Raw genomic sequence first — 115,343 nt, 5'->3', positions numbered from 1 at the left:
TGATGGAACGGTTGTACTTGGGGAAGAAGAGGAAACTGTTTCAGAATCTTTCCTTTTAGAAGAAATTACCTACCAAGCCTTGACTCCTATGGAAGTGGGTGAATCCAAAGAAATGAAAGTCCAAATCCGTTACAGAAGTGCACCTGTACATTGTAAGGTGACTTCTCTTGGAAACACCTGGAAAGTTGAATTTTTGGAAGATGTAAAAAGTGTAACTCCGGGACAGTCAGCGACCTTTTATCCAACAAATGGTGATTACCTACTTGCTGGAGGGATCATTCAAAAAGGTTCCATTACAAGAAAGGTAAAAACGAATTTTGTTTTAGAGGCAGAGAGCGTTACCATTTGAAATCGGTAGAAGGCAAAACCATTCTCATTATCGGTGGGGGATTGTTACAAGTTCCCATCATTCAAACAGCAAAAACTATGCGACTCCATACGGTCGTTGCCGATATGAATCCATCTTCTATCGGTTTTCAAATTGCAGATGAAGCCATTGTTATGTCCACAAAGGACGTAGAAGGAATGGTTCGAGAATCCAAAAAATTTGTCCAAAACACACAGATACATGGAGTGATCACTGCTGGAACCGATGCGAGTATGACGGTTGCTGCTGTGGCTTCCGCCTTACAACTTCCAGGAATCCGATTTGTAGATGCAGAAGCAGCATCTAATAAAGTGAAGATGCGACAAAGACTAAAAGAGTTCGGAATGCCAATTCCTCGTTTTGCAGCTGTATGGTCTTTGCAAGATGCTAAAGATGCTCTGGACTCGTTGACCTTTCCGCTTGTCATGAAACCGGCAGATAATATGGGAGCTCGTGGGGTCATCAAGGTCAATCATAAGGATGACCTTACCAATGCCTTCCGTCATGCCAAAAAGTTTTGTCCTACTGGAGAATTGATTTTAGAAGAGTATATGGAAGGGCCTGAACTTTCCGTAGATGCTTTGGCATTTCAAGGCCAAATTCGAATGACTGGGATTGCGGACAGGATCATCGAACGGGAACCGTATTTTATTGAAGTAGGGCATAACATGCCTTCGGCGATGCCCAAGGAAGTTTTGGATGAAGTGGAACGAGTGATGGCTGGAGGGATGCGGGCTCTCGGAATTCATCTTGGGGCAGGTAAAGGAGACATTAAGGTTACAAAAGAGGGAGTCAAAATTGGGGAAATCGCAGCAAGACTTTCTGGTGGTTTTATGTCTGCGTTTACTTACCCTTTATCCACAGGTGTGAACTTAAACCGAGCAGCTTTATTGATTTCTCTGGGTGAAACTCCAGATAATTTGGATCCAGTGATTAGTCGCGTTTCCATCGAACGTTCGTTACTTTCTAAACCTGGAAAACTTGTTTCGATTGGAGGGGTGGAGGAAACTAAAAAAATCGATGGAGTGTCAGAGGTTTTTATCCAATCAAAACCAGGTGATATTATTAAAGAACCTACAAATAACATTGATAAGTCTGGGCATGTTATCATCGTTGCTGACAATTTGAAAGAAGCAAATCTTGTTTTTGAAAAAGTAAAAGAAACTATCAGATTCGAAGTGGATGAACAATTTTCGATTACCGAAAAAGAAATAGGAGACCAAGCACGAATTCGGTTTGGAAAAGATATTTGTTGGGTTTGCAAACAGTGTGACGGAAGCAATTGTGCCTCGGGAATTCCTGGAATGGGTGGGGTGGGTCGTATGGATACCTTCCATGACAATAGCGTTGCTCTTTCCGAATATTCGATTGTGCCGGGATACATCCGAAACCATGTATTTCCTGAAATCCAAACTCAGTTTTTGGGTTATGATTTAAAAACACCAATTATGGCCGCTCCTATGACAGGAGTCGGAACCAACATGAACTTTGTGATGACAGATGCCGATTATGCCAATCTCGTCGTTCGGTCCTTTGTTCAAAATGGAAGTCTTGCTTGGCTTGGTGATGGTGCTTCCCCAGAAAAATATAAAATTATGTTAGAAGCCCTAAAAAAGGCATCTGGAAAAGGAATATTCATCTGTAAACCAAGGGAAGATGAATCCATGTTAGTGGATCGATTCAAACAAGCAGAAGCGGACGGAGTGTTCGCTCTGGGAATGGACATTGATGCGGTAAATTTTAAAACAATGGTGCAAAAGAATTTATCAAGCATTACCAGGCCTTTGGAACGTTTGATCAAACTTAAAGAAAAAACAAAGTTACCGTTTATCCTCAAAGGTGTTATGAACCCGGAAGATGCGAAATTAGCTTTAGAAGGTGGGTTTTCTGCCATCGTGGTATCGAATCATGGAGGAAGGGTTTTGGATGGAATGCCTGGAACAGCACGAGTTTTACCGAAAATTGCCGAAGCGGTTAAGGGTAAAATTCCACTGCTTGTGGATGGAGGCATTCGTTCCGGGATGGATGTTTTTAAAATGTTGGCTTTAGGGGCTGATGCAGTTCTTCTTGGAAGGCCTGTTGCCATTTCGCTTGTTGGTGGTGAAGAAGCAGGGATTCGTTTTCTATTACAAAAATATTCTGAAGAACTAAAACAATCAATGAGTGTTACTGGAGCTAAAACTTTGGTGGACATTAAGCGAACGATGTTGCTTCATAAACTTCACGGTTGATTATGGATAAGGAAATCAAAGATCCGGAAGGTATTTTAAAGGTTATTACCGCATTATTCGGTAAACTCCCTGCATACATTATTAATTCGGAAAAAGAACTTCCGGTCAAGATCATTGCCTTAAAAAATAAAGCTCTCATCATCAATACAAATTTAAAATTCCCTAATAGGGATCGTGTTCTTACCGTTGTTCACAATGGCAGTAAGTTTTTGGCTCATTTTTTAGTTGCTGGTGGTGACGGAAACGGAATTGAAATTTTAACACCTGTTAAAATACAAATAACCCCAGCTTCAAGACAAGGATCGCGGGTTGATACAAGCCAAATCCAATCGGGGATGGTGGTTTCCAATATTATCAACGTTAACGACGTTTCAAAAGCAATTGGATTTGATGATAAAAAAGTAGATGCAATCCTTCTTGCATATCGAACCAAACTCACAAAAGCATTCCCATTATCCTCAATCTTTTTTGCTGGTCGTATGGACAATCGACTTCGGCTCATGCACCACTACGACAAAGATATTTTTATAATCGACCGTAAGGAGAAGTCTACTGCATCAGCAGACTTTTTTCCTTTTGATGAATACTTAAGAATTTTCGATAGTTCTAAAATTCCAGATACTTATACTTCTGAAATTTGTGTCCCGATCAAATACAAAGGTTATGTTCATCTCGGATATGTTCAGGTTTTATCAGAAAAACCACTCGACTTAGAAATTTATAAACAAATTCAAACATTTGCGAATGCTGTGAGCCGCGATATTATCAGTACGGGAGTTTTCCAGGAATCACGTGATGTTTGTCAGGTAATGGATTTAAGTATGGGTGGTATTAGTTTCATCCATGCACCTTCCAGATCATTTTCAAGATCGGTTACTTTAAACGGAACCATACTTTTTGATTTAAATTTGGAAAGTGGTAAAAGAGTTACAATCCGCGGGATCATCAAAAACATCCGTAACCAAGAAACTAATTTTCGAGTTGGTTGTCAATTCTACAACCTAACAGAAAAAGACGTAGAAGTTTTGGAAGTTTTCCTAAATGTCGGAAAGGAAGAAACTTCAGCAGATGAGACTCTGCTTGAATCGCAAGAGTCCAATGCTTTTCAAGAAGAAGAAACCAAAGAAGAAACAACTTCTGTGATAGGTGCTGTGGATGAACCGGATGATCCTTTTGGTGGTGCCATGGATTCTGATCTCAGTTCTGAAGAACCAAGCGCTGAATCCTAAAGGATGTCTTCTTACCAAACATTGATTCGTTATCCATTTTCTGGAAACACGATCCTTGTCTTTCTTACCACCAAGTTCCCTTATCATAGTAAGGATGAGTGGCAATATCTTTTGGATATGGGTCGCATCCATGTCCAAGGGAAAGTGGCAAGTGCAGAACTTGTGCTCCAGGAAGGGGATAGCGTCGTGTATGAACCCATCCCAGGCAGAATCCAAGAACCAGAAGTCGATACCGATTATGTGGTTTTAAAAGAAACAGAAGAATTCCTTTTTATTGATAAACCGGGAAACTTACCTATGCATCCAGCAGGTAGGTACCGTACAAGAACTCTATTGAATCTTTTGGAAGAAAAGTATCCCTTGGTAATCCCTGTCCATCGGTTGGATCGCGAAACCTCTGGGATTGTGATCTTTGCCAAATCCGAAGAGAGTCGCACTTGGCTTCAAAAGAAATTCGAAAAGAGAGAAGTGAAAAAAGAATACCTTGCAGTGGTTCGGGGGAAATTTCTGAACTCAATTTTTCTGGATGGTTATATTGGGAAAAATTTAGATTCTGCCATCCGAAAAAAAATGAAGTTTTCTCTAGAAGAATTTTCTGATTCAAAATTTGTTTCAACTGAATTCATTCCTTTGGATTTTATTGAATCACAAAACTTAAGTTTGGTACTTGTTCGCCCCTTAACAGGTAGAATTCATCAAATCAGAGTTAGTCTGCTGTATCTAGGTTATCCTATTCTTGGAGATAAATTATATGGTCCACGAGAAACTATGTTTTTGGATTTTGTCCAATCAGGGCTTTCTCCTTCCTTATTAGAAGAACTTGGGGCAGAAAGACAAATTTTACATGCACATAGCATTAGTTATACTGATGATCGAACTGGTGAAAAGATAAAAGTAAGATCAAATCCTTTAAAAGAACTTCTATCCTTCTTCCCAAATTATGAAGACTATGTCCCATAACTTTCAATAAAAAATCCAATTTAAGATTCGCCTTTCCTCCGATCTTTCTATAAAGAGAGAGGAGGCTTTTGCAAAGGATGGCAGGAGCAGGCAGACTATTAAAGGATTCCGATAAGATTGTATTTGGTGAGTTTTGGACAGCAAAACAACGCCAAGGACATCCAATTCATCATACCGTAAGTTATAGAGCATCATTTAAGCCGGAACTTCCTTCTTTTTTTATGAAGGAATTCTTAAAAAAGAAAAATAGAGTCGTTTATGATCCGTTTGGTGGTAGAGGAACTACGGCCATCCAGGCCAATATTGAAGGTCATGTTGCAGTACATAACGATATCCATCCGTTGTCTATTTTTCTTGCGAGTGCGAGACAATATGTTCCTAAACTAGAAGACTTGGAAAAAAAGTTAAATTCTTTGGATTTGGATAGGGAAGTAGAAGATGATCCTTTTGATGTAAACTTACTTCCTTTTTTTCATCCAAGAACATTAAAAGAAATCAAGAATCTTAAAATGTATATGGCGGAAGATTTGTCTATAGAGATGAAGTTCATTTCTCTGATTGCTCTTTCACGTTTACATGGACATAGCACTGGATTTTTTTCTGTTTATACTTTTCCACAAGTTTCGATTCCACCGGAAGCGCAGGCAAAAAACAATGCCAAACGTGGGCAAACCCCGGAATACCGGCCAATCAAACCAAGAATTTTACAAAAAATGAAACGGGATCTGGCTCTCCCCATCCCGCCATTTTATCATGAATTTTCAAAAAATAATTTGTATTCACTCAATTCAGCGAACTCTGTTCCCAATTTAGAATCAGAATCAGTCGATTTGATTGTAACTTCCCCACCTTTTCTTGATAAGGTGGACTATGAAGGTGACAACTGGTTACGCCACTGGTTTCTCGACATCCAAAAATCTAAGGATAGAAAACTAAGTATTTTCAGTAATCTCAGTGATTGGAATGCATTTATTCGTTCGACCTTAAAGGAATCAGCAAGAGTTCTTAAAAAAGGTTCCTATATGGTGATGGAAGTTGGCGAAGTCAAAAAAGGAAACTCTATTCTTTATTTGGATGAAGATGTGGTTCGGATGGCGGAAGGGACAGGCCTTGTCTGGAACAAGACTTACGTCCATACCCAAAGTTTCACAAAACTTTCAAATTGTTGGCAGGTTTCTAACAACGAAAAAGGTACAAATTCCAATCGTTGTGTGGTCTTACGAAAGGTTTTATAAGTCTAATCTTTGTATGAAACAAATTCGACTTTTGGTTCTCGTTTCTTTTTTGGTAACTTTGTTCGTTGCTTCTGGTAATCATTCAGGATTTGGACTCAGTGCAGATCCTTTAGACTCTCATCCAATAGAAATTTCGATCAAACAGAAATCCGTAGGGAAGTATGAGTTAGAATTGTTTTTACCAAAGGACTTTGGGTTCCAGATGGAAGCACCCCATCGTATTTTTTTGTCAGGTGCAGATGGACTAAAGGTTTTGAACGCAGACCTAAAACTAAAAGGACCAGTTCATCCCAAAAAACCGGAATACTTTGAATATCTTAAACCCTTAACCTTCCAAGTGGAAGGAAAAGGGAAGTTGCAGTTGGATGCGAAATTGTTTTATTGTAACTTTCTAAAAAACATTTGTATCCCCGCTAAGGTGAACAAATCATTTTCCATTTAGCAAATGTTAGGAAATTATTCCAGGTCTTTGGTTACAAGACGTTTCAAGTTGGACTTTTGAATTTGGTATAAGAAAAAATACCTTCCTCCAACGGAGACGTTTTTATCCACAATCTTTCCTTCTTTGGAAATATCTCGGAGTTCTTTTCTTCCCTTATCAGAGAGATTTGGGATTGTATATGTTTTTAATAAGTTCAGAGACTTTTGTTCGGCAATTGTTTTTGCTTCTTCGATTCGTTCTGATTCACTGGGAAGAACGCTAGACACAGCAACCTGAAATAGGGATTCAGAAAGAAATCCTTCTTTTGCTTTCGTAAATTCTAAAATTACTTCGTTTTCAGTATCTTTGGTTGGTGGGACTTCTTTTGTTTCTTTGGATTTACAATTCCAAACAAAAGCGAGAATCGTGAAAGACAGGATCATCCTTGATAAAGTTTTGTTCATTTACAGTTTCCTAGGTTCTAAAAGCGGAGTTTTCTCCACACGTTCCATTAATTTAGGTTGGATATTTCGGAATAGGAAAGCACATTTTGTGCGATCCGAATAATCTTCTTTATAGAGAACAAGGCCATCAAAGAACCAAGAAAAACTGTGAGTATTTTCGATTGTGTTCTCTTTTTGCGTTTGGGTGGTATTTGTAGCGGTTTGCCCTTGTTGGGCGGATGGTTGCGGGCTTGTTGTTGTGGTAGTGGGACTGACTGCCCCAATCGCAGTCGTTGTTTGAGGGGCATTCGCGATGAGACGTGCTTGCCTATCCTTTCCTTCCAAAGATTTTGAGTATTCGTCAATGCTTTCACCGAATTGGTGTTTTTGTCTTTGGATTTGTATGAGGTAGGGCAGAGCCAATCGTTCTCTTTCAACAAAAGCTCTTTGTTTGCAATCATTCCGTCTGGCGACCCCTGATACCTCTTTGTAGGTAACCGGAATTTCCACTTTGATTTGAAAAAATTCCCGAGAGATAAAACCTTCGTCACTTTCATTTTGGAGTGCTCGTTCCACATAACTGGGATCGGCGATGGTAAAGAGGCGACATGAACAAAAGAGACTTAAAATTAGAAGTTTACGAACCATTTCCAACTTCAAGACTAGTAGATGATGTCGAAATTACGAATCTTTTTCCTTTGTTTTTTCCTACAATTTTTGCCTCTTTTTTCCCAGGACCAATTCTTTGGAACCTCAGAATCACAGTTTCGTGAAAAGATAAAAACCGTTCGTTTGGACAACGGACTGACGGTTGTGATGATGAAGCGGGGAACTTCTCCAACAGTTGCTTTGTACATCAAATTTCTTGTGGGTGCTGTGGATGAAACACCAGAGGAAGCAGGAACTGCCCACCTTCTGGAGCATATGCTTTTCAAGGGAACAAAAACAGTCGGTACCACAAACTACGAAAAAGAAGAAAAATACCAAAAACAAATCGAAGTTTGGGGAACGGAGCTCGATAATCTCAAACTAAAAATTCGTGATTTGACAACTCGTGGCGAAGCCATTCCTAGATCATTGGAAGAGGAAAAAGAAACCTTAGAGCGTCGATTAAAAAACCTCATCCAATTACAAGATGAGTTTATTGTAAAAAACGAAGATTCTTATATTTATGAACAGAACGGTGAAGTAGGATTCAACGCTTACACTTCGCAAGATGTCACCAATTACCAAATCCAACTTCCCAACAACCGAATTGAAGTTTGGGCAAAAATAGAATCCGATCGCTTAAAAAACCCTATTTTACGTGAATACTATACGGAAAGAGATGTTGTGATTGAAGAGCGTAGAATGCGAACCGACGATAACGGTGGTGCTGTTTTGCGAGAGAAGTTTTTTTCTTTGGCATTTGAAAGTCACCCATACCGTAAACCAGTCATTGGTTATTCAGCAGGTCTTCCCTTCTTAAAAATTGACGATACAAAAGCCTTCTTTCAAAAACATTACACTCCAGACCGAATGGTGATTTCTGTTGTTGGCCAATTTGATTTTGAAGAAACGGAGTCCATTATCCGTAAGTATTTTTCTGAATTAAAACCAGGGAAACCAAGACCGACTTACAAGGTGGAAGAAAAATCATTTCCTGGTGAAAAACGATTCAAAGTTTATCATCCATCTGGAAGCCAAATGATGATGGGGTTTCTTAAACCTCCATATCCTCATAAAGACAATTCCTCTTTTGATGTATTATCAACAGTCCTCACTTCAGGAACTGGTTCTAGGTTATACAAACGACTTGTATTGGAAGAAAAATTAGCTCTGAGTGTCGGGGCAGCTAATGGTTATCCAGGAGAACGATATCAAAATTATTTTGTGTTTTTTATAAAACCGAATGAAGGAGCAAAACCAGAGGTTATCGAAAGGATCATATGGGAAGAACTTTCGAAAATCCAAGAATCCGGTGTTCCGAAAGAAGAATTAGATAAAGTTAAAAATCAGATGGTTTCTGATTTTATCAAAACCTTAGATGAAAATGCAAGCATTGCTGATTTGCTGAGCTATTATCAGCTGTTATATGGTGATTGGTCGGGTTTATTTCGTCAATATTCTACCATTATGATAACATCATCAAAGGATATCCAAACCCTTATCCCGACATATTTAACTAAAGATAAAGTTGTGATTGGTATATTGGAAGATGTAAGGAAAAAATCAGAATGAAACGTATTTATATATTTTTAATCGGAATTAGTTTTTTTAATCTCTCTGCTCGTGAGATGGGGGAGTTTGTCCGCGATTTACAATTTAAACCCTTGGAATTTGAAGTTCCTGAAATTAAGTCCATTAAACAACCATCTGGCGTTGAGGTTTTTTCTTTAAAAAATGCTGAGTTCCCCATCGTGTATGCGGATATCTATGTTTACCATGGTAGGAAAAATTTAGGCAAAAGATCTGTGGAGATCACAAAACTTCTAGAAGATAGTTGGGAATTATCAGGATCTAAAACATTCCCCAAAGAAAAGTTTTTAGAAACTTTGGAGTTTTATGGGGCATCATTTTCTGTTTCCATCGATTATGAAAAAACAATATTTAGTTTTGCTTATTTGAAAGCGACAGAAAAGGAAGTGATCCCAATCATCCAATCTTTTTTCGATTCACCTAACTTGGATGATACCTTAGTTGCGACAACAAAAGGTAAGCTCACAGAAGAACTCAAAAGAAGAAATGACAATCCTACTGCCCTTGGCACAAGGAAGGCAAAAGAGTCTTTGTTTCGTGGAACCATTGCCGGAACTTCAATGCAAATATCTTCCTTGGAAACAGTAAGATTAGTTGATCTTATAGAATTCCAAACCGAAATTTTAAAAGAACCCAAACGAAGATTTCTTGTGACTGGGGATTATGATCTCAAGTCGTTCGACAGTTTTTTTCCTAATTTAAGCCCTAGTGTTGAAAATAAAAACGTAGAAGTCATTACACCAGTCGCTCTTTCTGAAAATGTAAAAAAAGAAGGAAAAAATATACGACTCATCGAAAAAGATGTGAGTCAAACCTTTATCTCAATGATGGGAGTACTTCCCGAACACAACCATCCAGATTTTTATGCCATTCAAGTTTTGAATTATATCATTGGTGCAGGTGGATTTAACTCTTATTATATGAGAGAAATTCGAAATAATCGGGGGCTTGCCTATTCTGCCGGAAGTAATACAGATTTCCAGGAATCCTACGGAACCATTCAGTTCTTCGCAATGACCAAAAAGGAATCAGCAAAAGAAGTTTTATCTCTTATGCGAGAACTCATACAACCAAAACTAATTGATTCACTGACAGAAGAGGAACTCGTTCGTGCAAAGAACGCCATCATCAATCAGTTTGTATTCCAGTTTGAAGATGATAAAAGGACTCTGGCAAGTGAAGTCCGAAGACGCGATCATAAAATGCCAGAGGGATACTTACAAAATTTTAGGAAAGAAATTGACCGATTAACTCTTGCTGATTTAAAACGAGTTGGCAAACTATATTTTCGATCCGACAAATTGATTGTTACCATTGTTGGTCCGAAGGTTCTTGAGTCATCTTTCCAAGAAGCAGTCAAGGTAATAAATCCGGAAGATTGATGTTAACTGCAAGTTTTGAATACAAAGGAATTAAATTTGAAGGTTTGTCCGAAGGAGGAATTCGAACTTCCATCATTTGTCCTTCTCTCGACTTTATGTTTGATTTTGGATTTATCAATCCAGATAAAATTCACATTGGAAAGATCTTATTATCTCATGCCCATTTAGACCATTCTTGTGGTATACCTTACTATGTTTCTCAAAGGAGCCTTCGTAAACTTCCTATTCCCAAAATTTATCTTCCAAAATCTTTGGAACCAAAAATGTCTCAAATTTTAAAATTATATTCTGAAATTGAAGATTTTGATTATGAGTGTGAACTGATCGGTTTAGACTTTGGAGATAGGGTTGAATTGAAACCTGGATATTTTTTTAAACCTTGGCAAAGTTTTCACCGGGTTCCATCGCAAGGTTATACAGTATATGAAACGAAACGAAAATTAAAGAAAGAATGGACGAGCCTCAGTTCCGAAGAAATTCGCAATAAAAAAGATTTAGGCGAAGATCCCACAGAAGAAATTTCCATCCCTTTGGTTTCTTTTTCTGGCGATACAAAAATAGAATACGTATTAGAAAATGAAGATGTTCGTAAAAGTAAAATTCTCTTTATGGAATGCACTTACTACTGCGAAAAAAGAGATGTAAATCGTGCTAGGGAATGGGGTCATACTCATTTCGATGAAATTGTAGCAAATGCCTCTTCTTTTGAAAATGAAGCCATTGTTCTCATTCATCCTTCCAAACGGTATAGTTATCGTGAGTTAAACGAACTTGTTCGAAAAAAAATACCACCTATTTTAAAAGATAGAGTTTCTCTTTTTTTACCTCCTAAATCATGAAACCAAGACCCAGCATTTACATTCCCGAACTTGAATCTTATATTGATACGAGTTTGGTGTACAAACCAAATCCTGTTTTTGCAGAAATGGAATTTTATGCCAAAGAAAAAAATATCCCCATAGTCACGGCAGCCACTGGGGCTGTTTTATCCCATTTGGTTTCTCTCATTAACCCCAGACAAGTATTGGAGCTGGGAACCGGGCTTGGTTACTCTACTCTTTGGATGGCAGTGGGTTCTCCCAATTCAAAATTCATTACCGTGGATCGACACAAAGAACAAGCTGATTTGATGGATGGGTATGCCCAAAAAATGGAAATTTTAGATCAAATTCATGTTAAACGAGTGACTGATTCTGTGATGGATTATTTGGAAAGGGAATATGCAGAGTGGGTAGGATCAGATCTTTTTTTTGTGGATTGTGATAAAATTACCTACCTGGATATCTTTCGAATCCTATGGAAAGAAGCAAAACCAGGGTCTTATTTTTTATTCGATAATATGTTATGGCATGGAAGAGTCCTTTCTCCCGATCCAAAGAAACCTTCTGATTTAGCCGTGATGGCTCTTTGGAATGAGGTGAAATCCCAAGTTTTAGGTTATACTTTGTATCCCGTTGGTGATGGATTACTCTTTTTTCAAAAGGATAAAAAATAGTAGTCAAACCTCCTCTTTTCTGTGTATTCTGCTCCTTGGTTTAAGGAGAGCAAGTTTCGTGTTAAAAAATAGTTTCATCTTCCTTTTGTTTTGTATCTTTAGTTTGTCAGTTTTTGCCCAAGAATCAGGGGCGCCGGAAAAAGGAAAAGAGTCCTTCGAGGAACTCGATAAACTGGACCAAGGAAATAATTTAGAACGTAAACAATACAAAAATATTTCTGAAAATAATAAAGATAGAGCCATTAATGCAATCAAACTTCTAACGATTGTTACAGCTAACTTCGGAGATGAAGTTCCTGATTCTAAAACCGCTTTAGAAAAAATCAAAAAAGACTACCAAGTGGTTTTACGTTATTATTATCGTCGAGCTTACATTGCTTCTGGAAAAGCGATGGTCGCTTTGGAAAAAGATATATCCACTCTTCTTGGAAAATTTTCAAAAAATTACGATACTAAAACACAAAACCTTCTTGCTGAATGTGCTGACTTGATCACAAACCAAGAACAATCCCAACTTGTTGAGACTTCTGGGGAAGGGTCTAAAGCCATCATCCCTTACCGCGAGATTGCAGAAGCACAACAGAAACTTAGGATTGCGTATGGACAAATGGGCCTTGCCACTGACATGTCCCGGGAAGACAGGTTTTACGATGCCATCGTACATTACCGAATTGCAAAAGATTATGGAATTAAAATCCTTTCGGACTTCAAAGAAGCAGAAGTGGATAAAAAAGCCATTTCTGATAAGTACGGAAAAGACTTAAGCGATAATAGAAACCAAATCTTTAACCAATCGCAAAACGCAAAATAGATTATAAACTTTTTCTTTTCTCCGTTCCCTGGTGAGCGGAGAATGACCATCGTGGTCTCTTTGTCTTTTCGTAACTTACAAAAATATTTATCTATTCTCTATTTTGTATTTATTTCCTTTTCCTTGGAAGCTGTTCCTGTCTTTCGGATTGTGGTAGACCCTGGCCATGGAGGGATTGCCAAAGACCCCAAGGCACAACATGGAGATAAATACGATAGTGTCACCCAAACTTATTTAGAAACATACAAACAAGGAACCGAACACGGGAGTGTAACGGAAAGAAAGGTGGTTCTTGACTTGGCCAAAGAAGTCCACCGAGTTTTAAAATTGACAGAGACCGAAGCAGGTTGGAAGGAATTTGAAGGTTATCTCAAATTATTCTCTAAAAAATCAGATTTTCAACGAGTGATCTTGGAAAGTAAACTCACGCGTGAGTCTTCCTTTGATGATGACCCAAACTCTGATGATCCCAATGCTCTGTATCGATTGTATGATTTTCCGGATCAGAAAACAGGTGTCAGGCGAAAGGGTAGGCTTTCCAAAATCAATGAACTAAAACCCCAACTTGTTTTGTCCTTACATTTGAATCCTGCCAGTAAAGGACAAACGGGTGGAATGGGAGCTGTCCTCACTCCTGGCTACAAAACCTTCTCAAAGTTAAAAAACATTTCAGCGAAAAAGAACTCACCGAACGGATTTACAAATGGTCCTTGGTCGGAATGGTTAATATTTCAATCCGGTTGGTCAAAACTAGAAAATGCCATTGCTGACACTTGGATTTATTTTCATGGGTATTGGCCTAAAAAAAATGGCAAAGATACAGATCTGACAAAATTTGAAGGCTACCGCCAAAATATGGTTAGTTGGCGTTACGCAGATGATCCCAATTGGGAAAAACAAATCGGAAAACCGGGACCGTATGCCACAGATCATGAAACTTTTTCTGAAACGGGAAAGTTTTGGGAAAGGGAAAAAGGGAAAAAAGAAGAGTGGAGAAGGGAAGGTGGAAGAGAAGGGTTTGGTGGTGACAACCATTTTGTAACCAAAGAGCTCATGCGTTTTGTCCAGTATGGACTCCCTGTTTTATTGAAAGAAAAGGACTCTCCTTATCCAGAACTTGGTCCCATTCAAAAGCCGTACATTTCTACATATAGTCTTCCGACATACACCAATGCCCTTTGTGCCTTCATCGAAATTGGATATGTGAACCGAAGCCGTGATGTCAAATACCTAACCCAAAACAAAAAAGAGACTGCCATTTCTTTGGCTGTGGGCATATATTCTCTGTTTGTTGGTTTGGAAGTCAAAAAAATCCCTTCGCTTCCATACAATCCTAAAGGTAAAAAAGTAAACTGGGAACGATATGAGACCTATTTTGATGAAGTTTTATAAGTAACAGTTTTTTCCATGAAACCCAAAAAAGAATCTTCTAAAGTTCTCCAACATCCTCTTTTCCAAGAGCTGATTCTAATGTACCAATCTTCTTTAGTGAAAAGATACTCTTCTGAAAATTTGAAACTTTATCCAGAATTTAGCTCCATTTCACGCTCAAAAATTGACCAATTATTACATTTTTTTTTAGAGTATCTTTATCCAGAGTATTCTAAACGAAAGGAATTAGACGCCGCCTTTGATGCGTTATCTGGCTTTGTCAACCATCCCACAAAAATTTGGGGGATTCTTGGGAACTTGGCAATGTCTATCTTCCGATTTGGAAAACATTTTCCTATGGCACTGAAAGCGGGACTTGCTGCTTTACATTCCTATGTAACAGCCCATCAGTTTGAAGAAGAACTTGTATTGGAGCTTGACCGTCATGAAAATCAAGTTGGTTTACTCAATTCCGAGTTTGCGATGGAATTTCTAATCTCAAAGGTTGAAAAAGAAAAAGCAGATGCTTTCCGAAAGGACATTAGTGGACTTTTCAAAGTGTTTTCGAATGCAGAACTCATTCGAAAGATCATTCTCATTATGGAAGATATTCTTGTAAGGATGGAATCGAAAGGAGGTCTTTACACGGAAGAAGATCGAAAGGGGATTTCTCTCGGAGTTTCAATTTTAAAAGAAGGGCGAGAGATCTTTGATGATATGAAAGAAGAGGAGATTTCCCTTGTCTTACAAGCCATAGACAGAATCGAAGAAGATTTTTATCTAAAGGCTTGCGAGAAGAATTCGAACTAAATTACTGTTGGTACCGATGGCCGGAATCGAACCGGCATGATGTTACCATCGGTGGATTTTGAATCCACTGCGTCTACCAATTCCACCACATCGGCATAATCAGTCTTCAGCTTCGATATATTTACCTTTTCCGCGGGCCACTATTTTGCCGATCTCATTTTCTATTTCAGCACGGTTTTCTATGATTTTTTTATTCTTTTTCACAAACCAACCACGTAAGTGCAGTGGTTCGTTTACCTTTGCAGGTTGTAAGAATCGAATCGTCAATTCACCTGTAGTGGTTTCGAAATTCATCGCTTCGTTGATCTTGACCATGATTTCGTCTAAGATAGTAGAAATAATACCTGGATGGATTTGGTCCGGTAAACCCTGGTATTTTTCGGGGCAGGTGTAATCACCGAAGGCAGTTTTTGTGTCTTCGTCGAATGTGATCTTTAACTGCAACCCGTCTGCATTGTCCGGTGAGGAGGCAAAGCTGAGATTTTTTTTCGCAACGGATTTCATGCCACCATGGAACGCAAGAATTTCTCTTGTGTCAAGCAGAAAAAGAACTTGCGGTCATTTTGGCCTAAAGACTTGCGTAAATTGCTGAGAAATTGAATATTCTTCGAGTCTACCTTAAGTTACAGCATAGCAAACCTCGAAAATATAGAGTAGAACCCTTTTATGTTAACCACCCTCATGATGTTACTCGGTCTCTCTGGCACTGGTGCCGACCTCAATGATATCGCTGGTAGCGAGGGGGGAGCTAGGCCATCAGGAGATATGAGTCCCCGCCAAAAAAGGCGGAAACAACAGAGAGAATCTTCGCAAGAGGAAGAACCAAAAAAAGAATCTAGGGCAAAGTCCACAAAACAAGAAAGGCCTTCTCGTGGCGGTCGCGGAGAAGAATTAAATTTCCAAACAGATCCGGGAGAACCTAAGTCCAAACCCAAACCACTTTCAGAAAGGTTGTCAGATTTAGAATCAGAAGACGAAGAAAATTTGGGAGCATCTGGTGGTGCCAGTGGTGGGAAAGATTCAAAACCAGGAAGGAAACGCCGAGAGAAACCGAAAACTCCCAAAGACATCAGCGATCTCCCGTTAGGTGATTTTGGTGAAGATGGGGGTGATGTTTCTTCCTCTTCATCTGGCGAAAGGCCTAGACGAGATACTCCAGATATCAGTTTCTCTGCAGATGATATCATTTCAAAAAACTCTAAGTATAGTTTTCACCGAAGACCGCTTCTCAACGCAGAAGCACTTGTGGAAGCGGAACAGGTGGAAGAGGCAATTGAGATCTTTGAGCGGACGGGGAATCGAATCCCTGACCAAGAGATCAAAGAAAAAATCAAAAAAAACATCCAGGATCTAGAAGAGTTTTTAGAAGACAATCCTCCACCGGGAAAGGGGACAGAGCCAGGTAAGGGTGAAGCAAAATCGGATCCTTCTGGAAAAGAGAACCAAAAGAAAAAAGATGCTAAACCGAAAGCCGACAAAGACTTAGGGGATCTTGTCAGTGCATTAAAAGAAGTTTCTGAACTATTTGCCGAATCCATTGCTCGTGCCATTCAGTTTGCGCAGAGCAGTCCACCACCGAATTTTCCGCAACCAACCAACCAACCCTCTTCCCAACCACCTTCGCAATTGCCTCCACCTCCGCTTCCGCCGAGTTCCACAGAAAAACCCGCCTTGGGAGATAAACGTGGACAAGAGAATTCGATTTCGACACCGCAACTGAACCAAACTGTTGCCGGGGGAAACCAACTGGTTCATCCCATTGTGTACCAGTTTTTACAATCAACGCCGGGAGGTCCCGGAGTTGATCCCAAGGTCATCCAAAACCAAGATCAACTTTTACAATCGTTAAACCAAGGTTTGACGAGCGGTGGTCTTGCGGGAGCTCTGCCTGGGTTTCCGATGGCACCCCCCGGTTCAGGAATCGTTGGTCCATTTTATGTTCCACCGGATCTTCAAGGCCAACCGGGTTCGCCTGGTGTATCAGGAAGTCCTGGATCCGCTGCTGGTCCGAGACAACCTCTCGACTTACAAGCGCTCGCTGATCAAATATCTAAAAAAGATGTATCTGAACTTGATCTTCCGGAAGATACTTTTTTCTCGAACGACTGGAAACAGTTTAAGGATCTTCCTCTTGTTGATCGAAGGTCAGGGGAAGAAAGAAGAAAAAATCCAGATAGACGAACAAATATTGCAGGAAGAAAAGATAGACGATCTGGAGAAGACAGACGGAAAAAAGATCGTTTCCAAGAAAGGGAAGATTTTTTAAAAGGCCAAGCCTTAAAGAAAATTGAAAAAAAGGCAAAGGATCTCGAAGCAAAGGGAGAAGAAGCCTCTCTTAATGATTTACTAAAACCTTATTTTCCTGACCAACCAGGTTTAAAACTTCCAGATTTTTCTGATTTAGAACTGATTGGCCTTCCTGATCCCAACGATTTACGTAGAGATGAAAAAGAACCACCACTTCATCCCCAAGAACGTTCGTTAGATGAAGAACCCAATTGGTTGGAGGCAACAACTGATTCTCTCCGTAAGGAATTAGAACTCCCGGATCCTGTTGATCCGCAAACTGATAAATTAATAAAACCAAAAGCTGAGCCTAAAGAACAAGCGGATTCCAATAAATCTGAAACCATTATTGAAACAGATGTACCTATTCAGGTGGAACTCACAAACCGTCCGCTTACAAGTGAAGATTTAAGGATTGGTCTTCCCGATGCTGATGAAGTCTTTCGAGATCGTAAACTAAAAGAGGAAGCTGGTTTCCCTGGAGAAGGCCCTTCGATCGAAGATGCAGAAGCTCCCGAAATAGAAATTGTTGATGGGAATTTGGGTGAGATTGCAGAGGAAGAATCTCCTATCCCTCTGGATGAGATGGCGGAAAAAGCCACAGAAGAGGAACCTGAAAAAATCATTCATGGGGTTTTGGAACTAAAACCTCCAGAAGCAGACGATGCTCCCTTTTTAACGCTGACCTATGACTTTGGAAAGATACCGCATGCATTCCGTTTGTCAAAGAATTATTCTATTATGGAGTACTCTTATTATAAATACAAACCGATGTTAATGAAGGCTCAAGAGTTTGCGCGTCGGAAGATGTTAAAAAATGCTTTGAACTATTACCGCGTCATCAAATCGCAAAATATCCCACCAGAGTTAAGGAAAATGATCAATCGAAACATCAGAGATATTACAGAGTTTATGGAAAAATTCTTAATGGCGAAAGGCAACTAACTCTTGACAACTTTTGATCATTCATTCAGTCTAATGAGCATAGTAGAGGTACACTCCGATGAGACTGCGGCTTAAATCAAATAGGTAAGCAAAAAATAAATCACTAAATCCCCTCTTTTCCTAATCTCTTAGGACTAGACTTGTTTGCCTATTTCCCCCTTGGAAAATACAGGAGCTTGTCGCATGTCCGATCATATTACCATTCAAAATTTAACATTTCAGTTCGAATCTCAGTCGGAACCTCTGTTCCAAAACTTAAACCTACACTTCAGAAAAGGTTGGACTGGTATCGTTGGAAAAAACGGAAGTGGGAAATCCACTCTAGCCAAAATTTTGGCCGGAGAGATTCTTCCCGACCAAGGCATTGTTTTGGGAAATCAGTTTGTTTGTTCTATCTCTCAAGGAACCGATCTTTCGGAGGAAGACTTGGGCGATTTTCTTTATGATGATACCAAAGAATCTGGGTTTTGGAAGAGCCTTCTTGCAATTACCATCCAATCGGTAGAAGATTATGAGTATCTTAGTTTTGGTGAAAAACGAAGGATTCTTTTGGCAATGGCTTTGTCAAAAAATTCGGATGTATTGATTTTAGATGAACCCACAAATCATCTCGATTCCCAAAGTAACCAAATCATTCGAAATGCCATTTTGTTTTACCAGGGAATTGGAATCCTCATTAGTCACGATAGGTTATTATTAGATGAAGTAACTACCTCTTGTGTATTTTTGGAAAAAAACTTCTTCTCCCATAGACCAGGAAATTACTCCGAAGGCAAAAAAGAAATGGAAAGAGAAGCAGAAGAACGGATTCACAATTGGGAAATTGCAAAAACGGAACGTAAAAAACTGGATGCCGAACTGAAAAGAAGAAGGGAAGAAGCAAGCCTCTCTCATAAGCGCAGATCAAAAAAAGGTTTAGATCTGAATGACCATGACGCAAGGCATAAAAAGAATCTCGCAAGGGTGACTGGTAAAGATGGCCAAGCAGGGCGATTGAAAAATCAAATCGAAAGAAGAACTGAACATTCATTTGAAAAAGAAAAAGAAATCTGGGAAAAACTTCCAAAAAAAGAAAATTTAGGGATCGTTTGGAAGGTCTCTCGTTCGAAGAGAAACACCTTATACTCGTTTGATGGCAAGAAACTTAATTTGGATTATTTGTCATTTTCTTTGTCGAATCATTTGAAAATTCTTCCGGATTCAAAGATTGCCATCACAGGGACAAATGGATCGGGTAAGTCCACACTCCTTCGGCATTTGGTCCAATCCATCCGAGAGAAAGGGATTTCTTATTTGTATCTTCCTCAAGAATTTTCAAAAAAAGAATTATCAATATTCCATTTGGAATTTCAAAATTTATCTGATGAGAAAAAGGCCAAAGTGCTTTCAGGCATACATAGGCTAGGAAGCGACCCCAAACGATTTTCTGAATCAGAATCGATCAGTCCAGGTGAAGGGAAAAAACTTTACCTCGCACTTCATTTGGAAGAAAGTCCGGAGGTACTTTTATTAGACGAACCAACCAACCATTTGGATCTCAAATCTTTGGAAGCATTAGAATCTTCTTTGGCCACACTTGGTTCTGCACTCGTTGTGGTAAGTCATGACCGTAGGTTTGTGGAAACATTGGCAAAGGAAGAATGGCGTTTGGAAAACCTGTCGCTCGTTCAAAAACATCTAGACAGAATCTAAGGATTGTACTTAGAATAATTCTAAGGAGTGACTTTATGCCACAAGTGACATCACATGCCCCAGATTTTAAAGCAACTGCAGTGATCGGGGACAGTTTTAAAGAAATCAAATTGTCAGATTACAAAGGAAAATGGGTGGTTCTGTTTTTCTATCCGCTCGATTTTACATTTGTTTGTCCGACAGAAATTATTGAATACGATGCAAAACTCGAAGATTTTAAAAAGATCGGAGCTGAGGTTTTGGGAGTTTCTGTTGATAGCGAATTTTCACACTTAGCTTGGAAAAAAACTGCCAGAAAAGAAGGTGGTATTGGAGAGATCAAATACCCACTCATCGCTGACAAAACAAAAGAAATTGCAAAGTCTTTTGGAGTTCTCATCGAGTCTGGACCTGATGCAGGAGTTGCGTTACGCGGAACTTTTATCATCGATCCAACGGGAGTTATCCGCCAAGCAACTGTTAACGACCTACCAGTAGGACGTAACATTGAAGAAGCACTTCGTCTTATCAAAGCTTTCCAATTTGTGGAAAAACATGGTGAAGTTTGCCCTGCGAATTGGGACGAAGGAAAGAAAACGATGAAAGCTGATCCTACTGGATCCAAAGCTTACTTCGCTTCTGTGAATTAATAAAAAATTCTCTAGAGTAGAGAAGGGAGAAACAATGGAATCAACTGCCGATCTAGACAAGGCACCTTTCGAATTTTATAAACCTGATAATTTTCCAAAGGGACTCACTCGTAAGGTTGTTGAATCGATTTCTCACATTAAAAATGAACCAAGTTGGCTCGCAGAATTTCGTTTGAAGGCTTTTGAAGTCTATGAACAGAAACCCATGCCAACTTGGGGATTCATTCCGCAATTTCATATCGATATTGATGACTATGTGCATTACGTAGGTTCCAACCAAAAAAAGAAAAAATCTTGGGACGAAGTAGATCCAGAAATCCTACGTAGTTTTGAAAAATTAGGAATTCCTGAACACGAAAGGAAATACCTTGCCGGAATCGAAACCATGAATGATTCCGAAACGATTTATGCGAATGTCAAAAAAGAACTCACTGATTTAGGAATTATTTTTTGTGACATTGACACTGCCATCCGTGAATACCCCGAACTTGTACGGGAATATTTAGGAACTGTAGTAACGATTGGTGATAATAAATTTTCTGCGCTGAACTCTGCTGTATTTAGCGGAGGATCATTTGCCTATATTCCGAAGGGAGTAAAAACTCCGATGCCTCTTCAGGCATATTTTAAAGTTACCGCAGCAAGTTCTGGACAATATGAACGCACACTTCTGATTGCAGATGAAGGTGCTCATTTGGAATACAGCGAAGGTTGTACTTCTGTCCAAGACAAAGGAACTAACTTTCATACTGCAGTGGTAGAGCTTGTTGCCAAAAAAGATTCTAAAATTTTTTATACCACCATCCAAAACTGGAAAAAGAATATGTACAATTGGACCGTGAAACGGGGGATCTGCGAAGAAGCAGCTCACATCACTTGGACAGATTGTAACATCGGTGCCAATACCATCAAATACCCAGGGATCATTTTACAAGGGGATCATTCGACAGGGGATGTTTTGTCTTTGGCCTTTGCTGGAAGTGGGCAAGTGCAAGATACGGGAGCTCGGATCATCCATGTCGGAAAAAACACTCGTTCTAATATCCTAGCCAAAGGTGTTGCCTTAGATGGAGGAATCAATTCCTACCGCGGTCTTGTGAAGTTTGAACCATCTAGCAAGGGTTCGTATAGCCATATCAAATGTGATGGACTGATGATGGACAACCGTTCTCAGTCACATGCATATCCTTACAATGATGTATCAGGAGAAGAGGGCACATTGAATTATGAAGCCACTGTCTCCAAAATTGATGACGACCAATTATTTTACCTCCAATCCCGAGGGATGTCTGAAGATGATGCGAAGTTACTCATCATCAATGGATTTTGTGAAGGGGTCACCAAACATTTAGATGTGGAGTATTCTGTTGAGATGACAAAACTTATCAAAATGATTTTAGAAGATGGAAAGGTGATTGCCGAAAAATAAATTTCGGCAATCCATTTTCTCTTAGTTCCCTTTTTGTATTTCTTCCCGTTCCTGCCACAATGGAAAAAGAACTACCGGTAAAGTTTGAAACCGAATGGTCTTTATTTCTTAAAAACGAGAAGTGCTACCGCTGCACAAGCAATCAGTAATCCTAAAAATTCTCTCACTTCTTCCACTTCCATCCCAAAATACGGGCTGTGAGCAAAATAATATCCGGCTAAAACAAGATAAATGGGTATTAGAATCCATCCCACAAACTTGGGAACGGGGTAAAACAAACTGGCAAAGGCGATGAGCGCCACAAACGCATAAATGGGAAACCAAAGGTAAGGATCAGGATCGTTCAATTGCAAATAAGCAAAGTAGAGAAAAACGGGAATACAAAGGATTCGAAAGAGTTTCATAGTTGCGGTTAATTTTTTTGATTGCGGAGAGAAATCCAAGCCAATTATCTTAATGAGGGAACCTTTAGTAGTATGAAAATCCATATCTTTGTTTTGTTTTCCTTTCTTTCCATGACTTTTTCTTGCGACGATTTGATTCGCGGTGTAATGAAAAATTACAATAAAAAGTATGAAACCGATGGCCAGGTGCTCGGATCCAAACCTCTTTTTATTGGTGTCGATTCCGGTCGCAAACAAGTTGCTATTTCCTTACAAGAAGTAGTGAAGGTAAAAGAGCCAACAGACATCCAGTTCCCACCGGGTGACAGTCCCTTTTTATTTGCTCTTGAAAAGGCAGGAAATATGATTCTTTTTCATAGGGAGAAAAAAACAAGCCGGGTGCTTGCGAAATTTCCTGTGATCACAGACAGCGAAGAGGGTTTACTTGGCCTCACCTTTCATCCTAAATTTCCCAAACAACCAAAGTTATACACAAACTATGTAAAGTCGATTGGCAGTAAAGATGTCACCATCGTTTCCGAATGGGTAGTAGAAAATCCAACTGATTTCGATAGCATGAAGCTTACAAACGAACGGGTGTTATTGCAAGTGGAGCAACCTTATCCTAACCACAATGGGGGGCAGTTGGCATTTGGCCCAGATGGACATTTGTACATTGGGTTTGGGGATGGAGGTTGGAGAGCTGACCCGAAAAACAACGGACAAAATCCCAATACTCTTCTTGGTTCTATTTTAAGAATTAGTCCCATACCAGATCCAAACTTAAAAAAAACGTATTCCGTCCCTTCCGATAATCCTTTTGTTGGAAAAGCGGGATTTGCTCCGGAAACGTTTGCTTATGGGATTCGAAATCCTTGGCGGATGAGTTTTTCGCCTGACGGACGTTTGCTTGTTGCTGATGTGGGACAAGATGCTTACGAAGAAGTGGATGTCATTTTATCCGGTAAAAACTATGGTTGGAACCAAACCGAAGGTTTTCATTGTTTTACTGACGGTTGTAATACGGCACTATACGAACCTCCTTTTTATGAATATGGCAGAGAAGAAGGTCAATCCATCACAGGTGGATATGTTTACATGGGATCTGCCATTCCTGAATTAAAAGGAATGTACGTATTTGGAGATTTTATCCAAGGTAAAATTTGGGCGATCCCAGTTCCAAAACCAGGAGAAAATACCAAGGTCACTGAAACGATCGCTCTTGGAAAATGGAACATACTCATTCCCACATTTGGACGGGACAATGATGGGGAAATTTTTGTGGCAGATTACCAATCAGGAACCATTTATAAAATGGTAAAACCATAACTGTACAGTGATCAAAGACCTGCGGATTCATCTATTTTAGTTTTATGGAAGTTACTATAAGTTTTATTTATGAAAAAACTATTTTCTAAATTGCCGTTTTACATTCGGTTTCATTTACTCCTTGCGAGTCTTGGGATTGTATTTCTTACCATTTATCGTGTCGCTTTTTTTACCATGTATTCCTACAGGATTCATGATAAATCAACTTGGATTCTATTAAAGGCTTTCGTAAAAGGGGCTCGGTTTGATATTTCCGTCTTATGTGTGTTACTTGGTGTCAGTTTACTGTATTCAAGTTTGCATTTTTTTAATCGCAATAAAATATATAGGGCAGTTTGGCGAACCTTACCGGTAATTTTTATTATTCTGCTGCTATTTCTTCTCATTGCAGATCTGATTTATTATGAAAACGGAAACAAACATTTGGGATACGAGGCCTTTGCTTATCTTGGGTTTGAGATGTTGCCACTTGTTGGATCTGCTTTTTCCCAAAATCCTTTCCTATTTTTACTAGGAATTCTTGTGATTTCCGGCATTGGGTTCGGAATTTACAAAATCCAATCCAAGTTTCCCTATTCTCATGTAAACCTACATTACAAATGGGCAGGGCTTCAGTTTCTTGTGGTGCTTGCACTTCTTGTCCTTGGAATTCGTGGGGGAGTCCAAACGAGTCCCCTTCGCACAAGTGATGCCATCATTACCAAAGAAACCATCATCAACGATTTGGTTCTAAATCCTGGATTTACCGTCATCACGGACCTTAAGATGACCAAAGTCGATGACCGCCACTATATGAAGTTGGCAGAGGCAAGTGCCATTGTCCAAAAGGAAGTGAATTATCCTGGTGCTAGTTTCGTGAGCGAAGAATACCCTCTTCTCCGTAAAACAACCATTAATACGACAAAACCTTTGCCACATATTGTGGTGGTGGTTCTCGAAGGTTGGACTGGGAAGTTTATTGATATCATTGGAACGGGGAAAGTGGATGGAAAGGTTGTCACACCTTACTTCAACCAACTCATTCGCCAAGGAATGTTCTTTAAAAACTTTTTTGCAAGTGGGGGAAGGACCACAAACGGTCTTATGGCACTGATGGGCGGAATTCCAGACAGACCAGGCCTCACTGCCGTTCGCACTCCGCAAATCCTCAATCGTTTTTCAGGCCTTGGGAATATCGCAAAAACCATAGGGTATGAAACTTTATTTGTAACGGGAACCGATCTTAGTTTTAATAACAAAGGTAGTATCATGTACCATTGGGGGTTTGATACTCTGGTTGGTAAAACGGAGTTAGAAAAAAATCCAGAATACAAAACAGGGCCATGGAGTTATTTGGATGAAGCATCACTCGATGCCATGCACAAACGCCTTCTGAATGTAAAACCAGAAAAACCGATTGTCTCTGTAATCCATACAGGAACCACACATTATCCTTATAAGGTGCCGGAAGAAAAGTTTCGTTTGTTTGATTCCACTACACAAGACAGTGAATACTTAAATGTTTTGCATTATGCGGATTTTGCTTTGAACGAATATATGGAAAAAGCAAAAAAAGCTCCTTACTTTAAAGATACGATTTTCTTTTTTGTTTCTGATCATAGCCACCATCGGTTTCTAAACTACTACGAAGACAGAAATGTCCCCCTTCTAATTTATGCGCCGGGAAAAATCAAACCAGAACTTAGGGAAGATATCACTTCTCAACTTGATTTGATTCCTACAATCCTTGGGTTTATGGAAAGGGAAGTTTACTTTAGCGTGATGGGTCGTGATTTAAGAAAAGTAAAAGGTTCTTCTGCTTATTTTGCTTATGGGAATATCTTTGGATGGATTGAAGATGATTTTTTGTATTACCAATCAGTTTCTGGTGGGCAAGGAGAAACAAAAACCATCAAACAACCGTTTGTGGATTTGGGGCTTTGTTACAAGGATATCAATTTATGCAAAAAACATGGGGATAAAACAAAAGCATTTTTGAACTTAGGAGACGAACTCCTGAAGTCGAACAAATTGTTCCCTTCGGAGTCCGTTTTAAAAGAGATAAAAACTAATACCAAGTATTAGAAATATTACTGAGATCAAAGAAGGTCTTTCGTTTGATGACAATCCAAACAAGGGATACAAACGAAAGGCCTATGAGTGGGATGGCAAAAATTTCAATATTAGGAATATTGGAGTAAACTAAAGCCGCAACAAAAGCGAGTATAAATAATACGTTTCGTACCACTTCCGTTCTTCTTGACCATCGTTTCATTTCCATAGTTCGATCAATCGAAAACAAACTAAAGATGATGACAACGGATAAAATTCCAAGTGTTACCATATCTTTCTCCAAATTGATTTTGGCAACTTTCCAAATCACAAGACCCACAGCCATAAGAACGGCAGCTTGGAGTGCTACATAGATCATCACGCCCATTGGAGGTTTGGGATCATATTTTAGAATTTTTGTGGGTTCTTGGGCTTCGTCTGCACTCGTGATTAGATAACTTGGTTTCCAACCAGGGGGTCCAAAGATTGTTTTAAAAACATCACCAAAAGATTTGCATTCCAGAATTTGAAAAAACATATCCTTGAACACGTGTAAGTTGACTGTGATGGGGTTGAAGGAGTTAACTGGTTTTGTCAATCCGTAGATTGGTTCTTCCGTTTCCCATTCAAACGATCCAAACATCCGATCCCAAATGATAAAGATTCCGCCGTGGTTTCGGTCGATGTATTTTTTTTGTACCCCGTGGTGGACCCTATGGTTGGATGGTGTCACCATAAACTCTTCTAAAAATCCCAGTTTGCCCACAAAACGAGTGTGAACTACAAACTGATACACTTTTAGAATTCTATGGCTGAGTAAAAACATCTCCCAAGGAATTCCAAGAAGGGCCATTGATAGAAAATAAATATATTCGAATATTCTTTGTAGTCCATTTCCACGAAACGCAACGGACAAATTCATTTCTTGTGTGGAGTGGTGGGTAACATGAGTGGCCCAAAACAAATTGATTTCGTGGCAATGTCTATGAAACCAGTAATAAACAAAATCTGCAAAAACAACGGCAAAAGTCCAAGCTCCCAGTGCTTGCCAGTTCACAGAAAAACTAGGGGAGAATTGAAATGGACTTTCCAAAGGAAAAAAATGATAACCTAAGGCGGAGAGCGAAAAATTTGTCTCTATTTTGTCGTAAACATAGAGAGCACCGAGGAGGATGACCACTCCAATCAATGCGAAGATCACACCTGTGCTGACATCAGCAATGAGAACGTTTAACCGGTAGTATTGTTTGCCTTTGATGTAGGAAACAAAGATTTCGATCCCTATCAGTGCGACCATGACGATAAAGGCATATTCCATAAAGGCGTCGCTATTCATTCGTAAATTTCCCTCACTAGATACTAGGCTTTTGAATCAGTGTGTGTAAGTCAATGTCCATTTGGAGAACCATTTTTCGAACAGGTTTCTTTTGGATTTCAAATTCGACTTGTATCAGGAAAGAATCTAAGGTAAGTCTAAAAGAATTGCCGGAAATCCTTGTCCCGACGGGGGGCAACGAAAAGATTGGCTAAAGGTGGATGTTCCAAACAAATGAAAGAGGAAATACCGGTTCTCAAAGGGAAAACCAAAAAAGAACTAGAAGAGATCTGTGTTTCTTTGGGTTTGGAAAAATACCGAGCCGCACAAATTTATACAGGCATTTATAAGAATCGTTACACGAATTTGGATCAGTTTACCACCTTATCCAAAGAGGTCCGTGAAAAATTAAAAGAACATACCCACTATCCAGAAATTGAACTGGGTCGGGACCTCGCATCCAAAGAAGATGGGACTCGGAAGTTCACTTTTTATGTGGGTGAAAACAAAGAAATTGAAGCTGTCTGGATTCCTTCTGGTGATGGGGGAAGAAAGACCATCTGTATTTCTTCTCAAATTGGTTGTACTCTCAATTGTAAATTCTGTGCGACCGGACTTTTGGAATACAAGGGCAACCTTCATACTTGGCAAATCCTCGATCAAGTTTTGCAAGTAGAACGTCTGGTCGGCGATCGTGCCACCAATATCGTGTTTATGGGAATGGGTGAACCCATGCACAATTATTTTTCTGTGATGAAGGCAGCCCACATTCTCAGAGACCAAGACGGATTTGGCCTCGGAGCTCTCCGTATTACCATTTCCACAGCGGGTGTCACCACGGGGATCAACCGGTTTATCGAAAATAAAGAACCATTTAATTTTGCGATTTCTTTAAACCATCCAAACCCTAACTCACGTTCATCCGTGATGGATGTAAACGACAAACATCCGTTAGAGAAATTGATCGAATCAGCCAAACGTTTTACCAAGGAACTTGACCGAGCCATTACCTTTGAATACGTAATGATTCCGGACGTCAATATGGGTCGTGACAATGCCGAACGGCTCGCAAAAATTTCTCGTTCCGTAAATAAATGCAAAATAAATGTGATCCCTCTCAATACAGATTTTACCGGATGGCGAAGGCCAACCGATGACGAAGTAAAAGACTTTGTTATGCATCTCAAGGCTAAAACAACGGCTCCCATCCTCAACCGCAGAAGTCCTGGTCGTGACATCAATGGCGCTTGTGGAATGTTAGCACTAAAAGGAATACGAAGTGAAACACGGTAATTGGATTTTAACTCTAACGTTAGTCCTATTGGTAACAAACTGCCAAGATATAGTCGAAAAAAAATGCCAAGCGGCTTGTGAAGTTTTTATCTCTTGCACAGAAGAAGAACTAAAACTCACTTTAGCACCTGATGTCAAACGCACAGGTAGGATTCAATGTATGGATGGATGCACCACTCATAATAGCGATATTTTACAATGTTATGACCAAGAACCAAATTCCTGCAAAGGATTTGGACAATGTCTCATCCAAATTGGTACATTAGAATGAAAGAAACACTGACTCCTTCTGAAAGAATTTTTTATCGAATTCTTTTACTCCTCGCAACCCTTCCTATTTTATTTACACTTCCTTTGGACGTGATCGATATTGATAGTTCACAGTATGCTAGTATTAGCCGCGAACTCGTGTTATCTGGTGATTTTTTTACTTTATTTGATAATGGTAGAAGATACTTAGATAAACCCATATTAACGTTTTGGACCATTGCTACTTCTTTTTCTCTTTTCGGAATCAGTAATATTGCCTTCCGAATTCCGGCCATTTTTTTAAGTCTTCTTTCTGTTTTTTCTATCTATCGAATTACCATTCTGACGGGCGGAAAAGAAAGACAAGGATACTTAGCTTCTTTTGCTTATCTTTTGGCACCGGGATTTTATGCAATGATCGTGGATCCCAAAATCGATGTGTATCTTACTGCCTACTTGGTGTTTACTTATCATTTTTATTATTTGGGAAGAAAAAAAAATCCCAACTATTTCTACTTAATGTATCTCATGATGTCTATGGGTTTTATTACCAAAGGTCCAATTTCTGTAGTCATTCCTGCTCTATCCATTGGTGGAGATATTCTATTTCGAAGGGATTGGAAGTTACTTCTTTCGATGCGAGTACCAACGGGGATTCTGGTTCTTGCATCCCTTCCAGCTTTTTGGTGTGTTCTTTTATACAAAAGTTTTAATTCCTATGGGCCTTCCTTCTTTTTGTGGATCCAATCCTTTGGACGGTTCTACAAAGAAATGTATGATGTGAAGTTCGATCCATTTTACTTTTATAAATCTTTTTCATGGGCATTCTTTAGTGGAGTGGTACCTATGATCATCTACATTGCATTTCGAACTTATAATTATATCAAATCTCTTGGTTGGAAAGAAATCCTTCGAAAAATCCGTTCCAATGAATACAAAGACATCGACTTTGTGGTTCCGTTTTGGGTATTTTTATTTTTATTTTTAATTTCTTTTTCCAGGTTTCCTCTCCCGCAGTATACTTACTGGGTGCTTCCTGGGGCTGCGCTCTATTTTGGAAAGATTGCGGAAGAAAGTTTATTTCGTTCAAGTGTAGAAAGGCTTCGTCCTTCTTTTCTCATCGCAGGGCTTGTGTATTTAGTGGGATACTTTCTCATTCCGGTTTTTGTTGCAGAAGTGGGAATCGTGTATTACGTATTCGGGGCTATTGGGATTTTACTGATTTTGTTACTCGCACAGCTCATTCCTTTGGAAGTACTTGTGACACTTGTTGGTGCTACTTTGTTTTTTAGTTCCATTAGTTTACAATTTTATCCTCTTCTCACGAGTTACCAACCGGCAAAAGAGTTTGGTGCTAAAATCAAAGAACTGGAACCAAACGAACCAGTTGTTTATACCTTTTGGTTGTCCAATTCCAAAAGGTCCTATGGATTTTATGCAGAGCGAAATTTTCGCAATGTCTATGATAAGGATAAATTAGACAAACTTTGGTCGGAAAAACCAGAAAGGCTTCTTATCCTTCCATCGGAAAAACTAAGCCAATTAAAAGAATTTGCTGGTGCCGAATATTCGATTGAGCCAGTTCTTGAGCGGGAATCCTTTAAAGTAGCCACTCCAAACGTTGCTTTTTTGAAAAAAGAGACAAGAAACCTCGTCACAAAGAAAATTTCTTTGGTTTGGCTAAAAAAAATTCAGGGGAAATCTTCTAAAAATTCGAAAGTATAACTAGGCTAAATTGTGTAAGTCTGGTTTTTAGGGCCCTTCGATGTCAGAATCAGGGCCTTTTTTTTTTGCCCTTTGGCGACTGTAAAAAATATCGATTGAGGATTCCTCCTAAGAGAACATTGTTTTCAATCAAAACAAAAAGAAGCTTGCCAGTTTGGAAATTAATTTCAATAAATCCTTCGTTTCCCCCTTAAAAATTTCATCATAACACGTCACATACAGAGTATATGAAAAGTTTAAAATACATCCTTGGTCTCTATACATTCCTTTCCATTTTAGTTTTATCCACAGTTGTATCGGCTCTCATTTTGTATTTGAATTGGGGACTTCTTCTTAAAGTTTACCGAGGAGAAATGGAAAACGCGGGCAAAAGTGCTGGAGCAGAACTTTCCAATTATTATAAATCGCAACTTCGTATCGCTGGCCTTATTTCCAAACAGAGAGAAATCAAAGATTCCTTTCAAACGGGAAAATCTAAATTTGCTACTGACCTTCTTATTGGAATCATGCAAGAGGCAAATGGAGAATACGAAAATATCTTTCTATCGGAGCCCATCCAAAACGCTAAAATTTTTGCAGCAGGGATTCCTAGATCCATTGGATACCAATTGGAAGAATCCAAAACAGGAGACCATGTGGTGGTTGCTCTTAAAAAACAGTATTTGATCGGTTCTGTTCAGGAATCACCTATCACTGGTTTGCCGGTCAGTCTTATTTCGTTTCCCATCGAAGACAATGGGAAACTGATTGGGATTCTTTGGATTGCATTGAACTTGGAACAAGTTTCGAAACGAATGGGAGAAGGAATTCATGTAGGTGCTAGTGGATACATCACAGCCATTACTACCAAAGGAGTTGTCTTTGCTGGTCCCGATAAATCTAAAATTTTAAAATTGGACCTAAGTAAAATCCCAGAAGGCCGACCCATCTTGGAAGCCAAAGACGGAGCTTATTTCGAATATACAGAAAATGGAAAGGACTTTGCCTTTCTTATCAAACGATTGGAAGAATGGAATACCATCATTGGAGTGGTCCTTCCTAAATCTGATATGAATTCAGGATTTATACAAGTTGCAATTTTTGCAGTAGTCGTTGTGTTTCTGATTACGGCTCTTGTGGTTTTTGGAGTGTTTCGATTTCTTAAAAAACGCCTTTTGCCTTTAGAAAACTCTGTTGTCATTTTGGACCAAATGGCAAAAGGAGATTTAACTGAATCATTTACGCTTACCAACCACGATGAGATTGGCCGAATGAATTTGGCTTTAGATGGTTTTGTCAAAAGCATTCGAAATTCCTTGGGAGAAATCCAAACAGTCGCAGAAGAGATTGCCTCTTCTGCAGAAGGATTACGAAATTCTTCATCTAGTTTTTCGGATATGGCCCAAGGGACTGCAGCTTCAGCTGAAGAAATCTCTGCAACCACAGAAGAAGTGGCAGCTAGTATGGAAACCACGGCTGCATCCACGGCCAAACAACATAATAATATAATCGAATTTAATGAAAAGATTTTGGAACTTTCCCAAGGTGCCATCCAAATCGAAAAGGATACCAAGGCGGCCCTTGCCAATACGGAAAACATAACCAAACAAGCCAAACTAGGTGGGGAATCACTCAATCAAATGAAGGATGTGATTAATGTCATTTTGGAATCTTCCTCTGAAATGAAAGAAGTGATTGGGCTCATTGACGAAATCTCGGACCAAACAAGTTTACTGGCACTAAATGCAGCGATTGAAGCTGCAAGAGCAGGAGAGGCGGGTCGTGGGTTTGCCATTGTAGCCGAAGAGATCTCCAAACTTTCAGACAAAACGGCGCATTCCATCCAAGCCATCGAGGATATGATTGGAAAAAATAGCAAAGAGTTGGAAGAAGGTGCAAGAGGGATTCGATCTTCGGTGGAACTCCTTAACTTAATCATTCGAGATATCGCCGAAGTGGAGAGTGTGATGAAACGCCTTTCCGAAGCGACTAAGTCCCAATTGAATTATAACCAGGAAGTGGATGCAAGGTCCACCGAAGTGGGGCTGGAGTCTGAAACCATTCGTGGGGCCATTGAGGAACAGAAGCGTGCCATTGTGCAAATTTCCCAGTCTGTGATTGGGATTAACAATGAAACCATGCATATTGCCACGGGATCTGACCAGGTGGCTTCCTCCTCACAAAAACTCTCCCATGCGGCCGATACCCTTCGTGCGATTACGAAACGGTTTACCATTACAAAAAATTAATGCACCTGGACGAGAACGGCCTTTCCCCAGTCTAAGGTCGATCCAAAAGCGGATTGGCCTTTTTTTGAAAAGATAACAAATGTTTGCTGGTATTTTTCTGATTAATTGAGACTCGGTTTCAATAAAGAAAGTTCACGAAAAATTTCCCATTATGTCTCTTTTCATGTTTTTTCGCATCCAAAACCCTTACATACTTGCTTTTTTTCTGATTTTACCTTTCCTTGTCAGAAGACAGTGTAAACGGATTCAGGAAATCTGCGAATGAATATAAAAATACTCAAGATCTCTGTGCCTATCGTTGCAATTGCAGCACTAGCATATTTGATTTTTTCACCTAGCCGTTATGTGGGCTATTCACCCGACCAGCCCATCCCCTTCAACCACAAGATACATGCTGGCGATAACAAAATCGACTGTAAGTATTGCCATACTGGTGTTGAAAATTCGGCCCATGCCACAGTTCCCCCAAGTTCCACTTGTATGAACTGCCATGGAGCAGGTAACGTAGCGGGCAACCAAGAACATGTTAAATGGCTTAAAGAACAGTACGATAGCAACACGCCAGTGTCCTGGGTAAAGGTTCATGACCAACCAGACTTCGTATACTTCAACCATTCACGACACGTACAACGCGGTGTCGATTGTTCCACATGCCACGGTAACATGGCAGAGATGGTAAAGGTTAGACAGTCCAAGTCCCTCAATATGGGATTTTGTGTCGATTGCCATAGAGAGAACAATGCTCCTAACGATTGTTCTACGTGCCACAGATAATCGGGAGACAAGTAATAATTTATGATGAAAGACGATAGTTTCCAAAAAGAAAAAAAATCGCTTTGGCAATCTTATGAACTTCGCGGAACTTCTCGCGAACGTGAATTGCAAAAGCAAGAGTTCTATAAATCTCCAGATCCCCTAATTGCAAAAATCAAAAAGGGTGATTTCGACAGAAAAACTTTCTTAAAGTTTATGGGTGCATCCGTTGTCATGACGACTGTTGGTTGTATCCAAAAACCTGCTGAGAAAATTGTTCCTTATGTGAACCTCACCATTAAGAACCCAGACAACAAAGAAGTAGAACAATACGACTTCGTAAAACATGGACACTCTTACCATTACGCTTCTGTTTGTGGTGGATGTTCAGTTGGATGCGGAATTTTAGTAAAAGCAAAAGACGGACGACCTTTGAAACTCGAAGGAAATCCAAACCATCCTATTTCGGAAGGTGCTCTTTGTGCTTCAGGCCAAGCGTCTATTTTTGATCTTTATGATGCAGACCGTGCCAAAGAACCACAACAAGTGGTGAATGGAACTGCAAAGTCTAGCGACTGGTTTGTTTTAGACAAAGATGTAAAAGAGAAACTAAATGCTAACAAAGGGAAAACCGTTGTTGTCACAAAACCTCTTACTTCTCCTACAACGGGAGAATTCATTTCTGAATTCTTAAAATCAGTTGGTGGTGGAAAACACATCGAAGTGGCTTTTGCTTCTTCTGATGATGCGATTACAATTGCTCAAGAGAAATCTTACGGAAAGGCTGTTTTACCGAACTACCATTTCGACAAAGCAAAAGTCATCCTTTCCATCGATAGTGACTTTTTAAACAATACAAACTACCACAATGATTTCTCTAAAAGAAGAGACTTACAAGACAAAGGTGTAAAATCCTTTAATGCTTTCATTGCGGCAGAAACGCATCCGTCTATGACGGGTTCCAACGCTGACCAAAGAGTCCCAATCAAACCAGGGGACCAAAGAAAGTTTGCTCTTGTGATTGCAAAAGCTCTTTCTGATTTGGGAGTGGGTGGTGCCACAGGAGTTTCCGGAATCAATGTAGAAACCGCAGCATCTGAGCTTGGAATTTCTAAAGAAGTCGTGTTACGCACAGCGAAGGCACTTGCTTCTGCAAAGGGAGAATCCCTTGTGGTTGCCGGTGGATCAAATACTCTTACAGAAGACGCTGTGGATCTACAAATCGCAGTGAACATGCTCAACAGCATGCTCGGTAACGATGGAAAAACCATCGATGCGGGAAATCCTTTGAAAGAAGGCCGATCCAACTACGCAGAAAATTTAAAAACTCTCGCAAAAGACTTAAAAGAAAGAAAGGCCGGTGTGGTCATTCTTTTCGGTGTGAACCCAGTATATGAAGCGCCAAACGGAGATGAGTGGAAAAAACTCCTTCATGAAGCAGCACAAGTCGTACAAGTTTCTGACCGAGTGGATGAAACGGCACTTGCTTCCAACTGGCTTGCTCCAGTGTCACACTTTCTTGAGTCTTGGGGAGATAACGAATCGGTAACAGGAATTGTATCCGTACAACAACCTACCATCCGACCAATTTTTCAATCCAAAGCGTTTGAAGACATGCTCATCACTTGGGCCGGTGGATCTCTCCTTGGTGCGAGTTCGTTATACGACTACCTCAAAACAAAATACTCGAAAAAAACAAATTGGGAAGACCTACTTAGAAAAGGTGTGTTGGTTTCTGGAAATCCAAAAGCTGACAAATCGGGTCGTTCTTTCAAAGGAACAATCGCTCCACTATCTCCTTCTAAATCAGGTTTAACTGTTTCTCTTTACGAAAGCACCGCACTCGGTTCTGGCGAAAGAGCTAACAACTCGCAACTCCAAGAACTTCCAGATCCAGTATCCAAAGTGACTTGGGACAATTATGTTGCGATTAGCCCACAATACTCTCGTTCGTCGGGAATCAAACTCAACGATGTCGTCACAGTCACTGTGAACGGTAAATCGTTTGAACTTCCTGCTCTCGTCCAACCAGGACTCCATCCAGAAGCAGTGGGAATTGCTCTTGGTTACGGAAGAACCAACGTAGGTGAGATTGGAAACGGAGTAGGGAAAAATGCAACTATCCTTGCAACAGAAGTAAACGGATCTTTCGTATACTCTGGACTTTCGATCACTCTCTCTCCTACAGGAAAGAAATACAAACTCGCTACCACACAGGACCACCATATGATGAGCCCTGGTGTGATGATGGGTGTAGAGTGGAAAGAAAGACCGCTTATCATTTCTGCAAAACTCCAAGATTATGCGAAGAATCCGGGTGCAGGAATTCCTGAACCAGAGATTCCTAAAATCTTGATCGATGGAAAATTACAGCGAGCCCAAGGAGCCAACGCTCCTTCTGACCAACCAGGAAGCCAATTTGCCTACCCAGGATACAAATGGGGAATGGCAGTGGATCTTACTTCTTGTTCTGGTTGCGGCGCTTGTGTGGTCGCATGTAATATTGAAAACAACGTGCCAATGGTAGGACGTGACGAAGTGAGAATGGGTCGTGAGATGCATTGGCTTCGGATTGACCGTTACTACATCGGTGATCCTGAAAAACCAGAATCACTTGAAATTGCACACCAACCACTTATGTGCCAACATTGCGACAATGCTCCTTGTGAGACAGTTTGTCCAGTAGCTGCGACAGTTCACAGTACGGAAGGAACCAACGATATGGTTTACAACCGTTGTGTGGGAACTCGTTACTGCTCGAACAACTGCCCTTACAAAGTGCGTCGTTTTAACTGGTTAGAACATTGGAATGAACACAACTTACTCGGAGAAGCAACACCTACATTTAAGGCACGCCCTCCAAGAAACCTTGGTCTCAACCCAGATGTAACCGTTCGTTCTCGTGGGGTTATGGAAAAATGTAACTTCTGTGCTTCTCGAGTTGCTGAGAAAAAAATCGCAGCGAAAAACGAAGGAAGAACATTGCGAGATGGAGAAGTGAAAGCAGCATGTGAACAAACATGTTCTTCTAATTCCATTGTGTTCGGTAACGTAAATGATCCTGAATCAAAAGTAGCGAAGCTCTTGAAAGACCCTAGGTCTTACAAACTTCTGGAATACCTAAACATCGGACCTGCTGTCAGCTATATGACTCGCGTTCGAAACGACGTTTAACAGGGGAGAACACAAAGGGAATGTCATTAGCACAAGCAGTTCGAGATAAATTAGATATCCCCGACCTGGTAACAGGCGGGAAGTCGCTTAAGGATGTAACCGTTGATATCGCAAAGCCAAACGAAGATTTTCCTACCAAACTTTGGTGGAATACTTTTCTTTTGGTTCTTACGATCACCCTGATCGACGTAGCCATCATCGGTTATTTGTTTTATGAAGGTCTTTACTTACTCGGGATCAACAACCCGGTAGGTTGGGGATTTTTCGTAGTAAACTTCGTATTCTGGATTGGTATCGGTCACGCAGGAACTTTGATTTCTGCGGTTCTATTCCTCTTCCGTCAAGGTTGGAGAACAGGGATTAACCGAGCTGCGGAAGCGATGACAATCTTTGCCGTACTCGTTGCGGCATCGAACCTCATCCTTCACGTAGGTCGTCCTTGGCTCGGATTTTGGTTGTTTCCTTATCCAAACGAAAGAGGTCCACTTTGGGTGAACTTCCGTTCCCCACTGATTTGGGATACGTTTGCGGTATCAACTTACCTTTCCATCTCCATGGTGTTCTGGTATTTAGGACTCATTCCTGACCTTGCCACACTTCGTGATCGTGCGACTGAAACTTGGAGAAAGAACTTATACAATGTTCTGGCTTTCGGTTGGGTTGGATCGGCGAGATCTTGGTCTCATTTGGAAATCGTTTCCATGATCTTGGCAGCTCTCTCCACTCCACTCGTTCTTTCGGTTCACACCATCGTATCTTTTGACTTCGCGGTTTCCATCCTTCCGGGTTGGCACACGACTATCTTTCCTCCATACTTTGTTGCCGGTGCGATTTTCTCCGGTTTCGCTATGGTTGTAACGCTAATGGTCATTGCTCGTGAAGTGTTCAACTTAAAGAACTACATCACCATGAAACACTTGGACAACATGAACAAGATTATGATGGTAACAGGTCTTATCGTAGGTCTTGCTTACGGAACAGAATTTTTTATCGCTTGGTATTCCGGAAACGAATACGAAGTGTTCGCATTCTGGAACAGAGCATTCGGTCCATATGGTTGGGCTTACTTCATCATGATTTCTTGTAACGTATTGTCGCCTCAGGTATTCTGGTTTCGCAAACTTCGTTACAACATCCCTGTGATGTTTGTGGCTTCGCTTGTGGTAAACGTGGGTATGTGGTTCGAACGATTTGTGATCATGATGACACTAAACCGTGACTTTTTACCATCCAGTTGGGCTATGTATACGCCAACACTTTTCGACTACGCAATGTTAATCGGAACTTTCGGTATCTTCTTTACTCTCTTCCTTCTCTGGTGCCGAATTATGCCAGTGATTGCGATTGCAGAAGTAAAAACAGTGATGCCACAGAAAGAAGGAGCACACCACTAGTATGTATCTTCCAAAATTAGAACAGTTTCACAAATATAAAGAAATGGATGAAGGAGTTCTCGGAATTTTCGAGACTCCCGAAGCAATCATGCATGCGGCTGAAAAAGCCAAAGAAAAAGACTACAAAGGATTTGATTGTATCCTTCCTTATCCTGTTCACGGGATCGATGAAGCGATGGGAACTCCAAGATCTGGACTTCCTTGGATCACTTTCTTTGCTGGTATCTTTGGTTGCACGATTGGGATTCTTTTTCAGTATCTCACTCATGCCCATGACTGGCCTCTCAATATCTCTGGAAAATCTCTCAACGCATGGTTTGCTTATGTGCCAATCATCTTTGAATTAACTGTATTTTCTGCAGGGATTTACACTGTAGCTGCCCTATGTTTTTTAAGCGGTATTCCCAAAGCAACCCGTCGAATCCTTCACCCGGATTTGACCTCTCATAGATTCGGTCTTTGGATTCCAAAATCTGCTAAAGGTTATAACGAATCAGAAGTTGTTTCTTTCGTAAAAGGCCTTGGTGGATCAGAAGTAACCGTGGTAAAACCGGAGAACCAAAAATGAAACAAAACATCTTTAGAGTTTTAGCACTAGCGGGACTCCTCGTTCTCGTGAATTGCGATTACAAAACTCCCGTTTATGAATACTTTCCTAGTATGTATGATTCTCCTGCGCGTGAGTCACAGGAAGCTGATGCTTTTGCAACCAATGGATCTGCTTCTCGAATTCCTCCCAAAGGTGCGATTCCGGTAGGATACTTTCCATACCCTTATGCAGCAGAACCTACTCCTGATACGCTTCCAGGAGCGGACAAAGGATTAAAGAATCCAATCGCCAAAGCAAACTTAGGTGATTTAATGATTGGTGAAAAACGTTACCAAACCTACTGCACACCTTGCCACGGGGTAAGGGGACTCGGGAATGGAACGGTCGTTGGACCTGCTCCAAGGTTTGAAGGACCAGTTCCTACACTTGTTTCTGACAACGTGAAGGGTTGGACCGACGGGCAAATTTACCATATCATCACAATGGGTCGAGGTCGAATGGGAAGTTATGCTTACCAAATCGAACCAGAAGACAGATGGAAGCTCATTGCTTACATCCGAAAACTTCAAGAATATGAAGTTCAAAATAAAAAGGCGAACTAGAGGAAATTATGAGCTCTACAAAAGCAGCGAAACTAGACGAAAAATTACTGCAGTTCCAACTGCCAGTTACTCTTCGTAATGCCCTCATTGCTATGATCGGAGTGGGAGTGGTGAGTTTTCTCATTGCTTTCCTCGGATTTGGTCATGAAACATCTCGTCACATGGACGAAGCTGGTCATTTCCATCATACGAATTTAGGTTACCATATTTTACTGATTGGAACTTACTTTGTAGTTGGTCTTGCCATCACAGGAATCTTTTTTACAGCAATCCAACACCTAACAGGATCCCATTGGTCTGTTACTGTTAGACGACTTTTTGAAACCTACGGACTTTTCACACCCATTGCTGGGCTTTTACTCGTGGGTGTGATTTTTGGAATGCATGACCTGTATGAATGGGCCGATGCGAGTGTTCGTGAAAATGACCACCTCATTCACCATAAGTCAGGTTACCTAAACCCAACAGCTTTCATCATTCGTTGTGTAGCTTTCATTGGCGTTTGGTCCGTATTTGCTTATATCTTTCATGGAAAGTCAGTGGGTCAGGACAAAGATAAGGTTGTCGATACAACCAAAACTTTGGCAAAGATCTCTGGGGGATTTATTCTCTTCTTTGCACTTTCTTGGTGTTTTATGGCATTCGACCTTCTCATGTCCCTCACTCCACACTGGTTTTCTACTATGTTTGGTGTGTATGCATTTGCAGGAGCTTTCCAAACTTCATTAGCTTCCTACTTGATTGTAATCGCAATTCTCAAGAAAAACGGTTACCTTGGTGAAGCAGTGAATGAAAACCACTACCATGACATTGCAAAATTCCTTTTGGGTATGACAACATTTTGGGCTTATGTTGGGTTCTCTCAATTTATGCTCATTTGGTATGCAAACATTCCAGAAGAAACCTTCTTTTACGAAATGCGTATGACTGGCGGATGGGGATATACAACTCTCGCACTTCCTTTTGTGAAGTTCGTGATTCCATTCCTTCTACTTCTCAATCGTCCCAACAAAAGAGACATTGATTTCCTTTGGAAATTGGCAGCTTGGATTCTTGTCACACAGTTCTTTGAACTTTTCTGGTTGGTATTCCCTGCAAACTTCGAAAAATTTTCCATCCTACACTTTGTTTTAGCGTTTGGCGGAACAGTGGGTGTTGTGGGAATTTTCGGATTCTTTATCTTCAAAAAGTTGGAAAAACACAGCTTAGTTCCGGTTGGGGACCCTCGTTTGGATGAGTGCCTCCACCACCACCAATAGGAGAATGGAATTGAAAAACAAAATTGTATTACTCATGATCATTGGTGCAAGTTTCACAGCTTGTTCCAAAAATGCGGAAGTAACTTGGCATAAAAATTGTGATGCCAAAACAAACAAAGCAAGTTTGGATTTTACGGTTCCTTTATACTCGGAAGCAGATTCTAACTCGAAAGTGGTGGAATTTGTTCCGGCAGGAACAGTTGTAAAAATATTTGATGCTCGTAACCATAACGTTTGGGCACCAAAATACTTTGTAAAAGTGCAAACGGCAAAAAACGAAGGTTATATGAGTCCTCGTTGTTTTGTTGTGAACCAAGACCCAGAAGTAAGTGTTTGGAGATATTCCAAAGGCCTCGTAAAGGATTCAAAACCCTTTTATGACCCTGCAGATAAAACTCACTACAAACGTGGGACGGAATACTCGAATTTAAAAGATCTTCCGAAAGATAAGATCCCACTTTCTGACCTGACGAAAGGTTTGGAAGAAGTTCCTTACACAAACAAAAACATGTTAAAACAAAACTAAGAATTTTATTGAGATTGCTTAGTTGGGAAAAATCCCGCTAAGTTACCTTTCTTAGAAAAGACCCAAGGGAAACCAAGGGTCTTTTTTTATATTTAAGATCACTAGCTAATCAATCGGTTCAACACCTTCTTTGAGTAGATTTACTCAATTTACCAAAATATTTAAAATTTTTGTTTGCAATATCTATATATCTTAGTAACTAAGATATATAGATATTAAGATATCTCTAAACCTAAAGTCAATGGAATCTTCAAATTTTAAGAAAACGACACGCAAATACTTCGAAACTGCTCTGAATATGCACGAGGCGATTGCAAAAAAAGCCGGCCTTTCGGGAACCGATCATAAATATTTAGGATACCTGATTGAAAAAGGGGAAATGACCGCAGGGGAACTGGCAAAAATCTCCGGCCTTACAACGGGAGCTATTACTGGTGTCATTGATCGGTTAGAGAAAAACAAATTAGTAAAACGAAAATTTTTACCAGATGATAGAAGGAAGGTGATGATTGTTCCTAATTTAGAAAAGGCAAACCAATTGTTTGCACCAATTTTTAAAAAATTGCAAAAAGATACAGAGCTTTTGATTTCTAGTTTTTCAAGCCGGGAGTTAGAAGTCGTTCACCGGTATTTTGAATCTGCAATTGGAATCATGGAAAAAATGTCTAAAAGTATACTGGAAGAAAACTAAATATGAATTATGTGATCGGAAAGTCTTTTGTTTTCAATTCAATGATTGGGATACAAGATATGGCTACTTTTGTTTCCAACAATTCTCTAGCACTCGCAAAATACTCGTTACTCACCAACTTGTTAATCTATTTTTTAATGAATGGTGCTCAAATTTTTGAAACTCTTGTTTTTGTTCCGCGTTGGGCAACTGGCCATGTAACAAATTTGCAGATTCTAAATACAGAGATCAAATCTGCCGATTTAAAATATTTTTGGATTATGTTTCACTCCATCCATGAAATCATTTTCTTGGTATCGCTCTTGTTTTGTTATCAAATAGAGGGAATCGGTCATTGGTTAGTTGTTTTGTTTATCCTTCATATGGCAGTAAGGGTTTGGACTGTTGTTTATTTTGCTGGGAAAATCATTCGTTTTCAGTTTTTGGCAAATACGGATGGTTTCCATTCTCTTGAAGGCAAAAATGAAATTAAGACGTGGGTAATTCTGAATTACTTTCGCGTTTCTATTTATATCGGAATTTCTATATTGATGATTCCGCTAGTCATAAAAATCTTAAAGGTGAATGGTTAGCACATTCACCTGAATGGTTTCATTTGTTTGTTTTTAAAAACCCCAGAAAAGATCTTTTACTTTTGGATTTCGCAGCACAAGACCTACCCAAAGAAGAATTCCAACGTAAACAGGAAATAGAGTGTGGCTCCATAGTGGATTATTGACTCGTACGTGAATGGCAACGGCACCCCCCAAATACCCTGTGAGTAGGAGGGCTCCAAGTGCAGCTGTTTGCGGAATGGCATACATCACTGTAATCACAAGAAGAAGGATTCCAATGGTCGTAGCACTGGATGCTGGTAGACCAAGTTCCTCCATACTTTTTAGGACGGGATCAATTTTTGCTAGTTTTCCTCCTGCGTCAAAGAGAAGAAATGCAATCACAAGTCCGCTGAGAATCCGTCCCACCCAGAGGTTGGTAGGGGATTGGTTTAGTTCGTTCATAAAATCACCTGCTAAAAAATCGGTCTAGCCAGAAAAACATATCAACTGATATGTTGTCAATAGAATTTATAATCTATATAAATTCTATTGGAGGTTCAGGTGCCTTCAGGGATATAAAACCAAAAAGATGTTCTCTACGGATGCAGGTTCCGTTTTATGGAGGACGAGGAACAAGTGAGCAATGGGAAAACAAGAGGAAACTCGTAAACTGATCATTGAATCTGCATTTGTTCTGATTTACCAAAATGGATTTCAAGGTGTAGGGGTACGTGAAATTGCACAAAAGGCAAACTTAACCATAGGTGCCTTTTTCTACCACTTCCCAACTAAAAACCATTTGGGTTACGCCATTATTGATGAGTTTCTATCTAAAGGAATTTTGGATCGGTGGATTTTGCCTTTGGAAAACTACGATGACCCAGTGAAGGGTATCATTCTTACGTTTCAAAAAACATTTGAGGAATGGCCTGATGAATTTGTATCTAGAGGATGTCCTCTCAATAACTTGGGACAAGAAATGTCAGCGATTGATCCTGAATTCCAAAAGAAAGCTAAGGAACTTTTATCCCGTTGGATTCAAAATACAAAAACTTACTTGGATTTGGCAAAAAAGAAAAAGATTTTAAAAGCCAAAACGGACACAATGAAACTTGCTGAATTTATTGTCACTTTCCAAGAAGCTACCTTCGCTATGGGAAAAGTAATGAATGATCGAAAGGTTTATGATTCGTTGTATCTTTCTTTTCGGGATCATTTACTTAACCATTGCAATTGACATTCGAAAAAAAGCGGTTATACTCGCTCGCATGGGTCAAAAACGCACCATTGCCACTTCTGCCTCAGAAGAACGATTAGAAAAACTTTTAGAAGAACGTTTGAGCCCTGGCTCCAACCAAGATATCATCGACAAACGAATTTGGGATCTTTTTGGAGAAACCTGGTGTGTGATGTTTACCGATCTTTCTGGTTTTTCTCGAGGGGTTGCAAAATTTGGGATCATTCATTTTTTACAAACCATCTATGAATCACAAAGAATCCTGATTCCTGTTCTTGATGAGTTTGATGGAATCCTGATGAAAGACGAAGGAGATAGTCTGATGGTTCTTTTCCGTAATACGAATAAGGCTATCCAATGTGCCATCCAAATGCAAAAAGCATGCAAACGTTATAATGAAGGAAGGGTGGCAGAAGAACAAATTTTACTTTGTGTCGGTCTTGGATTTGGAAAAATTTTAAAGATTGGCGATTCAGATGTTTTTGGGGCAGAAGTTAACGCTGCATCTAAGTTAGGTGAAGACACGGCCAAAGCTTGGGAGATTTTAGTCACAAGTGCTGTGAAAGAAAATGCAGACGAAACCACTGATTTCGATTTTGAACCCATCGCAGAAATCCCTCCCGGTTCAGATGGAGCCTTCCGATTGGTGTATACTTTAGAAGAATCTAAATGGGTCGTATTATAAGTATATATTGAGAAAATCTAAAATAAGGAAATTTAAGAATTAATTCCGTTGGATTTATGAGTCAAATTTGTTCGGAAATTTTATTCCATAAATTCATAAATCGAACGGATTTCACCCGCTGATTCGATATAAGAATAGAGGTCTTGGAATTCCTTTGTTTGGCAGAGGGTACCAGAATCACCAATTAGAATCAGATGAGATTTGGCACGCGTCAGGGCTACATTCAATCGTTTAGGGTTTAATAAAAAACCGACCTCTCCATCGCTATTGGATCGGACCAAACTAAGGATCACAATTTCCGACTCTCTTCCTTGAAAAGAGTCAATGGTTTGAGTAAACCAACGCCCGGATGAGACTTTTATTAGTTTTTCCACCTGTCCTCTGTAAGGTGAAATTACAATCGATTGTTCTTTTGGTATTCCTAACCGAAACAATGTTTCTACCAGTTGAATTTCTGTTTTGTTAAAAAAACTTGGTTCATCGCCTTCAGTTTCTTCTTCAGAGTCACTACCTGCAGTATCTATCCATAGGATTGATGAATTATTTCCAAATACATGGGAAATATCTATATTATGATTCCACTTGGCATCGGGATGGGTTAATATTTTATTTTCATAGTAGGTCCCATTGGGAAAACCAAGGATTTCAGGTTTCATTCGAAATTGTTTTTCTAAAAAGATCACCCGATCACCGGAATCATAGGTGATTGCTTTTTCTAAAAAACTATGAACCGCTGTGTGGTCTGGGTGAGAGAAACTGGCTCCGAGTTGTTTCGGGTCTCCAAAGAAAAAAGTTTTTTTCCCCGCATATAGAGCAAGGTAACATCCAGGATCTAAACTTTGAGTGGCTTCATCAACAAACACATAATCAAATTCTCTACCTTTTTTAAATTCATTTCCAAATCCAGAAAAAGTTGATACGATGAGTTCTGCATTGTCGAGTAACTTCATTCGAATGTTTGATTCTGCTTCTCTGATTGTAGAAAGTAAAAACTTAGCTTCTTTTCTTTGTGCCTTTCTTTCTTCCCTTTCTTCTTTTCCAAAGTTTCGTTTCCAGGAATTTGCTTTTTTCTGGATGGCCTTTAGTTCCGTCTGCCAGTTATGGATTTGTTTTTGGTCGGGATGTTCTTGGATGAGGTGATCGATATGATGTGGTAGGACTTCTTCTTTGATTTTGGTAGAGTTGCCTAATCGGATCACACGAATTCCTTTTTTTAAAGCCAGTTCAACAATATAATCGCAAGCAAAGTTTGTGGGGCAAAGTGTTAGAACCGACTCATTTTTCGATTTGATTTTTTCGACAGCTTGCATGAGTAAGGTGGTCTTTCCTGTTCCTGGTGGACCAAAAATCATTCCGTAATCAGCAATTTGAAAAATTCGTTCTAGTGAGTTGGCTGTTTGCCCTGATTTGGGAGGATTTGGTTTGTCACCGAGGCCAAATCCCAATATCCAGTTAAGTTTTTTATGCGAAAAACTTTCTTTATCTTCGATTACTTTTGCTATGATTTCGTTATACAAATCATAAGTGGATTCTTGGAACCACTTTGAAATTTGGAATTCATTGTCTTCCCACTCGTAATCCCCACGCACTTGAACGGTAAGTTTTGTATCGGTTGCCCTATAGATATTTCCAAAAATGGTTTCCGAACTTCCTTTTAAAAGAACTGGGATACCTTGTTTTAACCATTCTTTGGCTTTTAAGGAAGGCGAAATTTTGAACTCCGCTCTCCACGTATTTCCCACAACAAAATTAAGGTCTTCCAATTCTGCAGATTTGATAACTTTGGTTTCTTCACCTTTTTCCAAAAATAATGAACGTTCATACTCACGTTCTTTGGTAAGGATTGATTTTACATATAGAATTTCTTCTTCCAGCGAACCAAACTCTTGTTTTATGGTTCTTCCCATTCAATATTCTCCAAGGTTGTAAAAAAACCATTTCTAAGTAGTGGTGCAAAATCGATAAAGTCTGCAGCTTTTAAGTATAAAGAATCTTCAATCGAGTAAGCTTGTATTAAATTGTTGGCTGCTTCTTCCAATTTTCCCACTCGGCAATGTGCCCTTGCTAAAATGATGAGTGTCTCTGGATCGATTTCTTTGCAGTATTGGATATGGGTTCTAATAGATGTTAAAGCATTTTCTGGATCTTCTGCTTCCAAATAACAAAGAGCGAGCAAATCATAATGAAGGAACTCTTCTGGCTCCACCATTTTCAAAGATTTTTTTAAGGAAGCAAGAGCTGAATTAAAATCTCCGCGAGAAAAATACAAAGATCCAAGTTCTGCCCAAATGTCTTTTCTGTCTATCCCACGGCCGTTACTTAAATGTTCTTGGGATAAAGCTTTTTTTAATACCTCGATTGCTTCTTCGGAACGTTCCATATCTTTTAATAAGGAAGCAGGGAGTAGGTAGTTTTCTAAATAGGATGGAAACTGAAGGATACTTTTTTGGAGTAGGACTTTTGCAGATTTGAATTTCTTTAATTTAATCAGATAACGCGAGTAAACGGTAATACTTAAAGGATGAGAGGGGTAGTTTTGAATGATATCCTGAAAAAGGGATTCAGTTTCTCTCGGATTTCCCACCGCATACAAACACCAGGCTTTTTTCGCTTTGATTTTGATCAGGGTGGATTCGTCGGTTGTATGCGATTCACTTTCTGCATACACATTGAAAGCCCGAGTGAATTCCTTTTCTTCTTCCAAAAGTTTCGCTTCGCGGATCAGTGAAAAAAAAGAACTCATACGGTATTTTTTACTTCAGGAAATTACGGATTCGCCGATGGGTAGAATAGGGAGTAAAGATTGTAAAAGGAGGTCCTTTATGGTTCCATCTACACCTATTAACTCTATCGTCAATTTGCCGAAGGAAATTTTCCAGGCACAGAACCAACTAAATGAAAAACTCATGAAGTTGGCCGTCGAGGAAAAAGTGGGCTCAAGCGCAAAAAGCGAAAGGTTACTCGACATCTACTGTTAATTGGTTATTAGTCTACCCGGGTTTCTGGATTGTAAACCGGTCGTTTTCTTTCCATAAACCCACCGATCGCAGAACGGAAGTCTTTGGAATCAAGCATACTTGCATTCCAAACGGCTACATAGTCCAGTCCCTCTTCGATTGTTTTTCCAATTCCGTGATTTAACACTTGTTTAACCCCACGAATCACGATGGTTGGGTTTTCTGCAATTTCTTCGGCGGTTTTTAGGCCCGCTTGTAGTAAGGAATCAAAATCATTGGTGACCTTTGTCACTAGTCCCATTTGGAAGGCTTCTTCTGCACTGATATCTTTCCCGGTTAGGGCAAGTTCCCTTGTATGTGCATTTCCAATCAAATGGGGTAGTCTTTGTAAAGATCCCATATCGGCAACTATGGCAACTTTGGATTCCCTTAAGGAAAATACGGCATCTTCCGTTGCGTATCGAATGTCACATGCAGAAACCAAATCAAGTCCACCACCTATACAATGTTTTTGAACAAGAGCAATAGATGGTTTTTTGGAATTGTAAACAGCATTGATACCTTTTTGCATCGTAAGAATGAGTTGGTATAATTTTTCCCGACCATCTGCTAACTCACCTTGTACCACAGGTTTGAATTCTTGGAAAAATTCTTCCAGGTCAAGTCCTGTAGAGAATGATTTTCCCTTTGCTGCGATCACAAAACAATGAATTTGTGGGTCAGCGTTGATCTGGTCTATCATATCCGGAAGGTCTCGCCAAAAAGGCCAGTTCATTGCATTTCTTTTTTCCGGACGATTCAACCAAAGAATGGCTACGTTCTTTCTTTTTTCAATTTCGAAAAATGGAGAAGGGTTCATACTTTTGTTTCTTCCTTTAACCAGAGTTTTTTGGAAATCATCAAATACACACCAAAAAGGATGAGTGCGATGGAGATATATTGGGATTGTGAAAATCCATGCCAGTAGTAACCGGTAAGAAAACTTGGATTTCCATTGGCGTCGGGAATGTTCACGAGAGTGGGTGGATCAATAAAAGGTATCACTGCTTTGTTCACTCGCAAAAATTCAATGATGAGTCTTGCAAATCCGTGGATGATGAGAAACTGCGCACCGATACTCCATTTACGAAAGTTTTGGTATCTTGCCCAAAATTGAAAATAGGAAAAATATCCAAAAGCCATAATGGATTCCATTACCGGGGTATTCCAAACCGGAACACCGGAAGGATGGGCACCGTGGAAATCAAAAACAAAAAAAGGTATCCTAACATCTGTGGCAAAACCGTAACATCCATCTCCACTTACGAAACAACCGAGTCTTCCAATCGCATAACCCATACTAATTGCCGGGATTACCGCATCATAATAAGCTCCGATGTCTAGTTTGTGATGGCGAAAGTAAAGAGTGATGAAAAGCCATCCAAAAAGGAGACCCCCAAAGAACACGAGACCACCACCACTAAATAGTGAGGACCAAAGACCTGGGTGTCCAGGAAAACCATTCCAATGGGTTAACGGATAAGAATACTTTCCATCATAACCGGGAACATCAATAAACACTTGGTCCCAAATTTCAAATATAAAGAAAATTTTGGCACCCACTAGGGTACCCAAAATCCCAAGAAATATCAACCAATCCGAATGGCTCGGATCCAACTTCTTTCGTTCCAACTCTTTAGGGAGAAGGTAAGAACCTACTAGAAAAGCCAACATCATAAGAAGGCTGAAAGTGGATAAACCCTCCCAGCCAAAGGGATTTGGAATCGGAATTCGATCTAACATAGAGGAAAGGGTAAAATCTAGGCTTAAAGGGGAAAGGAGAATTTAAAAGTTCCCAATCCCGGAAATTCAGTAAAAAAATAACTTGACCCTAGATAGTTTAATATTAAACTATCTGGTATTGATTTAAGGAGAACCATATGTTCGATACTCTATTTTCTACTTCTGGGGATATTATCCCCCTCATCCTACGCATCACAGCTTTTGTTGTGATCTTCCCACACGGTGCCCAAAAACTACTCGGTTGGTTTGGTGGTTACGGATTTAAGGGAACATACGGATTTTTTACAGGAACGATGAAGTTTCCTGGAATCTTGGCGGTTCTCATCATCCTTGGAGAATCTTTTGGACCGGTTTTACTTCTCGTAGGATTTTTGACAAAGTTTGCTGCGGCTTCCATTGCCATCATCATGATCGGTGCAGCTGTCATTGCTCATAGACAAAATGGATTTTTTATCAATTGGAATGGAAACCAAAAAGGAGAAGGATATGAGTTTCATATTCTAGCAACAGGGCTTCTCATAGCTCTCGTGGTTGGTGGCGCTGGTGTTTATTCAGTTGATTTTAATTTAATCGGAAAATTCTAATCACCAATTTCGAACTGGTTCGACCTTTGTCTTTTGCTTTCGAAAAGCAAACAAGGGTTCGAGCCAATCTTCATCTAAGTATCCTTAAGATAAAAAAATAAAAAAAGCAAAGAAGTTTTTTTACCTTTGGATGTAATCTCCAGAGAATCAATCTAAGTTAATGTATTCTTCTGGATCAAGAGGAGCGTCCAAACCAATTCGGACTTCATAGTGAACGTGAGCTCCCGTCGCTTTTCCCGTTTGGCCGACAAGGGCAATTTTGTCTCCGCGTTTGACCCGGTCTCCTGGGTTTACGAGGATGAGGGAGCAGTGCCCATACAAAGTAAAAAATCCATTTTCATGATTGATTCGTACTGACTTTCCAAGCCCACCCACAGCTGTGTCTACAGCAATGATTCCAGGACCTGTGGCATAAATAGGTGTTCCTTCGCCTGCGGCAAAATCAATCCCCGAATGGTATTCTCCCACGGGTAAAATTCCAAAGGGATCACTTCGATATCCGAAAGTAGAAGTCACAACACCCACTCCGGGTTTTAAAGGTCGTCCTCTTGGCATGGAGTAAAATATACTTTCTCGCATGGATAGATAATCGATCGCATTTTGGAAGTTAGGTACAAGATTTCCCAGTCTTACACCAAACTGAGTGTAGGTGGTAACAACTTGTTGGAATAACAGAAGGTTTGAATCCAACTCGCTTGCATCTTTACGATATTCTTCTTTAAGAAGATAGTCTTGGGTGATCATTTCCTTTTCTGGAATTTCTTCCCAGGCAAGTAGGTTAAGTGATTCGGTAGTCGATTCTAGTTCTTCTACTGAATCCGTTAAATCTTGGGAAAGCAGGTCATAAAAGAGAAAGGAGACCAGTTGGGTTTCTGTTTTTTTCTCTAAAGAAAGATTTCTGTCAAAGAAAAAAGAAAAGTAAAGGAGAAGACCGAAGGAAAGCAGGACAAGAGAAAGGGCTAGTCCAGATAAAAAACCGAGCATTCCGACTGAAATTTCAATTTGTGCCAGAGGTTTTTCATCATTGGGTATGAGGACAAAGCTCACCTTTTCCCGGCTACGGGAAATCCACTTTTCTGCGCGTTTTTTCCAGCGTAAGTGTGCAATTTGGAGCCTTTCGTAGGCGGTTGTGACGTAAGTTTCTGCCAATGTTCGTTATTCAGCCAATTTTTTCCTTGCCCATGCCATTTTTCAAGGGAAAGTGGATGAATCCAATATGTTTAAATTTCTCACTTCTCTTTTCAGAAAGAAAGCCGACTCTGTCGATTCCTTTTTGATGTACCCCGAGGGAAAGAGATACTATCGAGAAACCCATTCCATACGCAGGGCCAATATCGATGAAGATGCCATCAAAATCATCAATCGATTGAACAAGTTTCGTTACAAGGCCTATTTAGTCGGTGGAGGGGTCAGAGATCTGCTTATGGGCAAACGCCCAAAAGATTTTGACATAGTCACAAGTGCGACTCCAAACCAAATCAAAAGGATCTTCAATAACTGCCGAATCATCGGGAAACGATTTAAAATTGTACATATCATTTTTAAAGGTAAAATTATTGAAGTATCGACGTTCCGATCACTCCCGGAACATCGTTTGGAAAAACACAAAGCAGAAAACGATTATCTCATCAAACGGGACAATTCCTTCGGTACAGCAAAGGAAGACGCGGCAAGACGCGACTTTACCATTAACTCCTTGTTTTACGATCCTAAAAACGATTCCATTTTGGATTACGTTGGGGGATTTGAAGACATCCAAAAGAAAATCGTTCGGGTCATTGGTGATCCAGATATTTCCTTCAAAGAAGATCCTGTTCGTATGTTACGTGCGGTTAAGTTTTCAGTTTTACTTGGACTCGACATCGAGAAAAAAACCAAACTGGCAATTAAAAAGAACCGTTTGGAGCTCGAAAAATCTTCTACAGCAAGACTTTTAGAAGAATACAACAAAATGTTTCGGACATGGAAAACTTCGATTATTTTCGAAGGCCTTGCTGAAAACCATTTGCTTGATGTACTTTTTAAGGAACCTGCTGATAAACTAAAGAAAAACGATCCAGAGTGGCGTGAACATTTTATGGAAACACCACTTGGAAAAAGATTAGCAGTCACTGACAAACTCCTCTCTGCAAGAGAAGAGATGACACCTGCTATCTTTTACTCGTTAATTTTTTATGATCTCATCAAAGATCTTTATGAAAATGATCGTGGACATTTAGCGCATAACATCAAAGAAAGTCTTCAGTCAGTTTTTGAGAGGATGGGAATTCCGAAACGGGAACAAGATAATTTGGTAAAGATTTTTATCAGCCAACCTCGTTTCCAAGTCACTGATGATGAAAAAGAAAGACAAAACTCTTTCTTTAAAAAGAAGGACTACTTCTACGATGCGTTTATGGTTTATAAGATCGTGGCCATCTCAGAAGGAAACGAATCAGCAGTGCAAACGGCATTCTTTTGGGAAATTTCTTTGCGACAAAGACCGAAACCTGATAGCCATCAGTTCGGACAGCAAAATCGTAAAAAAGAACCAAACAAAAAAAGACCTCCCAGAAAGAAACATCGGGATAGAAGGAGTGGTGGCTCTCAAAACCAAAACCAGAACATAGGTTCAGAGGTAAATCCGTCAGAGAAAAATGACCAACCTCGATCCAATGTAGACTCTTTGAATTCTGAATCAGAATCAGAAAATACTTAGTAAATGAAAAAGGTAAGGATTCCAAATCCTTGCCTTTTTTCCGATTCTTTCGTCAAATGTTTGGATGGAAAAGCAAAAACATTTAACAAAAGTTTTACTCCTCGAAGACGATCCTACGATATCTTTGCTCTATAGTGGTTTGCTCCAAAAACATGGAATGGAAGTCACTAGGTTCGCAGAGATCAAAACTGCCTTAGAATACTTAGCAGAAAACCACCTTCATACTGAAAACATCGTTTTAACCGACCTTCAATTACCTGATGGAAATGGGTTGGAATTTGTTAGAGAAATACGAAAAATTAATAAAAACATTCCCATCGTTGTGATTACATCAACGGAAGATCCAAAACTCATTATCGAAGTGATGAAGGAACATGTTCAGGAATATATCATTAAACCGATGATTCCTGATGAACTCATTTCTAGAATTAAATACCAACTTTCTAATAAAGAAAATGATTATGAATACTCCGAGTATGAACGCGAAAAAATTTTATCTCTTGAGAAACTTTTAGATTGGTATGCTTATAAAAATAGTCGTATCAAAAAAGGTGATTTAAACACCCAAGAAATGCATAAAAATTTGTTTTATGGATTGCGAACCAGTTTAGCACAAGGGGCGGGATTTGGAGTACTCACACAGCTCATTGACTTGATTAAAGCAATGCCAAAAGCGGAAGGAGGGGGAGTCATCTTAGATGCTGATATCCTTAGTATTTTGGAAGAAAATGCTCTGTATTCAAAAAAAGTATTAGAACGTTTTACTGAAATTGAGGACGTGATTTTTGATCGAATTGAATTGCAGCTTGTTTCTCCCTTCGTTATTTTTAACGAAATGTTAAGCCTGAAAGAAGAATTAAATTCTATTTTAGCATTAAGAAACCAGACATTATTAATACCTGAATACAAATTCAAAGACCTCGGATCTCAAAAAATACGATTGAACAAAAGTTTTTTCCGCAAAGTGTTACATGAACTTTTGCTGAATGCGATGCGTTTTTCGCAAAGCTCAAGTAAAATTTACGCAATGTTAAATTTAGATTCTGATGGAATTTATTTGTCGATTGTGAATTCTTTTGGAGATGAGCAGTTTGCGAAAGACGGGATTCCTAATGAGTATTTGGATTTGATATTTGAACCATTTTTTAGGTTAAACAAAAACATTTATGAAAAACATGGCTCTTTGGACTTTGGTATCGGTTTGAGTTTTGTGATGCAGACTATTTTGCGATTTGGTGGTTCCATCTCTGCCTTAAACCTAATTGATCATACAAACGATGTGAAAGAGAAAAAAATCGAATTTAAAATTTTCCTTCCTTATTATTCCTCTTCGGAAAAGTGAAGGTAACCTCTGGTTTTCGGATGGTAATTTTTCCCTTCTTTTTGAAATAGAACTCCCGGTTTTCCATCTTCTAACTTTCCGATCATCGTCACAGGAACTCCGACAAGTTCTGGTGGCAAAATTTCTGGTGATAAAAACAAAAGTTCTAACTCTTCACCAGAACCCAAACATAAATCGATTCCAAGTTCTTTGACTGCCAATGGATGGAGGGGAATTGATTCGATTTGAATTTTTAACCTTCCTTTGGAGGTGAGAGCCAAACGTTCGCTGTCCTGGATGAGACCATCAGTAATGTCCATACATGCATGAATTTTAAAAGCTTTTAGTTTGTTTAGGATCGCATAACGAGATTTAGGAGAAAGATGGCGGTCCACTGCTTCTTTATATTTTTTTTCTTTTGATTTTTTTTTAAGGGTTTTGTATCCCAATTGGCTTAAGCCCAGGGTTCCCGTGAGATAAAGGTAATCTCCAAATTTCCCTCCAGAACGGAGCCAGGGTTTCTCGACTGTACCCACAACCGTGAGTGCCAGTTGGGTTTTGGATGCGGAAAAGGTGTCGCCTCCCGCTAGTTTCATCCCATATTGGTCTAAGGATTTCCGTAATTCCTTGGAAAAACTACGAACCCATTCTTTTTTCTGAGAAAGAGGGGATAGACCTAGGTTTAAAAAACATTCCTTTGGTTTTCCACCAGAGGCAATGATGTCGGAAACATTCACTTCGACAAGTTTTCTCGCCAAAATGGCTGCATCTGACCATTCGTGGAGAAAATGGGTGCCTTCGGACAAAGAGTCCGTGGTGACGAGGCGGTTCGGTGCCAAGAAGTAACAATCGTCCTCAGGAGGAGGAGTTCGTCCAAACAAAGTGCGTATAATTTCGGATTCTTTCAAAGTTAAATCCCAATAAATTTGTTTGACCCGGTGTGAAAACCGAAAATCCTGACATAAAAGAGGAAAATCTCGTACTTATGGAACTATTGTCTAAAGCCCACAAGACCCCTTCTATTGCAAAAGAAGCCGTACAAAAACAGTGGTTTGTTGTGGACGCAACTGATAAGACTCTCGGAAGATTGGCAAGTCAAGTAGCTTCTCGCCTTCGCGGAAAACACAAATCTACCTTCACTCCTAACCAGGATTGTGGTGATAACATCATTATCGTTAATGCTTCGAAAGTGGCTGTAACAGGTCGCAAAAGAGAACAAAAAATTTACTACCACCATTCACGTTACCCAGGTGGTATGACAGCAATTGCTTTTCACAAACTGATTCAAGAGAATCCAGAAAGAGTGATCATGGAAGCTGTTAAAGGAATGTTACCTAAATCTAAGTTAGGTGACCAAATGTTGAGAAATTGCCGCGTATTTGCTGGTAATGACCACAACTTGGGAGCTCAAAAGCCCCTAAAACTGGAGTTGAAATAATATGGCGCAAAAAGCAGTTTGGGCAGTAGGCCGACGCAAAACATCCGTTGCACGTGCAAAAATCGCATCTGGAACTGGAAAAATCACAGTAAACCATAAAGATGTAAAAGATTACATTAAAAACGGAGAGCACTTAGTTCGTCGTGCTCTTGAACCTCTTCTTGTTTTAGAAGCTCGTGACAAATACGACATTGCACTCAATGTAACTGGTGGTGGAGTGGTTGGCCAAGTGGGAGCTATCCGTCATGCAGTGGCTCGCGCACTTGTGGCATTCAATGAGTCTTTGAAACCAACTTTGAAAAAAGAAGGATTTCTCACTCGCGATAGCCGTATGGTGGAACGTAAAAAATACGGTCTACGCAAAGCTCGTCGAGGAACTCAGTTCTCTAAACGTTAATCGGAAAATCCTCTTTTTTCCGATCCAAAGCCTCCTGTCCGGGAGGCTTTTTTTTTAGGTAGGTCTTCAGTTGAATCAAATCATATTTTATTTTGCCTTTGCAATTGGTACCTTTGCCAGTAGTTGTTTTTTGTATTCGATCGTTATTTTTTGTCAAACCTTGGACACCGTAAAGGGTTTCTCGGGGATAGTTTTCTTTTTCCTATTTTTACCTTTTCCCATTTTCTTCCTATACACAGGATATTTACTCGATCATTTTTCCAAAAAATGGGTGGTTGTGAGTTTTCAGTTTTTTCTATTTGTCGCATCATTTTTGTTAGGTGCTTTTTCTGAACTTTTCCAATCTTATCCACTTTTATTATTACCTTTGGCTTTTGTGAATGGGATCGGAATGACAACAGTGCTTCCTGGGCGAATGGCGATTTTACGAGAAGTGATGGAGTCGCATCGGCTTGTTTTTCATACCATTGCTGGAAACTTACTTTTAATTTTTGCTTTTGGGATGAGTCCACTGGCTGTGGGTTGGTTTCGGGAAGAGGGCGGGTATTCATCTCTTTTTTTGGTTTTAGCTTCATTCCATTTTTTTTCTATGGTCGCCTTTACAATGTTAAGGTACGATTTAAAAATTCATAATTTAAACGATGGTTTGGGTGTTTCCAAACTTGAGAAAATTCCTTCATTCTCTGCAAATCTGAAACTAGTTTTAGATTTCCTAAAACTAGATCCAGTCTCTAGACAAGTGATGTATATGGCAATCCTCAGTATGCTTGCTCTTGGCCCCATCCAAGTCATCCTTCCTAAATATGTGCGAAATGAACTGGGACTTGGGGAGCTCGCAAGGGGGACGGTTCTTGTCTTTTTAGGGCCGGGTTTGTTCCTGGGCGGAGTTCTCACCATCCTCTTCCATCATTTGGAAAGAAAGGGTCTTGTTCTACTGATTGTATTTTCTTTATCCTCTTTTTTCTTTTTGGGATTTGTTCCTTTTGGAAAACCAGAAGCCACTTCTTTCTTTTTGTTTTGTTTTGGAGTGTCTGGGGGAGTTCTTTCGAGTCTCCTTCCGGCCATTTTGCAAAAACGTGCCGAGGATGGGCTCCGCGGGAGAATCCTATCTCTTTATACGGTGTGTTTCCAATTCACACCGGCGGTTTCTGGATTTTTTTCTGCCCTACTTGCGGACACCATTGGGCCGCAACTTACCTTTGGAATTCTCGGTGGGATGTTTCTCTGTTTTGCCTTGTTTTCTTTTCTCCAATACAAAGAATTACGGCAGAGTTAACTTCTAAATTCCTTGCCCTAGAAGGTGAAACCGATTTCGCTGTAAGTGTATGATGTCGAAAACCGTCCGCGAAATTGCAGAGTTGTATACTAGTTACTTCAAAGGGAAAGGCCACACCATTGTGCCTTCCTCAAGCCTCATCCCTAAGGGTGATCCAACACTTTTATTCACAACCGCCGGAATGGTTCAGTTCAAACCTTTGTTTACGGGAGCTGTGGAGTTACCCTACACTCGCGCTGCTTCGGTTCAAAAATGTGTTCGCACTACCGATTTAGAGGTGGTTGGGAAAACAGAAAGACATTGTACGTTCTTTGAAATGCTTGGAAATTTTTCCTTTGGCGATTATTTCAAAAAAGAAGCCATTGAATACGCGTTAGATTTTTCATTAAACCATCTCCATATTCCAAAAGAAAAAATTTGGGTGACCATTTACTTAGATGATGATGAAGCCAAAAAGATTTGGATGGAAGCCGGAATCCCAGAAGAACGAATTGTAAGGCTTGGGAAAAAAGATAATTTTTGGGGACCTGCGGGCGACAGTGGGGCCTGTGGTCCTTGTTCGGAATTGTATTTGGATCGTGGTCCAGAAAAAGGGGGCCCGAATTGTGGAAATAGTCCCGATTGTAAACCAGGTTGTGAGTGCGATCGTTATTTAGAATATTGGAATTTAGTATTTAACCAATTTAACCAAACTGTTTCTGGGGAACTCCTTCCATTAAAACAAACAGGAATTGATACAGGATCTGGGCTTGAGCGAGTGGCTATGTTACTGCAAGAAGTGGATTCTGTTTACGATACAGATGAATTAAAATCCATCATTCGTAAAATTGAAGAGTTATCTGGAAAAACTTACGACGAATCTACAAAACAATCTTTCCGAGTGATCACAGACCATTCCCGTTCCGTATTCTTTTCGTTAGGGGACGGAATTTATCCTGATCGAACGGGACGTGGGTATGTGATTCGTAGGCTCATTCGAAGAGCCTCACTTTTTGCAAGGAAACTGGGAATCCACGAACCATTTTTATACAAATTAATTGCGACACTTCGAGATTTGTATAGTGTTCGGTATCCTGAACTGAAAGACAAAGCGGGAGACATTGAATCCATCTTAAAAAAAGAAGAAGAACTCTTTTTACACACTTTAGAAGTGGGATTGGAAGAATTAGAATCTTTGTTAAGCCAGATGAAATCAAATGGCGAAACTTTGGTTACTGGAAAAGAAGGGTTTCGATTGTATTCCACTTATGGGTTCCCACGTGAAATGACAAAAGAACTTGTGGAAGACCGAGGGTTTGGTTTTGATGATAAGGGATTTGAAGCCGAACTTGAAAAAGACCGTGATCTTTCTCGTGCTAGTTGGAAAGGAAAAAAAGTCCAATACCTAACTGGCATTAGCGCAAGTCCCGAACTCAAAACAGAATTTTTAGGATATACAGAAACAAAATCTAACGCCAAAGTTTTATATCTTTTTGTGGATGGAAAGTCTGTGAAAGAGGCAATCCAAGGATCGGATGCTGTTGTGGTTCTCGACAAAACTCCATTTTATGCGGAGGGCGGTGGTCAAATCGGTGACTGGGGATACCTAAAAAAAGAGGGATTCCAGTTCCAAGTCCAAGACACTCAAAAAGAAAACGAAACCTTTTTACATCTCGGAATCATTTTGAAAGGGAAAATTTCTGTAGGGGAAACCATTGAAGCAGAGATTGACACCGCTCGTCGCCAAAATTTAGCCAACCACCACTCCGGCACACATTTGTTAAACGGAGCCCTTCGTAGAATTCTCGGGACTCACGTGGCACAAAAAGGTTCCATAGTTTCTTCTGATTATTTACGATTTGATTTTTCGCATCCAAAAGCTCTTTCGGAAGAAGAAATTATCTCTATCGAAAAAGATGTAAATGAGGCAGTGAATGCCAAAATTCCCGTCAAAACAGAAGTTTTGGACATCGATACTGCTAAACAATCGGGCGCCTTATCCATGTTTGATGAGAAATATGGGAGTTCTGTTCGTGTGATTTCTATGGGTGATAAGTCCAAAGAATTTTGTGGGGGAACCCATGTTTCGAACACAAAAGAAATAGGATACTTTGCTATCATCAAAGAAGGAAGCCCTGGTGCAGGAAACCGTAGGGTCGAAGCCATTTGTGGGGATTCCGTCATTGAATACTTTTTATCGCAGTTCCAAACACTGGCAGCAAAAATAGAAACTCATAACTTGTCAGCCAAAGAAACCTTTGGAGATTTGAAAGAATTTGGAATTGTTTCTCCAGTGCCAGCTCCCGAAGACTTACAAAGCCTTTTTGTGAAAGAAGGAAATGCCGCAGTTGAACATTTACGAAAACTTCGAGAGGATTTAGAAACGGAACTCGAAGAAAAGTCCGCTTCCCTTTTCAAAGCAAAAAAGAAAAAGGAACAATTAAGCTTTCAAATGAATCCAGAACTTGTGGATGGACTTCTGAAGAAAGCACATTCCTTTTCCAAAGGAAAAGTGGTGACAGAAGTTTTTGAAGCTGTCGATGCAAAAGCTTTAAAAGATTTAGCAGATAGTCTCAAAGCCAAAGAACCAGAAATCCTATGCCTATTTGGATCAATTGATGGGGAAGCGAGTACACTTGTATTTATGTGTAACAAGGTTTTGAATGAAAGGGGAATCCACTGTGGGGATCTATTAAAAGAAACCTTGGTGATGTTAGATGGTAAGGGAGGGGGAAGACCAGATATGGCACAAGGTGGTGGCAAAAAACCGGAGAGCCTTGGAGTCGCTTTGGAATTTGCCTTGGAACTTTCCAAAAAGAAATTAGGATAACAGACATTAAGGTAAGTAAGGAGTAAAGTATGGCTCAAGATCCATCATTTGACATTGTATCAAAAATCGAAAGACCGGAATTACAAAACGCCGTGGCTCAGGCCATGACCGAGATCCAAACAAGGTTTGATTTTAAAGGATCCAACTCGGAGATCAAATTGACAGAAGATAGTTTGGTTTTGACTTCGGAAAACGATATCAAACTCAAACAGGTGATTGATGTCCTCACCACCAAAATGGCCAAACGGGGAATCAGCCTCAAGGCCTTTGATTTTGACTCCAAAATTGAATCGGCGACGGGCCAAACGGTGCGCCAAAAAGTAAAAATCCAGAATGGTTTGGACAAAGAACAAACCAAACAAATCACCACTCTCATCAAAGACCAAAAATTAAAGGTTCAAGCCACCATCCAAGGGGATTCTGTCCGAGTTGTGGGCAAAAAAAAGGACGATTTACAAGAGGTGATGGCGGCGATTCGAAATGCTAATTTCAATTTTGACGCCAATTTTACCAATTTTAAGGGTTAAAATTTTGGCTTAAAGATCGGTTCTCGGCTTCCATTTTTTTTCTATCTATGTCTCAAAACCGTCCGATATTTCCCGTATGGACCCTAAAAAATCCGTATGGGGATGGACTTTTCCACGCAAAGACTTCCTTCCGTATCTATTAGTATTTTCCGGTGTGTTTTTACTTCTCTCTCTCTTTTCGTTTCAGGAAGGGGATGATGGGTCGCTTTTCAATTGGTTTGGAAGGCTTGGTCATTACATTGCCTTTACATTACTTTATATTTTAGGAAAGTCCTCTTTTTTACTCGCAGGTTTTATTTTGATGTTAGGTGTTCTTTCTTTACGAAACCCTGACTTTGATCGACTCAGTAAGGCTCTTTTTTTCCCTCTCTTTCTTGTTGCGACGACTGTGAGTTTGAATCTTTTGGAAACTCCTCTGGGTCATGTCGGAGATAGCGGTGGAATCCTTGGGCAATTTTTCTCTTGGGTTTTTTCTTATCTCTTTGGAGAGACAGGGCGAATCCTAGTCGTATTCTTTTTATACTTATACTTTGCAGTGATTTGGTTAGAAGACGGGGCTTGGTCTTTTACATTTGCTGCTATCAACAAATACTCCAATGGAATTTACCGGTTGATGGGAGGAAGAAACGAACTTCCTCATTTGAGACTACCTTCCTTTTTAGAATCAGTGGTTTCGACTCGCCGAGGAACGGAAGATGAAATTCGAAACAAACAATGGTTTGCTGTGCAGACAGAAGAAGAATCAAAAGAAGATCTTTCCAATCATTTTTGGAATGTGGTGGCAGATGAGAAAAAAACTCCGAATCCAAATGGAATTTCCCGTTCCAAAAGAGATGGTTCTAACCGGAATTCCTATTTCCAAGAGGAAAGAAATTCTGTGGAGAGTAATGATCAAGGGGAAGGTATTGAAGTAATTCCATCCCGTAAAACACCATCCGTTCGTTACCGCAATACTTCACATTTTGAAGGATTTTTTGATGAGGCAGGAAAAGTATTTCGATTTCAAAAACAAGAATCCAAACTCGATTCTTTTGCCGAATTTGAGAAAAATGAAATTTTGATTTCGAAATTAAAACTAACTGATCACAGGCGAGCACCTGCGGAATTGGAAGAGATTGAAAGTACCAGAGAATCTAAAATTCTTTTCCAATTTCCGGAGGCCAAATGGAAACCAAAATTGGATGAGGCTCTAGGATTAGAAAATTTAGAACTTCCAAAACTAGACCCTGTAAAGTCTGCTTTTGGTAGAGATACCCAAATTCTTGAGTCCTCTAGTCTTTCTTCCTTTGTTTATGATGAGGAAGAGGATTTGGAAGAAGAAACATCTGAGGAAACAGAATCTGTAGAGATTCGGTCCGAAACAAGTTCGTTCTCCTACACAAAAGAAGAAGTAAATACAACTTCAGAGGCCATTCAAATTCCAGAATCGGTTCGTTTGTCTCTTGTGGAAGAAACCGGTTGGGATGCAAGTGATGAGGAAGAATCTTCTGAAGAAGATGATGAGGAAAACCAAGACATTTACGAAGAGGAAACTCTGGAAACATTGGCGGTGGAAGAGAGTTCTCCATTAGTAAAATCCAATCTTAGTTCTGGAAATTTTGGAAAGAAAAAGTTAGAACCAAAAGAATCGAAAGAACAACAAGAACTGATGTTTGGTTCTATGGTTCCCAAACCTAAACTAAAAAAGGGTAAGTATTATATCTCTCCAAGGCTTCTTTCTTCTCACCAAGTTCCAGTAGCGAACATTCTAAAAAATGATTCTGAACTGGATTTGATCTCTCGCAAAATCGAAGAGTCCACTGGGCATTTTGGAATTGAATCCAAAGTGATTACCAAGGAAAGAGGGCCCATCATCACAAGGTATGAGATCACCATCCCGAATGGAATCAAACTGAACCGGATTGTTTCCCTATCAGATGAAATTCGTGCCTACCTCGAAGTGAAAAATATTCGGATTGTGGCACCTATCCCTGGTAAGGCGTCGATTGGAATCGAAGTTCCAAACCGAATCCGTGAAGATGTATTTTTGTCAGAGATTCTAAAAGATACCATCCTCCAACATAAGGCCAAAGACTTATCCATCTGTATTGGAAAAGATATCTCCGGAAAACTTGTGATGATCGATATCGCCAAACTTCCTCACTTACTTGTGGCAGGAACCACGGGTTCTGGTAAGTCGGTGAGTATCAATGCGATGATCACAAGTCTTATCTGCACTCGTTCCCCCGAAGAAGTGCGTTTCATTATGATCGATCCAAAAATGGTAGAGATGACTCTTTATGAAGGAATCCCGCACCTCCTTATGCCAGTGATCACAGATCCTAAAAAAGCAACAAAGGCTCTCTCTTGGGCCATCCAAGAAATGGAGAGCCGTTACCAAATGATCTCGCAATTGAAAAGTAGGGACTTCAAAAGTTTCAATGAAAAGGTGGATGAATATGCTCATGCGAAGGGCTTTCAAAAACTGCCGTACATTGTGATCTTTATTGATGAGCTTGCGGACTTAATGATGGTTTCAGGAAAGGATTTGGAAGAACAGATCCAAAGGATTTCCCAAAAAGCAAGAGCGGTCGGAATCCATTTGGTGATGGCAACCCAAAGGCCGTCTGTGGATGTGATCACAGGTGTGATCAAAGCCAATTGTCCGGCTCGGGTGGCCTTCCAAGTGGCGCAAAAAACAGACTCTAGAACCATTCTGGATACCAGTGGGGCTGAGACCCTACTTGGAAAAGGGGACTTCTTATACCGGTCTCCGACTTCCAGCGACCTTATGCGAATCCAAGCACCCTTTATCGAAGAAAAAGAAATTGAGTCCATTGTGGAAGAGGCCAAAAAACAGGGTGCTCCTGCTTACGTGGAAATGAATTGGGACGATGAAACGAGCATTGAAATGGCCTCAGACGAAGATGAGGAACTTTTTGATGAAGCGTGGAACATTGTAGTCACCGAAAAAAAGGCTAGTGCAAGTTACTTACAAAGAAGGATGAGAATCGGTTACAACAAAGCGGCAAGGCTTATGGAACTGATGGAAATGAGGGGTTATGTTTCACCTCAAGTCGGGGCTAAACCCCGGGAAATCCTGCGTTCAGCGTAAATCATCGACAAGAGAAGTTTGTCTGAAAAACTGGGAATCTATGAAAGTATGGATCGGATCTTTGTTGCTTGTTTTGGGTGTTTCTCTTGGTGCCCAAACAAGTCCGGCTCACAATTGGCATTCACCCTCCGAAGTGGTGAAAAAGATAAAGAAGAACTTTAGTGATATCAATTCCTATTCGGCTGATTTTCTCATCAAAACAGAAGACAACAAAAAGGAAAAACAGATGCGCGGGAAATGTTTTTACAAACGTCCCGGAAAAATCAGATACAACTTTGCCGAACCAGAAGGGGACGAAATTGTATCCGATGGAAAAACACTTCATATCTTTATCAAAAGGTTAGGTGCCGTTGGAAAACAGGATTTAACCCTCGATCGTAAAAATACATCCGGACCAATCTTTACTACTAACAGCCCCGATGGCCTAAACCGCCTCTTTCGTAAATACCATTATAAATTTGATACCATTGAACAACCTCGTTCTATGGGGGACACAACCAAATACTTTGTGTTAGATCTTGACCAAAGAGAAAAAATTGGTGGATTCGAAAAAATGAAACTATTTGTTGATTCCGAATCCTATTTAATCAAAAAAGCAGTGGCTACTGATGGTCGCGGAAAAGTAACCACCATCTCATTTTCCAATATTAATTTTTCTGAAGAAATCCAAGACGGAGTTTTCAATTTTCACATGAGCGGGAACGCGAAGATTGTTAACAACCCTCTTGTCTCCGAGAACTAAGCAAAGAGGATATCATTTTGAACACAAAACGAGTCGGTCAAATCATTCGAGAAGCGAGAGAAGATAAAAAACTTTCAGTGAAAGATGTTGCGAAAGAAACAAATATCGCAGCCAAATACATCATTGCTTTGGAAACAGAAGATTATTCTCAATTTCCAGCAGAGACCTTCGCTCTCGGGTTTTTAAAAAACTATGCAAGTTATCTAAAGTTAGATGCTGCTATGTTACTCAATCTTTACCGTGGTGAACAAATTGAAGAATCACAAGCTCCTTTGGAAGAACTCACTAGACCGACTACCACTCCTTTAAACTTAGATCGAAATAAAATCATAAGTCTAGTTTCTGTATTTCTTTTTGTGATCTCGGCTTATATCATTTATATTAGTTTTGAAGATTCCAACTCAGGTTCGATGGATGAGGAAACCACAGAAGTGGGTTCCACTGTAGAAACCGTAGCAAGTTCCGACATTCCTTCAGGGATTAACTTTGTTTCTCAAAGTGTTCCCGAAAACGCAAGTGTTCCTTTTATTTTAACAGAAGACCGCGGTGTGAGTTTTAGTGTCAACAACCAACAGTGTAAGATGTTTATCAAAGGGGTTTCCAATGGAAAAGCAAACCTTGGGTTTAATATCTTCCCTGAAAAAAATGTATACTTCTTTCAAACTGCTGAAGGAGAGGAAACCATCCTTTCTTATCGTATCGAAGAATTGTCGTCTCTTCGTCGTGACATCCGTGTGGTAACACAAGCAGTGACGGAAAAATCTGCCAAAGTTCTTGTGACTTTAAAAGAAGAAAGAGAAGGTGTTGCTGTAAAATCTCCGGTTGGCGATGTTCCAATCCAAGTTACACTCTTTTTCTCTAAACCAAGTTACGTTGAATTTGTGTTAGATGGTCAGATGGGGGAGAGGGGACTTGTTTCTGCTGGAGAGGTCAAACACTTAGAAGCCCGAGATCGACTTGAAATTAAAGTCGGTGATGGTGGTGCCGTGGAAATGGTCCAAAACGGAAAAGAACGTTCTGTTCTTGGAAAACCAGGAAAACTCGTCAAAAAAATCTTCATTCGAAAACCAAATCCTTATGATTCGACACAGTCTATTATTGGAGAGTTAGGCGAGTAATGCCAAAACTAAAAGAAAAAACGGAAGAAACACCGAAGTCGTTTTTTATCACGACACTCGGTTGTCCCAAAAACACCGTAGATTCTATGGCCATGCACCAGTCCCTCCTAAAGGAAGGTCTTCTTCCTGCGGCTGGTCCTGAAGCCAGTGACTTTCACTTAGTCAATACCTGCACATTCATCCAAGATGCAACCAAGGAAACCATCCAAACCATTTTGGATTCCATTGATATCAAAAAGAAAAACAAACAAAAGTTAGTGGTTGTTGGATGTTTTGCAGAACGCGCAGGAAAAGAAATCTCCGATGACCTTCCTGAAGTGGATCTACATTTTGGAACTGGGAAATATGATAAAGCAGGGGAGATTTTAAGAAAAAGTTTTCCTTTGGAATTCAAAGACCTCTCCGAATTTAACGAAGACCTTCTTGAAAGACTCACCACGAGTAAAGGAATAGAAAATTATTCCAAACCATACTCATACGTAAAAATTTCTGATGGTTGCAACCGAGGTTGTCACTTCTGCATCATTCCTAACTTACGTGGAAAATACCGAGATACAGATTTCACCGATGTATTATCTCAAACCAAACTTGCAGTGAAAGCCGGATCTAAAGAGATCTGTCTTGTTTCTCAGGATACAGTGTTTTATGGCAAGGACACGGATAAACTTTTGGATTTGGTTCGTTCCGTTGCAAATGTAGACGGAGTAGAACTTCTTCGCCTGCTTTACCTGTATCCAGATAAAAAAACAGAAAAGTTACTCGATCTTTATGGAGAAATTCCTAAGATTGCCCCGTATTTGGAAAGCCCTTTACAACATGTTTCCAAGTCTGTTTTAAAATCGATGAATCGCACTGGTGAATATTCTTACTTCAAATCTTTATTCGAAAAGGCAAGGGCTCTAAGACCTGATTTGGAAATACGCACTTCCTTTATTTTAGGTTTTCCTGGAGAAACGATGGATGATGTGGAAGAGATCATTCGGTTCGTGGAAGATGTAAAACCCGAAAAGGTAAATCTATTTCCATATTCCCCGCAAGAGGGAACGAAGGGTGCCACCATGGATGGACAACTGAAAGATAAAGAGATCGCTCGACGTGTAAACTTAGTGCGTGATGCTTATCTCGGAACTTTGAAGTCCATCCACCAAAAACGGATTGGAAAACTTTATCCTGCAGTCGTGGATGAAGTTTTGGAAAAGGGTGCCATTGTCCGTCGTTTCCAAGATGCACCAGAGATTGATGAAGTTGTTTATGTGGAAGAAGAAGGATTGAAACTCGGCCAGTTTGGTCAGGTAAGAGTGGATTCTTTTTATGAATTAGATATGTCCGGGACTTGGGTGGTTTAGTGGAAGATTGGAAAACAATTGCCAATATCCCGAACTTACTCACTGTGCTTCGGGTCCTTGCACTTCCTTTTTTTATCTTTGCCTTATTCCAAAAGGAATGGGAATACCAAATCTTTGCCTTCGTCCTCTTTGCTCTTGCTTCCCTTACGGATCTTGTAGATGGATACTTAGCCCGTAAGTGGAACCAACAAACTGAGTTCGGAAAATTTCTCGATCCGCTTGCTGATAAATTTTTAGTCATTGGGTGTTTTGTTACTTTTTTATTCATCCACGAACCTATCGAAGTTTGGATGGTCGTCCTCATCATTGGGCGCGATATGCTCATCACCTTCCTTCGTTATATTGCCGTTCGGTCAGGAAATAGCCTTCGCACCACTATGATGGGAAAGGTAAAAACTGCCTTTCAGATGGGTGCCATTCTAATGATCTTAGTTGTGTTTATGTTAATCTCAGGAAAAAGAAGAGCAATGATCAATGAAACCTATGCTATGGGAAAATTGGCAGGGTATTCTACATTTGAAGTGGCCTCGCAACATGCAAATGAGTTTTATACTCTTGTTAAAACAACAGAGAGTTTAAGTTTTAAAGATTTTTTTGACTCCATTGCTTCTTTTGTTCCGTATTTCGGAATGTTATTCACAACATTCATCACCGTTATTTCTGGTCTTCGTTATATTGTGACCAATTATCAGTTGTTAACTTTTTCCAATCTAAAAAGGATTTTTTATGACCGCGCCAACAGTTAAAGAAATACTCGGACAAGTTGTTTCTGGACACCACCTAGTGGATGACCATGCCGAATTTTTTTTAAGTGAGGTGATGGATGGAAAAGTTTCGGAATCTGTCCTTGCTTCTTTTCTGACTGCGATGAAAATGAAGGGAGAAACAACGGACGAATTATACGGATTTGTTCGTGCCATGCGTAACCATGCGATCAAACCTTCCAAACAATTTGATTTTGAATTTTTGGATACTTGTGGAACAGGGGGCGATGGAAAGGGAACATTGAATGTTTCCACTTTATCTGCACTCACACTGACAAGCCTTGGGTTCAAAGTCGCTAAACACGGAAATCGTTCTGTATCGTCCCTTTCTGGTAGTTCCGATATTTTGTCCGGCCTTGGTTACAAACTAGACCAGTCTACAGCGGATTCTGAATCTGAATTCCTCCGTACCGGATTTGTATTTTTGTTTGCTCCCGCTTGGCACCCAGCCATGAAATATGCAGGCCCTGTTCGTACTGCCTTGGGCTTTCGCACTTTTTTCAATTTGATTGGACCACTTTCCAATCCCTTTTCTCCTTCTCACCAAATGGTCGGGGTATACGATAAATCACTTTGTTTACCGATGGCGGAGATTTTGGGAAGACTTGGCTCCAAACGGGCGATTGTCTGCCACTCTCGGGATGGACTGGATGAATTTTCCATCTTTGAAGAAACAGATTTTGCCTATTTTGACGGAAAGGATACGAAGGAACTCTCCTTTGACCCTAAGGAACTAGGCCTAAATTCCAAGGAATTGGACAGAAATACAGTGTTCTCTTCTTCGAAAGAAGGGGCAGAAGCTCTATTTCGAGCAGTTTTGGATCCGAGCGAATCCTCCGGGGGCACTTCCATGGTGGCACTGAATGCGGGTGTTGCTATGTTTTTACTAGGGGCCACAAAGGATATAAGAACCGGATACGAAACTGCCAAAACAGCACTCCTTGAGAAAAAAGTTCTCCGATTCGTTCGTGAAACATTGAATTTAAGATAAGGCCTGTAAACATTGGATAAATAGCTATGCTCAATTTTAACTTTTTAACACCAGAAATCCTCATCCTTGCCCAAGAAGAAGGTGCAAAGTCGTCTCTCCAGTCACTCATCATCATTCCGATCATGTTAGTTGCTATGTACTTTCTTGTGATTCTTCCGAACAAAAAAGAAGAGAAAAAAAGAAAAGAGATGATAACTAACCTTCAAAAAGGGGACAACGTAGTCACAAATAGTGGCCTTCATGGAAAGATCGTAGAGTTCAAAGACAATAACGAAACAGTCGTTTTGAGTGTTGCTGCGAACACAAACGTAACTTTTGAAACTAGCGCTATTCTGAAGAAGAAAGCCTAAGATGAAGAGACTCTTCTTAATTACCGTAACACTTTGTTTTTCTGTTTCTCTCTTTGCACAGGAGGGTTTGGACTTTTTAGATAAGGTAAATGATAAACCTAAATCGACAACCACCAAACCCAAAGAAGAAACAAATGTAATCACAACAAAAAAACAAACAAACATTGTGACTACAACTGGAACCACTACAGGTAAAAAGAAGAAATCGAAAAAGAAATCCAAACAAAACCAACTCACAGGGGAGACTCTTCCTCAAAACACAAACCTAGTTTCAAATCCCAATCAGAATACAACTGTTCCTGTAACAGACAAATCCCTTCCTGGTTTAGACAAACAAGTAGCGGTTGTGGAAGAAGAGGAAGTAGTGAATAATGGTATGTGGATGGATTCAAATGTTTCCGTGGAACCAACGGGACTTCCTGGTTTTGCTTCGGATTTAAAAATGGGAAAAACAGAAACTGGAAGTGTGGAAACAAACCTCTCTTCCAACAAAGAAACTGGAAAATCTCTGTTTAGTTTCTCTGATTTTTTTGCTAAATATAAAAAAGCAATGATGATCCTTGGGATTATCATTCTCTTTGCGTTTTATAGACTTAGATCCGCTCGCCCGGGTTCTAGCAGTCGTTCTTATAGAAGATAATAATTTTAGGAGCAAACTAACTTGCAATCGTATCGACTATTGATTCTACCTTTTTTGATTCTGGCGGTTTCCTTTACCATTTTGTATCCGAACTTTGCCGATCGTACATTAAAGATCGTTGTGAAAGATGATGTTTATTCTCTACCTGAGGCAAATCAAAAAGAATTGGTGAATGCACTTTTTGATCGTTGGGCGAAAGATTATGGTAAAACATCTGGTTGGACCATTGAACCGCAGGGCACTCTTCCCCCTAAAGAAAATCCGTTTTATATAGTCAAAGGACGATTCATTACTTCTGCAAAGATCAATCAAATCTCCCAAGAAAATCAAAATTTGGTCAGTGAATCCAAAAATAGATTAGAACCTACATGGATTGAAGAAACAATTCGTGGTGGAAAATCTTTATCCATTAAATTGGGTCTTGATTTACAAGGTGGAATGAGAGTAGTCCTAAAAGGTGACTTTGATGATTATACTTCCAAACTCAAAGACCTTTATGCAAAAGAGTTAACGGAACTGAACCTAACACTCAGTAACCAGGCTACTAAACCAGAAGAAAAAGAAAAGGCAAAGTCAAGACTTGCTGAAATTGAATCTAGTTTTGATCTTTCTCCCATGCGTAAAATTGTGGAATTAGAAAAGGCGAAGATGATTATTGATAATCGTCTGACGACTCAAAACCTAACGGAGCCTCAAGTTCGTATCCAAAAAGAACAAGATGCGATCGAAGTTTCTCTTCCAGGTGTTTCCAATTCAGCAGCCATTTTAGAAATTCTACAAAACACGGAAACAGTAGAATATCGTTTGGAAGAACCAACTCCTTTCCTATACAAGAGCCAAATCGCAGACAACGAACGTCGTATGATGGATTTAGGGAAAAGGGAAAATACGGATATATTTTTATTCCAAGAGCTTGTTAAAAACAAGGCAGGAAAAAAAGCCCAAGATGAGTTTTTAGAAGGATTAGAAAAAAAATACAATATCCCTAAAGACTTCAAAGTCTATGCGATGTGGGCCCGTGGGAATGCAGCAAAGTCAGCACTTCTTCCTCGTAGTTTTGTGGTTTTGGAACGTAAGATTGCTTTGTCCGGTAATGATATGACCAATGCCCAACCTTCTTATAACTCCAATTCCTATGGATGGATGGTTAGTTTTACTCTCACTCCCAATGGAGCAGAAAAGTTTTTTGATCTTACTTCGCAAAACCGTGGACGTAACCTAGCGATTGTTTGGGGAGATAAAGTCATTTCCAATCCAGTCATCAATGATCCGATTGCTGGTGGTCGGGCAGAAATTTCTGGAAGTTTTTCTGAACAAGAAGCCATTCGATTGGCAAACGTAATTTCTGAGGGAGCACTTCCAATTCCACTTTCTGTTTTGGAGATGCGATTCATTGGACCAACACTTGGAATTGAATCCATTGAGGTAGGGGTAAAAGCCGTTGCCATTGGATTCTTTTTGGTAATGGTTTATATGATCTTCTATTACAGATTAGGTGGCTTTATTGCTGACTTATCTCTTCTTGTTAACCTGGTCATTTTAGCGGCACTTCTCACATTGATGGACTTTACTTTGACTCTTCCTGGAATTGCCGGGATCATTTTGACGGCAGGTATGGCCGTGGATGCAAACGTCATCATTTATGAAAGGATTAGAGAGGAGATAGAAGAAGGTAGGGCACTTTCGATTGCGGTGACTCGCGGTTTTGAAAACGCATTTTGGACCATTATGGATGCAAACGTAACCACACTCATTGCAGGGATTTTGATGATTCGACTTGGTAACGGACCGATCAAAGGTTTTGCGATCACTCTTTGTTGGGGGATTGTCACAACGCTATTTACTTCTCTTTTCCTCTCCAGATTATTTATGGAGTTAGCAGTGAACCGAATGGGCGTTCATCATTTAAATTTAAGACCTTTCTTCTTTGGAAAAAAGGAGACAACAAATGCGTAATATCAATTTCACAAAATATAAATACTTCACTCTTAGTTTTTCGTTTTTAGCGATTGTTTTTGGTTTTGCAGTCACCTTTGGTAAGTATGGTGGGTTTGCTCACTCACTTGATTTTAATGGTGGGCTTCGTACTGTCGTGGAACTTCCAGCAGACAAAACTCGCAGTGATTTGGATGGATATTTCCAATCTAAAAACATTGAAGCCGTTGTAATTCTTCTCGAAAAAGAAAAGAATATTTATCAATTGGATATCGGACTTGGCTCTCTTGATACCATAGAAACTTTGTACAAAGAAATTCCAGAATCAAACAGAGAGTCTTCTACTTCTGCCATTGATCGGTTTGTCCAACTCCTAAGATACGAATACAAACTTCCTAAAGAAAAAGTTCTTTCGGCTGACCAAGTGGGTGCAGTGGTTGGTGGTGAGTTGACTGAAGTAGGTATCACACTTCTTCTCACAACACTTGCGATCATTCTTTTGTATTTGAGCATTCGGTCTCAGTTCAAATTTGCTTTGGCTTCTTCCATTGCTCTGGTTCATGATATTCTCATGACTTTGGCACTCATTGGATTTTTACAAATCAAACCAAGTGTCCCGATCATTGCCGCACTTCTCACTCTCCTTGGTTATTCTATAAACGATAAAATTGTGGTATTTGACCGAATCCGAGAAAATGCACATGGAAAAGACAACTTAGCTCTTTCTAATATTATAAATGTTTCCATCACTCAAACCTTGGGTAGAACCATCAATACCTCCTTTACGACAATGATTTCTGTTGTGGCGATCATTGTGGGTGGGGCAGTGGAATTGTATGATTTTGCTTTTGTTCTTCTTTTTGGAGTAATTGTCGGAACTTATTCTTCCATCTACATTGCAGCGCCTATTTCTGAGATCTACGACCAACTCAGGAAAAAAAGATTCGCATAACAAAAGTCTTATGGATGCAGAGAAACGAAAGGAAACTTATTCTCTGCATTCTTTACTTGGGTTTTTGGCAATGGGAAAAACCGGTGCCAATCCTCCCGTTTCTGCTGTATTAACAGATGAATCAGGTTCCATTCTTGCCAGTGCCCATACCCAAAAATTTGGCGGCAATCATGCGGAAAGGGAACTATATTCTCGTTATTCCCAAACAGAAAAAAATCAAATCCTTTCTGTCAGTTTAGAACCTTGCACACATTTTGGAAAAACACCACCTTGCTGTGATTTGGTGATCGAAAGAAAACCAAAAGAAATCAAACTTGGATGGAGAGATCCCAATCCCTTAGTTTCTTCGGGAGATTGGGAAAAATACTCCGAGTCTGGAATTTCTGTAGCCTTAGATCCCATGCTTGCAAAGGTATCCCTCCCTTTTTTACAAGGTTTTTTACATCGAATCCAAACGGGACGGCCATGGGTTTGGATCAAAGCAGCCACATCGATCGAAGGAAATTATGCATCGAAAGATAAAAAGAAAGAACGTGTGAGCTCAGAAGAGATGGATTTGTATTTACAAATCTTTCGAGCCAAAATGGATGCGATTGCTGTCGGTCCAGGAACGATTCTTTCCGATACTCCTTCTCTCCATTTTCGAATTTCAGAAGAAATGATTCTTTCGCAAAAACCAGGAATACGGGTTACTGAATTAGAACCTTTTTTTGAAGCCGGTGCTGGACTTATCTCTTCATTATTATTATACACAAAAGATTCTGAAAAATTACATCGCTTAGAGGAAGATATTTACCAACCTTTTCGTATTTTTTGTTTGGATGAGAACCAACTACCATTAGAGATTTTTTTTGAAAAACAGAAAGATTTAACGAAAAAGTTTGGAGTCAAAAAATGTATTTTTTTTATTTTAACAGATGATGATTCGAAACCAATTCCGAAAGAATTAGAGGATCAGATCAAAATTCTTTCCCCTTATGAGGGTATATTAATTTATCCTGATGATGGGGATAAATTTTTAGAAATTCTCGGAGATCTTGGTATCAATACTTTATTGTGCGAGGCTGGTAGCTTTTTTCCTAAGTTTCTTCAAAACGAACTATCGGAAGAAGATCGAATTTTAGAAATTCGAAATGAAAAAAAATCCATTCCCAATGGAATTCCTTTTGTTTATCATAATGAACCATTAGTTTCTGAATATCTAGTCGGAACGAACCGTATTTTTATCAGGAAACCTCAAAGGAGCATTTAACGTATGTTTACTGGACTTGTAGAAACCCTCGGAAAAGTCATCACGATCGAACCAATTGATTCGGGAATCCAATTCACAATTGAAACAGAATGGGAAAATCCTGATTTAAAAATAGGAGATTCGATTGCCATCAATGGCGCTTGTATGACTGTCACTGAATTTACTGACTTAGGCAATTTATTCAAATTTTATGCATCGTTTAAATCGCTTGAACTTACCAACTTGTCTAGGTTAGGGGAAGGTTCAACTGTGAATTTAGAACGAGCTATGGCACTCGGGCAACGTTTTGGTGGTCATATGGTTCAGGGCCATGTGGATGGAATGGCAAAAGTGATTAGTCGAAAAAAAATCGAGACGGAAGTGGAAGAGTTTTGGGTGGAGATTCCAAAAGAGTTACAACGTTATTTTGTAAAAAAGGGATCGGTGACATTGGACGGGATCAGCTTAACTGTGGTTGATGTTAAAGATGGAAATATCCAACTCATCCTGATTCCTGAGACAATGGAAAAAACCAATGCAAATACTTGGAAAAAAGACCAAAGGTTGAATGTCGAAGTGGATGTACTTGCCAAGTACATTGAAAACTATTTGGAGCAGAGGTCTGGGTCTTAGTTTCGTTTTAGAAGATCGTCGATTTCGGAATCGGTATCATCATCGGAAATGTATTTGGTTCGAAAATCCATTTCATTCATAATTTCAAAAAACATATCTAATTTTGCTAATTTGAATACGTTCAAAATCATCGGCTTCATACCAACAAGGATGAGTTTGCCTTTTTTGTTTTTGAGTGAGTTAAGGCTTTTGATAAGAGACCCAATTCCAGAGGAATCAATATAGTCAAGGCGACTCATTTCGATGGAAACGATACTTGGGTTTGGTTCAATGAGTTTTGCAAAGATTGACTCAAATTCCTCTGTGGATTCGATATCGAATTTTCCTGCAATTTCAATGGTTTTGATCTTTCCCGTTGCGTTTAGTTTCAGTTCCACATGACCTCCGATCCGGAATATTTAGACAAAAGAAAGGGGAAAAATCAATGACTTTCTTTGGGAATCTTCTTTAATTCGGAACGGCTTTCAGAGTTTTAGTATATAGAGGCCTTTCCCCATGATACGTCCGATCGAAGAAGCAATCGAAGAAATCCGTCAAGGCAAAATGATCATTCTTGTCGACTCTGAAGACAGAGAAAACGAAGGAGATTTGGTCTGTGCTTCCCAATTTGCAGACAAAGACAAAATCAACTTTATGGCAACTCACGGTCGCGGACTCATTTGTGTCCCGATGGAAAGGGAAAGGTTACAAACACTTGGTCTCGGAAAGATGGTGGATGATCTTTCCTTGGGAGATAAACACGGAACGGCCTTTACCGTTTCTGTGGATGCTAAACATGGAACGACTACGGGAATCTCGGCGCCAGACAGAGCTAAAACGGTGGAAGCGCTTCTCGATCCAAAGACCAAATCGGAAGATTTGATGCGTCCCGGTCATATGTTTCCGCTGCAAGCGGTTACGGGTGGAGTTTTACGTAGGGCAGGCCATACAGAAGCCGCAGTCGACTTGGCAAAGTTAGCTGGTCTTTACCCAAGTGGTGTGATTTGTGAAATCATGAATGACGATGGATCGATGGCAAGGATTCCAGATTTGGAAAAATTTGCAAAAACACACGGTCTTAATATTTATACGATAGAAGATTTAATTCGTTACAGAAGGCATAAAGAAAAATTAATCCATTTGGAAGTGGAAGCAAGTTTGCCAACGGAGTTTGGTGATTTTAAAATCAAAGCTTATTCCACTCAAATTGATGATAAGATTCATATGGCTCTTGTGAAAGGTGAGATCGATCCTGAAAAACCAGTGCTTGTTCGTGTTCATAGTGAATGTTTGACGGGAGATATTTTTTCTTCGCAGCGTTGCGATTGTGGGCCTCAACTCCATAATGCCCTGCGCATGATTGAAAAAGAAGGAAATGGTGTATTACTTTATATGCGCCAAGAGGGACGTGGGATTGGGATCATTAACAAACTCAAAGCCTATTCTTTGCAAGAGGGTGGACTCGATACAGTCGAAGCCAATGAAAAATTGGGATTTGCTCCTGACCTAAGAGAATACGGAATCGGGGCTCAGATTTTACGAGATATTGGGGTGAAACAAATGAAACTCATCACGAATAACCCTCGTAAGATTGTGGGACTCGAAGGTTACAATTTACATGTAACAGAACGAGTTCCAATTGAGATTGATCCCGTGGAAGAAAATACTCGATACCTGCAGACAAAAAAAACAAAGTTAGGTCATTTGTTAAATTTGCACGGTTGATCAACTTATATTAGTCTTTGTTATTCTGAGTTTCTTTTTTCATTAATCTCGCATATTTTAGGGAGGTGGTGCTGGTATGTATAGCCAAATAGGTATAAATATTAAGTAGAGATTTGAAATAAAGAGCATGGTAAAAGATGAAAAGACTAAAATGGATTTATTCCTTAATTTTAAGAATACTGTAATAAAGGCAGTTTTAAAAACAGTTAATAGAATGCTATAAAGAATGATAGTAACAGGTATATTCGATATACCACTCTCGAAAATTGCAAAAAAGAATAAGTATATCAATATAAGATAAGAGACAAAGATAAAAACAACGCTAACCAGCAATGCTGGAAACTTTAAAATGAAATGAATCCAAGATTTAGCGTGGAAGTTGATTTTAAAACTAAAGAAAACTATTGTAATAAATAGGATGATTAAAAAATAAAATACTTCAATTCCTGATAAGAGATCGAATTTTTCAGAATATCTTCTAAACTTTGTTAAAGTTCCTTGGTGACCAAAAGAAGTAGGTATTATCAAAATGAACATAATATTAAAGATTAGGTACTTTATTATTTTCATTCTGTAATTCTTATTTAATATATATAATTTAGTTAAAAATCATATAACTTCTTGTCTCTATTTGGAGAAGCCAACTCTCGGAATAGTGATACATACCTTACGGGGATAGCCTAGACCTTTCCCATCCATATTCGAATCTTTTAAATTGAATCCGATCATGTAATCTTCCGACCCTTCCTTGCCAAAATTCGATTTTAGTGGGGGAAACTGAATACCCACCCCAATTTTCTGGTTTTGGAATTTCTTTTCCTTCCCATTCTTTTGTGAGAGAGGCAAACTTCTCTTCTAAAAATTCTCTAGAGGGAACCACCGAACTTTGGTTTGATGTTAACGCTCCAATTTGGGATTCTCTTGGCCTGATTGCAAAATAACTTTCCGATTCTTCTTTGGATATGCGTTTTGCCCTTCCTTCGATACGAATTTGCCTTTCGAGTTTGGGCCAAAAGAAACCCAGAGCTACGAGATGGTTCTCTGCAATATCTCTCCCTTTGTCCGAATCATAATTGGTAAAAAACTGAAACTCGTCACGAATCTGTCCTTTGAGTAAAACGATGCGTACTGATGGTTGGCCCGTTTTGTCTACTGTGGCAAGGCTCATCGCGTTTGGTTCGGCTTCACCTTCTTCTTTTGCTTCAGAAAACCAAAGACTAAATAACTTCAGAGGATCAGAACCGGCAGTTTCTTCCGAAAGAACAGAGCGAGTGTAGAGTTTTCTCATATGCGGTAATTCATTCAATGGTTCCATAGATTGGAAATCCCTCCAAGTTGTAGTAATGGACAAGTAGTCTTGCAAAATAAGTAAAAAATAATCCGAGAGAAAAATAAAGACCCATCGGAATTTTTTTTCCTTTTAAGGGTTCCCCTTTTTTTCGTAAAAGAAAACTAAACCCGACGGCAAGTAAGTAAGCAGAATTAAAATACAAAATCCAAAAGGGATTTCCGGCAATAGCAGCAAAAATCGGTGAAAAGATAACATCGCCAAGGCCTGTCCCCCCACGGAACAAAAGATAAATCAAAAGATAAAAACCTAAAAACCCGAAAAAGACCCAAAGTGATTCAATGTTGCCTGCTTCACCAAACAAAAAGTAGTTGGATAGGAAACCAAATCCGATGAGAAAGGGAAGATTTTCATAATCGAGGGAAAATTTTGCCACATCTGTCATCATAGAGATGAGTAGATGTCCAAATAAAAAAAGAAGTAAAATAGTCCCCGCTATATCTTCTGAAACAAAAAATACAAAGATAGCAACGAGCCCAAATAGAAATTCCGTGAGTGGGTAGAGTTTTGGTAGATCAGTTTCACAAGAGTCACATTTCCCATTTGTCAAAAACCAACCAATAATGGGTATGAGGTGGTTTTTTTTCACCAAATGCCCGCAAGATGGACAATGGCTCGGTTTTGCGAGAATGATTTTCCAGCGTTTGAATCCTTGCGATTCCTTTCTTCTTTTACCGTAACAAAAAGTCAGGATTCGTTCCGCTAGAGTTGTATAAAAACTAGCAAGGCTTGCTCCAAAAAAAAATAGGATTCCATAAGTCGAGAGGGTCCAAAGAGATAACCAAATCGATTCGTTCATAAAATCCTAAGTTTTCCTTATCTAATCTGACTATAAAGAATTTAACTTTCCTTAGAAAGTTCCTGTAATGCTATCATCCCTCGTTTCAAAGTATCCCATTCGGTGGCAAAGGAAAGTCGCACAAAATTCTTTTGATCACAAAAGATAAATCCAGGAACTAAGATCAGATCTTTTTTAACGGCTCTTTGGATGAATTCTTCGTCGGTGACAGGAACTTGGAAGAAGGAATAAAAGGCTCCACCAGATTTTTGGATGGGGTAGTAGTCTTTTAAAGATTCATAAACAAAGTCACGTTTTTCTTTATAGTCTTGAATATATGCACTCATATCTGTTTTTAAGGCTTCGATACCGGCCCATTGGGTGATGGAAGGAGCACAGACTACCGTATATTGTTGTAAGGTGGTGAGAGCCTTAATCACCTTGTCTTCGGCAAGGATGGTGGCAAGCCTAAGACCAGTCATATTGTAGGTTTTGGAAAAACCAGTGAGTGTGATGGTTTTTTCATATTCCGAACCAATCGAAAAAAACTGGTTATCATAATCAAAGAGTTCGTAAATTTCATCGCTGATCAGATAGGCTCCCGTGTTTTCCGCTAAGTTTGCAAGGGCCTTTAGTTGTTCTTTGGAAAGAACCTTTCCTGTCGGATTGGATGGATTGGAAAAAATGATGAGTTTGAATTTTTTAGATTTTAAAGATTCTAAATCCTCTGGTTTGAAACTTTCTTCTAAGGGGACAACCTTGCCACCATAAAATTTTAACATTGCCGGATACATTAAAAAGTAAGGAGAGACTACCAAACATTCGTCTCCTTCGTTCACCAGTGCATTGAAGAGTAAAAATAAAGCAGAGGAAATTCCTGAAGTGACGAGGATTCTATCTTCATGGGCATAAGAAATTTTATTTTGGGTTCTGTATTTTTCAGCCATTGCTGATTTTAATTCAGGAATCCCACCAGTTAAGGTATAAGAGGTTTTCCCATCACGGGCCGCTTTCGTTAAAGCATCAATGATGTTAGGTGGGCAAGGAAAGTGAGGTTGGCCGATACTCAGATTGATCGGGTTTTGGATAGTCCGTGCCAGCTCAAAAGCCTTGCGGATGGGGGAGGAATCAATCCCATACATTCTATTTGCGAAATCCATGAAATCATCATGGTTTTTGGCGGAGGTACCGGTCAATAGAATTTGGTTTACACCTAGGAAATGGATAGAAATCTGAAGGATATGGAATTTGTTACCATCGCTGATGTGAAAGTGCCGGTCCTCCCGCCCACGAGTAAGTTTCCCGTTTTCCCTTCTAGCCTTGTCGAAACTGACTCGGTCAAACAAACCTTACAAAAAATTCTATACCCAATGCTCGAAGGGATTCCTGTCCTTCTCGTGGGAGATGCGGGCGTTGGAAAAAACGCACTTATCTATTATATTAACTCTCTTCGCAAACAACCCACACTAAGGTTTAGTTTTAATGAAGACACATTGCCAGAAGACCTAATTGGTTCTTACCGCATCCTTCTGGATGGGAAAGGATTTACATGGTCGAATGGGCCCCTTACCAACGCTTTGTCAGAAGGACTTAGTTTTGTGGCCGATGAGATGAACCTCTGTGCACCAAACATCATCAAACGATTTTCTTCTGTTTATGAATCCAATTACTTAGATCTTTTGGAAGGAAGTGGGGAAAGAGTTAACGGGAAAACTGGATTTTGGTTTATCGGAACCCAAAATCCAAGTGAAGGTTTTGAAGGAAGAAAACCCCTTCCATTTGATATCACCAAACATTTTGCAGTTGTGTATGTAGATCCTTATTCCCCTGACGAAATGTTTTTTATTTTAAAAAAACTTTATCCCATGCTCGGGGAAGATGTCTTAAAACAAATCATTCGGATCAGTTTGGAATCAGAAGCTAGAATTAAGTCAGGTGAGATCGGAAAGGGTGATTTAGAAAAGTACCATTTTAATTTAAGGACCTTACAAAAGTATTGTAACCGTTTGGTTCTGTTTGGTGCCAAAGACAAAACAGTTGCGGCAAGAGAAGCCCTCTATTTATTCGAAGAACCTTTCCGTAAAAAAGAAGACAAAGCCAAACAAAGAGAACTCATCGAATCCGAGTTTGGTGGGTCGGTGAAACTTGTCCCTACCAAAGGATATGTACAAGGTTCTACCATTTTTTGGAACGATAAAGAAATCAAAACCTGGGACGAGAAAAAAACAATCTCGCTTCTTTCTACTTATCCTACGCCGGAGCCTGTGTTACAATTCCTCGACCAAGTATTCACTGCCATCCAAGCGAAAGAAAATATCTTAATCGAATACAGAGAAGACCAAGACCCACAAGAGTTTTTACCACTCTTTACTGAACTCACGGGAATCGAACTGGAATCGGTGATGTTATCCAAAGGGATGCATACCTCCGATGTAGTGGGTGCTTTAAAACCGACAGAAGAAGGAAATATTGAAAGTGTGTCATGGGTGGACGGGCCTCTAACAAGGTCCATTCGAAAAGGTCATATCATTCTTATCTCAGGACTGGAATCTGCTGGTGCCGAACTGGTAGAGAAGATGAATATGTTAACGGACGATGCTCGTTCCTTAACTCTGCCTCCAGAGTCAGGTGAATATCTTCCCATCCAACTCACAGAAAAATCCATTGTGTTTGGAATGAAATCCTTCCGTGCCTCCAAATCGGTGACAACGATATCTCGTGCTTTTCGGAATCGCTTTACCCCTATTCTTTTCCCTGAACTAGAAGATGTAAAAGTTTTAGAAGAGATTTTAGAGTTTTATCTACCGGAAGGGGTTCTTCCTCGTTCCCTCGCACGTTTCCATCTCAAAGCCAAAGAGTTGGCAGAAAAACGCACGATTGGTTCAGCAAATCTAATGCCTTACCGATTTGGAATCTCTAATCTTTTGAAATGGAAAAATCATATCTATCGCCACAACCAAACAGATGTAAAAGACATTGCCATTCGTGGTGGAAAGATTTATTATACGAACCAAATTGCTGATCCAAAAGAAAGAAAGGAACTCGAAAGACTCCTCGAAGGATTTCTTTCTGGTGTAGAAGTTGTCTCAACACTCTTCGAGGAAATCGAAGAGAAAAAAAAAACGTTTACCGTTGAATCAGGATTAAACCGTAAAAATTGGTGGGACCCAGAACTCCATAAAAGAGACCCCCTAACAGGTGTTGCTAAAAAATTGAACTCGGGTGCCGAAACCAAACGTGGAATCGAGATCAATACTCCAGAGACCGGAGGCAGCACCAAAGAAGGTCCTGATGCCTGGTATGGACAAGACACCCAAGGAAACCAAGGCCAAGGAGAACCACAAGGAGGAGGAGGTGCTTGGGGGTACAGAACCGATGAGCTCTATAAACAATTTTTAAAGAAACGCCGTCTCCTTTGGGATTATTCCATTATGGTGGGTCTTGAAGAATTTAAGTCCGTGTTTGGAAAAGAACTGGAAGAAGTGGAACTTAACTTAGAACAGCTCTTTGATCCTGAAATTGACATCCACCGGATGTACAAAAACGAAGGCTCAAGGGTTGATGCAAGAAAATACATTTCGTACAAAAGTGGAAGGGGAGATACCAAAATCTTCGATAAAACCACAATCGAAAAGAATGATGAAAAGCTAAAAGGTGTAGAAGTTAGCTTCCTTGTTTCGAAGTGTCGTCGGATCTTTAACTTTGAGTATTCGATTGCGATGCTTTCGGCTCTCCTTGTGAGTTTACATATCCTAAATGAACACGATATCAAAACAAGTGTTCATACGTTTTGTGATATCAAAAACTCCAAAGACACTGTGGACATATTTAACCTAAAATCAGCGGAAGAAGATTACACCGCAGAAAAGGAAGAAGAGGTTTTTAGTGCTCTTTGTAAAAATTGGCATGGGGACAGTATCCCAGAATACCAAGTTCTTTCCAATTCGGAGCGGTTTTTCTCTCCGGACGCCCAAACCAAGATCATTGTCCTCCTTTCTGACTTCCGAGGGCAAAGGGCCAAGACCTATATCGAGGACGAACTGGCATCTTTTGACACTAGGAAATTGAAAGAAGCTGTACTGAAAAACCAGGACAAAAATTATGTATTTTTAGGGGTGGGACTCGGGTCTCGCTACATTGCGGAACATGTGTTCCACGACTCCCTTCAGATTACGGCAGACAACTTTTATTCCATGCCAAATTTGATTGGGGCAGAAATTGCAAGATTGGTGCAAATCCACCATTCCCTTAGGCAATAATTAATATGGGCAAAACCAAAAAAGACGACAAACCACGTGGAACTGATCCTTTAATCAACAAAAAGGCAAAGTTCAACTTCGAACTATTAGATTCGTTCGAGGCTGGTGTTGTACTCACAGGATCTGAGGTAAAATCTCTTCGTGAAAAAAAGGGAAACCTTACCGATTGTTTTGCCAAAGTAAGAAACGGGGAAGTGTTTTTGGAAAACTTTCAAATTCCTCCTTACAAAAACGGGGGTTATGCGAACCATCCAGAAATTCGACCTCGTAAACTACTCTTAAAAGCAAAAGAAATTGAAAAAATAGATAGATCGATTAAAGAGAAGGGACTTGTTCTCGTTGCCACTCGTTGTTTCTTTAAAAACAACCGTTTGGTGAAGATAGACATTGCTCTTGCCAAACCTAAAAAACTTTACGACAAACGTGACGACATTCAAAAGAAGGAAGCCAAAATCGATATGGAAAGAGCCATGAAGGAACACCTACGCAAATGAAAGGACTTCCAGTGGTCACCATTGTTGGTAGACAAAACGTGGGTAAGTCCACACTATTCAACGCAATTCTTCGCGCACAGAGTGCCATCACAGAAAATACAGCCGGTGTCACAAGAGACGTTTTACAAAAAACAGTGGAAAGGTCCGAATTTAAAATTCCGTTCACTTTGTCTGATACACCAGGTTTAGATATTGAAAATATTGATGAAATTTCCAAAGAAATCATCGACATTGCTTTTGAACATTTACGAAATTCGGATCTCATCCTTCATGTGATCGATCATAAAGACTTACGTAAGTATGATCATAAACTCATCGATTTATTCAAAAAAGATGATATTCTAAAAGATAAAATGGTTCTTACTCTCATCAATAAGGTTGATACCGAACAAGATGAATATGACTTGGAACCATTTTACAAACTGGGTTTGAATGAACTTCTACCCATTTCAGCTCTTGGGCGTAGAAATTTTGACCTGCTTTACCAAAAGATAAATTTTTTCCTTCCAGACAAAATCAAAATGCCGGAAGATCCGTATTGCAAAATTGCGATCATAGGAAAACCTAACTCGGGTAAGTCGTCACTACTCAATACCTTTCTTGGTTACAAACGTGCTGTGGTGAGTGATGTGCCGGGAACCACTAGAGATTCTGTTTCCGATCAGTTCTATTTTCAGAACCATAAATTGGAAATTATTGATACAGCCGGGATTCGCAGAAAATCCAAAACCGGTGAAAGTTTAGAATTTTATTCCTACAAACGAACCCTTCACAGTTTGGGAGAAGCGGATGTAGTAGTCCTTCTCGTAGATGCCATGAAAGGCCTGGGTGAATTTGATAAAAAGATATTTGGGGAAATCCAGGAGCTTGGAAAACCCATGATTGTAGCTGTGAACAAATGGGATTTGGTTCCCGAAAAAGAATCAAATTCTTGGAAACACTACAAAGACCGGATGGAAGCCAAACTTTCGATTTTGAAGGAACGCCCTCTCATTTCTCTTTCTGCCAAAGAGAAAGTCCGCACCCACAAACTACTAGAATCGGTGATCGCCCTCTATGAAAAGTCACAGAAAAAGCTCACTACCCGTGCCTTAAATGACTGGTTAAGCAAATGGGGAGGAAAAAATAAGGTTCAGAAGGCATCGAACCGACCTCCAAAGGTATATTACGCCACGCAAGTGTCCCAGATTCCTTTTAAAATACTATTCTTTGTTAACGATACGAAACTCTTTCCGTCAAATATTCTAAGCTTTTACCGAAAGAGTATAGTAGCGGAGTTTGGACTGGATGGCCTGTCAGTCGAGATCGAACTTCGTAACAGAAACGAGGGTAAGGAGGGCAAGGAATGATTCTTGCTGCGATCCTATTGAGCTACCTTTTGGGTGGCATTCCGGTTGGGTTTCTCCTAGCCAAAAAAGTTCGAGGGATAGATATCCGCGAACATGGCAGTCGCAATATCGGTGCTACCAATGTCGGCCGTGTCATCGGTTGGAAGTATGGGATCATCGCTCTCTTCTTGGACGCACTCAAAGGTGCCATTCCCGTCGTCGCCGCATCTTATATTGAATCACCATATTCTCTGACGACTACCGAGATTTTACTAGGATCTGTTGCCATCCTAGGACATACGTTCACACCCTTCCTCCATTTCAAAGGTGGGAAAGGGGTGGCCACAGCTCTTGGTGTGTATATGACTCTAGTTCCTGTTGTTACTGTTTGTGCGGTTGTGATCTTTTTTATAGTCTATAAAATTTCTGGATTTGTTTCTCTTGGATCCATTCTTGCTACTCTCTCCATGCCTATTTGGTATTTTGGAACTACAAAATTCATTCCTGATTCAGAATACCAACCAGTTATCTTTTTTGTGTTAGTTGCTACTTTTTTCCTCATTTCCTATTCACATAGAGAAAACATCAAACGTTTGGTGTTAGGCAAAGAACTGCGAGCTACTTAGGAATGCAAACTGAACGCGAATCGATCCTCACACAGAAAGAAAAACTTTTTCTTCTCACAAAGTTTGTAGAAGACCATCCAGAAGCAGAAATTCAGGACTTCTACAAATGGTTGTATTATGGAGAGTTTGGAATGGAAGAGTCTTCTCTCATTATGACAGGTAGACAATCTATTCCTGAGTTACATATCGTCCTTAGTGAAATCAAAAAAGAAGAATCGGAGAACCGGGAATCTGAATTCATTTGGGAACCGATGGGACTTGCTGCTAGGTTTGTAAAAGTTCATGTAACCAAATACTATCATATGGATTGTCCAGTGAAACGTTTGGTGAATTTACTCGAAAGGTCGCCTGCATTTCGGGGAGCCCGGATGAGTTTTAAATTGGATTGGAACTTACTGAAGGAAACCGTTTTAGAATTACGTCCAGAGCTTAGCCGTCGTGACTTTATCAATTTTGAAGAAAGAATCAACTTTCATCAATTGCCAGCACTTCCATATACAGAAGGTTATGCGGAAAAAAATCCATTTGCCTACCGTGTTGTTTCACAAAAACTTTTTTTTGATTATTTCCCTGAATTTGAGGACAATTCTGTTTTTCATCCTTTTTCAGGAAATGAATCCATCATTGGATAAAGACTTCGTTTTAAATACCGGATTTCTTTTTTGATGGATTGGATCATAAGTTGGTTTTTGCGCACTAGTTCCAAGTCCTTATGACGTAAGATGTAGATTTCTGTTTTACGTACCATTCTTCTTAGATAAGACTCTTCCCGCATCCATATCCAAATGTCCGATTCCTGAAAGGGCAGGGTTTCTGTTTTTTCTTCAAACTTCTTCAAACCATCTTCCATAAATTCTAAATCTTTTTGGATTCTTCGGTATAGGTTTTCGGAACCATTCGGGAGAAGGTAGGAAGGAATTTCGTTTTGTTTCTTTGTTTTTTCCCACTTTGTCCCAGAAGGTGAGGATTCTTTTGCTGGTATTTTCTCGATTCCACTCTCATCCATTGAGTCCCATTTCCAAATCGAAAGTTCTCTCCAAGGGTAGTTATGGTTTGGGGTCCCCATTAGATTCTCTCTAGCTTTCTTTGGCGAAAGCGACTGAATCCCTGCTATTTCCGCCCCATCTTCATTTACATTGAAAAGTTTCATTTCCGCTACAGAGTTTGCAGACTCTTCAAACCAGTGTCTGTACAAATCCAAAACATAGTCAGTAAGAACCGAATCCCCACCACCTGCTCTCGGAACAAAACGAGTTTCCCTTTTGCGAATGATGACTTCATTGATCCGCTCTAAACTATTCTTTCGACTCAGGAGAGTTAGCCATTTTTCATTATGATGAGTTCCTGTGGAATGGATCTCTCTTCCTGAATACGCCAAGTCTTGTCCAAGAAAATATACAGAGGTGAATCCCATAAAGCGCAACATATCAAAAGCAGTGGTGGCCACAGATCCCCCGGATTGGATATCACCAACCTCGCGAAACACTTGTTCAGCGAGTTCACCTCCAGCAGTTACTTCCCGAACGAGAGTTCCTTCTGCATCAACTTGGTATTTGGCTGTCACTGAATGGACAACGGAATGAAACATTGGTTCCCTGAGGAGTGTGGGGGAACTCACTAGATCCGCAAAAAGGGGGATTTTTCTAAGAGATTCTCCCATAAAATGAAAAAACGAATTGGTTTGTGCATCGAGTGTGACAACTCCATCAGCTTCGATCCCTGCTTTGATGAGAACTTTGAGGGATGTATCACAGGAGAGAACGAAGACTTTGTCTCTGACTAATTGTAACCAAGGCAGATTTTTTCGTAAGCTAGGACCAGCTGACACAAGTACGGCGGTAAGTCCTTGGAACTTATCCTTTAGTGAGGAAATAGGATAACGAACTGGAGACTTCTTTCCTACATGAATTAGATTCCAGATGGAGTTTTTAATCCATAATCTTTCAAATTCAAACTTAGTGAGTAGATCACTCATTTTTGCTGAAAATACAGTTTGGGTTTTTTCTTCAAGTTCTCGAAAAACAGGGTTTCTATTTGTATCTGTTGGGTTACGAATGACTTTTAGTCCACTCACTCGTTCTATCGGAAGGGATTCCAAATAGTTGAAAAACAAAGGAAAAAATGCTTCTCCTGAAAATAAATGCCTTCCTGGGATCTGTAAAACAGGAATTAGAATTTTATCCCAAATAACAGGAATTAGAGTTTCGTCATCGCCAATGAGAATCAGGATTTGGCCCGGCGCCAATGTTTCGCTGATTTTTTGGATGAGGTGGGGATTTCCAAGCCCAAACAAAATTACGATATCAGTAGGCCGTAAGGAATAAGTATCCAAAAGTCGAATGGCTTGTGTTAGGGGAGAGAAAGAGGAAGAGAGTGGTTCCCCATTTAATGAGACATAATATTCCCCTGGTTTCTTTGCAGACCCCAATTCCCAACGGTTCTCAGATGCGAAGTTTCTGAAATAATTTTGCAAGTACGGCTTTCTTTCAAAAATTTCACTGGAAATCGGATCGATAATTTGGGACATAATACTATCTAAGGTTTTTTCTTATGTCTCCCAAGTGGTGTCAACTGGGAAACTTAAGGAATGGAACGGCGAAACATATATGCATTTAAAGAGCCTAAGTATTGTTGGATTTAAAACATTTGCAGATGAGACGGAGATTACATTTGATCCCGGATTTACTGCTGTCGTCGGGCCAAATGGTTCGGGAAAATCAAATATCGTCGATTCAGTCAAATGGGTCTTTGGAGAAAAAAGTGCCAAAGGTTTACGCGGTGAAAAGATGGATGATGTCATCTTCCATGGAACAGAGAGTAGGCGACCTGCTGGATTTTCAGAAGTTTCGATTCTCTTTGATAACGATGACCATTTTTTTAACATTGATTATCCATCTGTAAAAATCACTCGCCGTTTATACCCTGACGGGGAAAACGAATATTACCTCAATGATATCAGAACCACAAGAAAGGATATCGAAAAAACCCTTCTCGATACAGGAATTGGCAAGTCTAGCTATAGCATTTTAGAACAAGGTAGAGTGGACCAAATCCTCAATTCGAAACCAGAAGAAAGAAGGGCCATCTTTGAAGAAGCTGCCGGAGTTTCCCGATTCAAACTGGATCGGAAAGAAGCCACAAAGAAACTGGATGACACCAACCAGAACCTACTGCGAATCCAAGACATTATGAACTCTATGGTCAAAGACCTAGAAGTTAAAGAAAAACAATCGGAAAAAGCAGAGCAGTATTTCAAACTTAAATCTGATTTGGATGAGTCTGACAAAAACCTGAGGTTTTTAAAACTTCGAGATTTCAAACGCCGAATGAAAAAATCGGATGAGGAACTACTCGAAATCCGCGAAAAAAACAAATCCATTTTATCTCTCATTCAAAACGAAACTAATTTGATTTCTGAAAAAGAAACCACCAAAGAGGCCAAAGAAAAGGAAATTGCTGAGATCGATAAAAAATTATTCGATCATCTTTCCAAAAGCCAAATCCAAAAGGAAAAAATAGCCAAAAACAAAACCTTTATTTTGGAGTATGAACTTCGGATTGGAGAAATTCTTTCGGCTTTGGAAACAGAAAACCAAGCGACAATCAAACTCGAAGTGGAAAAACGCGGGATCGAACTTGAGAACGAACGCCAAAGGGAAATTCAATCCACGTTACAAGATGAAATCCAAGGTTTGGAATCGAAACGTGTTTCCTTAGAGCTTTCCATTAAAGAAGAAGAAAAGTCCATCGAAGAAAAAGAAGGTAGAATTCAGGAAAATGAAAAACGCCATATCAATCTTCGGGACAAACAAAAAACCGTAATACTGGAACTCATCCAAGAGTTAGAAAATAAAAAAAGAGAATCGAGAGAAGGGGAAGAAATTCGTAATGCGGACAAAGCCGATCTTATTTCTGATTTAGAACTATACCGAAACAAATTAGAATCGGCTTTAAACAGATTGGGATCTTCCAATGTGAACGATGGGATTTCAGACTTACGTGAAATCAAACTTGATCTTTATTCTGAAAAACTAACTTCTTTTTTAAAAAGAGAAGATGATTTTCGAAACTTACTTTTTGACAAAGACGGAATCCTATCAAAAAAAGAATCCATCGACCAAGAGATCGAAGATTTAATTTTAGAAAACGAAAACCTAACAAGAGGAATTCGAGATAACCAAAGTAATATTATTCTACACAGAAGTCATTGGGAAGAAACAAGAACCCAAATTGTTGAATTTGAAAAAAAACTTCTAGAATCTAATTCTCGTCTGGAAAACCAACAAAAAGAAATTGCGGTTCTTGATGAACGGATTGGTGAAATTGAAAAACGAATACTGGGTGCAAAAGAACAAGAGTCGGTCATTCGCGAAAAGAAAGATAGTTTGGAAAAAGAAGTCGAAGTTCTAGAAAAAGAAATCGAAGAGTCTTACCAAGAATTCCTTTCGATGAGCCGAATTTTAGAATCTGAGAAAGAAACTTTGCAGTCGCTTGTTGAGGAAATTTCTGGAATCAAATCCAATATCACTAAAAACCAAGAAGTATTCCAAAACCTACTCCCATTACTTTCAGAAAAAGAAAGAACAAGTTCTGCACTCAAAGTCCAAATTGATTCCCTTGTGGAAGAGTTGTACAATGATTATTCCCTAACCGATTCTGAATTAGAAACGGAACGAGGTGGACTGGAATTAGACCAAAAGGCGGAAGAAAGAAGGTTACGATCGGCAAAGTCAGAGATCCAACTCTTAGGTTCTATCAATCCGCTTGCCATTGAAGAGTATCGCAATATCAAAGAAATTTACGAACACAATCTCAAACAAAAGACCGATATTGAAGGTTCGAAAAAAGACATTGAAGAAGTTTTGAAACGGATCAACGAAGAATCCGAAAAACTGTTCCAAGAAACTTTCGAAAAGATAAAACAAAATTTCCAAGAAACATTCTCAACTCTATTCAACGGGGGAAGGGCAACACTTGAACTTACGGAAAAAGAGGATTCCCTCAATTCTGGAGTCGAGATTATGGCAGAACCTCCTGGAAAACACGTTCAAAACTTACGATTGTTATCTGGTGGCGAGAAATCTCTCACGGCGATTGCCCTTCTATTTGCGATCTACATGGTCAAACCAAGTCCATTCTGCTTCTTAGATGAGATTGATGCGGCTTTAGATGAGGCCAATAAACTAAGGTTTTGTCAGATTCTTGACCGGTTCAAAGACAAAACACAGTTTATCGTAGTTTCCCATGCGCAGTCCACGATCTCACGTGCCAATGCCATCTTTGGAGTCACAAACGAAGAACCAGGAATCTCAAAAATCCTTTCCCTTCGTTTGGATGAGGCCAAATCTCTCTCCAAACAAATCACTCAAAAGACCGGAACTGACAACTAAGTCGCTTCCGAGTTTTGTACATGAAAAAAGGTAAGAAATGCAAAAACTTTCTTACCTTTTTATATTTAATCTAGAGTAATTTTGTTATTTATTGGCTTGCATTTCTTTCATAATGCAAGTTGAGAAAGCTTTGCAAGTATCACCACCAGTTAGGCAACCTGCAATTTTATTGTAGTATTTGGGACGATTACAGTTGAATTCGCAACCACGTTTGAGTGTTGCTTTTTGTTCTTCAGTGGCGTTGGGATTCACTTGAATCGAACAATTGTAAAATTTATCACAAGCTTCTTTACACTTAGGAAAGTCAGCTGCTTGGAGGGCTCCGGTGAATAATACCAGTGCCAGAATTGAAAACAAACGATTTGTTTTTTTCATACCTTTTCCTCTCGATCTTTGGTAGCGAAGACGGGAGTCGAACCCGTGACCTCAGGGTTATGAATCCTGTGCTCTAACCATCTGAGCTACCTCGCCCTATCACCTTAGATCGTTTGGTTGAACTAAATCTTTAGTTCTTTTGTCATTTTTTGGAGAGAATCAGATTGGTAAACAAAAAAAAGCCCCGACAGTTGCCGGGGCTTTTTCTCTTAACAAGAGTAAGTAGTGAGGAATTCGTATGGGTGAGGGCGACCTTCCCATGGCCAAATTTCTGTTTCAAACTTGTAGTGTTGGTATGTTTGTAGAAAGTTTTCTGTAAACACATCACCTTGTTTGAAAATTTCTCTTTGAGCAAGCATCTCTTCCATTGCTTCACGAAGTGTGTGAGGCATTTGGCGGATTCCTTTTTCTCGGATTTCATCCAATGATAGTTCAAAAAGATCTTCTTCACGTGCAGGACCTGGATCGATTTTTTCAGCAACACCAGCCATACCAGCCATAAGGAGCGAAGCAAACGCCAAATATGGGTTAGCTGTTGAGTCTGGGAATCTGAATTCAACACGTTTCGCTTTTTCACCGCTAACAAAAGGAATACGGCAAGAAGCAGATCGGTTCTGAGCAGAGTATGCTAGAATGGATGGAGCTTCAAATCCTGGAATGAGTCGTTTGTAAGAGTTAGTTGATGCATTTGTGAAGGCAGCACAAGCTCTAGCATATTTCAAAACTCCACCAACATAGTTGAATGCGAAGTCAGAAAGACCTTGGTATTTGTCTCCAGCAAAAAGGTTTTTTCCACCTTTCCAAAGAGAGATATGAACGTGCATACCGTTACCGTTATCACCAAAAAGTGGTTTTGGCATAAAAGTAGCAGTTTTTCCATGTTTATGAGCTACCATCTTAACGATGTATTTTAGCTTTTGAACGTTATCAGCAGCTTCAATCAAAGTTCCAAACTTAACACCAATTTCACCTTGTGCTTGTGCAACTTCGTGGTGAACCACAAATGTTTCCATTCCGATTGCTTCTAGAGTTTTTACAAATTCAGCACGGAGGTCCACTTGGGAGTCAATTGGAGCCACTGGGAAGTATCCACCTTTTGTTCCGGGACGGTGTCCGGAGTTGAAGTTGATTTTTCCTGTATTGTTTGTCCCTGGAATTTCAGAGTGAGTGTTCCAGATCCCTTCATTAGAATCTAATTCATAGTATTGGCAGTTGATTTCATCACGAACTCTTAAACTGTCAAAAACAAAGAATTCATTTTCTGGACCGAAGTAAGCAGTGTCTGCAATCCCGGATTTGTTCATGAACTCTAATGCTTTTTTTGCAATAGAACGTGGGCATTTTTCATAGTATTGTTTTTTGTAAATATCCCATACATCGCAGAACATAACAAGTGTTTTGTCAGCAGTGAACGGATCCAAAAAAGCCGTAGAAATTTCTGGGTGTAGCTGCATGTCGGAAGCGTTGATAGGCTGCCAACGAGCAATGGAAGATCCATCAAAAGGAATTCCTTTGAATGTATCTTCATCAACTGAATTCACATAATACGAAACGTGGTGCCACATTCCTTTGATATCCGTGAAGCGGAAGTCGTAGAAAATGACTCCATTTTTTTTGGCATACTCAACCACTTCCTTTCCGGAAGTAAATTTTGGGGTTGCGAACTGCATTTGATTCTCCTTCTTTCAGAGGTCGGTCTGATTGTTGTAATCTGATGTCCACCAAGATGCAAGATTTATACCAAGGCATTTCGACCTAAATATAAGGGTTTCGTGGAGTTTCTAAGCAATGTGAGTTAAAAATCACGCCCAGTACCTAAACGAATTGCATGTAGTGGATACCTTTTGCTTAAAATTTCAGCAAATTTGCTTAATTTAAGCTTCCGCCATTTCGAAATACTATCTCCGAACGGGGGATTTTGGTCAACGGAATCGGGTAATTTTCGAAGAGAATTCAGAAAATTTTCAGATTCCAAACAAGTTATGTTTTTTTTGTGGCAGTGACCGAAGATTCATAAAGGTTAGAATCTAGATGAGTTCTCGAAAACCGGATTATGGTCGTTACCAACATTTAGAGAGCTTCATCCACCTTTCCAAAGATGCCATCTGGTGTTACGAATTAGACATTCCGATGCCCATTTCTCTTTCCTTGGAAGAGCAGATGGAATACGTTTGGAACCACAGTGTGATCCGGGAAAGTAATTTGGCCATGGCAAAGTTTTATGGATACCATTCCGTCCATGAGATTGTCGGAAAGTATCTAAAGGATCTCGTCACTCTAAAGAGTGTATTTTTACTTCGCAAATTCATTGAAGGCACATACCAATTAGAAAATTACGAATACATTGTTGAATTGTCAGATGGAAACCAAAGGGTTTTTTTGATGAACTCGCATGGGCAAGTGGAGGATGGACACCTCCTTCGAATCTGGGGCCAACAAATTGAAATCTCTTCCATTCGTGAGTCCGAGGTTAAACTTTCCGGATTGTTACGATTTTCACAAATTGTCACAGAAGTATCCAAAACCTTTGTTCATACAAAAGCTGAATTTGTTTCTGATGCCATCCAGTTCGCCTTAGAAGAATTGGGGAAATACTCTCGTGCGGACAGAGTATTTGCTGCTGAAATTTCATCGGATAAACAGTTTTTATCAGTCACACATGAATGGGTATTAGAAGGTATCCCTTCTTTGCTTTCCGTGGGTACAAAACTTCCCATTGCAAAAATGAATCCAGAACGCCTCGGGATTCTCGCTTCTGATGGGGTGATTCACATAGCCGATACTCAGTTGATGGTGGATGAACCTTGGCATTTGGATCTTTTTAAACGAGCAGAGGTTCGTTCGATTCTTGTCGTCGGTTTACGAGATGAAGGGAGTGTGATTGGCATTCTTGGAATTACAACGTATGAACAAATTGGAAATTGGTCAGAGGAAACAAAGCAGTTGTTAGGTTTGGTTGCTGGGTTTATTTCGCAAGGTTTAGTTCGAGCAAAAAATGAAATCAAACTGATGAAAAAAGAAAAAATCTTACAAAGGTTTTATTCTGATGTCAAAGAGGATTTGGCACTTGCCAAGTTAACCCAAGAGGCATGGGTTGCCAAAGATTTTGGTGAAATTCAAAATATAAAGATTCAATCTCGGTTTTTGCCATACGATGAAATTGGCGGTGACCTGATTTTATATGAAAGACTTAGCGAAGATTGTATTGATATTTTTTTCGGAGATATTTCGGGTCATGGAATTTCTTCAGCTCTTGTTTCTGGGATTGCTGCCGTATCATTTAAGAAACATTCAAAACTAGAATCCAGTCCCTCTGCCATTTTATCGGCCATGCATTTGGAACTAAAAACCATTGTATTCAAACATCATATCTCTGCATGTGTGCTTCGTCTTTATCCTAAAGAAAGAAGAGTAGAGTTTAGTTTTGCGGGTCATCCTCCGGTTGTATTTTGGAAACATGATGAACGTGTCATGAAACTTGTGAAAGATGAAATGTATCCCATCCTTTTACTGGATCATTGGGAAGGAAAAACTATTTCAAAAATATTTGAGCCTGGGGACCGTTTGCTTTTGTATTCTGATGGAATTTATGAATTAGAAGAGGAGGCCGGTGGTTACATTGGTCTTGATGTTTTTTTACAAGAACTTTCTGAGATGATTTCTGTTTCTGAAACCACCGATACCTTACTGAAAAAATTGATCGCCAATTGTCTAATTGACAAGGAACGAATCATTCATGATGACATCGCTGTTTTGTTTATGGAGTTTTAATTTTCTCTGTCAGCGAGATCAAGTGCTTTAGCATCTGCTTCAGGATATTTAGTTAGATATTCCGAAACAATTTTCTTTTTTCCATCGAGTCTATCTAAATGGTTTTCGATGATATGTCCAAAATCTAATTTACCAGTCACAATTTCATACCTTTCTGTTTCAATGGTTCCTAAATCCAAATCAACAGGTACTTCATTTGCTTTGTCTGCATATTCTTTAGCTTTTTCCCAGTAGGGAATGGCTTCCTTGTAGAAATTTTCTGCAACGCCAAAACTTTCTTTTAATTCATGTGCAAAATCTAAATTATAAAAATACACATGGCGTTTGTCAAATTTGGAAGCAAGTCGCATATAGGAGCGCATGATTTGAATGTTGATGTGCATAAACATCAAGTTTCTATACTTATAATATTCTTTTTCTGTTTTGGTTTCACATAAGGAATGTTTGGGGTGGCGAAATCGTTTCCCTAAAGCAATTTTTAACCAATAGATATTTTTTCTAATTTCATTATCGTTATAATGTTGTTTTAGATTGTACAACTCGTAAAAGTCTTCCAAATATTTGGGATCCCATTTGTGGAGTTTGTATGGAACCCAATCAGAGAATTTGGTATATGGGCCATTTTTTTCGTATTCGTAGTTGTAATCGATGTCGGTTTCCCAAGCACCAAGAGAATGCGAAAACAAGGAGAGAGTGATGGCGAGTGATAATAGGAATCCTTGTTTCACCTTAAAAGTATCGGTAAAAGGGCCCAATTCCCCAACCTAGGATTCTCCTATTTTAAAGGGAAGACCTCGGCGACCCATTGGTAACCGACACCCCGCACATTGCGAATGGATTCTTCCCCCAGAGCATCCCGAAGCCTTACAATGGCATTGTCGATGGTTCTTTCTGTGGGAAAACTTTCTTCTCCCACAATATTGTCCAAAATTTCAGAACGACTAAAGACCTTTCTTACATCGGAAAGGAGGAGCGCAAGGAGTGCACAGTCCCTTTTTGAAAGTAAAACAGAAGACCCATCTTCCCTTTTCACAAGGAAAGAATCCAAGTGGATTTCCGTTTGGTTCATTTTCCATTTTTGGCCAAAATGCGGGCGAGTTTGCGCCACCACTCGTTCCAAGCGGATAAGGAATTCTTTTAAATGGAAAGGTTTGGGGATGAATTCAGCTGCTCCTAATTCGAATCCACGAAGTCTTTCTTGGGCACCAGCCTGGGCTGTTAAAAATAAGAAGGGGAGGTCTTTTTCTTTGGATAAAAAACCTTCCGCCAATTGAAATCCATTTCCATCAGGAAGTCGTAAATCTAGAACTACTAAATCAAATTGGTTCGGAGAAAATAACGTTTCTGCTTCGGAAACCGTTTTTGCCCACCAAACTCTGTAGCGGTCTTGTTCTAACCGTTCTTTTAATGTTTCGCCGAGACCCTCGTCATCTTCCACGAGCAAAATTCTTGGTTTCATGAAACCTCTTTTAAGTTCAGTTTTACTTGGAATCCGGACGAACTGTTCGGAAATTCCAGTGAACCTTTCATTTTTTCGATTAATTTTTTAACGATATACAAACCAATCCCGCTCCCACTCGTTTTGGAATGGCGTAGGAATGGTAATGTTAGGTTTTTTTTATTCCCGCTAAAGCCAACTCCATCATCTTCTAAAAGAAACGAGATTTCTTCGTTATCCTTTGCGATGGTGAGTTTGATCGTTTTTGCTTTCCCGTGTCGTTTTGCATTTTCGCTTAAGTTTTTTAACATAGCAAAAAATGCTTTTTTATCAATATATACTTTTGTATCTTTCGGAATCAAAACATTCCAAGTTAGGTCTGGTTCATGATGGGAATAGGATTCACATAAATCAGAGATGGTCAAAGGTTCCATATACAAGGATTCCCCTTGCATAAGGCTTGCAAGATAAAATGCATTTCCCATTTGGGATTCAATGCGTTGGTTTTCTTTCCAAATCTTTTCTAATTTCCTCTTGAGTTCTGGTTCTTTCGTATTTTCCAAAAGAACTTCGATTTGCAACTGTAAGCTGGCGATGGGAGTTTTCATTTCGTGAGTGACGGTAGAAAAAAAATCGGATATAAGTTTGGAACGTTTGTGGTCTCTATAGGAAAGAATCGCCAGGGTCACTCCTCCGAGAGTCAGCATAGAAAGAAAAAAGGATCCTTCTAGTTGCAACATCCGATTGACTCGGTTTAGTTCGACCTGCCTTGCGTCGCTAATAGAAATTTCAGAAATAGTCTTTGCTTGTCGAAATCCCAAAATCCACCACCACACACCCAAAGAAAGTGTGAGGGATAGCCAGGCCAGGGAAAAAAACATTCGAAATTGTGCTGATCCTCTCAAATTTGCCTCTCGATTCAAGTTAGGGCCAAGCGGATGGACGACGAGCAAAAAAAGGTGTTGTCACATTGGAAGAACCCGAGAATTTATTTTTTAGGAGAACAACTTTGAACTTCGACGAAATCTCGAAACATCTTGGAAACGACGCGGAATCCTTACTTGGATTCAAATCCCCAAAAATCGCTAAAGAACTAATCCACGTACCTGGCTCTGACTGGGTTGATAGAATTTTTGCTCCCACAGACAGGTCTGTACCTGTGCTTCGCAGCATCCAAACCTTACTTGGAAGTGGCCGTCTCGGTGGAACAGGTTACGTTTCCATCCTTCCGGTAGACCAAGGAATTGAACACTCTGCTGGTGCTAGTTTTGCAAAAAACCCTATTTATTTTGATGGGGAAAACATCATCAAATTGGCTATCGAAGGTGGTTGTAACGGTGTGGCAACTACCCTCGGAGTTCTTGGATCGGTTGCAAGAAAGTATGCTCACAAAATTCCTTTCATTTTGAAGATCAACCACAACGAACTCCTTACGTATCCAAACAAAAGTGAACAAATCCTATTTGCTACAGTAAAACAAGCATACGACCAAGGTTGTGTTGCAATTGGAGCGACAATTTATTTTGGTTCTGCTGATTCTGGTCGTGAAATTGTTGAGATTTCTAAAATCTTCCAAATGGCACATGAACTTGGAATGGCAACCATTCTTTGGTGTTATGTTAGAAACAATGCTTTCAAAAAAGATAAAGACTATCATGTTTCTGCTGACTTAACAGGACAAGCAAACCATTTAGGTGTTACCATCCAAGCGGATATCATTAAACAAAAGTTACCTGAGAATAACGGTGGATACAATGTGTTAAACCAAGAATCTTCTTATGGTAAAACAGATAAACGAATCTACACGGATCTTACCTCTGACCACCCAATTGACTTAACTCGTTACCAAGTTGCAAACTGTTACATGGGAAGAGCAGGGCTCATTAACTCTGGTGGTGCATCTGGTGAAAATGATTTACAAGACGCACTCAAGACTGCGGTCATTAACAAACGTGCTGGTGGAATGGGACTTATCTCTGGAAGAAAAGCGTTCCAAAAACCAATGAAGGAAGGGGTTGCATTGCTCAACGCTATCCAAGACGTATACTTATCGAAAGAAATTACAGTCGCTTAAAGACTTGGATTTTTTCGAAAATGTAAAAAAAAGAAGGGCAGGGGTACTTATATCTCTGCCCTCTATTGTTTCTGAACATTCTTTTGAATGCGGGGACATTTATAGTTTATACCCACTTTGTGATTGGGCAAAGGATGTGGGTTTTAGCATCATTCAATTATTACCACTTAACGATACAGGTTTTGGATATTCACCTTATAGTGCCATTTCGGCTTTTGCCATTGACCCTCTTTATATCTCATTATACAAACTAGGTATTAATAGAAAATCCCGCAAACGTGAAATACGGTTTTTAACGAATCATCCCATCCGCATTCGCAATTTAAAATTAGAAATCATTCGTAAATATTATACGGAAAATCAAAAAGAAGCTATGAATGAGGCAACATACTTTTTGGAAAAACATCCTTGGTGTTACTCATATGCAGCATTTCGATTATTGTATGAGGAATTCGAAGGAAAATGCTGGTGGGAATGGCCTAAAAAATTCCAAGATCCTAACCATGCCAAAGAATATATATTCTCGCAAAAAAGAGATGAAGCTCTCTTTTGGGTTTATTTACAAAAGATCGCCTACGATCAGTTATCTGAAGTAAAAACTCATTTTGAAGATGTAGGAGTATATTTAAAGGGTGATATGCCCATTCTGACATCTCGAAATTCTTGTGATGTTTGGGAACACCCTGACTTTTTTCTTATGAATTTACAAGCCGGTGCTCCTCCGGATGATTTTTCTAAAACTGGTCAAACTTGGGGATTCCCTGTTCTCAATTGGGAAGCATTGGAGAAAACAAACTATTCTTGGTGGAAAGATCGTTTGTCGTATTTGGAACATTTTTTTCATCTCTATCGTATTGACCATGTGATTGGAATGTATCGCATTTGGGCCATTCCGGAAGCAGATACTACGGCCCTACATGGTTGGTTTCATCCTCAATTTGGAATCGCAACTGAAGAATTTATAAAGGAAGGACTGGATCCAAAATATTTTGAAGATTTAGGACTGATCCATGAATTCATTCCAGGTCATTATATTTTTTATTGGGATTTTTGGAAAGAACCTGGATACCAGGAACTTGAAGAGGAAGTTAAAGCAAAATTATTTCCATTGTCGGAACTTCATATTGCAGAAGAGGAAAAACATTGGAGACAGTCTGGCGAAAAGATTTTAGAAATTTTTGAATCTTTTTCTGCTATGATCCCCTGTGCAGAAGATTTGGGTTCTGTTCCTTCCTTTATCAGAGATTCTTTATTTGAAAGGCAAATGATTGGAATCGATGTGGTTCGTTGGACAAGGTCTTTTACGACGGGTGAGTTTATTCCGGAAGAATTGTATAGAGAGAATGCCATTTCAGTTTTATCAACACATGACACAAGTTTGGTGATGGAGTGGTGGAAGAAGGAAGGAGATATGGAATCCAAACTCCAATTTTTCTTCGATCGTTTAGGAAAACCAAGACCAAAAACGGAGGAAGAGGCACTTCTAGGCCTCCTTGAGTTTGTATTCCAGACAAGTAGTCTTTTTTCCATCCAATTGTTTCAGGATTTGGCAGTTGGGGTTCCCAGTGTATTGGATCATCCAGAAATACATCGCATCAATCTCCCGGGAACTCCCGACCACTCAAACTGGACATACCGATTTCCCATTCTCATTGAGGATTTTGCCGCCGATTTCAAACGTAACTTCTCCCTCCGAAAACTTATCCTCGATTCCGGCAGAAATTCATAATTTTTTTAGAATCATGACAGATTCGTTCAAGTCGGATGGGTCCAATTCTGGTAACATAGGACTTTACACCGGAGGTCTCCTTTGAGATTTGCAAAAGAAATGGCGTTTTATTCTGCTTACCATCAGGAAAAACGCAACGTATGGATCCATGTGCTTGGTGTTCCCACAATCACCTTCACTTTGTTTGTTGTGTTAAGCCGTTTTACTCTTTTTGAATACAACGGTTTTCACGTGTCGGCATCCCTAGTGTTTACGTTGGCTGTGCTTGGTTACTACTATACTTTGGATGTATTATTTGCTTTTGTTGCTACTCTGATTTTTGGAGGATTGTACGTAACTTCCGAATGGATTACTTTGCAACTGCCTGCAAATACAGCATGGACAATTTTTGGCCTTGGTCAAGTGATCGGTTGGGGAGCTCAGTTTTATGGACACTTTGTGTTTGAAAAGAGCCGGCCTGCACTTTTTGATAATTTGTTCCAAGCTTTGGTATCGGCGCCTCTCTTTGTTGTTGCGGATGTGTTTTTTGAGCTTGGATACCGATTGGATTTAAAAAATGCAGTGGATGCTGAATTAAAACAAAAAGGTGTTTGGAAAGACTTTTCTCATAAACCTGCTTAGGTCTTAAAACAAAAAGAAAGGATCTAAAAAAGAAGAAAGTGAACTTGTTTCAGTAAATCTTTTTCAGGTCCTTTTGTCTATTTGGATAACAAAATTTAGAATTTCGTTTTTGGATTCTTGCTGTACACCTGATTCTTCTAAAAATCGCTTCGAAACTAATCTTCGCAGAAACATACCTTACTTAATGATTGGCTTCCTAAAAATAAGGAAGGTTTTACTCCAAACATCTTTTTGAATGTTCTTGATAAATGGGCCTGGTCGCTAAAACCAGCCGCATGAGATGCAGTGGTTAAATTTTCGCCACCTTGTAATAGTTTTGCGGCAATATGAAGTCTTTGCCACAAAAGATATTGTCTGAGTGGAATCCCCATATTTTCTTTAAATAAATGCATAAACCTATCGGTAGAAATTCCTGAAATTTCCGAGAGTTCAGCCAAACTTACTGGATTTGGCATTTTTTCTTTAATCCTTTGGATGGCGATCTCAATGCGTTGGTCGTATTTTTTTGAAATAGTTTTTGAGCCAAGTAAAGAAAGGATTTGGTTGTAAACGGTCCGCGCTGAGTCACAAGTGAGAGAGTCACTAAACAATGGTTCGGCGATTGATTGGATTTTGAGTCTAGTGAAATCATCAATTGTTTTGGGATGATCTTCCATGATGATTTTTTTGTATTCATCGGACTTGGGATCTAATTGGATGATGAGCATCTCTGAATTTTCTGCCTCCAATTTATGATAATAATTTGGAGGAATGATGATCCCTTGCGATTTGATGATTTCTTGGGATTTTGTTTGTAACTGAAAGGAGGAGCCAAGAGAAACCAAAATGGATACTGCATAATGGGAATGTGGTTCTGTGACGATTCCTGCTGTTCCTAAGAGAATTCGTTCTCCAAAATAAAAAAGACTTCCTTTTCTTTTTGAATCCATATACTAGAAAAATTCTAAGAACCATTCTGAAAAAGGCAAGGATTATCGAATGAAAAAAACTTTTTTGGTTTTAGTTTTCTTATCATTCCTTTCTTCTTTATTTGCAGTTTCTATTGGCGAGGTTCCCATTTTTTGGACGGAACTTCGTTCGAAGTACAATTGGAAAACAAACTCAACATTCCCAGAATCAGAATCAGTCGAATTATTTGAAGCAACCTTATATACAAATGGTAGGTTGTTATTTCAAACAAAAGATGTTACCAAACAAAATGCCATTTTTGTTTGGAATTTAGACTCAGGAGAATCTAAAAAATTAAGCTGGGATGGTGGTAGGGTAACAGGTTGGACAGAATGTTCTGGTAGAATTTTGATCCAAACAACAAAAGAGCTCTGGGAATTAGATGCGGAAACATTTGTTGTGAAGAGGAATCTTCCTTGGCCAAACAAGGGAAAGTCTTGGAATGATATAGTTTGTTTAGAAAACAAAATCTATCGGTTGGTGGCAGACCAATTGGAAGTGTATGGATTGGATTCTGGCGAGATAGAATCAAAGATCCCTCTCCCTTTTTCTTCCGTCCAAAGAATTACGAAACGAAGTGAAAAAGAAATTCTCCTTATCTCTTCATATTGGGGAAATACCGTCCAAGTTTTTTCCCCTAAAGATCCCACAAATACGAAGGAATGGAAGTTCCCAGTCAACCATAGAGCTCTTTTTAAATTGGTTGCATTATCAGAAAATCACTTACTGATCTTTGATCCAATAACAAAGATTTATGGTGAGTGGATGGTGTTTGGGAATTCCATTTTGCCTTTGGATTCTCCTATTGAAGTAGCAGATGGCACTAGGGCTTATCGATTTTCTCCAATCCAAAATAAAATTGAATATCGGTTTTCGTTAACAGCTCTCTCTGATGTTCCCGAAACTCAATACCAAGTTCTCCTTCCAAAACAAAATATAAGTTCACAAAAATTATACGAAGAAGAATTTGATTCAGCATCTATCCTAGAGATCGATGAATATGGGAACAGATCTTTGGTTCTTACCATCCCTCCACTCAAAGCAGGTGAAAACAAGGAAATAAAAGTTTATAGTGCTTTACTCACTCGTTATAAAATTCATTGGAATTTGGATCCAACAATGACCCTTTCAAAGAATCAAAAAATGGAAGGGTTGGAGAATTTTTTGTTAGATGATTGGTTTTTAAAGATGGACTCTAGTGTTGTTATTGAAAAAAGAAATCTTCTTTTCCAGGATGATACCAACGTAAAACAAATATTAACCAAAACCCAAGAATACGTTTCATCCATTCCTTACAAGTCGGGAAGTTTTGAATCAGCTCCCAAGGTGATTGAAAAAAACAATGGAGGTTGTACTGAACATTCCTACGTCACCATGGCATTGTTACGTGGTATGGGAATTCCTTCGCGGTTAGTATGGAATTATCTTCCAACGGAATCCTCCAAAGAGATTACATTCAATCATAAATTTGTAGAAGTTTGGGTAGAGGGTTTTGGATGGATCCCTATGGAACCATTGGCACCGCCTAAATCCAAACCCGGAATCACCCATGCGAGGCATGTCGTCTTTGCGGGACTTTCTGGAACAAATCATCCAAAAATCGCTGGAGGGGATAGGCTTGTTCAATTGTCAAAGGACCAATTGGGCCTTGCAAAAAAGATAAAATTCAAATTAGTTGTGGTAAAGTTAGATACAGAGAAGGAGGACACGGAAGAAAAAACTCTACCTCAAAAAACGAACCGTGCCATAAATTCAGGGGAAGATTTGATCGTTCCTTAAATTATTTTCTAAGGACAAAGTTTTCCCCGTTTTTGGGTCCTGATTTTCGGATAAAAAGTCTTCGTTCGACAGAAACACCAAGTAACACTTGGTAGATGTCGGTAAGGATGGGTCTTGAGGAATAATATCCATGACCTAGACCGCCCACACCAAGAACTGGATCATCTACTTCGTTGACATTGATTACATCAACTCCAGAATACTTAAAACACATTCCGGCACGCGGGGCACCGTTGACTTTTTGTGATGCAACGAGGGCATTGTCACCTGGAGAACAATAAAGAGTAATTCTTTCGGATGATTTTGTTAAGTCAGAAAGTAGGGATTCAAATTCATTTTTATCAAAATCAGGAGCATTCAAAATGAGCTCTGATAAAAATTTTTTTCTGCCTTGTTTGCTGATCGATGCTACGGAAGGTAAAACCACTTGGTGGCCCATACTATGAACGACTAAATGGATTTTTTTTCCAAGTCCAGTGATGTCAGTTAAAAACTTTGCAAAAGGTTCCCTGTTGATCTTTGCTTCTGTAAAGTTTAAGTCATAAGTTGATTTTACCATCACCTGACCTAAAATTCCCGAATCGGCTCCCGCAGGCCAAGAATAAACCACCACCTCGCCTGGAAACTTTAGATCATATTTGATTTGTCCTGCACGAAGTACGGCTTCATCAAAGTTGACATTGAAACCGTGCACAAATACCAAAACTTCTTCAGAAATCGAAGATTTGATTTTGTTTAAAAATTCTTTGTCATCGGTATTGATACGACCTTTGAATTGAAAGAACTGATTTTTGTCTTGGGCATTGTCTAAGGAAATATCTCCAATGATATGTCTGGAAGGGATGTTGACCAAACAAATTCCATAATGAGGGTTGAGATCAGTGATAAATCCAAAACTTGCCGTATCACAATTGTCTTTTACCGACATCTCTCTACGAGTGGTGACAAAATGAACATTTAAAATTTTGGTTTCATCAAAAGGATCGACAATCCGTTTGTTGATTTGTTCTCCGATTTTGGGGGAACAGGAAATAAGGAGGTTAACTAAAAATAATAAAGAAGATAATATTAGGAAAGTTGAATGTTTTTTGTTTTGTTTGGGTATGTTCATGATTTTTAATCCGGTTTATTTATAAGAAAATCCTTTGATGATTTTTGTTGGGTTTACGTTTTTTCCATCTTTGATGACCTCAAAATGCAGGTGGGGGCCAAAACAATATCCAGTGCACCCGGAGCGAGAGATGACCTTTCCCGCACTTACATAATCACCTTCTTTTACATAGAGTTTCGAATTATGAGCATAAAGAGTTTGGTAATTATCATCATGCGTAAGAATGATCGCATTCCCATACCCACCCATCCAACCCGAATAAGTGACTTTCCCTTTCCTTGCTGCATACACAGATTCATAATTGGCTCGTAAGTCGAGGGCCATATGAAATTTGTATTGAGGGTAGGAACGTGTACCCCAACCAGATGTGATGACTTTGGAAACAACTGGAATTCTCCAAACCGGTCCTGTTTCTGGAATGACTGCTCCTGGAAGGAATACCTTTTGTCCTGATTTGAATAGATCATAATCATCTAATTGGTTTTCGGAATAAATATCATCAATTTTGACTTTGTAGTAGTCTGCTACTTTGGCGAGAGTATCGCCTTTTTTTAGCTTATAGACTAATCCTTGTTTGTTTGGTATGTTTAGGATTTGTCCAGGAAGGATGGATACTTCTGGGTTAATTCCAGAGCTTCCTGCGATGGATTCAGCGGAAACTTTAAACCTACGTGCAATGTCAGAAAGAGTTTCGTTTTTTTTAACTTTGTATTGAGTGACTTTTAATTTTTTGTTTTTGTTTTCAGCCAAAGCATCCAAATCAGCGGAACGGAGGATTGCCATTTTTTTATCTTCTGTTTCTTGTAAGTATTTGGCATCGGCAAGTTTTGCTTCTTTGTCTTTGATATCGTTTTCTTCTACTTCAGTGGACATACTAAGAAATTCTTTTTCCATCAAACTTTCTTCATAAGTTTGTTTGTCGACAAGGACTGATAAAAAGAAAGCTAAGATAAAGGAAGAAGCGAGTAGTGGGAGGATACGGTACCGTTTCCGATTCAGATCGATGGTGCCATGTAGGACACTAGATTGAGATTGGAGGTTATAAAAATACTTACCTGGAGAAACTTGGATGACGTTTACGTTTCCCCAGCGTAACACATGCTTACCGATCGTAGACTTTTCAGGAGATCGAAGTAGCATGTGCTAATAGGGACTAGTTAATCCTTAGTGTCTAAAGATTTGATACCGCCAAAGGATTCTTCCACAATCTTACGAACGTCTTTTTTCTGACCGCCAGTGATTGTGATATTTCCTTTTGCAACAACACCTTTTTGAAGTTCTAAGTAAGGAGCTGTAATATCACCTAACATACGTCCTGTACCTTCAAGTTTAACTTCGTTTTCGGCTTTAATGTTTCCGATGAGGGTACCAGATACAATGACTTCTCTTGCGCTGATATTAGTTTTTACTTTACCGGTTTCTCCGATGACAAGTGCATCTTCTGTTTTGATATCACCTTCGAATTTTCCATCGATTCTAAGTGAACCTGCGATATAAAACTTACCTTCAAATATCGACCCTGGTCCGATAACGCTATTGATGGAATCCTTACCTATTGCCATTCCTGCTCCTTTTCCCCTTCTGTGAGAATCAAAATTTTCGGTCTTCTTGACAAGCCTTTTTAGTAGTCGATTTCCTCATCCCCGCTAAAGACCGATTTTTTTCGTTTCGGTGGTTTGGATGAAATAGGTTGTTTCTCTATTTTTTCAGTTTTTTTCTTTTCTGTCTGTACAGCTGGGTTTGACGGGAGGTTTGGCCTTGATTCCACTACGTTCCAAGAAGAGCCATGGTCGTTACAAACCTCCTTCGGAGCCGTTTGTGGGATAAAATACTCTTCAAATAAGTCATGGCATTGGGATCCCGGCAGTTTCCCAGACATCCGGCAAACAGTTTTTTTCGTGACTTTTACTTCGCTAAGCCAAGGAAAATCGGTCGCAGGTTCCCGATCAAGGGCTCTTGCCATAAACCGACCCCAAACAGGAGCTGCTAGTTTCCCACCAGTCATCCCTCTTCCCAGTGAAATGGTTCCCACATCATACCCAAACCAGACCGAAGTAACTAATTCAGGAGTGTAACCCACAAACCATGCATCTCGAAAGTTATTTGTGGTTCCTGTTTTTCCGTAAGCCTTGCGGCCTAATCCATACGATAATACGCCACGACCAGTTCCTTCTTCCACTACGTCTCGCATCATGGATGTGATGAGAAAGGCTGCTTCCTTGGAAATGATTTGTTTTCGATCATCTTCATCATAGTCGTTTCGAAAGTCTTTAATGACCTTTCCTGCATTGTCTTCCACATATAAAACGGAGATAGGATTTACCGTTTTCCCACCGGAAGCAAGGGCCGCATAAGCTCTCGTGAGTTCATATGGAGTGAGTTCAAAGGAACCAAGAGATACGCTGAAGTTATAAGGAATGTCACGGCCAGGCAATTGTAATAAACCTCGCAAACTTTCCATTAGGTGAGAAAGACCCACTTGTTCTAAAACCCGAACGGCCACAGAGTTTTTGGATTGTTCCAAAGCCTTTCGTAACAAAATAAAGCCGGAGTATTCACTACTATAATTTTCGGGAGCCCATTCATCTCCATCTTCCATCAAATATTGGAGAGGGGAATCAGCAAAAAGAGTAGCAGGTGTTACATTCTTTTCTGGATCTGGATTTTTGCCTGAATAGTCCATTGCCGCCGCATAAAGGATCGGCTTAAAAGCAGAACCTGGTTGGCGGAAGGCTTGGAAAGGTCGAATCTGTTGGTTGTCAGATCGAAATCCGGATCCACCAACAAGAGCTGTGATGTATCCAGTTTCTGGACGAATGGAAATGAGAGACCCCTCGACAGGAAGGAGATGGTCTTTTGTCGTTTGCGAAGTGTAGTTTTTGTCTATCAAATCACCAAGATAATCATCCCCAACTAATAAATTCAGAGTAGCAAACTCATCACGTATATCTTCCTGATAAGCAGAAGAAAACGTACGTTCTGTTCGAGAGATGTGAAATTTAAAATCTGGTAGGTCGTACAAATCAGCAATGAGAGAATACCCACTTCCATACAAATCATCAAAGGCATCAATGTTACGAAAGGCCCTTTGGTTGGATTCGATGGTTTGTCTTTGCAGGGCAGGGAGGAGTGCTTTTTCCGCTTCTTCTTGGTGGCGGATTTGGATGGTGGAATAAATTTTGAGTCCACCATTGTAAAGTCGGCCCGAACCAATAGAACGAATTAGGTTTTTTCTGATGTATTCTGTAACATACGGAAAACGGTTTAATCTATCAGAAAATGCGGAATCATTTGGTGAACGATTTAAATTGGTATAATATTCTTCGAGTGCAGCATATTCTTTTTCAGCATCAGCAACCGACATCCTTCCATTTTCGACTAACTTACGAAATACGACTCGAACTTTGTTCATGCTGGAAACAGGATTGACGATGGGACTGAACTGCGTTGGTCTTGTCGTAAGGCTTGCAAGGATGGCTGCCTCTCCCCAACTCACATCTTGAACTTCCTTTCTAAAATAAAACCGGGAAGCAGCCCCTACACCGATGGTTCCGTGTCCCAAAGGAATTTCGTTTAAATACACTTCCAAAATTTTATCTTTCGGAAAAACAAGTTCGAGTAAAATAGCAAGCCAGGCTTCACGTGCTTTTCTTGCGATGGATCTTTCAATGGATAAAAACTTGAGCCTTGCTACTTGTTGGGTGATGGTGGAGGCACCTTCTTTGACACGGCCCGCCATTAGGTTGACGACAAAAGCTCGAGCAATTCCTTTTAGATCGATTCCGTTATGAGAATAAAAGGAATTATCTTCGGTGGATAAAAAACATTGGATGACCTTGTGCCTATTGTCCGAAGACAATGCATTTTCTTCAGGTTTTAGTTGATCTAATCGAACAGGAATTCTTGAAAATTTATAATATTCTGCAATGGGTTCGTATTCCCCTTTGTCATTTAATCCGTACAAGGTGGAAGGGATATCGTAAACTGCGGCTTCTTTTAGTTTAAAAAAGTCTTTTACTGAACCTGTGAGTAAAAAAACATTCAATGCCCCAAAGGCAAAAATAGCAATTGTGGTGTTTCTTAATTTTTTGTCTCCGGTCCAAATCCTTTCTGTAACAATTCGAAACCAAATGATAAAATATTTTTCAAAGAGCCCAACGGGTTCTTGTTTCATACATTTCCCTTAACTTTAAATCCAAATCAAACGAGTGGAGAAAATTCCTTCATATGGTCGATTCCGTGGTAACGGAGACCAGTATCCAAGTTATAACCACCGAGAGATTCCAGAATTTTCGATCTGCTTTCAGGAGAAAAACTATATTCGTAAGCTCTCGTTAAAATTTCTTTGCAGGCCTGGCTTGCTTGGTTCAAAAGTTCAATAAAGGAGTCATTGAACTTACGTTTTGGGTCTGCCGGATAAAACCATTCCCTTTTTTCATCATTCATGATCTTGGGATTGATGTTTTCCAGTGTGGGCAACATGAGAACACTGGCATTGTATTTATGAAAGGTCAGTGTATCCACTACACTGACAAGCCCACGCATGAATGTACTTCTCGAATCCAAGGTTGAGGTAAATCGGTAAAATCCTAAATAGGATTCATTTAGGATATCGCCAGGAATGATTTTTTTTTCGGAACCTAAATAGGAGGAAGCAAACTCCAAAGGAAAGGTTTCTTTGATGGATTGTAACCAAAAATTCCAAAGCACGGGATCCATTTTGTTTTTAATTCCTACTGTTCGGTGGCGGATATCAATGTATTGGGGGAAGTCGTATTCCCTGGCACTCATCCCCCAACGATGGTTGATGAGAAGGGTATCGAGTCCAAACTCTACTTTCATGTGGTTGACTTGCGCTTGATAAGAAATCTTCTTATCGTTGTTATAGTAATCCCCTGAGATGTAAAAAATATACGGATGGGTTTGAATGTCTACCACGCAGTGACAAATATACCCTAAAGTAAATGCAAGAAAACGATCCCTGTAGAGGCCCATTTCTGTGTCATGGACTTGGTCTAAAAAACTTAAAACTAGTTCCGCAACACGATGGTGGTGGGCAAGGTCTCCGAAGAAAGCTGCCTTCTTTGTTCTTTTTGGTTGTAACACGTGATAGAAGTAAAAGATATCAGGCGCCACGGCACCGAGGTTGGCATAAGAGGCAACATCGGGACGTGAAAGTAATGCTGCCATTCGACGTTGGGTTGCGTTTCCATGTTCCAAATGTTTTTTCACTTGGGAAAGTGCTTCAATATGTGTAATCTTTCCTGCCATTTTCTACTTTTTTGACTTTATGGAATGGAACCTATTGAAAGGTTTATCTTAAATCCTATGACATCAATCGAAAAACTAAAGTTTTTGAAAGAAGACCAAGTACGGTCTTTAGCAAATGAATTCGGCACGCCACTCTTTGTCTATTCCGAGAAAGAAATTGAACAAAAATGTGACGAGGCTTTGGCATTCCCGAATGCTTTCGGCTTACAAGTCCGTTATGCCATGAAGGCAAATCCCAATTCCAATATCCTTCAGATCATGAAAAAGAAAGGCATCCTCATTGATGCATCCTCTGAACATGAAGTGGTTCGTGCCCTCCACTTTGGATTCAAACCAGAATCCATCATGCTCACTTCCCAAGAGTTTCCGAAAGCCTTTGAAGAACTGATCGGAAAAGGTGTGAAGTTCAATGCTTGTTCCCTCCGCCAACTGGAGGCCTTTGGAAAGACCTTTCCTGGAAAGGCAGTTTCCATTCGATTCAATCCGGGACTTGGGTCCGGACATACCAAAAAAACCGATGTAGGAGGAGTCACATCCTCATTTGGAATCTGGCATGAAAAACTCCCAGAAGTCAAAGCCATCGTAGAAAAATACAAAATCATAGTGGAAAAAGTCCATACTCATATCGGTTCAGGCAGTGATCCGGAGGTTTGGAAAGCGGTGGCCAAATATACTTTGGAATATGCTGAGGCTTTCCCAACTGTCACTATCGTGAGTCTTGGTGGTGGGTACAAAGTGGGGAGGATGGAAGATGAAAAGTCCACCGACTTACAAAAGATTGGTGCCCCAGTAAAACCTCAATTTGAAGAATTTGCCACAAAACATGGTAGAAAACTCATTTTAGAAATTGAACCAGGAACTTACCTTGTCGCTCTTTGTGGGGCACTTCTCACAACCGTCGACGATCTAGTGGATACTGGTTCTAAGGGTTTTCGTTTTATGAAATTAGATGCTGGAATGGATTCTAACACCAGACCTTCGTTATACGGTGCAAGGCACCCTCTTATCACCGTTAAAAAAGACGGCGGAGTTCCTAAATCGAACGAAGAATATGTGGTAGTTGGTCATTGTTGTGAATCTGGTGATGTGTTTACCCAAAAAGAAGGGGGAGAACCCATCACAAGGCTTATGGGAGAAGCCGAGATTGGTGACTACGTTGTGATGGAGGCAGTAGGGGCGTATTGTGCCGGAATGTCCACAAAGAACTATAATAGTTTTCCTGAAACAGCAGAAGTACTACTTCGTACGAATGGGGAAGGAAAGCTGATTCGAAAAAAAGAACCAGTAATGGAAATCTTTCGAAACGAAATCCGTGTGGTTGAATGAACAATTTGTATGTTGTCCTACTTGCGGGTGGGACAGGGACAAGGATGGGAACGGAAGTTCCCAAACAGTTTCTAAAAATCAGGGGTGAGTCACTACTTCGACATTCGGTCAAACGATTCAGAAAGTTTGGACTTATTAAAGCCATCACTGTTGTTTCTCATCCCGATTGGATTTTGGAAACGGAAAAAGAGTTGGATGATTTATTGGAAAGGAATGACCGGATTGTCCCAGGTGGGGCAAGTCGCCATCTGTCTACGTTATGTGGAATCCAATCTATTTCCTATGATACAAAAGATATTTTTTTCATCCATGATGTGGCAAGACCCAACTTCAAACAAAATGAATTGTATCAATTGGTGGAACAAACAAAGATTTTTGGTGGAGCGAGCATAGTCGCCAAGTCAACGGAAAGTTTGGTTCGTGTTCGAATTCATCGGAACTATACGGATGAACCTCTCAAAAGGGAAGAAGTGTATTCCGTAAAAACTCCCCAGTCCGTTGCAGGGTTTATGATCCAAGAGCTATTGGCGGAAGGATTAGATTCCGATATCAAAAATCATCCTACAGATCTTTGCACCTGGATGGGGAACCGTAGGGTAGGGATAGTAGAAACTGACTTTCATAATATCAAAGTGACAAGTCCTGGAGATACAGAACTTGCCGATTCTTTGTTTTGGGAAGATTTACCGACTGTGGAATAATTTAAAACGTTGTTTCCAAATCCAAATGCGAAATAGGTTTTTATTTTCGATCGTATCTATTTGAATACCAAATCCACTTGGTTTTCCATATTTGCCTTGTGGGTTGGACCAACGAACCACACCACCCACAGAAATTTCCCCTGATCTTGTTTGGATTTTGACGTTACAAATTTGATCTTGTTCTAAAACCGAACTGGTGCCTATATACAGCCCTTCCAAAGAAACATTCAAAAGGGTACCTTGGCAGATACGATTGTCTTTGCTTGAAAAATTAACAGGATTGGATACAGGATATCTCGGAGCAAAAACCCTGGCAAGAAAGGCTTCGTAAATTTGTTTTTCTTCTTTTTGGTTGATTGGAAAGTAAAGCTGAACACCCGCAATCTCAGAACCATCACTCTCTTGGTCAATGCGAACAATTTTTGCTTGGACAGAAATCGAAACGGGTTCTCTATTTTCTTTTTCTAATTTTAAGAGCAGGTTGATCGGATCTCCTACTTTCAAAAAATGATGTTGGGGTATGGGAATGAGAATTCCGTTCCGAGAAATATTGATAGTTTGTCCGTCACCTTCTCGTTCCCCATCCGAATTGGTCCAATGGAAAGGAATGGGATGTGTTTCTCTGTATTTGATTCTCCACCCTCTGCGTTTTCCACTTAAGTAGGGTGCAGCGATTTCTCGGCGTAAAAAATAAAATACGATTCCGAGTAAAACCGTTGTGATCACCATGTTCCAAATTACATCAGATGTGTGGATACGTATTCCTGCTAAGAAAATCTTTTTGCCAAGTGTGACAGAAAGAACCATCCAAACATTATAAGTTAAGATGAGGAAACTAAAACATAGGAATAAATAGTAACCAAATTTCTTTTTTGCAATGAGTCCATAAGCAATGATGGCACTGAAGGCGGACAACACATACTGCCAAGGTTGGATTCTCGAAAGGATCATACTGAAATGTTCTAGATCCAAATCGTATAAGGTTGCAATGGCGAAGAAATTTAGGAATGGGACTGCAAAAAAGCCGAGAGTCACCAAAAGAACTGGGATGGGGTAGTTGAAGAACCGCAAAGTCACCCGAAAATCAAATTCGATTTTAGGGATTTAGTCAACTTATTTTTAAAAAGAAAGAATGGGAGGCTTCGTGTCTCCCCTAGTTCTTTTTCTTACGGATTGTCCTGATCTTGTGTTTTGTCCTGATTGGTAATGACAGATTCTGTGGTAGACTTTTCCATCTGTAGGGAAGGCATTCCGTTAATCAGAATATGCAATTCTTGTTGTCTTTCTGAAATCAAATCTTCTACTGATGTTAGGCGACCAATGATGCTATGCAAAATGACAGAAAGAAATCCAGGGCTTTCTTTTCCCATGGCAAAAAAAATATCTTTTGTGATAGTTCCGACCTTGGTGTCTTCTGCGGAAGCAATCACAGTGGCTGCCCTGGGAGATGGAAATACCAATGCCATTTCCCCGAAGAACTCACCAGGATTGATATCGCGAATATATTGGTCTTCTCCACTTGCTTTTCGTTTGAAAACTTGGAGTTTGCCGGCAAAAACAAAAAACATCTTCCCATTACAGTCCTCCCCTTCAGAAAAAACCTTGGTTCCTTCGGAGAAGTGATCGATTCGTACTTCCGTGATGTACTTTCGTAAGTGGTCCACGTTCATTTTTCGTCATCCTTTTTGATTTCTTCTAATAATTTGTCGAGTTCCGTGAGCCTTGCTTCGGCTCTATGGAGTTTCTCTACCGTACTTTTCGTGAGCTGGAATAAAAAATGAGTATTGATGCGAGCTAATTTTTCAAATTGGTCATCGCGTAAAATTCCAACCCTTGCGTTGGTCGAGACCACACTTATGGTCATGGCCCTCGGCCTTCTTGTGAGAAGGGAGAGTTCTCCAAAAAATTCTCCAGGCCCAAGCCCTTTAATAATCTCTTGGCTTCCATCTGGCAGTCGTTTGGTGACGGCAAACATCCCACTCATGACACAATACATACTACCATCATGGGGATCTCCTTCGCGAAAGATCACATCCCCTCGTAAATAGACTTGCGTAGAGATATTTTGCATAAATTCCAGAATGTTCATGGGAGTTATCCTATTGGTATCTGACATGAGAATAAAAATTCGAAACAAAGGCAAGTGAATCGCAAAATCTCACTAGACAGATTTCCTTAGTACAAAAACCTGCTTATACAACCACAATGCGGGCGTGGCGAAATTGGCAGACGCACCAGATTTAGGTTCTGGCGCCGTGAGGCGTGGGGGTTCAAGTCCCTCCGCCCGCAAAACAAAGATTCCTTACTCATTTCCAACTTTCAAACGTATCATCCAACCCGGAGGGACTTGAACAGTTCCCTGAGCTGGAAGGTTTGCGACCCATAGGGAGCAATCATTCCAGACAAGCATGCCTGGATGGCATGCGACGAAGGAGCCGTGCCTCGGAGCGAAGCAAACACAGGAAATGTTTGATGCGAAAGAGGGATAGTCTCCCCGCCAGCGATTGCAGCGGAAATCCTTTTGCATTAGCAAAAGATTGGAGCGTAAAGCGCGGTCGCCTAATCTCTTTTTTTATATTCGCCAAACTTTTGCGAGGCGGTAAGGTTTAGTTGGCAAATTGGTAATATTTTGGATTTTAAAACTACATCCCTATCTACGAAAAGAGTGGACTTCTTGGTGAACCAAAAAGTTTTCTAAATACAATTGGCAATCGGAGAGATATAAGTATCTTGTTCGAACGTTCCAGAAATACAATCCCGGACTTAATGTCTGTAAGTTGATTGTACATTCGGTTCCGGTACAATCGGAAGATTTTTCTATGGTATCAAAAAAACGACTTTTAGAAATATCGATTTTATAGTTTTGGAATTTACCTTGTTTGTCATCTGAGTAGAAGATTGTTCCGTTTCCATTTTCTTTTGGTGGTATTGCTGGACTTGGGCAAACAGAAAGATCATTCGAAATTTCTACGGAAACGGGAGTGTTTTCATTATCTTTTCCGATAAATCTAAATTTAAAAGTAAATTCATTTTCAGCTATATCGATATCCATTGGTTCGAGCTGAATGATTTTTGAATGAGCGGAACCTAATAATAGAATGATATCTTTGATGTTGGATCTGCCTTGTGGATAGGATGTATTGAGTAAGGCTAGGCATGGTAAAATTAAAATAGTTATTCGTTTTTGAATTGAGGTTTGAAAAAAAATGTGAGTCCTATTGAAAAAATAAATACTAAGAAATACGATGGGTAATAAAAACAAATCTGACTTATCAGCTAGATTAAATGATTCATTTGAGCTAATCAACGCATAAAAGTAATTGTTTGCAATTTGAGATAGATTGATCGAAATAAAAATAAGATTGGTAAGAAGGACAGAAAACCAAAAGAGTTTGGCTGAATTTATTTTTTTTGTAAATAGAGAAAGAATTCCTGTGAATATGATAGGCGTAAAAATTAGTCCGATCAAGTCTGAAATTTTTCCTGTCACCCAGCCGGGAAATAAAATTTTGAAAATCGAATCGTTGGCGATCCATAGAAAACAAGATAAATAGAAAAAAATATTTTGGATTTTGTATTTAAACATTAAAAGTTTCCATAAAACGGTTTTTCAAATTCAAAAAATAGAGCTACTTTAAACGTACAGTTTAACTTCCGGTTGGCGGCAATATGCACGATCATTTCTGATACCGCCTGTGTTGTGTTTTGGGGATATTTTGGACAGGGGATTGTTAAAATACTTCGCAAACAAGCACTAACAGCTCTTTTTTCGTAATAAATACTTTTGTTGTTTTGGTCGGGACTTGGGTCTTCGTCATTTCCAAGTTCTGAAAAAAAATATGCTTGGAATCCTTCAAATTGGCAACTTAAAGTTTTGATTGTTGTGTATGCGGCAATTTTGTCCTCTGTTTCTTTTTTTGAGATAGTAAGGCTTGTGTTTGGGTTGTCTATCGGCAGTCTGCATGCAAAAAGACAAACTAACCATACTAAAGTGATGCGAATTGGAACGATCATTTTATTCTTCTTTTTGCTACTTATTTAAGTTTTTTAACTTTGGTCTACGATTAATTTTTATTTGAAAATGAAGTTTTGTTTACAATCGCCTAACGAAAATGGTGTAAGTGGTATTGGAAAGGTTGTGTTTTGGGTATTCTTGGAATGGTTGACTCTTTATCAGTATTTGTTTATATAAGAATAAAATTAAGATTTTGATGGATTGAACGAATTGGAAATGAAAGAACTTAATCAGGTTTTTGCAATCAAGTTGATGTTGTCACTTATTGCAGTTTTGGCTTCAGTTGGATGTAAATCGCAAGAGGAAACCGGTTCAGGTTCTAAAGCCTGTTCTGAATCCTGGAAACTATACCAAACTTGTTTGATCATCAATGATCATAACGCAAGGTTTTGTGATCCACAGTGGGATGGGATTGTGATGTCTTGCGGAATGATGTGATTGTATGCTATCTTTTCTTTTGCGAAATGTTGAAATTCTGTTTTGTGAGGAAACCATGAAGATATTGGTAAACCAGGCATTGGTTGTTTTTTTGTGTTTTGGGATTGTTTATTGTAAAAACGAAAGTAGTTCTGATGTCTCTGGTGAAGTGAATCAAAAAAATACAAAACAAAGTGCTGAAGGTAAAAAGAATATGATTTCTATAGTAGAAATTCCCGTCGTAAATATGGCTCGAGCAATTCAATTTTATCAATCCATTCTTGGGGTAACGATTGAGATGATGACTATGGGAGATACAGA

Annotated in this window: 103 protein-coding genes and 3 tRNA genes (2 of these 106 cut by a window edge); 71 read left to right on the top strand and 35 right to left on the bottom strand. The window is 39.7% G+C overall.

The window, feature by feature from the left end; genetic code table 11:
• From mnmA to mpl17, 6 genes are all read left to right on the top strand, one after another.
• Positions 1-349, top strand: partial view of a tRNA 2-thiouridine(34) synthase MnmA gene (gene mnmA, locus CLV96_RS04375; protein ID WP_020777378.1) — the 3' portion only. Its footprint begins 794 nt before the window's first position; only the last 349 of its 1,143 coding nucleotides appear in the window; its start codon lies off the left edge, out of view; it ends in the stop codon at positions 347-349.
• Positions 346-2,598, top strand: coding sequence for an alpha-hydroxy-acid oxidizing protein (locus tag CLV96_RS04370; protein ID WP_004788423.1), 2,253 nt, complete (start codon positions 346-348; stop codon positions 2,596-2,598). Before mnmA ends, CLV96_RS04370 begins: the two co-directional genes overlap by 4 nt.
• Before the next feature lie 2 nt (positions 2,599-2,600).
• On the top strand, positions 2,601-3,827 hold the full coding sequence (locus CLV96_RS04365) for a PilZ domain-containing protein (protein WP_004788562.1): 1,227 nt from the start codon (positions 2,601-2,603) through the stop codon (positions 3,825-3,827).
• A 3-nt stretch (positions 3,828-3,830) separates the two neighbouring features.
• The gene (locus CLV96_RS04360; protein WP_004788594.1) at positions 3,831-4,787 is read left to right on the top strand and encodes an RluA family pseudouridine synthase; all 957 of its coding nucleotides are present in this window, start codon (positions 3,831-3,833) and stop codon (positions 4,785-4,787) included.
• 77 nt (positions 4,788-4,864) lie between these two features.
• Entirely contained in the window at positions 4,865-6,022 is a 1,158-nt protein-coding gene (locus CLV96_RS04355; RefSeq protein WP_004788473.1) for a DNA methyltransferase, read from the top strand.
• Positions 6,023-6,035: 13 nt separating this feature from the next.
• The gene (mpl17, locus tag CLV96_RS04350) at positions 6,036-6,464 is read left to right on the top strand and encodes a cell surface protein MPL17 (protein WP_004788994.1); all 429 of its coding nucleotides are present in this window, start codon (positions 6,036-6,038) and stop codon (positions 6,462-6,464) included.
• A gap of 14 nt (positions 6,465-6,478) precedes the next feature.
• On the opposite strand, the gene CLV96_RS04345 is transcribed toward mpl17, so the two are convergent.
• Positions 6,479-6,907 carry a lipoprotein gene (locus tag CLV96_RS04345; RefSeq protein ID WP_004788873.1) on the bottom strand — a complete coding sequence of 143 codons (429 nt, stop codon included), beginning with the start codon at positions 6,905-6,907 and terminating at the stop codon, positions 6,479-6,481.
• Positions 6,908-7,534 carry a hypothetical protein gene (locus tag CLV96_RS04340; protein ID WP_004788489.1) on the bottom strand — a complete coding sequence of 209 codons (627 nt, stop codon included), beginning with the start codon at positions 7,532-7,534 and terminating at the stop codon, positions 6,908-6,910.
• A gap of 21 nt (positions 7,535-7,555) precedes the next feature.
• Here CLV96_RS04340 and CLV96_RS04335 point away from each other — a divergent pair, with 21 nt between their 5' ends.
• The 7 genes from CLV96_RS04335 to CLV96_RS04305 are packed head-to-tail and all read left to right on the top strand — an operon-like array spanning position 7,556 to position 14,993.
• Positions 7,556-9,106 (top strand): M16 family metallopeptidase, encoded by a 1,551-nt coding sequence (locus CLV96_RS04335; RefSeq protein WP_004788381.1) that lies wholly within the window; start codon positions 7,556-7,558, stop codon positions 9,104-9,106.
• A complete protein-coding gene (locus CLV96_RS04330; RefSeq protein WP_004788724.1) occupies positions 9,103-10,506 on the top strand; it encodes a M16 family metallopeptidase in 1,404 nt (467 codons plus the stop codon). The genes CLV96_RS04335 and CLV96_RS04330 overlap by 4 nt, the downstream gene beginning before the upstream one ends.
• Positions 10,506-11,345, top strand: coding sequence for an MBL fold metallo-hydrolase (locus tag CLV96_RS04325; protein ID WP_004788527.1), 840 nt, complete (start codon positions 10,506-10,508; stop codon positions 11,343-11,345). The genes CLV96_RS04330 and CLV96_RS04325 overlap by 1 nt, the downstream gene beginning before the upstream one ends.
• The gene (locus CLV96_RS04320) at positions 11,342-12,001 is read left to right on the top strand and encodes an O-methyltransferase (protein WP_004788924.1); all 660 of its coding nucleotides are present in this window, start codon (positions 11,342-11,344) and stop codon (positions 11,999-12,001) included. The genes CLV96_RS04325 and CLV96_RS04320 overlap by 4 nt, the downstream gene beginning before the upstream one ends.
• 58 nt (positions 12,002-12,059) lie before the next feature.
• Positions 12,060-12,812: a hypothetical protein gene (locus CLV96_RS04315; RefSeq protein WP_004788887.1), complete on the top strand. Its 753-nt coding sequence runs from the start codon at positions 12,060-12,062 to the stop codon at positions 12,810-12,812.
• A gap of 42 nt (positions 12,813-12,854) precedes the next feature.
• Complete coding sequence (locus CLV96_RS04310; RefSeq protein ID WP_208325383.1) at positions 12,855-14,204, top strand: N-acetylmuramoyl-L-alanine amidase; 1,350 nt, start codon at positions 12,855-12,857, stop codon at positions 14,202-14,204.
• 15 nt (positions 14,205-14,219) lie between these two features.
• Positions 14,220-14,993 (top strand): hypothetical protein, encoded by a 774-nt coding sequence (locus CLV96_RS04305; RefSeq protein WP_004788498.1) that lies wholly within the window; start codon positions 14,220-14,222, stop codon positions 14,991-14,993.
• Positions 14,994-15,001: 8 nt separating this feature from the next.
• Here CLV96_RS04305 and CLV96_RS04300 read toward each other — a convergent pair.
• Positions 15,002-15,088, bottom strand: a tRNA-Leu gene (locus CLV96_RS04300).
• Between the two features lie 4 nt (positions 15,089-15,092).
• Complete coding sequence (locus tag CLV96_RS04295; RefSeq protein ID WP_002973585.1) at positions 15,093-15,497, bottom strand: PaaI family thioesterase; 405 nt, start codon at positions 15,495-15,497, stop codon at positions 15,093-15,095.
• A 162-nt stretch (positions 15,498-15,659) separates the two neighbouring features.
• Between CLV96_RS04295 and CLV96_RS04290 the strand changes: the two genes are divergently transcribed.
• From CLV96_RS04290 to sufB, 4 genes are all read left to right on the top strand, one after another.
• Complete coding sequence (locus tag CLV96_RS04290) at positions 15,660-18,224, top strand: hypothetical protein (RefSeq protein WP_004788561.1); 2,565 nt, start codon at positions 15,660-15,662, stop codon at positions 18,222-18,224.
• Between the two features lie 183 nt (positions 18,225-18,407).
• Positions 18,408-19,916 (top strand): ATP-binding cassette domain-containing protein, encoded by a 1,509-nt coding sequence (locus CLV96_RS04285; protein ID WP_004788912.1) that lies wholly within the window; start codon positions 18,408-18,410, stop codon positions 19,914-19,916.
• Positions 19,917-19,951: 35 nt separating this feature from the next.
• Entirely contained in the window at positions 19,952-20,545 is a 594-nt protein-coding gene (locus CLV96_RS04280) for a peroxiredoxin (protein ID WP_004788801.1), read from the top strand.
• 34 nt (positions 20,546-20,579) lie between these two features.
• Positions 20,580-21,974: a Fe-S cluster assembly protein SufB gene (sufB, locus tag CLV96_RS04275; RefSeq protein WP_004789224.1), complete on the top strand. Its 1,395-nt coding sequence runs from the start codon at positions 20,580-20,582 to the stop codon at positions 21,972-21,974.
• A 101-nt stretch (positions 21,975-22,075) separates the two neighbouring features.
• Here the strand turns inward: sufB and CLV96_RS04270 are convergent, their stop codons facing one another.
• A complete protein-coding gene (locus CLV96_RS04270; protein ID WP_040917724.1) occupies positions 22,076-22,378 on the bottom strand; it encodes a transmembrane 220 family protein in 303 nt (100 codons plus the stop codon).
• Positions 22,379-22,450: 72 nt separating this feature from the next.
• On the opposite strand from CLV96_RS04270, the gene CLV96_RS04265 reads away from it, so the two are divergent.
• Positions 22,451-23,686, top strand: coding sequence for a PQQ-dependent sugar dehydrogenase (locus tag CLV96_RS04265; RefSeq protein WP_004788488.1), 1,236 nt, complete (start codon positions 22,451-22,453; stop codon positions 23,684-23,686).
• 69 nt (positions 23,687-23,755) lie between these two features.
• The gene (locus CLV96_RS04260; protein ID WP_004788745.1) at positions 23,756-25,750 is read left to right on the top strand and encodes an LTA synthase family protein; all 1,995 of its coding nucleotides are present in this window, start codon (positions 23,756-23,758) and stop codon (positions 25,748-25,750) included.
• On the opposite strand, the gene CLV96_RS04255 is transcribed toward CLV96_RS04260, so the two are convergent.
• Complete coding sequence (locus CLV96_RS04255; protein WP_004788635.1) at positions 25,734-27,053, bottom strand: sterol desaturase family protein; 1,320 nt, start codon at positions 27,051-27,053, stop codon at positions 25,734-25,736. The genes CLV96_RS04260 and CLV96_RS04255 overlap by 17 nt on opposite strands.
• A 213-nt stretch (positions 27,054-27,266) precedes the next feature.
• On the opposite strand from CLV96_RS04255, the gene rlmN reads away from it, so the two are divergent.
• From rlmN to CLV96_RS04190, 13 genes are all read left to right on the top strand, one after another.
• A complete protein-coding gene (rlmN, locus tag CLV96_RS04250) occupies positions 27,267-28,325 on the top strand; it encodes a 23S rRNA (adenine(2503)-C(2))-methyltransferase RlmN (protein WP_040917725.1) in 1,059 nt (352 codons plus the stop codon).
• Positions 28,312-28,596, top strand: a complete 285-nt coding sequence (locus CLV96_RS04245; protein WP_081581577.1) for a Cys-rich protein — start codon at positions 28,312-28,314, stop codon at positions 28,594-28,596. The genes rlmN and CLV96_RS04245 overlap by 14 nt, the downstream gene beginning before the upstream one ends.
• Positions 28,593-30,299: an ArnT family glycosyltransferase gene (locus CLV96_RS04240; protein WP_004788624.1), complete on the top strand. Its 1,707-nt coding sequence runs from the start codon at positions 28,593-28,595 to the stop codon at positions 30,297-30,299. Before CLV96_RS04245 ends, CLV96_RS04240 begins: the two co-directional genes overlap by 4 nt.
• A 227-nt stretch (positions 30,300-30,526) precedes the next feature.
• Positions 30,527-32,527, top strand: a complete 2,001-nt coding sequence (locus CLV96_RS04235) for a methyl-accepting chemotaxis protein (RefSeq protein WP_004788596.1) — start codon at positions 30,527-30,529, stop codon at positions 32,525-32,527.
• 261 nt (positions 32,528-32,788) lie between these two features.
• Positions 32,789-33,301 carry a cytochrome c3 family protein gene (locus CLV96_RS04230; protein ID WP_081581578.1) on the top strand — a complete coding sequence of 171 codons (513 nt, stop codon included), beginning with the start codon at positions 32,789-32,791 and terminating at the stop codon, positions 33,299-33,301.
• Between the two features lie 24 nt (positions 33,302-33,325).
• Entirely contained in the window at positions 33,326-36,454 is a 3,129-nt protein-coding gene (locus CLV96_RS04225; RefSeq protein ID WP_040917726.1) for a TAT-variant-translocated molybdopterin oxidoreductase, read from the top strand.
• A 20-nt stretch (positions 36,455-36,474) separates the two neighbouring features.
• Positions 36,475-37,848, top strand: coding sequence for an NrfD/PsrC family molybdoenzyme membrane anchor subunit (nrfD, locus tag CLV96_RS04220; RefSeq protein WP_002974485.1), 1,374 nt, complete (start codon positions 36,475-36,477; stop codon positions 37,846-37,848).
• A 1-nt stretch (position 37,849) separates the two neighbouring features.
• Entirely contained in the window at positions 37,850-38,416 is a 567-nt protein-coding gene (locus CLV96_RS04215; RefSeq protein WP_004788477.1) for a DUF3341 domain-containing protein, read from the top strand.
• Complete coding sequence (locus tag CLV96_RS04210) at positions 38,413-39,000, top strand: c-type cytochrome (protein ID WP_004788360.1); 588 nt, start codon at positions 38,413-38,415, stop codon at positions 38,998-39,000. Before CLV96_RS04215 ends, CLV96_RS04210 begins: the two co-directional genes overlap by 4 nt.
• Before the next feature lie 8 nt (positions 39,001-39,008).
• On the top strand, positions 39,009-40,259 hold the full coding sequence (locus CLV96_RS04205) for a hypothetical protein (RefSeq protein WP_004788678.1): 1,251 nt from the start codon (positions 39,009-39,011) through the stop codon (positions 40,257-40,259).
• Positions 40,260-40,269: 10 nt separating this feature from the next.
• The gene (locus CLV96_RS04200) at positions 40,270-40,785 is read left to right on the top strand and encodes an Lsa16 family lipoprotein adhesin (protein ID WP_004788551.1); all 516 of its coding nucleotides are present in this window, start codon (positions 40,270-40,272) and stop codon (positions 40,783-40,785) included.
• 241 nt (positions 40,786-41,026) lie between these two features.
• A complete protein-coding gene (locus CLV96_RS04195; protein WP_040917609.1) occupies positions 41,027-41,476 on the top strand; it encodes a MarR family winged helix-turn-helix transcriptional regulator in 450 nt (149 codons plus the stop codon).
• Between the two features lie 2 nt (positions 41,477-41,478).
• Positions 41,479-42,048 (top strand): hypothetical protein, encoded by a 570-nt coding sequence (locus CLV96_RS04190; RefSeq protein ID WP_004788999.1) that lies wholly within the window; start codon positions 41,479-41,481, stop codon positions 42,046-42,048.
• Positions 42,049-42,081: 33 nt separating this feature from the next.
• Here CLV96_RS04190 and CLV96_RS04185 read toward each other — a convergent pair whose 3' ends face one another.
• Entirely contained in the window at positions 42,082-42,474 is a 393-nt protein-coding gene (locus tag CLV96_RS04185; RefSeq protein ID WP_004788382.1) for a DoxX family protein, read from the bottom strand.
• A 181-nt stretch (positions 42,475-42,655) separates the two neighbouring features.
• Here CLV96_RS04185 and CLV96_RS04180 point away from each other — a divergent pair, with 181 nt between their 5' ends.
• Both CLV96_RS04180 and CLV96_RS04175 read left to right on the top strand, forming a co-directional pair.
• Positions 42,656-43,249, top strand: a complete 594-nt coding sequence (locus tag CLV96_RS04180; protein ID WP_004789290.1) for a TetR/AcrR family transcriptional regulator — start codon at positions 42,656-42,658, stop codon at positions 43,247-43,249.
• Between the two features lie 31 nt (positions 43,250-43,280).
• Positions 43,281-43,934, top strand: a complete 654-nt coding sequence (locus tag CLV96_RS04175; protein ID WP_004789286.1) for an adenylate/guanylate cyclase domain-containing protein — start codon at positions 43,281-43,283, stop codon at positions 43,932-43,934.
• Positions 43,935-44,014: 80 nt separating this feature from the next.
• On the opposite strand, the gene CLV96_RS04170 is transcribed toward CLV96_RS04175, so the two are convergent.
• The 4 genes from CLV96_RS04170 to CLV96_RS04155 all read right to left on the bottom strand — a co-directional run bounded on the left by CLV96_RS04170 (position 44,015) and on the right by CLV96_RS04155 (position 48,673).
• Complete coding sequence (locus CLV96_RS04170; RefSeq protein ID WP_004789026.1) at positions 44,015-45,841, bottom strand: AAA domain-containing protein; 1,827 nt, start codon at positions 45,839-45,841, stop codon at positions 44,015-44,017.
• On the bottom strand, positions 45,826-46,677 hold the full coding sequence (locus CLV96_RS04165; RefSeq protein ID WP_004789206.1) for a tetratricopeptide repeat protein: 852 nt from the start codon (positions 46,675-46,677) through the stop codon (positions 45,826-45,828). The genes CLV96_RS04170 and CLV96_RS04165 overlap by 16 nt, the downstream gene beginning before the upstream one ends.
• Before the next feature lie 242 nt (positions 46,678-46,919).
• A complete protein-coding gene (locus CLV96_RS04160) occupies positions 46,920-47,750 on the bottom strand; it encodes a crotonase/enoyl-CoA hydratase family protein (protein WP_004788482.1) in 831 nt (276 codons plus the stop codon).
• Complete coding sequence (locus tag CLV96_RS04155; protein ID WP_004788350.1) at positions 47,747-48,673, bottom strand: prolipoprotein diacylglyceryl transferase; 927 nt, start codon at positions 48,671-48,673, stop codon at positions 47,747-47,749. The genes CLV96_RS04160 and CLV96_RS04155 overlap by 4 nt, the downstream gene beginning before the upstream one ends.
• A gap of 137 nt (positions 48,674-48,810) precedes the next feature.
• On the opposite strand from CLV96_RS04155, the gene CLV96_RS04150 reads away from it, so the two are divergent.
• Positions 48,811-49,257 carry a DoxX family protein gene (locus tag CLV96_RS04150; protein WP_004788729.1) on the top strand — a complete coding sequence of 149 codons (447 nt, stop codon included), beginning with the start codon at positions 48,811-48,813 and terminating at the stop codon, positions 49,255-49,257.
• Positions 49,258-49,404: 147 nt separating this feature from the next.
• On the opposite strand, the gene CLV96_RS04145 is transcribed toward CLV96_RS04150, so the two are convergent.
• Positions 49,405-50,406 (bottom strand): M23 family metallopeptidase, encoded by a 1,002-nt coding sequence (locus tag CLV96_RS04145; protein ID WP_004788808.1) that lies wholly within the window; start codon positions 50,404-50,406, stop codon positions 49,405-49,407.
• A 67-nt stretch (positions 50,407-50,473) separates the two neighbouring features.
• Here CLV96_RS04145 and pcnB point away from each other — a divergent pair, with 67 nt between their 5' ends.
• Together pcnB and CLV96_RS04135 are read left to right on the top strand one after the other, a co-directional pair.
• Positions 50,474-51,955, top strand: a complete 1,482-nt coding sequence (gene pcnB, locus CLV96_RS04140) for a polynucleotide adenylyltransferase PcnB (protein ID WP_004788935.1) — start codon at positions 50,474-50,476, stop codon at positions 51,953-51,955.
• Between the two features lie 64 nt (positions 51,956-52,019).
• Positions 52,020-53,297 (top strand): response regulator, encoded by a 1,278-nt coding sequence (locus CLV96_RS04135; RefSeq protein WP_040917612.1) that lies wholly within the window; start codon positions 52,020-52,022, stop codon positions 53,295-53,297.
• Here CLV96_RS04135 and thiL read toward each other — a convergent pair.
• Positions 53,276-54,184 (bottom strand): thiamine-phosphate kinase, encoded by a 909-nt coding sequence (gene thiL, locus CLV96_RS04130; protein WP_004788545.1) that lies wholly within the window; start codon positions 54,182-54,184, stop codon positions 53,276-53,278. The genes CLV96_RS04135 and thiL overlap by 22 nt on opposite strands.
• A gap of 77 nt (positions 54,185-54,261) precedes the next feature.
• Between thiL and rplM the strand changes: the two genes are divergently transcribed.
• From rplM to CLV96_RS04045, 17 genes are all read left to right on the top strand, one after another.
• A complete protein-coding gene (rplM, locus tag CLV96_RS04125; protein WP_002973943.1) occupies positions 54,262-54,714 on the top strand; it encodes a 50S ribosomal protein L13 in 453 nt (150 codons plus the stop codon).
• A gap of 1 nt (position 54,715) precedes the next feature.
• Positions 54,716-55,111 carry a 30S ribosomal protein S9 gene (gene rpsI, locus CLV96_RS04120; protein WP_004789169.1) on the top strand — a complete coding sequence of 132 codons (396 nt, stop codon included), beginning with the start codon at positions 54,716-54,718 and terminating at the stop codon, positions 55,109-55,111.
• A gap of 70 nt (positions 55,112-55,181) precedes the next feature.
• A complete protein-coding gene (locus tag CLV96_RS04115; RefSeq protein ID WP_040917613.1) occupies positions 55,182-56,387 on the top strand; it encodes an MFS transporter in 1,206 nt (401 codons plus the stop codon).
• Between the two features lie 49 nt (positions 56,388-56,436).
• On the top strand, positions 56,437-59,196 hold the full coding sequence (gene alaS, locus CLV96_RS04110; protein WP_040917615.1) for an alanine--tRNA ligase: 2,760 nt from the start codon (positions 56,437-56,439) through the stop codon (positions 59,194-59,196).
• 29 nt (positions 59,197-59,225) lie between these two features.
• Positions 59,226-59,723 carry a YajQ family cyclic di-GMP-binding protein gene (locus tag CLV96_RS04105; protein ID WP_004788525.1) on the top strand — a complete coding sequence of 166 codons (498 nt, stop codon included), beginning with the start codon at positions 59,226-59,228 and terminating at the stop codon, positions 59,721-59,723.
• Positions 59,724-59,799: 76 nt separating this feature from the next.
• Positions 59,800-62,817, top strand: a complete 3,018-nt coding sequence (locus tag CLV96_RS04100) for a DNA translocase FtsK (RefSeq protein ID WP_004789167.1) — start codon at positions 59,800-59,802, stop codon at positions 62,815-62,817.
• Positions 62,818-62,857: 40 nt separating this feature from the next.
• Positions 62,858-63,559 (top strand): LolA family protein, encoded by a 702-nt coding sequence (locus CLV96_RS04095; protein ID WP_004788302.1) that lies wholly within the window; start codon positions 62,858-62,860, stop codon positions 63,557-63,559.
• A gap of 17 nt (positions 63,560-63,576) precedes the next feature.
• Complete coding sequence (locus CLV96_RS04090; RefSeq protein WP_004788693.1) at positions 63,577-64,677, top strand: helix-turn-helix domain-containing protein; 1,101 nt, start codon at positions 63,577-63,579, stop codon at positions 64,675-64,677.
• Positions 64,677-66,023, top strand: coding sequence for a MiaB/RimO family radical SAM methylthiotransferase (locus CLV96_RS04085; protein WP_004788532.1), 1,347 nt, complete (start codon positions 64,677-64,679; stop codon positions 66,021-66,023). Before CLV96_RS04090 ends, CLV96_RS04085 begins: the two co-directional genes overlap by 1 nt.
• Complete coding sequence (gene pgsA, locus CLV96_RS04080; protein ID WP_004788519.1) at positions 66,023-66,769, top strand: CDP-diacylglycerol--glycerol-3-phosphate 3-phosphatidyltransferase; 747 nt, start codon at positions 66,023-66,025, stop codon at positions 66,767-66,769. Before CLV96_RS04085 ends, pgsA begins: the two co-directional genes overlap by 1 nt.
• The gene (gene trpD, locus CLV96_RS04075) at positions 66,750-67,778 is read left to right on the top strand and encodes an anthranilate phosphoribosyltransferase (protein WP_004788396.1); all 1,029 of its coding nucleotides are present in this window, start codon (positions 66,750-66,752) and stop codon (positions 67,776-67,778) included. Before pgsA ends, trpD begins: the two co-directional genes overlap by 20 nt.
• A 26-nt stretch (positions 67,779-67,804) precedes the next feature.
• A complete protein-coding gene (gene yajC, locus CLV96_RS04070; protein WP_004789187.1) occupies positions 67,805-68,128 on the top strand; it encodes a preprotein translocase subunit YajC in 324 nt (107 codons plus the stop codon).
• 1 nt (position 68,129) lies between these two features.
• Positions 68,130-68,768, top strand: a complete 639-nt coding sequence (locus tag CLV96_RS04065) for an SRP-less Sec system protein (protein WP_004788367.1) — start codon at positions 68,130-68,132, stop codon at positions 68,766-68,768.
• 21 nt (positions 68,769-68,789) lie between these two features.
• On the top strand, positions 68,790-70,724 hold the full coding sequence (gene secD, locus CLV96_RS04060) for a protein translocase subunit SecD (RefSeq protein ID WP_004788820.1): 1,935 nt from the start codon (positions 68,790-68,792) through the stop codon (positions 70,722-70,724).
• Complete coding sequence (gene secF / locus CLV96_RS04055) at positions 70,717-71,655, top strand: protein translocase subunit SecF (protein WP_004788911.1); 939 nt, start codon at positions 70,717-70,719, stop codon at positions 71,653-71,655. Before secD ends, secF begins: the two co-directional genes overlap by 8 nt.
• A 10-nt stretch (positions 71,656-71,665) precedes the next feature.
• Positions 71,666-72,907 carry a bifunctional diaminohydroxyphosphoribosylaminopyrimidine deaminase/5-amino-6-(5-phosphoribosylamino)uracil reductase gene (locus CLV96_RS04050; RefSeq protein ID WP_004788406.1) on the top strand — a complete coding sequence of 414 codons (1,242 nt, stop codon included), beginning with the start codon at positions 71,666-71,668 and terminating at the stop codon, positions 72,905-72,907.
• A gap of 3 nt (positions 72,908-72,910) precedes the next feature.
• Positions 72,911-73,519: a riboflavin synthase gene (locus CLV96_RS04045; RefSeq protein WP_004788990.1), complete on the top strand. Its 609-nt coding sequence runs from the start codon at positions 72,911-72,913 to the stop codon at positions 73,517-73,519.
• Here the strand turns inward: CLV96_RS04045 and CLV96_RS04040 are convergent.
• Positions 73,516-73,896: an STAS domain-containing protein gene (locus CLV96_RS04040; RefSeq protein ID WP_004788515.1), complete on the bottom strand. Its 381-nt coding sequence runs from the start codon at positions 73,894-73,896 to the stop codon at positions 73,516-73,518. The two genes, CLV96_RS04045 and CLV96_RS04040, sit on opposite strands and share 4 nt — an antisense overlap.
• A 118-nt stretch (positions 73,897-74,014) precedes the next feature.
• Between CLV96_RS04040 and CLV96_RS04035 the strand changes: the two genes are divergently transcribed.
• Positions 74,015-75,223 (top strand): bifunctional 3,4-dihydroxy-2-butanone-4-phosphate synthase/GTP cyclohydrolase II, encoded by a 1,209-nt coding sequence (locus tag CLV96_RS04035; protein ID WP_004788418.1) that lies wholly within the window; start codon positions 74,015-74,017, stop codon positions 75,221-75,223.
• Positions 75,224-75,890: 667 nt separating this feature from the next.
• On the opposite strand, the gene pdxH is transcribed toward CLV96_RS04035, so the two are convergent.
• The 3 genes from pdxH to CLV96_RS04020 are packed head-to-tail and all read right to left on the bottom strand — an operon-like array spanning position 75,891 to position 78,509.
• Complete coding sequence (pdxH, locus tag CLV96_RS04030; RefSeq protein WP_208325400.1) at positions 75,891-76,529, bottom strand: pyridoxamine 5'-phosphate oxidase; 639 nt, start codon at positions 76,527-76,529, stop codon at positions 75,891-75,893.
• Positions 76,522-77,370, bottom strand: coding sequence for a prepilin peptidase (locus tag CLV96_RS04025; RefSeq protein WP_004789265.1), 849 nt, complete (start codon positions 77,368-77,370; stop codon positions 76,522-76,524). The genes pdxH and CLV96_RS04025 overlap by 8 nt, the downstream gene beginning before the upstream one ends.
• Before the next feature lie 41 nt (positions 77,371-77,411).
• Positions 77,412-78,509, bottom strand: a complete 1,098-nt coding sequence (locus CLV96_RS04020) for a pyridoxal phosphate-dependent aminotransferase (protein WP_040917727.1) — start codon at positions 78,507-78,509, stop codon at positions 77,412-77,414.
• Between the two features lie 81 nt (positions 78,510-78,590).
• On the opposite strand from CLV96_RS04020, the gene CLV96_RS04015 reads away from it, so the two are divergent.
• Genes CLV96_RS04015 through CLV96_RS03995 form a run of 5 tightly spaced genes read left to right on the top strand, consistent with a single transcriptional unit; the run spans position 78,591 to position 84,688 of the window.
• Positions 78,591-81,608 (top strand): AAA family ATPase, encoded by a 3,018-nt coding sequence (locus CLV96_RS04015; protein WP_040917728.1) that lies wholly within the window; start codon positions 78,591-78,593, stop codon positions 81,606-81,608.
• 5 nt (positions 81,609-81,613) lie between these two features.
• On the top strand, positions 81,614-82,102 hold the full coding sequence (smpB, locus tag CLV96_RS04010) for an SsrA-binding protein SmpB (RefSeq protein WP_004788614.1): 489 nt from the start codon (positions 81,614-81,616) through the stop codon (positions 82,100-82,102).
• Positions 82,099-83,451, top strand: coding sequence for a ribosome biogenesis GTPase Der (gene der / locus CLV96_RS04005; protein WP_004788296.1), 1,353 nt, complete (start codon positions 82,099-82,101; stop codon positions 83,449-83,451). Before smpB ends, der begins: the two co-directional genes overlap by 4 nt.
• The gene (plsY, locus tag CLV96_RS04000; protein WP_004789130.1) at positions 83,448-84,056 is read left to right on the top strand and encodes a glycerol-3-phosphate 1-O-acyltransferase PlsY; all 609 of its coding nucleotides are present in this window, start codon (positions 83,448-83,450) and stop codon (positions 84,054-84,056) included. Before der ends, plsY begins: the two co-directional genes overlap by 4 nt.
• A 2-nt stretch (positions 84,057-84,058) precedes the next feature.
• Positions 84,059-84,688, top strand: a complete 630-nt coding sequence (locus CLV96_RS03995; RefSeq protein ID WP_004788357.1) for a hypothetical protein — start codon at positions 84,059-84,061, stop codon at positions 84,686-84,688.
• On the opposite strand, the gene CLV96_RS03990 is transcribed toward CLV96_RS03995, so the two are convergent.
• Complete coding sequence (locus CLV96_RS03990; RefSeq protein WP_040917621.1) at positions 84,652-86,583, bottom strand: motility associated factor glycosyltransferase family protein; 1,932 nt, start codon at positions 86,581-86,583, stop codon at positions 84,652-84,654. The two genes, CLV96_RS03995 and CLV96_RS03990, sit on opposite strands and share 37 nt — an antisense overlap.
• Positions 86,584-86,662: 79 nt before the next feature.
• Here CLV96_RS03990 and CLV96_RS03985 point away from each other — a divergent pair, with 79 nt between their 5' ends.
• Positions 86,663-89,446, top strand: a complete 2,784-nt coding sequence (locus tag CLV96_RS03985) for a chromosome segregation SMC family protein (protein WP_004788779.1) — start codon at positions 86,663-86,665, stop codon at positions 89,444-89,446.
• An 84-nt stretch (positions 89,447-89,530) separates the two neighbouring features.
• Here CLV96_RS03985 and CLV96_RS03980 read toward each other — a convergent pair whose 3' ends face one another.
• From CLV96_RS03980 to glnA, 3 genes are all read right to left on the bottom strand, one after another.
• On the bottom strand, positions 89,531-89,821 hold the full coding sequence (locus CLV96_RS03980; protein ID WP_004788857.1) for a Cys-rich protein: 291 nt from the start codon (positions 89,819-89,821) through the stop codon (positions 89,531-89,533).
• Between the two features lie 19 nt (positions 89,822-89,840).
• Positions 89,841-89,917: transfer RNA gene (locus tag CLV96_RS03975), tRNA-Met, on the bottom strand.
• 113 nt (positions 89,918-90,030) lie between these two features.
• The gene (gene glnA / locus CLV96_RS03970) at positions 90,031-91,491 is read right to left on the bottom strand and encodes a type I glutamate--ammonia ligase (RefSeq protein ID WP_004789053.1); all 1,461 of its coding nucleotides are present in this window, start codon (positions 91,489-91,491) and stop codon (positions 90,031-90,033) included.
• Between the two features lie 361 nt (positions 91,492-91,852).
• Here glnA and CLV96_RS03965 point away from each other — a divergent pair, with 361 nt between their 5' ends.
• On the top strand, positions 91,853-93,592 hold the full coding sequence (locus CLV96_RS03965) for a PP2C family protein-serine/threonine phosphatase (protein WP_004788341.1): 1,740 nt from the start codon (positions 91,853-91,855) through the stop codon (positions 93,590-93,592).
• Here CLV96_RS03965 and CLV96_RS03960 read toward each other — a convergent pair.
• The 3 genes from CLV96_RS03960 to CLV96_RS03950 all read right to left on the bottom strand — a co-directional run bounded on the left by CLV96_RS03960 (position 93,589) and on the right by CLV96_RS03950 (position 95,911).
• On the bottom strand, positions 93,589-94,290 hold the full coding sequence (locus CLV96_RS03960) for a hypothetical protein (protein WP_243836499.1): 702 nt from the start codon (positions 94,288-94,290) through the stop codon (positions 93,589-93,591). The two genes, CLV96_RS03965 and CLV96_RS03960, sit on opposite strands and share 4 nt — an antisense overlap.
• A gap of 77 nt (positions 94,291-94,367) precedes the next feature.
• Positions 94,368-95,051, bottom strand: coding sequence for a response regulator transcription factor (locus tag CLV96_RS03955; RefSeq protein WP_004788374.1), 684 nt, complete (start codon positions 95,049-95,051; stop codon positions 94,368-94,370).
• Positions 95,048-95,911 (bottom strand): sensor histidine kinase, encoded by an 864-nt coding sequence (locus CLV96_RS03950; RefSeq protein ID WP_004788480.1) that lies wholly within the window; start codon positions 95,909-95,911, stop codon positions 95,048-95,050. The genes CLV96_RS03955 and CLV96_RS03950 overlap by 4 nt, the downstream gene beginning before the upstream one ends.
• 128 nt (positions 95,912-96,039) lie before the next feature.
• Here CLV96_RS03950 and CLV96_RS03945 point away from each other — a divergent pair, with 128 nt between their 5' ends.
• The 3 genes from CLV96_RS03945 to CLV96_RS03935 all read left to right on the top strand — a co-directional run bounded on the left by CLV96_RS03945 (position 96,040) and on the right by CLV96_RS03935 (position 99,454).
• A complete protein-coding gene (locus CLV96_RS03945; RefSeq protein ID WP_004788672.1) occupies positions 96,040-97,104 on the top strand; it encodes a class I fructose-bisphosphate aldolase in 1,065 nt (354 codons plus the stop codon).
• Between the two features lie 4 nt (positions 97,105-97,108).
• Positions 97,109-98,833, top strand: coding sequence for a 4-alpha-glucanotransferase (locus CLV96_RS03940; protein ID WP_004789114.1), 1,725 nt, complete (start codon positions 97,109-97,111; stop codon positions 98,831-98,833).
• Between the two features lie 81 nt (positions 98,834-98,914).
• Positions 98,915-99,454 (top strand): Mpo1 family 2-hydroxy fatty acid dioxygenase, encoded by a 540-nt coding sequence (locus CLV96_RS03935; protein ID WP_004788984.1) that lies wholly within the window; start codon positions 98,915-98,917, stop codon positions 99,452-99,454.
• 155 nt (positions 99,455-99,609) lie between these two features.
• Here CLV96_RS03935 and CLV96_RS03930 read toward each other — a convergent pair whose 3' ends face one another.
• On the bottom strand, positions 99,610-100,383 hold the full coding sequence (locus CLV96_RS03930; RefSeq protein WP_004788457.1) for a helix-turn-helix transcriptional regulator: 774 nt from the start codon (positions 100,381-100,383) through the stop codon (positions 99,610-99,612).
• Between the two features lie 49 nt (positions 100,384-100,432).
• Between CLV96_RS03930 and CLV96_RS03925 the strand changes: the two genes are divergently transcribed.
• On the top strand, positions 100,433-102,181 hold the full coding sequence (locus tag CLV96_RS03925; protein ID WP_004788358.1) for a transglutaminase-like domain-containing protein: 1,749 nt from the start codon (positions 100,433-100,435) through the stop codon (positions 102,179-102,181).
• 1 nt (position 102,182) lies between these two features.
• On the opposite strand, the gene CLV96_RS03920 is transcribed toward CLV96_RS03925, so the two are convergent.
• The 5 genes from CLV96_RS03920 to CLV96_RS03900 are packed head-to-tail and all read right to left on the bottom strand — an operon-like array spanning position 102,183 to position 108,563.
• Entirely contained in the window at positions 102,183-103,292 is a 1,110-nt protein-coding gene (locus CLV96_RS03920) for an alpha/beta hydrolase (protein WP_004789106.1), read from the bottom strand.
• Between the two features lie 15 nt (positions 103,293-103,307).
• Positions 103,308-104,432 carry a M23 family metallopeptidase gene (locus CLV96_RS03915; RefSeq protein ID WP_040917623.1) on the bottom strand — a complete coding sequence of 375 codons (1,125 nt, stop codon included), beginning with the start codon at positions 104,430-104,432 and terminating at the stop codon, positions 103,308-103,310.
• Between the two features lie 17 nt (positions 104,433-104,449).
• Positions 104,450-104,854 (bottom strand): bactofilin family protein, encoded by a 405-nt coding sequence (locus CLV96_RS03910; protein WP_002974102.1) that lies wholly within the window; start codon positions 104,852-104,854, stop codon positions 104,450-104,452.
• A 59-nt stretch (positions 104,855-104,913) separates the two neighbouring features.
• The gene (locus tag CLV96_RS03905; RefSeq protein ID WP_004789031.1) at positions 104,914-107,466 is read right to left on the bottom strand and encodes a penicillin-binding protein 1A; all 2,553 of its coding nucleotides are present in this window, start codon (positions 107,464-107,466) and stop codon (positions 104,914-104,916) included.
• A gap of 26 nt (positions 107,467-107,492) precedes the next feature.
• On the bottom strand, positions 107,493-108,563 hold the full coding sequence (locus CLV96_RS03900; RefSeq protein ID WP_004788531.1) for a zinc dependent phospholipase C family protein: 1,071 nt from the start codon (positions 108,561-108,563) through the stop codon (positions 107,493-107,495).
• 57 nt (positions 108,564-108,620) lie between these two features.
• Here CLV96_RS03900 and CLV96_RS03895 point away from each other — a divergent pair, with 57 nt between their 5' ends.
• Together CLV96_RS03895 and CLV96_RS03890 are read left to right on the top strand one after the other, a co-directional pair.
• Positions 108,621-109,889, top strand: a complete 1,269-nt coding sequence (locus CLV96_RS03895) for a diaminopimelate decarboxylase (RefSeq protein ID WP_004788642.1) — start codon at positions 108,621-108,623, stop codon at positions 109,887-109,889.
• A complete protein-coding gene (locus tag CLV96_RS03890) occupies positions 109,886-110,590 on the top strand; it encodes an IspD/TarI family cytidylyltransferase (RefSeq protein WP_004788460.1) in 705 nt (234 codons plus the stop codon). Before CLV96_RS03895 ends, CLV96_RS03890 begins: the two co-directional genes overlap by 4 nt.
• Here CLV96_RS03890 and CLV96_RS03885 read toward each other — a convergent pair.
• From CLV96_RS03885 to CLV96_RS03875, 3 genes are all read right to left on the bottom strand, one after another.
• Positions 110,573-111,667, bottom strand: coding sequence for a PilZ domain-containing protein (locus tag CLV96_RS03885; RefSeq protein ID WP_004788380.1), 1,095 nt, complete (start codon positions 111,665-111,667; stop codon positions 110,573-110,575). The two genes, CLV96_RS03890 and CLV96_RS03885, sit on opposite strands and share 18 nt — an antisense overlap.
• An 89-nt stretch (positions 111,668-111,756) precedes the next feature.
• Positions 111,757-112,260: a Crp/Fnr family transcriptional regulator gene (locus CLV96_RS03880; RefSeq protein WP_004788963.1), complete on the bottom strand. Its 504-nt coding sequence runs from the start codon at positions 112,258-112,260 to the stop codon at positions 111,757-111,759.
• Complete coding sequence (locus CLV96_RS03875; protein ID WP_004789150.1) at positions 112,257-112,679, bottom strand: cyclic nucleotide-binding domain-containing protein; 423 nt, start codon at positions 112,677-112,679, stop codon at positions 112,257-112,259. Before CLV96_RS03875 ends, CLV96_RS03880 begins: the two co-directional genes overlap by 4 nt.
• A gap of 118 nt (positions 112,680-112,797) precedes the next feature.
• On the opposite strand from CLV96_RS03875, the gene CLV96_RS03870 reads away from it, so the two are divergent.
• Positions 112,798-112,879, top strand: a tRNA-Leu gene (locus tag CLV96_RS03870).
• A 361-nt stretch (positions 112,880-113,240) separates the two neighbouring features.
• On the opposite strand, the gene CLV96_RS03865 is transcribed toward CLV96_RS03870, so the two are convergent.
• Both CLV96_RS03865 and CLV96_RS03860 read right to left on the bottom strand, forming a co-directional pair.
• On the bottom strand, positions 113,241-114,176 hold the full coding sequence (locus CLV96_RS03865) for a hypothetical protein (protein WP_004788804.1): 936 nt from the start codon (positions 114,174-114,176) through the stop codon (positions 113,241-113,243).
• Positions 114,176-114,604 carry a hypothetical protein gene (locus tag CLV96_RS03860; RefSeq protein ID WP_004789246.1) on the bottom strand — a complete coding sequence of 143 codons (429 nt, stop codon included), beginning with the start codon at positions 114,602-114,604 and terminating at the stop codon, positions 114,176-114,178. The genes CLV96_RS03865 and CLV96_RS03860 overlap by 1 nt, the downstream gene beginning before the upstream one ends.
• 217 nt (positions 114,605-114,821) lie before the next feature.
• Here CLV96_RS03860 and CLV96_RS03855 point away from each other — a divergent pair, with 217 nt between their 5' ends.
• Positions 114,822-115,043 carry a hypothetical protein gene (locus CLV96_RS03855; protein ID WP_040917626.1) on the top strand — a complete coding sequence of 74 codons (222 nt, stop codon included), beginning with the start codon at positions 114,822-114,824 and terminating at the stop codon, positions 115,041-115,043.
• Positions 115,044-115,098: 55 nt separating this feature from the next.
• Positions 115,099-115,343: the beginning of a VOC family protein gene (locus CLV96_RS03850; protein ID WP_040917730.1), read on the top strand. It continues 253 nt past the right edge of the window; only the first 245 of its 498 coding nucleotides appear in the window; the start codon lies at positions 115,099-115,101; the stop codon falls past the right edge of the window.

Origin of the sequence: Leptospira meyeri (genome assembly GCF_004368965.1) — a bacterium.
In the GTDB taxonomy this organism is placed as follows: Bacteria; Spirochaetota; Leptospiria; order Leptospirales; family Leptospiraceae; genus Leptospira_A; species Leptospira_A meyeri.
Note: the sequence above shows the minus strand (reverse complement) of the source record. Positions and strands in the feature narration are given on the sequence as shown.

Coding starts and splice junctions, on each gene's coding strand:
- CLV96_RS04270 (WP_040917724.1), bottom strand. CDS start 22,378: ATGAAACTCTTTCGAATCCTTTGTATTCCCGTTTTTCTCTACTTTGCT.
- CLV96_RS04205 (WP_004788678.1), top strand. CDS start 39,009: ATGAGCTCTACAAAAGCAGCGAAACTAGACGAAAAATTACTGCAGTTC.
- CLV96_RS04335 (WP_004788381.1), top strand. CDS start 7,556: ATGATGTCGAAATTACGAATCTTTTTCCTTTGTTTTTTCCTACAATTT.
- yajC (WP_004789187.1), top strand. CDS start 67,805: ATGCTCAATTTTAACTTTTTAACACCAGAAATCCTCATCCTTGCCCAA.
- CLV96_RS04320 (WP_004788924.1), top strand. CDS start 11,342: ATGAAACCAAGACCCAGCATTTACATTCCCGAACTTGAATCTTATATT.
- CLV96_RS04360 (WP_004788594.1), top strand. CDS start 3,831: ATGTCTTCTTACCAAACATTGATTCGTTATCCATTTTCTGGAAACACG.
- CLV96_RS04160 (WP_004788482.1), bottom strand. CDS start 47,750: ATGAACCCTTCTCCATTTTTCGAAATTGAAAAAAGAAAGAACGTAGCC.
- CLV96_RS03900 (WP_004788531.1), bottom strand. CDS start 108,563: ATGGCAGGAAAGATTACACATATTGAAGCACTTTCCCAAGTGAAAAAA.
- CLV96_RS04045 (WP_004788990.1), top strand. CDS start 72,911: ATGTTTACTGGACTTGTAGAAACCCTCGGAAAAGTCATCACGATCGAA.
- sufB (WP_004789224.1), top strand. CDS start 20,580: ATGGAATCAACTGCCGATCTAGACAAGGCACCTTTCGAATTTTATAAA.
- CLV96_RS04025 (WP_004789265.1), bottom strand. CDS start 77,370: ATGAACGAATCGATTTGGTTATCTCTTTGGACCCTCTCGACTTATGGA.
- CLV96_RS04050 (WP_004788406.1), top strand. CDS start 71,666: ATGGATGCAGAGAAACGAAAGGAAACTTATTCTCTGCATTCTTTACTT.
- CLV96_RS04290 (WP_004788561.1), top strand. CDS start 15,660: ATGTTAACCACCCTCATGATGTTACTCGGTCTCTCTGGCACTGGTGCC.
- CLV96_RS04105 (WP_004788525.1), top strand. CDS start 59,226: ATGGCTCAAGATCCATCATTTGACATTGTATCAAAAATCGAAAGACCG.
- CLV96_RS04345 (WP_004788873.1), bottom strand. CDS start 6,907: ATGAACAAAACTTTATCAAGGATGATCCTGTCTTTCACGATTCTCGCT.
- CLV96_RS03985 (WP_004788779.1), top strand. CDS start 86,663: ATGCATTTAAAGAGCCTAAGTATTGTTGGATTTAAAACATTTGCAGAT.
- CLV96_RS03910 (WP_002974102.1), bottom strand. CDS start 104,854: ATGGCAATAGGTAAGGATTCCATCAATAGCGTTATCGGACCAGGGTCG.
- CLV96_RS03860 (WP_004789246.1), bottom strand. CDS start 114,604: ATGATCGTTCCAATTCGCATCACTTTAGTATGGTTAGTTTGTCTTTTT.
- CLV96_RS04175 (WP_004789286.1), top strand. CDS start 43,281: ATGGGTCAAAAACGCACCATTGCCACTTCTGCCTCAGAAGAACGATTA.
- der (WP_004788296.1), top strand. CDS start 82,099: ATGAAAGGACTTCCAGTGGTCACCATTGTTGGTAGACAAAACGTGGGT.
- rpsI (WP_004789169.1), top strand. CDS start 54,716: ATGGCGCAAAAAGCAGTTTGGGCAGTAGGCCGACGCAAAACATCCGTT.
- CLV96_RS04305 (WP_004788498.1), top strand. CDS start 14,220: ATGAAACCCAAAAAAGAATCTTCTAAAGTTCTCCAACATCCTCTTTTC.
- trpD (WP_004788396.1), top strand. CDS start 66,750: ATGACCGCGCCAACAGTTAAAGAAATACTCGGACAAGTTGTTTCTGGA.
- smpB (WP_004788614.1), top strand. CDS start 81,614: ATGGGCAAAACCAAAAAAGACGACAAACCACGTGGAACTGATCCTTTA.
- alaS (WP_040917615.1), top strand. CDS start 56,437: ATGATGTCGAAAACCGTCCGCGAAATTGCAGAGTTGTATACTAGTTAC.
- CLV96_RS04285 (WP_004788912.1), top strand. CDS start 18,408: ATGTCCGATCATATTACCATTCAAAATTTAACATTTCAGTTCGAATCT.
- CLV96_RS04190 (WP_004788999.1), top strand. CDS start 41,479: ATGAATTATGTGATCGGAAAGTCTTTTGTTTTCAATTCAATGATTGGG.
- CLV96_RS03880 (WP_004788963.1), bottom strand. CDS start 112,260: ATGAACGTGGACCACTTACGAAAGTACATCACGGAAGTACGAATCGAT.
- pcnB (WP_004788935.1), top strand. CDS start 50,474: ATGTTTAAATTTCTCACTTCTCTTTTCAGAAAGAAAGCCGACTCTGTC.
- CLV96_RS04065 (WP_004788367.1), top strand. CDS start 68,130: ATGAAGAGACTCTTCTTAATTACCGTAACACTTTGTTTTTCTGTTTCT.
- CLV96_RS04235 (WP_004788596.1), top strand. CDS start 30,527: ATGAAAAGTTTAAAATACATCCTTGGTCTCTATACATTCCTTTCCATT.
- CLV96_RS04155 (WP_004788350.1), bottom strand. CDS start 48,673: ATGTTAGATCGAATTCCGATTCCAAATCCCTTTGGCTGGGAGGGTTTA.
- CLV96_RS03995 (WP_004788357.1), top strand. CDS start 84,059: ATGCAAACTGAACGCGAATCGATCCTCACACAGAAAGAAAAACTTTTT.
- CLV96_RS04095 (WP_004788302.1), top strand. CDS start 62,858: ATGAAAGTATGGATCGGATCTTTGTTGCTTGTTTTGGGTGTTTCTCTT.
- CLV96_RS04185 (WP_004788382.1), bottom strand. CDS start 42,474: ATGAACGAACTAAACCAATCCCCTACCAACCTCTGGGTGGGACGGATT.
- CLV96_RS03915 (WP_040917623.1), bottom strand. CDS start 104,432: ATGCTACTTCGATCTCCTGAAAAGTCTACGATCGGTAAGCATGTGTTA.
- CLV96_RS04015 (WP_040917728.1), top strand. CDS start 78,591: ATGGAATTTGTTACCATCGCTGATGTGAAAGTGCCGGTCCTCCCGCCC.
- CLV96_RS04035 (WP_004788418.1), top strand. CDS start 74,015: ATGATACGTCCGATCGAAGAAGCAATCGAAGAAATCCGTCAAGGCAAA.
- CLV96_RS04165 (WP_004789206.1), bottom strand. CDS start 46,677: ATGAGTTCTTTTTTTTCACTGATCCGCGAAGCGAAACTTTTGGAAGAA.
- CLV96_RS03895 (WP_004788642.1), top strand. CDS start 108,621: ATGACATCAATCGAAAAACTAAAGTTTTTGAAAGAAGACCAAGTACGG.
- CLV96_RS04135 (WP_040917612.1), top strand. CDS start 52,020: ATGGAAAAGCAAAAACATTTAACAAAAGTTTTACTCCTCGAAGACGAT.
- CLV96_RS03955 (WP_004788374.1), bottom strand. CDS start 95,051: ATGAAACCAAGAATTTTGCTCGTGGAAGATGACGAGGGTCTCGGCGAA.
- CLV96_RS04355 (WP_004788473.1), top strand. CDS start 4,865: ATGGCAGGAGCAGGCAGACTATTAAAGGATTCCGATAAGATTGTATTT.
- plsY (WP_004789130.1), top strand. CDS start 83,448: ATGATTCTTGCTGCGATCCTATTGAGCTACCTTTTGGGTGGCATTCCG.
- CLV96_RS03865 (WP_004788804.1), bottom strand. CDS start 114,176: ATGTTTAAATACAAAATCCAAAATATTTTTTTCTATTTATCTTGTTTT.
- CLV96_RS03930 (WP_004788457.1), bottom strand. CDS start 100,383: ATGGATTCAAAAAGAAAAGGAAGTCTTTTTTATTTTGGAGAACGAATT.
- CLV96_RS04230 (WP_081581578.1), top strand. CDS start 32,789: ATGAATATAAAAATACTCAAGATCTCTGTGCCTATCGTTGCAATTGCA.
- CLV96_RS04295 (WP_002973585.1), bottom strand. CDS start 15,497: ATGAAATCCGTTGCGAAAAAAAATCTCAGCTTTGCCTCCTCACCGGAC.
- CLV96_RS04170 (WP_004789026.1), bottom strand. CDS start 45,841: ATGGGAAGAACCATAAAACAAGAGTTTGGTTCGCTGGAAGAAGAAATT.
- CLV96_RS03925 (WP_004788358.1), top strand. CDS start 100,433: ATGAAAAAAACTTTTTTGGTTTTAGTTTTCTTATCATTCCTTTCTTCT.
- CLV96_RS03875 (WP_004789150.1), bottom strand. CDS start 112,679: ATGAACATTCTGGAATTTATGCAAAATATCTCTACGCAAGTCTATTTA.
- CLV96_RS04195 (WP_040917609.1), top strand. CDS start 41,027: ATGGAATCTTCAAATTTTAAGAAAACGACACGCAAATACTTCGAAACT.
- CLV96_RS03855 (WP_040917626.1), top strand. CDS start 114,822: ATGAAAGAACTTAATCAGGTTTTTGCAATCAAGTTGATGTTGTCACTT.
- rplM (WP_002973943.1), top strand. CDS start 54,262: ATGGAACTATTGTCTAAAGCCCACAAGACCCCTTCTATTGCAAAAGAA.
- mpl17 (WP_004788994.1), top strand. CDS start 6,036: ATGAAACAAATTCGACTTTTGGTTCTCGTTTCTTTTTTGGTAACTTTG.
- CLV96_RS04255 (WP_004788635.1), bottom strand. CDS start 27,053: ATGAATAGCGACGCCTTTATGGAATATGCCTTTATCGTCATGGTCGCA.
- CLV96_RS04150 (WP_004788729.1), top strand. CDS start 48,811: ATGTTCGATACTCTATTTTCTACTTCTGGGGATATTATCCCCCTCATC.
- rlmN (WP_040917725.1), top strand. CDS start 27,267: ATGAAAGAGGAAATACCGGTTCTCAAAGGGAAAACCAAAAAAGAACTA.
- CLV96_RS04310 (WP_208325383.1), top strand. CDS start 12,855: ATGACCATCGTGGTCTCTTTGTCTTTTCGTAACTTACAAAAATATTTA.
- CLV96_RS04260 (WP_004788745.1), top strand. CDS start 23,756: ATGAAAAAACTATTTTCTAAATTGCCGTTTTACATTCGGTTTCATTTA.
- CLV96_RS04265 (WP_004788488.1), top strand. CDS start 22,451: ATGAAAATCCATATCTTTGTTTTGTTTTCCTTTCTTTCCATGACTTTT.
- CLV96_RS03950 (WP_004788480.1), bottom strand. CDS start 95,911: ATGTTTTTTTCCCTGGCCTGGCTATCCCTCACACTTTCTTTGGGTGTG.
- CLV96_RS04325 (WP_004788527.1), top strand. CDS start 10,506: ATGTTAACTGCAAGTTTTGAATACAAAGGAATTAAATTTGAAGGTTTG.
- CLV96_RS04225 (WP_040917726.1), top strand. CDS start 33,326: ATGAAAGACGATAGTTTCCAAAAAGAAAAAAAATCGCTTTGGCAATCT.
- CLV96_RS04085 (WP_004788532.1), top strand. CDS start 64,677: ATGCCAAAACTAAAAGAAAAAACGGAAGAAACACCGAAGTCGTTTTTT.
- CLV96_RS04210 (WP_004788360.1), top strand. CDS start 38,413: ATGAAACAAAACATCTTTAGAGTTTTAGCACTAGCGGGACTCCTCGTT.
- CLV96_RS03990 (WP_040917621.1), bottom strand. CDS start 86,583: ATGTCCCAAATTATCGATCCGATTTCCAGTGAAATTTTTGAAAGAAAG.
- CLV96_RS04020 (WP_040917727.1), bottom strand. CDS start 78,509: ATGGATTTCGCAAATAGAATGTATGGGATTGATTCCTCCCCCATCCGC.
- glnA (WP_004789053.1), bottom strand. CDS start 91,491: ATGCAGTTCGCAACCCCAAAATTTACTTCCGGAAAGGAAGTGGTTGAG.
- CLV96_RS03965 (WP_004788341.1), top strand. CDS start 91,853: ATGAGTTCTCGAAAACCGGATTATGGTCGTTACCAACATTTAGAGAGC.
- secF (WP_004788911.1), top strand. CDS start 70,717: ATGCGTAATATCAATTTCACAAAATATAAATACTTCACTCTTAGTTTT.
- CLV96_RS04240 (WP_004788624.1), top strand. CDS start 28,593: ATGAAAGAAACACTGACTCCTTCTGAAAGAATTTTTTATCGAATTCTT.
- CLV96_RS03905 (WP_004789031.1), bottom strand. CDS start 107,466: ATGAAACAAGAACCCGTTGGGCTCTTTGAAAAATATTTTATCATTTGG.
- CLV96_RS04280 (WP_004788801.1), top strand. CDS start 19,952: ATGCCACAAGTGACATCACATGCCCCAGATTTTAAAGCAACTGCAGTG.
- CLV96_RS03980 (WP_004788857.1), bottom strand. CDS start 89,821: ATGAAAAAAACAAATCGTTTGTTTTCAATTCTGGCACTGGTATTATTC.
- CLV96_RS04365 (WP_004788562.1), top strand. CDS start 2,601: ATGGATAAGGAAATCAAAGATCCGGAAGGTATTTTAAAGGTTATTACC.
- CLV96_RS04215 (WP_004788477.1), top strand. CDS start 37,850: ATGTATCTTCCAAAATTAGAACAGTTTCACAAATATAAAGAAATGGAT.
- CLV96_RS04100 (WP_004789167.1), top strand. CDS start 59,800: ATGGACCCTAAAAAATCCGTATGGGGATGGACTTTTCCACGCAAAGAC.
- CLV96_RS04330 (WP_004788724.1), top strand. CDS start 9,103: ATGAAACGTATTTATATATTTTTAATCGGAATTAGTTTTTTTAATCTC.
- CLV96_RS04340 (WP_004788489.1), bottom strand. CDS start 7,534: ATGGTTCGTAAACTTCTAATTTTAAGTCTCTTTTGTTCATGTCGCCTC.
- nrfD (WP_002974485.1), top strand. CDS start 36,475: ATGTCATTAGCACAAGCAGTTCGAGATAAATTAGATATCCCCGACCTG.
- CLV96_RS03890 (WP_004788460.1), top strand. CDS start 109,886: ATGAACAATTTGTATGTTGTCCTACTTGCGGGTGGGACAGGGACAAGG.
- CLV96_RS03920 (WP_004789106.1), bottom strand. CDS start 103,292: ATGAACATACCCAAACAAAACAAAAAACATTCAACTTTCCTAATATTA.
- CLV96_RS04180 (WP_004789290.1), top strand. CDS start 42,656: ATGGGAAAACAAGAGGAAACTCGTAAACTGATCATTGAATCTGCATTT.